Genomic DNA, 109,989 nt, shown 5'->3' with positions numbered 1-109,989 from the left:
GACAAAGAAGTGCCTGCTCGTGCGATCGGGGGATCCGCGCTGAGTGGGCACTTCTGCTATTTGTCGCCGATGCGGTTGCCCTCCTCGTCCCAGTGGGACGCGACCTTCTTGCTCGGCTGCACCCGCGGCGGCTCCCCCGGCATCTTCGGGTAGTCGGGCGGGAAGTTGAGCTCGCCACCGGGCAGCTTCTCCCAGAGCTCGAGCAGGGGCGTGAGGTCGTACGCCTTCTCATCGATCTGCGCCCAGCGGTCGCCGTCGGCGAGGAGGTCGGGGACGGTGAAGAGGTTGAGCTCGCGCGGGTCCTTCAGGTCGGCCAGCTCGTCCCAGGTGAGCGGCGTGGAGACCGGGGCACCGGGCTTGGGGCGCAGCGAGTAGGCCGAAGCAATGGTCCGATCTCGGTTGTTCTGGTTGAAGTCGACGAAGATGCGCTCCCCGCGCTCCTCCTTCCACCACGCGGTGGTCACTCCCCCGTCGCGACGCTCGAGCTCACGGCCGAACCCGATCGCGGCGTGACGCAGCTCCTCGAAGGTCCGCTCCGGCCGGATGCGTACGTAGATGTGTACGCCGCGGTTGCCGCTGGTCTTCGCGAAACCGCGCAGGCCGAGCTCCTCGAGCGTCTCCCGGGCGACGCCCGCGACCCGCACCACGTCGGCGAAGTCGGTACCGGGCTGGGGGTCGAGGTCGATGCGGAGCTCGTCGGGGTGATCCACGTCCGCACGGCGGACCGGCCAGGGGTGGAAGGTCAGCGTGCCCATCTGGGCGCACCAGACCGGGATCGCCGGCTCGGTCGGGCAGATCTCCCGTGCCGTCCGCCCCGACGGGAAGGCCACCTGGACCTCCTCCAGGTAGTCGGGGGCTCCCTTGGGCGTGCGCTTCTGGTAGAAGCCGTCGCCCTCCTTGTCTGTGGGGCCGGTGGCCAGCTTCATGCCCTCGCGCCAGCCATCTGGCCAGCGCTCCAGGGCCGTCGGGCGCTCCCGCAGCGCCCGCATCAGCGGGTCACCGACCGTCGCGAAGAACTCCGCGACCATCAGCTTGGTGACCTCGGGGGTGCGGTCGGTCGCCTCGTAGATCACCCGGTCCGGGCTGGAGATCCGCACCTCACGCTCGCCCGCCTGCACATGTGCCGCCGGTGTCTTCGCCATGGCGCCAACCTAGCCCGACCCGGGCCCCTCCCCCAGCGAAATCGCCCGGACAACCTGCCGCAACTCACTGGCCAGTACGTCCCGAGACCGGCATGATCCGCTCCAACGTACGGCGACCGCCACGATCTCGGAGGACCCCCACATGTCGACTCGAACCACGGCACTGACCGCCGCCACGGCGGCCCTGACCGCCGCCATCACCCTCGGCCTCACCGGCGCACCCGCGACCGCGAGCGCCGACCCACGATGCGGGACGGTCGCCTCGCCCACGACCCGGGTGGAGCACACCCGACTCGCCGACCCGGCGGTGGCCGACCTCCTGGCCCGTTCCGGGTTCGACGACGTCGCCGGCGCGGTGCGGACCTCCGTCTGCGACGCGGGCAGCAGCCGAGCCGCCACCGCTGCGGCCCGGAGTGCGGGCCAGGCGCTGTGGCAGCGCGCGGTCGACCGGGTGCAGGGCCGCGGCGACGCCGGTGGCGACCTGCCGCGCAGTGACGACAGGCCGCTCTACTGGTCCCGGCTCGCTGCCGAGCTGGAGATCGCGCGGGTCGCCCCTGGGTACCGGACCTGGTCCGAGGACGCCCGGGCGAAGGTGCTGGCGGCCTTCGACCGGAGCTCGCGCGGGATCGACTCGACCGCCTTCAGGGGCGGCGAGCGTGGCCGGTCGCGGCAGGTGCTGGCCTCCGGCTTCGACCCGTTCACCCTCGATCGCAACATCCGCCAGTCGAACCCGTCCGGGGCGACGGCGCTGGCGATGGACGGACGCGTGGTGCAGACGGCGAAGGGGCCCGTCGAGATCCAGACCGTGGTGTTCCCGGTGCTGTGGGAGCCGTTCGAGCAGGGCATCGTCGAGCGTGCCTTCCTACCGCATCTGGTCCCCGGCAGGCGCGACGTGGACACCGCCATCACCATCAGCCAGGGCCGCGCCGGCCGGTTCGACCTGGAGGTCTGGAACGGCGCCCATCGCGGCACCTTCCCCGACAACGACCGGGTCAGCGTCAACGAGACCATCCCGATCCCCGAGGACGTGCCCCACGCCGCCCCGCAGCCGCAGTGGACCCGGACCACGCTGCCGGTCGAGGCGATGAAGGCGACCGTACCCGGCACCTTCCCGGTGAACATCAACCGCGTCATCACCGAGATCCCGGCAGGGTCGACCACGCCGGTCACCCGGGAGGACCCGACGTCGGGCTCCACCGCGGTCGCCGGTGGCGGCGGTGACTACCTGTCCAACGAGTCGGCCTACCGCACCACCGCTCTGCGCGACGCCCTCGAGACCGACACCAAGCAGGGCCACATCCACGTGCCGGTCCTTGACGGGGACGACACCGGCGAGCCGCTGGCCGACATGCGGGCCGACATCGTGGCCCAGGCCCTCGCCCTGGTGGCGGCCGCGGCGACGAGGTGATCCGAGACGGCTGGAAGAAACTTGCCGTCTCCCGCACCGTTTCCATGCCCCCGGGCGTACTAGTGGCATGAAAACAGCAAAGGTCAGGCCTATCTCGGGTGCGGCCCTTGTGATCGTCAGCATCTTCGCCCTCGGCGCGTGCGGAGGGTCCGGCGGGACGAACCAGTCCTCGGTCGACTCCGACTCAGGCTCCGTCGAGTCATTGGCAGACACGTCAGCAGGAAAGGCAGCAGCACCGGAGGCGGCCGACGCGGCGGCCCCCAGGCAGGCCGTCGTGAAGGCCTCGATCATCTCCACCGGCTCGGTCGCGCTCAGCGCGAAGGACGTCGGGAAGACGCGTACGCAGGTGCAGCAGATCTCCGACAGGTACGCCGGTCAGGTCACCGAGCAGGAGACCAGCGACAGCGACGACGACGGTCCCAGCCATGCCCGGATGGTCCTGCGGATCCCGTCGAAGTCGTTCGACGACGCGATGGCCGACCTCGAGGACACCGCCACCCTAGTCGACTCCACCACCACCTCCACCGACGTCACCACCGAGGTCGTCGACACCGAGGTGCGGGTGAAGAACGCCCGGACGAGCATCGAGCGGATCCGTACGCTCCTCTCCCGCGCGGAGGCGATCGGGGATGTCATCGCGATCGAGTCCGAGCTCGCCCGACGCGAGGCCGACCTCAACTCGCTGCTCGCCCAGCAGGCGGCCCTCGAGAACCAGACCTCGCTGTCGACCATCACGGTCAGCATCGACCGTTCCGGCCCCGGCGGCTCCTCCGAGGACGACCCCGGCTTCCTGGCCGGACTGAGCGCCGGCTGGGACGCCCTGGGCGACTCGGCCCGCGTCCTCGCGGTCGCCCTCGGCGCCGTCATCCCGTGGACGCCGGTCATCCTGCTCGTCCTGGCGTCACTCTGGCTCCTCTCCCGGCGCCGGCGGCAGGCGGCCGGGCCCATGGCCGGACCGGTGCCGGCCACCGGCCCCGCGGAGGAATAACCAGTCGAGATCGGGGTGCTCGGCGGCGTACGTTCTGACCATGAGCGCGCTCGAGCACCCCGGCCTCGTCTTCCGCAGCCTCGACCCGTTGGACGGGGACGAGGCCATGTTGAAGGGGTGGTACGAAGCGACCCGGCGTGGCTTCCACCAGTCCCGAGGCAACGACGACGGGGTCCAGGTCTGGCGCGACCACATCCGCAACGACTCGGTGAACGTGCTGGGGGCGTGGACGGAGAGCTCGGAGTTCGCCTCGGCCACGATCCCGGTCGCGACGTTCTCGTCCTGGACCTCGCCGGTCAACGTGGGCGGCGGGGTCAGCCTCCCGACGCTGCTGATCAGCGACGTGACCGTCTCCCCGACCCACCGGCGCCAAGGGCTGCTGCGCAAGCTGATGACGGTCTCCCTCGCCGACGCGGTCGCCGCGGGTCTGCCGCTGGCGGCGCTGACCGTCTCCGAGGGGTCGATCTACGGCCGCTTCGGGTTCGGCACGGCCACCCATCTGCGCCATATCGAGGTGGACGTCACCGCGAAGTTCCGCTATCGCCCCGAGGTTCCCGCCGACGACGGTTGGGTGACGCTGGTCGAGCCGGCCGATGCCTGGAAGACGGTCGCCGAGATCTACGGCACCTTCCAGGAGCGCACCCGCGGATCGGTCACCCGGCCGCACTTCTACGAGCCGTGGCTCTCCAGCGCCTACGACTTCGACGGCGACTCGAAGGGCGAGTCCAAGCAGCGGGCCGTGCTGCACGTGGACGCCTCCGGCACTCCCGACGGCTATGCGATCTACAAGACCGCCGACGAGCGCAACGACTCCGGGCTGCGGATGGCGCGGGTGGTCGATCTGGTGGCACTGACCCCGGCCGCCTACCTGCGGCTGTGGCGGTTCCTCGCCGACATCGACCTCGTCGAGCGGGTCGGCTGGCGCCGGGCTCCGGTGCACGACCCGCTCTACTGGGCGCTCGCCGAGCCGTTCGCGGTCAAGAGCGCCGAGCTCGACGACATGCTGTGGATGCGCGTGCTCGATGTGCCGGCCGCCCTGCAGGCACGACCCTGGTACGCCACCGGAGAGGTCGTCCTCGGCGTCGACGACCCGCTCGGACACGCCGCCGGTGCCTGGCGCGTCGTGGTGCGGGACGGCGTCGCGGAGGTCACCCCGACCGATGCCGCGCCGACCGTGGAGCTGGCCGCCGACACCCTCGGCGCCCTGTATCTCGGCGGTGTCGACGTACGCACCCTGGCCGCCGCCGGCCGGATCACGGGCTCGCCCGAGGCGATCGAGACCTGGGCGGCGATGGCCGACGGCGGCCCGCTGCCCTACTGCATCACCGGATTCTGACCGGCTCAGGGACGTCCGGGCTCGGCGCCGATCAGGCTGATCCGGTCGCCGCGAAAGTGATAGTGGTGCATCGCGTCCAACCTCGGTGCGTACGCGTGCAGGCTGATCGCCGGTCGCGAGCCGACGTTGCGTACGTCATGGACATGGCCGGCGTCGTGCGCCCGGGCGTCGCCGGGGCCGACGTCGGCGATCTGCAGACCGCCGAGCCAGTTGTGCTCGACCAGGCTGCCGGTGAGCACGGTGAAGGCGGTGGTCGCGGTGCCGTGGTCGTGGAAGCCGGTGCTGGCGCCCGGGGACCAGGCGATCAGCCAGACCTCGACCTCGTCGTCGCGGTGGAGCAGGTGGAACTCGCGCCCGGTCTCGGGCACCTGCACCCGCGCGAGCAGGTCGTCGTCGGCGTAGGTGCGGATGGCGTCCAGCAGGGGCCGTATGGCAAGGGCGGTCAAGGTGGCCTCCTCCAGAAGCGTCGTGGGTTTAAGTATAGTAGATGACTCGACTTTGGCCAATGGCGTCGTGCTCCCACCCCAGACGTACCATTTGAGCCATGGGTTACAACGTGGAGAAGTCCGACGAGGAGTGGCGCGCAGAGCTGTCGCCCGAGGAGTACGCGGTGCTGCGCCAGGCGGGCACCGAGCGGGCGTTCACGGGTGAATACACCGACACCGAGACCAAGGGCGTCTACTCCTGCAAGGCCTGCAAGGCCAAGCTGTTCGAGTCCGACACCAAGTTCCACTCCGGCTGCGGCTGGCCGTCGTTCTACCAGCCGATCTCGGAGACGATCGAGTACATCGAGGACAAGTCGCACGGGATGGACCGGGTCGAGGTCCGCTGCGCCAACTGCGGCTCCCACCTCGGCCACGTCTTCCCCGACGGCTACGGCACCCCGACCGGCGACCGGTTCTGCATCAACTCGATCTCCATCTCGCTGGAGCCCGCGGACCAGTAGCCTGCGGCCATGCGCATCGCGATGTGGTCAGGCCCCAGGAACCTCTCCACGGCGCTGATGCGCTCGTTCGAGAACCGGCCCGACTGCACGGTCGTCGACGAGCCGCTGTACGCCGCCTACCTCTCGGCCACCGGTCTCGACCATCCCGGGCGCGAGGACGTGCTCGCCTCCCAGCCGAACGACTGGCGGGTGGTGGCTCGTGAGATCACGTCCGGGCCGGTCGAGTCGGCGGTGCAGTACCAGAAGCACATGACCCATCACCTGCTCCCGGAGATGGACCACAGCGCCTTCGCCGGGCTCTCCCACGCGTTCCTGGTCCGGGACCCGGAGCGGGTGCTGACCTCGTACGCCAAGGTGCGCGAGGAGCCGACGCTGGAGGACCTCGGGCTGCCGCAGCAGGTGGCGCTCTTCGAGGAGTTCGGCGGGCCGGTGGTCGACGCCGCCTCGATCCTGGCCTCGCCGCGAGCGGCTCTCGTCGGGCTGTGCGAGGCGCTGGGGATCGGGTTCGACGAGGCGATGCTGTCCTGGCCGGCCGGTCGCCGGGACTCCGACGGCGTCTGGGCCCCGCACTGGTATTCCGGGGTGTGGGCCTCGACCGGGTTCGCCGCCTCCTCCCCCGGCGCCGCCGACCCGCTGCCCGCGCGCCTGGCGCCGCTTCTGGAGCGCTGCCTGCCCTACTACGATCGCCTCGCCCCCTATGTCATGAAAGTTAACTGATGCTGCAGACATACGACCCCCGCAACGACCACCTCCAGGTCTGGATCAACGGCGACCTCACCCATCGCCTGGAAGCGCGGATCTCCCCGTTCGACTCGCTCGCCCAGGGTGGCGACGGCGTCTGGGAGGGCCTGCGGCTCACCCAGGGGCGCATCTTCAAGCTCGACGAGCACCTCCAGCGGTTGCGGCGCTCGGCGCGGGCTCTCGCCTTCTCGCACATCCCGTCGGACGCGTTCATGACCGAGGCGATCCGGGAATGCCTGGCCGCCAACGGGATGCGCGACGACGTCCACATCCGGCTCACGCTCTCGCGCGGGGTGAAGGTCACCTCCGGCATGGACCCGCGGCTCAACCAGTCGGGTCCGACCCTGATCGTGCTGGCCGAGTTCAAGTCGCCGGTCTACGACGACTCCGGGATCACGCTGATCACCGCGGCCCAGCGCCGTCCGCGCGCCGACATGCTCGACCCGAAGATCCACCACAACAACCTGATCCCCTCGATCCTGGCCAAGGTCGAGGCCAACAACGCAGGCGCCGACGACGCACTGATGCTGGACGATGCCGGCTTCATCGCCGAGACCAACGCCACCCACTTCTTCCACGTACGCGACGGGGTGCTGCGCACCTCGACGACCCGCGCCTGCCCCGAGGGGATCACCCGCGCCACCGTCCTCGACCTCGCCGCCGACCTCGGCCTGCCGATGGACGTCGGTGACTTCTCGCTCACCGACGCCCACACGGCCGACGAGGCCTTCGTCACCGGCACCATGGGCGGGCTCACCCCGGTGGTCTCCCTCGACGGCCGGCCGATCGAGCGCGGGCCGGTAACGCAGCAGCTCGCCAAGGCGTACGCGGACCTGCAGGCGACAACGGGGACGGTCGTCGTCGGCTGATCCTTCGGCAAGGTATGCAGCCGAAGGCGCACATCCCGTGCGGAGGTCCGCGAGGGATGTGCGCCTTTCCCTGCATACCCTTCGACAGGCTCAGGACACCGCCTTGATGAAGTCCCCGCTCAGGCGTCGCGCCAGGCGACGAGCTTCTCCAGGAACGAGAGGTCGTAGTCGGGGCCGTTCACGCCGACGGTGAACAGCGACGCCCCGGCGTCGGCGAACGCCTGGGCGGACTCGAGGTCGCGGACCTCGACCGAGATCTCGATCTCGGAGACATCCCGGCCGACGTCGGCGCAGTGCTCGGCGAGGATGCCGCGCTTGCGCTCGAGGGTCGGGACGTCGGAGAAGGAGTGCCAGATGTCGGCGTGCTTCGCGACGTACTTCAGGGTCTTCTTCTCCCCGCCGCCACCGATCATGACCGGGATCTTCCGGACGGGCGCCGGGTTGAGCTCGGACCACCGCTTCTCGATGCGCGGCAGCGCCTCACCGAGCGCGTCGAGGCGGGAGCCGGCGGTGCCGAAGTCGTAGCCGTACTCGGTGTAGTCCCGCTCGAACCACCCCGACCCGATCCCGAACACCAGCCGGCCACCGGAGATGTGGTCGACCGTGCGGGCCATGTCGGCGAGCAGCTCGGGGTTGCGGTAGGAGTTGCAGGTCACCAGGCAGCCGATCTCGGCGCGCGTGGTCTGCTCGGCCCAGGCCGCGAGCATGGTCCAGGCCTCGAAGTGCTTGCCGTCGGGCTCGCCGTAGAGCGGGTAGAAGTGATCCCAGTTGAAGAGGATGTCGACGCCGATCTCCTCCGCGCGGCGGGCGGCGTCGCGGATCTGGGCGTAGTCGGCGTGCTGGGGCTGGATCTGGACTCCGATGCGGATCGTCATGTGCCCAACCCTACGGAGCCTCCGGCTTCCGTCCTCGCGCGAATCGGCCCTATCGTTCGGCAGGCGGCGAAGCGCGCCGTACGAGAGCTGAAGAGGGTGCGAGATGCGACTCGGTTGGGATCTGCACGATGACGGCAAGAACGTACGCGAGGGCGCGATCGTCAAGCCCGGCGAGCGGTTGAGCTGGCCCCGGACGATTGGCTTCGGCGGCCAGCACGTGGTCGCGATGTTCGGCGCCACGTTCTTGGTCCCCCTGCTGACCGGCTTCCCGCCGACCACGACCCTGTTCTTCTCAGGCATCGGGACGCTGCTGTTCCTGCTGATCACCCGCAACCGGCTGCCCAGCTACCTCGGCTCCTCGTTCGCCTTCATCGCGCCGATCGGCGCCGCGATGGGTGGCGGCGGGATGGGTCCGGCGCTCTTCGGGATCATGGTCACCGGTGCGCTGCTGGCGCTGGTCGGCGTGATCGTGATGGTCACCGGCACCGGCTGGATCGAGGCGCTGATGCCGCCGGTGGTGACCGGTGCGATCGTCGCGCTGATCGGTCTCAACCTGGCCTCGGCCGCGACCAACAACGTCGTCGGCGGTGAGCCGGCCAAGCCCGACAACGGCGCCGTCCTGGTCGCCGCGATCACCCTGGCCACCGTGCTGGTCGTCGCGGTCGCCTTCCGCGGGCTGATCGCCCGGCTCTCCATCCTGGTCGGCGTCGTCGTGGGCTACATCGCCGCGCTGATCGCCGGTCAGATCGACACCTCGGCGTTCAAGGAGGCCGCCTGGTTCGGGCTCCCCGACTTCTCCACACCGACCGTGTCCTGGTCGGTGGTGCCCATGTTCCTGCCGGTCGTGCTCGTCCTCGTCGCCGAGAACGTCGGCCACGTACGCAGCGTCGCCCACCTAGCCGGCGACGACTCCCTCAACCGCGAGACCGGCCGAGCCCTGTTCGCCGACGGCCTCGCCACCACCATCGCCGGTGGCTTCGGCGGCTCGGCGACGACGACGTACGGCGAGAACATCGGCGTCATGACCGCGACCCGGGTCTTCTCGACCGCCGCCTACTGGGTCGCCGGCATCGTGGCGATCCTGCTCTCGCTGTCCCCGAAGTTCGGCGCGCTGCTCAACACCATCCCTGCCGGCGTGCTCGGCGGGATCACCGTCGCGCTCTACGGCCTGATCGGCCTGATCGGTATCCGGATCTGGATGGACAACCGGGTCGACTTCGCCGACCCGGTCAACCAGTTCACCGCCGCCGTCGCCCTGGTCATCGGCATCGGCAACCTCACCCTGACCTTCGGCGACCTCACCTTCACCGGCATCGCGCTGGGCACCATCGCCGCGGTCGTGATCTACCACGGGATGAGCGCCCTGGCGCGCCTGCGAGGCCGCTGAGCCGGCTCAGAGCCGGCTCAGAGCTTGCTGCGATCGGTGGGCGTCGGCGAGAAGGCGGCGCTGAGCCGGAGCACCTTGGCGAACTCGGTGACCTTCTCCACTGACAGGAACCCGTCGCCTTCGCCCGACCCGATGACGACGCCACCGTTGTCGAGCTCGTCGAGGTGCTTGTCCATGCCACCGGGAAGGGCCTTCGCCCTCCCTTGCGAGAGGTAGTTCAGATAGCCGAGCTTCGGCCCCGGCTTTCCGACAGGCTGCACCTCGGCGAGAGCTTCGTTGAGCGACCTCGAGGTGACCGCTGCCCAGTCCGGGTCCCACGCAGAGGCGAGCTGACGAAGGACCGGGCCGGCGAATTGCGCGATATCGGCACCACGCCACTTCACCACGATGCTGTTGCGCACCTTTGCGGACTCGGTATATCCGCCGACTATCAAGGTGATAGCCACCATGGCGCGATTCCCGCGTCCTCGATAAGCCTGGCTGATGCCAAGATTCGGAGCGTCCGTATTCTCGCGAAACGCGTCGGAGATCGCCTTCAGGACGTTATCCCCCTCTTCGAGGGGCTTTCCCGGCATCGTGGGCGAGGACCACGAGATCTTCTCGCCCAAGACCTTGTCCAGGCCTGCGATGAAGGCACTCAGTTCCTCTGCAACCCGCTCCGGGGTCTCCTGGCGTGGGCCCCAGAATCCTCGCGCGATCAGCTCTTCATCCACGCTCATGACCGTATCACCGCTCCCTCTTCGTATCGGCCGGCATCTTCGAACTCCGCCTGCTCGCCATCGTGGCGAAATGAGGCCTATCCATTGCTCTTCGGCGAATTCCAGCCGTCCCATTCACTGGGCGGGTTGACGAACTCCTGGTGCCGCACCGAAATAGGCAGGTCGAAGTCCTCGAAGAGGGTCCGCGCCGCTTCCATGGCCTCTTTGTTGGAGAAGACCCACTCGACTGGCGTATCGCCTGCCGCGTCCACCTGTCGTAGGGCTTGATCCAGCCAGTCCTTTTCCTTGGCACCGTTGGGATATCCCCACGAGTCGACCATCTTCCCGTAGCCGTGCTTGGTCTCGATCAGCTTCCCGTCGAGAATTCCGTCGAACTTGACCTCGTTGTCCATCGATCCACGAAGAGAGAATTCGAGCCCGTCGTCCTTGCCGGTCACCTGGCGCTCGAACTCGGCGCCGAGCTTCTGCTCGAGGAACTTGTGGTTCCGATTGACGGGCTTCCATTCGCCGGGGCCCAGCCTGCCGTCCAGGTCACGTCGAGCGTCCGCCTGCTTCCGGATGTCGTCGGCCACGTCGTCGGCGTTCTTCTTGAGCGAGTCCCCGACCTCGGTGAGGACCTCCCCCGCCTTGTCGAAGGCCTCCTTGGCGACATCGCCGATCTGCTTGGCCATAGCTGTCTCCTAAGAGGCGAAGAGGGGGAGGGCGGACACGTCGGCGGCGAACGTCGTGCACAGGTCGTACTGGTCGGCGCCGCAGTCGGAGAGCGCGGTGGCGATCTGCTCCATCAGGTCGTAGCTGAGCTTGGTCGCCGCGGTCGCCTCTCCGTCGCTCACGATCGGAGCCTCGGCGATCGACATGGCGAGCTCGGTGATCGTTCCGGTCAGCGGCTCGATCACCATGCTGGCGACCTGGCCGAGCACCTCTTCCATCGCGATGTCGGTGGCGATGTCGAGCGCCTTCTTCCGAGCGGCGATGAGCGCCGCGTTGCCGATCACGCTGAGGCCTCCGGTGACCACAGCGGTCGCCGCGGCTGCCGCGATCTGTGCCGCCGTGATCGTCAGCTCGGCGATCACCTTCATCTTCAGCGCGACGATCGCGTCAGCAAGGATGTCGATCCCGGTCGCGACCTCGGGCAGCGCGTCGAGCACCGCGTCCATGTTGGCCGTACGGTTGTCGGTCCAGGCTCTGATCAGCGCATTCACCGACTGGGCCTTGGCACCGTCACCGAGCTCGTTGACCCGCGCCTCCAGGTCGTCGAGGGTGCCACGAAGGTCCGACTCCAGACCGCGCAGCAGCTGCGCGGCATCGCGGACCGCGTCCTCGTCGACGTTCGGCCACTCGTAGCCGAGCAGGTCGAGTACGAAATCCAGCTCCCCAGGGATGGTCATCCCCACGTCTCAGCCCTCCCATCGTCATGCGGACATGTCAGAAGCCCATGACGGGATCGGCACACGAACCCGAGCAGGAGCCACCGCGACGGATGAGATTAGTGGAGACTCACCGTGGCCGGACAGGGAATTTCCGAGACGATCCGGCCGATCAGGAACGCCTCAGGGGAGGCGGTCCAGGAGATCGCCGATCTCGACGCGGGCGCCGGTGTAGAACGGCACCTCCTCGCGTACGTGACGACGGGTCTCGGAGCCGCGGAGGTGGCGCATCAGGTCGACGATGCGGGAGAGGTCGTCGGCCTCGAAGGCCAGCATCCACTCGTAGTCACCGAGGGCGAAGGACGGAACGGTGTTGGCCCGCACGTCGGGGTAGTCGCGCGCCATCTGGCCGTGCTCGGCGAGGAGGCGGCGGCGCTCCTTGTCATCGAGGAGATACCACTCGTAGGAGCGGATGAACGGGTAGACCGCGACGTAGTCGTGGGTGCGCTCGTCGGCGAGGAACGCCGGCAGGTGGCTCCGGTTGAACTCGGCGGGGCGGTGCAACGCCATCTGCGACCAGACCGGGACGAGCCGGCCGCCGAAGGCGGTGCGGCGCAGGCGGTGGTAGGCCGACTGGAGCTTGTCGGAGGAGTCCGCGTGCAGCCAGAACATCACATCGGCGTCGGCGCGCAGGCCGGCGACGTCGTATGTGCCACGCACCACGATGTCCTCGCCGGCGAAGGCGGCGAAGAGCTCCTCGACCTCGACCGCCTCGGCCTTGCGGTCGGCGTCGCCGAGGGTCTCCTCGAGGGAGAAGACCGACCACATCGTGTAGCGGATGGTGTCGTTGAGCTCGTTGATCTTGGCTGCGTTGGACTTGATGTCGGCCTGGGGGTCGGTCATGCCCCTATTTTGCGCTACCGCCGGTCACCGCGCCCTCTCGGGCTCTATCGTGAGCGCCATGCTGCCGCTGCGTACCCGCATCTTCGCCTTCCTCCAGGAGCGCCTGGTCAAGACGCCGCTGATCGCCGAGGAGATGATCGCCCTGCGCGCCCAGCGCGAGGGGCTCCGCACCGGGCCGGTCAGCGCGTTCCTCTTCGGCCGTCCTGCGGACGTCGAGATCAAGGAGACGTACGTCGACGGCCGCCGTTTCGCGATCTACACCCCTCATGGCGTCGGCGAGGCCGCGCCGGTCGTCATCAACTACCACGGCGGCGGCTGGTGTCTGGGGACCCCGGAGCAGAGCGCGTGGGTCTCCTCGCACGTGGCCGCGGAGACCGGGTCGATCGTGATCGCCCCGTCCTACCGGCTGGCGCCGGAGCATCCGTTCCCGGCTGCCGTCGAGGACGCCTGGGCCGCGTTGGAATGGGTCTCGAAGAACGCCGCCGACCTGGGTGGGGACCCGACTCGGATCGCGGTGATGGGCGACAGCGCCGGCGGCAACCTGGCTGCGGTGGTGTCCTTGATGGCTCGTGATGCGGGCGGACCGGCGGTGCGGGCTCAGGTGCTGATCTACCCGGCTGTGGAGATGTACGAGAAGTTCCCCTCCGAGGCGGCCAACGCCAACGGTCCGGTGCTCACCTCGACGCAGATGAGCACCTTCGGCCACCTCTACATGGGCGATCGCTACGGGGACGAGTCCTGGCAGGCCTCACCCCTGCGTGCCGCGTCCCACGCCGACCTGCCGCCGGCCCACATCATCACCGCGCTGCACGACCCGATCCGCGACCACGGCACCCGGTACGCCGAGGTCCTCCGTGCCGCCGGGACACCGGTCTCGCTCGTGGACTACGACACCGCGTTCCACGGGTTCATGTCGCTCCCCGGGGTCGCCCCGGTCGCACGTGAGGCTCTCGCCGGGATCGTCGCATTCCTGCGGTGAGATCATCAGCAGTTTTCTATGTTCGATTGGGAGTTTGTTAACCCTCCGCGTTGGGCCGTGTTGTAACGTTCCACTCGGGTGTCCGTCGCCAGGTTGTCTCGGGTTGTACGTCACCTCGATCCCCCCATTCGCCTGCGGCTGAGAGCGCTTTCGCGTCTCCTCGGCGAGCCCTGTGCACACCGGAAAGGCGTGGTGACATGGCAGACGTCTCCATCAAGATCGAGACCCTTGATCAGACGGTCAAGAAGCTTGACTCGATCATCGACGAGTTCGACCACGCGGTCGGCAACTCCAACGCCCTCGAAGGCGCCATCGGGAACCCGTTCCGCCGCGGCGAGCTGCGCGGCCAGGCCGACGACTTCGAACAGCGCTGGGACATGAAGCGGAACGATCTCAAGGACGAGCTCTCCGACGTGCGAGACCACATCAAAGGCGTTGTCGAGGGATTCCAGAACTGGGACAGCGAGACGGCTCTCCTGTTCCAGCAGAAATAGACGGATGGAGTGAGTCATGGATCAGTCACCCAAGGGTCGGGAGATCCAACCTCTCACCGGCGACTCGGCGGTGATCGTCGCGCGCGGGAACAAGATCGAAGAGCTCGGTGAGCAGATGTCCGAGGCGGCCAACGTCCTCGAGCAGGTCGCCACCGGCGAGCTGGCCGAGGGCCAGATGCAGGGCAAGGCCGTCGCCGAGCTCCAGGACAAGATCGGGTCCTCCTACGAGACGTTGCGGGAGGCCAGCGAGCTCTACACGCCCGTGGGTCCGCTGATCGCTGCGTACGGCACGAGTCTCGGGGAACAGCAAGCCAAGATGGGGCCGTTGGTCGAGTCCTGCACGGACAAGTGGACCACCTATGAGGGGCTTCCGGGAGACCGCGAAGCAGACGATGACGAGGGTCAGGCCAAGAAGGCCGCGTACGACGAATGGCAGGACGACGCGGAGAGCTGGGATGCCGAGTACGACACCTGGGAAGACGCCTATGACCTCGCGGTCAACGGCATCGGCAACGAGATGGCCGGCAGCATCAAGGACGGCTTCTGGGAGATCTTCGGTTTCCTCATCAAGATCCTCGAGGTCATCGCCATGGTCTTCATGATCGCCGGACTCTTCCTCGGTGGCATCGTCGCCGTCATCGGATTCGCCCTCGGAGCCTTGGTGCTGATCGGGAAGATCGTCCAGGCGTCAGCCGGCAAGGCCTCGGTCACGGATGTGCTCTTGGCGGTGGTCGCGATTCTCCCCTTCGGAAAGCTCGGTCAGATCGGCAAGGCCTGGGGCCAACTGGGGAAGGGTGCCGCCTCCAGCGGCAAGACTGCGGGTGCCGCCGGACGAGGGTACGGAAACTTTGTTCTGAAACGAGCGGCACCTCTGAACCCGCCTCCCGTGAATGTCACGTTCGGCGCCAAGTTCAAGACCGCGCTCTCCATCTCCACCGGCTTCAAGGAGGTGCCCCGCACCAGGGCTGCTTGGATGGCCAACCCGTTCAAGCCCCCCAAGGACATTCCCGTGGGCATCATGAGCGGCTCCGACATCGCTACCGGGATGGCCATCTACGGGGGGATACGCACCGGGACCTGGGGCCAGAAGATCGGGGCCGGCTTCGACGGGCTCAGCGGCCTGGGGAAGTGGGCAGGCGAGTGGTACGGCACCACCTCGACGAGCCAGGGGCTGAACGAGCGGCGTATCAATGACCAGCAGAGCGCACAGCCCTCGGAGGCATGATGCCGGAGACATGGCAAGCTGAGATCGCCCAGCCGTCGGAGCGCTGGATCTGGGTCCCCGATGCGGGCGAGCTCGACGCCGCGAGTGCGAAGAGGTGGGTCGAGGACGTACTCGCCTCGCTCCGCGACACCTGGGACGGCGAGTGGACCGACGAGGTCGACCCCGACGCGCGTGCCCTGCTCGCCCACCATCTCGCCGACGACCTCCACCCCGGGACGCTGGCCTCGATGCTCCACTGGCCACTGCCCGCGCCCGTCGTCAGCCGGGTACGGGTCGTGCTCGGGGGCGGCGAGCCGACCTCGCCCGAGGAGTGGCGGCAGCAGGGCTTCGACGTCGATGAGTACGCCGGCGCCGCTCTCGGTCCCGGACTGAGATGTCTCGCGTCCAAGACCGGAGAGATCGACGGTGAGACCATCGAGTTCCTCACCGGCATCTTCGTCTTCTCGACGCAGGAGCTCAGCGTGATGGTCGTGGTCGAGGCAGGCGCACCCGCGATCTTCGGTCTCACCATCGCGGACATGCCGCTCTTCCTCGCCGAGCTCGAGGTCGTACGCCCCGATGGCACCCCGTTCACGGCAGAGCCGGTCCCCGGCATGCCGAGCGACCCGTTCGACGTCTGGGAGGACTCATCCCTTGTCTGAGACAGCATCCGCCCCGCAGTCCTCGCTACGCGAGCTGCTCGGCGGCACCAAGGAGCCGGAGTTCGAGCTGAAGCTCCTCCCCGGCTGGGAACGACACACCCCGGGTGAGGCCGACCGGGCCGCGATGGACGCGGCGCTGAAGAAGCGCTTCATGAACATCAACCGGCCCGAGCTGCATGCCTCCATGCGTGCGCAGCTCGATCAGGCGTACACGCTCATGAAGCAGCAACAGGTCAAGGCCTACTTCGCCGCCACCGCCCAGACCGACAGTCTCGCCATCATTCCCGCCGCGATCGTCGCGACGACCTTCAGCGCCCAGGGCGGTGGGACTCTCGACACCCACGTCGCCGGGATGATCCGTGACCACGGCGCCAAGCCACTCTTCGGCGACAAGCGGTTCATCCGCTACGAGCACGAGTCGACCCGAACCGCCGAGGGCGACGAACCCATGGTCGTGACGTCGATCGTCTATATGACCCCGATCCCCGGCTCGAGACGGCGCCGAGGGCTTCAGCTCACCGCGACCCTGGCCAGGCCGATGGAGATGACGGCGACCGACGAGAAGTTCCTGGCCTGGAAGCTGGCTCTCGACGTCTGTGTCTCGACGCTGCGGTGGGTGCCGGCCTGAGGTTTCAGCCGATGTCCGCGGCGGCGCGGTGCGCCGAGGCGATCGTGGCCGGGATCCCGACGCCGTCGTAGGAGGCCCCGGCGAGGGCGAGTCCGGGGACGCCGCGGAGTCCTTGCCGGATCCGGGCGACCCGGTCGAGGTGGCCGACCGGATACTGCGGGAGCGCGTCGGTCCAGCGCTGGACGTGCACGTCGGTCGGCGTCACGGTGATCCCGGCGATCTCGGCCAGGGCAGCCAGGGAGTCGGCGACCAGCCGGTCGTCGTCGTCCGAGGGCGGCTCGCCGTGGCGTCCGATGGAGGTACGCAGGTAGGTGCCGCGCTCCCCCACCCAGGCCCACTTGGCGAAGGAGAAGGTGGAGGCCTTGATCGCGCACTCCTCGACCGGCGGGACCAGGAATCCGGACTTGTTGTGCAGCTCGGCGGGAAGGTCGGGGAAGGCGAAGGTCACCACCGCGACGCTCGCGGTCTCGATCCCGGACAGCTCGCGTGCGACCGACGGGGCGGTCGAGCGGAGCAGCCTGGCGGCGACCGGAGCGGGGGTCGCGACCACGACGGCGTCGGCCGCCTCGACCTCACCACCGGTCTCGATCGGACTGTGCTCGACCAAGAAGCCCTGCGGAGTGCGGGTGACCGCGTCGACCGGGGTGTCGAGCCGGATGTCCAGTCCCTCGGCGAGGGTCTCGGGCAACCGCGACATCCCGCCGTCGATCCCGGCGAAGACCGGGACGTCCGAGCTCGGCAGCGCCGCGGCGGCCTCGAGCAGCGACCCCTTCTCGGCGAGCATGAACAGCTGCGGGGCGGCGGCCTTCACCGATATCCGACGGGCGTGCCCGGCGTAGACCCCGGCCAGCAGCGGGTCCGCCAGCCGATCGGCCGTCTCGTCCCCGAACCGGGAGGCGATGAAGTCACCGACCGAGATGTCCTCGTCCGTCTTCGCAGGTGGGAGCGTGGGCTCGCGGCGTACGACCTCCAGGGTCTCCTCGGAGAGGAGACCGGCCGACTCGAGCTGAGCCAGGTCGAGAGGTACGCCCATGATCGAGCGCGGGATCGGCCGCAGCGCGCCACGCGACCAGATCGAGGACTTCGCGTCGGTGGGGTGCACGACGTCGAGGCCGATCTCCTTGGCCAGCGCGACGCCCTCGGGCCGGCGGTTGAGCATCGCCTCGGCCCCGACGTCGACGACCTGCCCGGCCACCGACTCCCCGCGGATCTTTCCTCCGACCCGGTCCGAGGCCTCCAGCACCGTGACCCGGTGCCCCTTCAGGGACAGATCGCGGGCCGCGGTCAGCCCGGCGATCCCTGCTCCGACGACGATGACACGCACGAGACCAGTGTCGCATCGGCCATCGCACCGGCGTACGTCAGGTGAGCTGCTCCACCGCGCGCTTGGCCTCGGCCAGCCCGACGCCGGTCGCCTCCCGGTAGACCTTGATCGCCTCGATCTTCTTGCCCTCGCGCACCAGCGCGAGGACCTCGTCCTGACGCGGCAGCGGCGGCTCCTCCACCCCCGCGTGCTTCAGGAGCAGATCGACCTTGTCCTCGAGCCGGTTCAGCCGGCGGGTGAGGTCCGTCCGCGTCTTGGTCGCCGACGACTCGATCACGAAGTAGAGCAGGATCAGACCGAAGAGAGCGATGGCTCCGAAGGTATCCACACCCGGACTCTAGTGCCGAGGCGTCAGCCCCGTCGGCCGAGTCGGCACCGGAGTGCCGTCTCGGCCGACGTACGTGACGCCTCGGCGGGGGTGGGTCAACCGGCGAGCCGGCCGAAGTTGGAGCGGTGGAAGACCAGGGGTTGGCCGGCGCCGTGGTCGGCGGCGTGGAGCTGGAGGAGTACGACGATGTGGTCGCCGGCCTCGACCTCGCGGTAGACGGTGCAGTCGAACTGGGCCAGGCCCTCGTCCAACGTCAGCGCCCCCTCGTGGGATGAGCTGACGACCAATCCGTCGAAGCGGGAGTCGACCGGGCCGGCGAGCTGGCGGCAGACCTCGCCGTGGTGCTCGGCGAGGACGGTGACGCCCAGGTGCGAGGAGCGCCGCAGGTCGGGCCACGTCTTCGAGGTCCGGGCCACGGAGAAGGAGACCAGCGGCGGGTCCAGGGACACCGAGGTGAACGACGACGCGGCCAGTCCGACGGGGCGGCCGTCGACGACCGCGGCGACCGCCACCACCCCGCTGGGGAAGACCCCGAAGGCCTGCCGGAGCGCGGCCGGGTCGAGATCCTGATTCGTACGCAGCGGATTCGTCATCGCGCCACCACCGAGCTCGCGGGCACTGCCCGCGCCTCGTCCACCGCCGTGTCCCGCAGCCTCTCGCCACGGGTCTCCGGCAACAGCCACATGCAGGTCAGACTGGTCACGGCGACCACGACGTTGTAGCCGGCCACCCACCACAGCGAGCGGTCGTCGGAGAGCGCCACCAGGGCGGCCGCGATCAGCGGCGTCAGCCCGGAGGCCACCACTCCCGAGATCTGGTAGAGCGCGTTGAGCGCGGAGAAGCGGTAGCGGGTGTCGAACAGCTCGCTCCAGAACGCCGCCAGCGGCCCGTACACGGTGCCGTAGACCAGGCCCAGCCCACCGACGAAGGCAGCCACCGACGGCACCACCGCGCCGGACTGCACCGCGGCCGCGACCGGGAAGGCGATCACCAGCCCCAGCACGGCCCCGACCGTGTAGACCGGCCGCCGTCCGAACCGGTCGCTCAGCGCTCCGGAGACGACGGTCATGACCACACCCAGCAGCGCACCAGCCATGATCGCGTTGAGCACCACCGAGCGGCTCAGCCCGGCGTCCGACACCGCGTAGGAGAGCAGGAAGACCGAGTAGAGGTTGTAGGTGAACCCCTCCACGAACCGGGTCCCCATCCCGAGCAGCAGCGTGCGCGGCTGACGCCGGAAGAGCTCGGCGACCGGCAGCTTGGAGACCTTCTTCTCGGCCTGCACCTCCTGGAACGAAGGCGTCTCCATGATCGAGAGCCGGATCCAGGCGCCGATGGCGAGCAGCACGATCGAGATCAGGAAGCAGACCCGCCAGCCCCACGCCAGGAACGCCGCGTCGGGCAGCTGCGAGGCGATCGCGAACGCGCCTGAGGCGAGCACCAGCCCGCCCGGGACGCCGATGTGCGCGAAGCTGCCGTAGAGCCCGCGGCGCCCGGCCGGGGCGTACTCGGTGGCCAGCAGCACCGCGCCGCCGTACTCACCGCCGACGCCGATCCCCTGCAGGACCCGGAGCACCACGAGCGCGATCGGGGCGAGCACCCCGATGGAGTCGTACGTCGGGAGCAGCCCGACCAGCGAGGTGCCCACCCCCATGATCACGAGCGTCCAGATCAGCATGGTCTTGCGGCCGATCCGGTCGCCGAAGTGCCCGAAGATCAGGCCGCCGACAGGGCGGGCCAGGAACCCGACGGCGAAGGTGCCGAAGGAGGCGAAGGTCGCGGCGGTGCCGCTGAGCCCGTTGAAGTAGAGCTTGTCGAAGACGAGGCCGGCGGCGGTGCCGTAGAGGAAGAAGTCGTACCACTCGATGGTGGCGCCGACCGAGGCCGCGAGCGCGACCCGCTTCGGGTTGGCAGCAGCGGTGGTCATCCGGATCCCCTACTGGGCCGCGGCGCCGAAGGGCACCGCCGCCCCTCGGCCGGCGACAGGGGCGGGGTGGGACCACAGGCCCCGGCGGGCGAGCTCGGGCAGGACGCCCTCGCCGAACCAGTAGGACTCCTCCAGATGCGGATAGCCGGAGAGCACGAACTCGGTGATCCCCACCGAGTGGTAGGCCTCGATCAGGTCCGCGATCTCGGTGTAGGACCCGACCAGCGCTGTCCCGGCACCACCGCGGACCAGCCCGACGCCCGCCCACAGGTTGGGGTGGATCTCGAGCCCGTCACGCGAGCCCTGGTTGAGCTCCAGCATCCGTCGCTGACCCTCCGAGGCGCTGCGGGAGAGCCCCGCCTGGACGCGCTCGATGTCCTCGTCGGAGATGTTCTCCAGCAGCCGGTCGGCCTCCGCCCAGGCGGCCGACGACGTCTCGCGGGCGATCGAGTGCAGCCGGATCCCGAAGCGGAGCTCGCGCCCGCGGTCGGCAGCCAGCTTCTTCACTCGTTCGATCTTCTCCGCCACCGCGGCAGGCGGCTCGCCCCAGGTCAGGTAGACGTCGGCATGCTCGGCGGCGACCTCCAGCGCGGCCGGCGAGGAGCCGCCGAAGTAGACGTCCGGGACCGGCGTGGGCCGCTGCTCCAGGCGCGCGTTCTCGACCGAGAGATGCTTCCCGTTGAAGGTCACCGTCTCCCCCGCCCAGAGCCGGCGGACGATGTGCAGGAACTCGCCGCACCGCTCGTACCGCTCGTCCTTGGCCAGGAAGTCGCCGTACATCCGCTGCTCGTGGTCCTCACCGCCGGTGACGACGTTGAGGAGCAGCCGCTGGCCGGACAGGTTCTGGAAGGTGCCGGCCATCTGCGCGGCCAGGTAGGGCGAGACCGAGTCGGGCCGGAAGGCGACCAGGAACTTCAGCCGTTCCGAGAGGGAGCTGAGCATCGCGGTCGTCACCCACGCGTCCTCGCACCACGCGCCGGTCGGCGTCAGCGCCGCCTCGAAGCCGAGCTGCTCGGCGCTGCGCGCGATCTGGCCGAGATAGGGCACCGTCGCCGGACGGCCCGCCGCCAGCGCGCTGACGCCGTGACCGCCGCCGATCACATGACGGCCGTCGCCGCCGTTGGTCGGGAGGAACCAGTGGAACTTGAGGGTGCTCATCGCTGCCTTTCGAGTGGGATGTGTGGGGGATGCGGGGAGGTCAGATCTGCCCGTGCCGCGGCGGCGGGGTGCGGTCGACGGCCCAGCGCCCGAGGTGCTGGACCTTCCAGGCCGCCGGGTCGTGGAGGGTGTGGGTGCGTGCGTTGCGCCAGTGGCGGTCGAGGTTGGTGGACGTCAGAGCCGACCGGGCGCCGGAGACCTCGAGCAGCCGGCTGGTGACGTCGACCGACACCTTCGCGGTCGACGCGCGAGCGGCCGCCACCGCCAGGCTCGCCTCCGCGGCCGACTCGGCGGTGAGGTCCGCGTCGGCCTCGTCGACGCGTCGGCCCGCCTCGGCGAGGAGCGCCTCGGCGCCGCGTACGGCCAGCTCCATCTCACCGAAGGCGTGGACGACCAGCGGGTCCTGCGCGGCCGTCTCGACGCCGGCGAACACGACGGCGTCGGCGTAGGGGCGGGACTTGGTGCGTACGAACTCGGAGGCCTCGTCCAGAGCCCGACGGGCGATCCCGGCGTCGATGGCCGCGTGCAGCAGCTGGGCGAAGGCGCCGTAGGTCGTCGGCACCTCGAAGGTGACCGCGAACGGCGTCACCCAATCGTCTGCTACGGGAACGTTTGTGAGGCGAACTGTTCCGGAACCGGTCGTACGCTGCCCCACGGCGTCCCAGTCGTCGACGATCTCGACGCCGGGAGTCTCCGTACGGACCCACGCCACCTGCAGCGGCCCGTCGACGTCACGCCGCGCGAGCACGGCGAGATAGTCGGCGAAGAGCGAGCCGGTGCAGTAGAACTTCTCGCCGTTCAGCAGCCACTCCCCCTCCTGCCGGGCAGGCGTGAGGGTCGTGCGGATGTCCCGCACGTGCTTGGTCCCGAACTCCGACTGCGCGTTGGCGACCAGGGCCCCGGCCCGCACCTCGCTGTAGATCCGCTGCTGCTGCTCGCGGGTGCCGTTCAGGCGGAGCTGGTTGAGGAAGACGAAGTGGCTGTGCGGGACCTGGCCGACGTTGGGATCACCCCACGAGACCAGCCGGAACACCTCCGCCACCGTCGTGGCCGGGAGCGCCGGACCGCCGAACTCGAGCGGGACGGTGAGCGCACCGAGCCCGGCGGCGGCGTACGCCTTGACCTGGTCGTGGGGCAGCGCCCTGACCCGGTCGCGCCCACCGTCACCGAGCGCGAGCTCGTCGGCCAGCCGCCGTGCCACCAGCGGTGCGGTCTCGGCATCGAGCCGGGCGATCTCCGTCGCGCTCAAGCCACGGGCTCCAGCTGCTGCGCCTCGAGCTCGCGCACGATCGGGAGGACGCGCTGGCCGAAGTATTCCACGTCCTCGAGGTAGTGCAGGAAACCGCCGAGGATCAGGTCGGCGCCGGCCCGCTTGAGCTCGAGGATCCGCTCGGCGACCTGCTCGGGCGTGCCGATCAGCCCGGTCCGGAACCCGTCGTTGTACTGCACCAGGTCCTCGAAGCTGGAGTCCTGCCACATCCCGGTCTTGTCGCCGGTGGACTGCCCGGCCTGCTTGACCGCGGAGCCGAAGCCCTCGACGGCCTCACGGTCGGCCTTGTCGATGATCTCCCTGAGGGTGTCGCGCGCCTCCTTCTCGGTGTCGCGGGCGACGATGAAGCCGTTGATCCCGAACCTGACCCGACGACCGAGCGGCTCGGCGACCGCGTTGACGTCGGCGATCTGCGCGGCGAGGCCCTCGGGGGTGTTGCCGTTGGCGAAGTACCAGTCCGAGACACGGCCGGCCATCGCCTTGGCGTCGGAGGAGTTGCCGCCCTGGAAGATCTCCGGGTGCGGCCGGCCCTCGCCGGCCAGCGGCTTCGGCTTCAGGTCGAAGCCGTGCAGCCGGTAGAAGTCGCCGTTCAGCTCGGCGGAGTCGGAGGTCCAGATCTCACGCAGGTATCGGATGAACTCCTCCGAGCGGCGGTAGCGCTCGCCGTGCTCGAGCCACGGCTCGCCCAGCTGGGTGAACTCGTCCTTGAACCAGCCGCTGACCACGTTGACGGCCGCGCGGCCGCCGGAGAGGTGGTCCGCGGTGGCCAGGAACTTGGCGAGCACGCCGGGCTGCCAGAGCCCAGGGTGAACCGCGGCGATCACCTTGAGCCGCTCGGTCGCCAGCAGCAGTGCGAGGGAGAACGAGGTGGACTCGTGCTGGTAGGCCGCGCCGTAGGAGGCCATGTAGCGCACCTGGGACAGGGCGTACTCGAAGCCGTTGTTCTCGGCCAGCTGCGCGAGCTTCTTGTTGTAGTCGTAGCTCCAGTCGGTGCGCTGCTCGATCTTGCTCACCACCAGGCCGCCACTGACGTTGGGCACCCAGTAGGCGAACTTCAGGGGCTCGGTTGCCGGTGAAGTCATGCTGGTCTCCTTGGATCGGAATGTCTACTAAACTTATCTGATTAAACAGGCAACGGGACCGGGTCTCCCGATGTGGACCACCGGAAGACCCGATCCCGTGATAGGCGCGGCCTATCAGCCGGCGTCAGGGCGAGAGGTTCTGCTGATCACCCCGACGAGCGGCTCACGTGTACCAGGTGGGCGCGGGGATCTCCCCGAGCAGCGCGTAGCGCCCCACCTCGGCCCGCTTGTGTGCGACCGGGTCGTGGAGCGAGTGGGTGCGGATGTTGCGCCACGCGATGTCCAGCCCGACCTTGTTGGACGTCGCCCGAGCACCGGTGAGGTCGTAGACCTTGGTGCCGACCTCGAGGCCGACGTCGATCGCGACCTGCTTGGCCGCGGCGATCACCACGGCCGCCTCGCCGCGCTCCTGCTCGGTGACCTCGTCGGCATGGCCGTTGATCGCCTCGATCAGGCTTGCCGCCCGCTCGGCCAGCGCCTGGGCAGCCCACAGCTTCGCGGTCAGGTCGCCGTACGTCTCCTGGATGTAGAACTCCTCGCTCCCCGTCTCCTTGACGTCTCCGGCGTAGGGCCAGGCGCGGGTCGTGTCGCGGGTGTAGGTCGCGGCGGTCGCCAGCGCGCCCTCGGCGATGCCGAGGTAGAAGTTGGTGAAGACGAGCTTGATGATCGGCACGTTGAGCGTGTTGTAGACCCGCGGGACGAACTCGTACGTCCCCTCGTCCTGCTTCACATAGCCGGCCGCCGACTCCCAGGGGACCCGCACGCCGTTGATCTCGACGGCGCCGGACTCGGTGAGTCGCTGGCCGAGGTTGTCCCAGTCGCCGGCGAAGACGATGGCCTCCTGCTGGGTCGGGACGATCGCGAAGACGTGCTTCTCCGTGCCCTCGATGACCCCCTCGAGCACGGTCAGGTCGGAGATCCTTCCGCCGGTCGAGAACGACTTGCGGCCGGTGAAGACGAGCTCGTCGCCCTCGATCCTGATCACCAGATCGTCATCGCGCGGGTTGACCGCGCCGCCGAAGAAGAAGTTGTTCTCGGTGTAGAGCTGCTCGACGGCGGCGATCTGCTCCGGGGTGCCGACCAGCCGCGCCGCCCACGCCCACAGGTAGTGGTAGCCGAGCAGCTGCCCGATCGAGCCGTCGCCGGCGGCCACGGCGCGGATCACGCGCAGCGCGGTCGTCCAGTCCTGGCCGGCGCCGCCGTGCTCGGCGGGGCCGAGCAGGGTGACCAGGCCACTCTCCTTGAGCAGGTTCACCTCGTACGTCGGGACCTGGTTGGCCCGGTCGCGGGCGACCGCGTCCACGGAGAGCCTGGTGGCCACCTCGCGGGCACGGTCGACCCAGCCCTCCGGGGTCGTGGGTGCCGCGCCGAACTCCGCGGCGTTGCGTACAGCTTCGGTTGTCATCGCGCCCTCTCGGTCTTGCGTCGTGGAAGTCGTTCTTCTTAGTCGACTAAATTAGTAGAGAATGAGCGCGAGGATGCTGGCCGGACGCCAGCGATCACCGATCACCCGCTCGGGATGACCGATCACCGAACGACGAGAGGACAGCGTGAGGATCGAGCAGCTGGAGTACATCGCGGCCGTGACCCAGTACGGCTCGCTGCGGCGCGCGAGCGAGCAGCTCCACATCTCCCAGCCCGCCCTGAGCGAGGCGATCACCAAGCTCGAGCGCGAGCTCGGCGTGACCCTGCTCGACCGGCGACGTGCCGGCGCCCGGATCAGCCGCGAGGGTCAGGAGCTGCTGCACTCCATGTCGGACGTCCTGGAGGCCGTCGACCGCCTCCGTCTGGCCGCCGGCGACCAGCACGCCGGGGTCAGCTCGGTGCGGGTCGGCACGGTCCACGCCGGCACCTCGACGGTGCTGCTACCGACGCTGCGTCGCTTCAGCGAGGAGCATCCACGCACGAGCGTCGAGGTCCGCACCATGGTGCAGGAGGACATCTACCTCGCCCTGGTCGAGGGCACGATCGACATCGGCCTGGTCAACCTGCTCGACGGCGACGACCTGCCGCCGACGGTCGAGGGCACCGTGCTCCTCCACGGACGGCCGATCGTGGTGCTGCCCGCGGACCACCCGCTCGCGTCCCGCGACGAGATCACCGTCGAGGAGCTCCGCGAGGAGCCGTTCGTCGGAATGCGCTCGGGCTACCTGATGTATCGCTTCGCCCACCGCGTCTTCGGTCGCGACCTCCCCCACCACTGGCACGCCACCGACGGCGCCGAGATGGGCAAGATGATGGTCGGCGAGGGCCTCGGACTGACCCTGCTGCCCGACTACAGCGTCGTCGGCGACCCGCGCGAGACCGGCGGGCACATCACCGTACGTCCCCTCGCCGGAGACCGCTCCCGGGTCACGATGGTCGCGGTGCGACGGCACAACGCACGTACGACCTCGGGAGCGCGCAGCCTCCTCGACCTGCTCGCCGAGACGGCTGCCCGCGCTCGCCCCTCTCGCGCTCAGCCCTCGGCGGGCTCGTAGCCCTGCACGAACTCGGTGAGCCGGGCGAGCTGGTCGGGGTCGGTGCTCGGGATGACGCCGTGGCCGAGGTTGAAGACGTGGCTCTTGGCGCGACGCCCGGTCTCGATGATCTTCCCGGCCTGCTCGAGCATCACCTCGGTGGGCGCGAAGACGAGGGCGGGGTCGAGGTTGCCCTGGACTCCGAAGCCGTCGCCGAGCTGGGTGATCGCCCAGTCCAGCGGCGTACGCCAGTCGACACCGACGACCTCGGCACCGGCGCTGCCCATCAGCGGGAGGAGCATGGCGGTGTTGACGCCGAAGTGGATCCGCGGGACACCGAGCTCGCCGATCCGGGTCATCACCGCGGTGGAGTAGGGCAGCACGTGGCGCTCGTAGTCGGCGGGCGTGCACGCGCCGGCCCAGGAGTCGAAGAGCTGCACCGCGGAGGCACCCGCGCGGACCTGGACCTCCAGGAACGCGCCGGAGATCCCGGCGATCTTGCGCATCAGGGCGTCCCACACCTCGGGGGCACCGAACATGAGCGCCTTGGTCTTGGCGTACTCCTTCGAGGGGCCGCCCTCGACCAGGTAGGAGGCCACGGTGAACGGGGCGCCGGCGAAGCCGATCAGCGGGGTTCCGCCGTTGACGCCGGCGAGCTCGCCGACCAGGTTCTGGACGGCCTCGGTGATGTAGGGGACGTGCTCCGGCGTCAGGTCCGGGATCGCCTCCACGTCGGCCAGGGTGCGAACCGGGTTCGCGATCACCGGGCCGACACCGGGCTTGATGTCGAGGTCGACCCCGACCGCCTTCAGGGGCAGCACGATGTCGGAGAAGAAGATGGCCGCGTCGACCCCGTAGCGGCGTACGGGCTGGAGGGTGATCTCGGTGATCAGCTCCGCGTTCTGGCAGGACTCGAGCATGCCGATGCCCTCGCGGACCTTCAGGTATTCGGGCAGCGACCGTCCGGCCTGGCGCATGAACCACACCGGCGTACGGCTCGGCTTTTCTCCGGCGAGTGCCTGCAGGAACGGGGAGGATGCGAGGGCCACCTGGCAATGGTCCCATCCGGTGCGGCGTGTACGCACATCGCGAATCGCGCAGAAGACATACCCTGTTCACATGGTCGTCCGTGGAGAGTCGCGTCCCGCCGCGGGACCGGAGAGCGGTCCAGCCGTGTTCCGGTCCGCCGCGGAGGGAATGCGCGCCGCGACCTTCCGGCCCGAGGTGCTGGCCGAGGAGATGCCGGCGCCGCAGCGGATCGCTCCGTACGCCGCGGCGCTGTCGGCAGATGTGACCGTCGGCGACGTCGACGTGGCGACCGGACGGCTGATCCTGCTGCACGACCCCGACGGCAACGACGCCTGGGGCACGGTGCACGGACTGCCCGGCACGTTCCGCCTGGTGGCCTACGCCCGGGCCGATATCGACGTCGAGCACATCAGCGACCCGCTGCTGGGCGAGGTCGGCTGGTCCTGGCTCCTCGACGCACTGTCCGGTCACGGCGCCTCGCACGTGGCGGCGGCCGGCACCGTGACGCGGGTCGCGACCGAGTCCTACGGTGGGATGGCCGACGAGGACGGCACCGCCCAGATCGAGATCCGCGCCTCCTGGACGCCGGTCGGGACGACCTCCGGCGACCTGGACCTGCGACCACACACCGAGGCGTGGGGCGAGCTGCTCTGCACGGCCGCGGGCCTTCCTCCGGTGCCTGAGGGCGTCACCGTCATGCCGAGCCGGCGAGGGCAGCGAGGCGCGTGATCGAAGACAGCACCGAGGCCGAGACGGGGCCGGACACACCAGAAGATGCTGCTCCGGCGCCGCTGCTGACCCTGCGCGACGGGCTGCCTCCGGTGACCGACACCGACGAGGGCCTGGTCAAGGCCGCCGCGGCCATCGCCGCCGGCTCGGGCCCTGTCGGGATCGATGCCGAGCGCGCCTCGGGCTACCGCTACTCCAACCGCGCCTACCTGATCCAGCTGCGCCGCGAAGGCTCCGGGATCTGGCTGATCGACCCGATCGAGCTGACCACGATGCAGCCGCTGATCGACGCGCTCGAGGGCACCGACTGGATCCTGCACGCCGCCACCCAGGACCTTCCCTGTCTCAGCGACCTCGGCCTGCACCCCTCCGTCCTGTTCGACACCGAGCTCGCCGGCCGGCTGCTGGGCTATCCACGCGTCGGGCTCGGCACCCTGGTCGAGACGGTGCTGGGCTTCACCATGCTCAAGGAACACTCCGCGGCCGACTGGTCGACCCGGCCGCTGCCGGACGCCTGGCTGGAGTACGCCGCGCTCGACGTCGAGGTGCTCGTCGAGCTGCGCGACGCGCTGGCTGACGAGCTCGTCGCGCAGGGCAAGGACACCTGGGCCCGCCAGGAGTTCGACTGGCTGCGCGGGTTCGAGGCGCCGGTGCGTACCGATGCCTGGCGACGCACCTCCGGCATGCACCGCGTCCGCGGCCGCCGCGGCCTGGCCGCGGTACGTGAGCTGTGGACCGAGCGCGACCGGATCGCGCAGCAGCGCGACGTCACCCCGAGCCGGATCATTCCCGACGCCGCGATCGTCGCCGCCGCGCAGGACCTCCCGCAGGACAAGGCCGCGCTGCTCGGGCTGAAGGGCTTCCACGGCCGTGGCGCCGAGCGCTACGCGACCTCCTGGGTGAAGGCGCTCAACCGCGCGGTCACGATGGAGGAGGACGAGCTCCCGGTGCGGTCGCCGCGCTCGGACGGCCCTCCCCCGCCCCGCGCATGGGCCGACAAGGACCCCGTGGCCGCCCGTCGTCTCACGCTGGCACGTGAGTCCGTCAACACCCTCGCCGAGGCGCGCAACCTCCCCGCCGAGAACCTGCTCACTCCCGACTTCCTGCGCCGCGCCATGTGGACGCCCCCGAAGACCCGCGACCCCGGCGCCCTGCTCGACGGCATCATCGAGATCCTCTCCGGCTTCGGCGCCCGCGGCTGGCAGATCGCCCTCACGGCCCCGCTCCTCACCGACGCAGTCCTCCACGCCGAGGCGAACTGAGCGAGGCGTCACCCCCGAAGGCCGAGGCGTCACGTACGTCGGCCGAAGCGTCACCAAGGACGGCCGAGGCGGCATCGCCGTGACGGCTCGACCGACGTACGTGACGCCTCGACCGACCTGACCGACCTCTCGACCGACCTGCGTGACGCCTCGGGCGACGGGGCCGACGCCTCGGCAGCTAGGAGCTGGGCGAGATGGAGGGGGACGGGGAGGCCGGCGGCGTGGGCTGGGGGAAGACGGTCTTGGAGAGCTCGTCGATCTGGACCGCGTAGTCCTCGACCTGCTCGGGTTCGGCGACCGCGAACGAGCCTCGGACGGCGACGGCGGCGACCTTCTGGAGCTGGGCGAGCTGGGTGGCCTCGGGGAGGACCTGCATGTCGCGCACGGTGTCGGTGAAGATCCGGGCGTTCTTGGGGTTGCGCTGGGGCTGGGTGAAGACCGGGGCGTAGCCGACCTCGGAGTTGACCGGCACGAAGTGGCCGGTGCGGACCATCTTCACGACCGACTCGGTCGAGATGAGGTAGGTGAGGAAGTCGGCGGTGGCGTCGGGGTCTGCGGCCTCCGAGCCCATGCACAGTCCGGCGTAGTCGCCGGTGGTGCCGTTGCCACCCGGCATCGGCATCACGTCCCACTCCGTCGCGTCGCTCGCCCGAAGGTCCGAGACCAGCGAACGGTCACCGGCCAGCGCCACCAGGCGACCCTGCTTGAAGGCCTGGAACGGGGTGCGCCCGTGGAGCTCCTTCGCGGTGGCCAGCACGTTGGGCTGGGTCAACGCCTCGACCAGGTCCTCGTACGCCCCCGCCGAGTCCTCCAGCGCGGTGGACGTCGGCACCAGCGGGTCGTCGAAGAGGGTCGCGCCGGCACCGGCGAGCCAGGGCATCAGCGCGGAGAGGTTCTGATCCACGTAGGTGCCGCGGACACCCTTGTGGTGCTCGGTGGCGTAGGTCATCGCCGAGCTGAACTGCTCGAGGGTCCAGCCACGCAGAGAGCCGTCGGCCCGGACGCTGGGGGTCGGGAGGCCCTCCTCCTTCATGGCGTCGAAGTCGATCAGACCGGTGTTGACGTAGACGACCTGCGGCGAGACCGAGTAGGGCATGCACTCGAGGCGGCGCTCGACGGAGAAGTCCTCCATGGCCTCGCGGGAGTACTTGTCGCCGAAGTCGACGTTGCGGGCCTCGAGCAGGGTGTCGACGGGCTGGATCCGCTTGTCCTCGGCGAACGAGGCGACGTCGGCACGCGGGGTCAGCACGACGTCGACCTTCTCGCCGTTGTTGACCGCCGCGGTGAGCTGGTCGGCGGTCGGCCAGGACTTCACCTCGACGGTGACGTTGGGGACCTCTTGGGTGTATTCGGCGGCCAGCTGTTTGTAGGTGTCGACCAGCGTCTTGTGGCCGGAGACCCCGAAGACGAGCTTCACCTTGGTCGGCGCCTTCGTCGCGGCGCTCGGCGAGGGCTTGGAGGCCGGCTCACCGCCGCAGGCGGCGAGGGACGCCGAGAGAACCGTCACCAGAAGCGCCGTTGCCAGCCGCGTGCGCCGCACTATTTCCTCCATCTCAACACCAGGACCGGGTCTGTGATGGAACCACAGACCCGGTTTACCAGCGATTCACTTTACGATACGTACCTGGACACTTCCTGAGAAGGAGGCTCCAGAACCGCCTCAGGCGAGGTGCTCGCGTGCGGCCTTGATCACATCATCGAAGATCTCCTTGGCCAGCGCATCGCCCTCACGGCGTACGTCGGCGGGATCCATCCGGATCAGCCGGTCCAGACGAACCTCGGAGGGCCGGCCCTCGCGATCCCAGCCGCCGGTGCCGACATCCATCCAGTGCCGACCGTACCGGGCCTCCTGGGCCTCGTCACGATCGTGGTCCTTGCTGGTCAGCATCAGGCAGAGAAGTACGCCGGCCTTCTGACCGATCACGAGAACCGGTCGGTCCTTGCCCTGGCTCTCGTCGTCCTCGTAGGGCACCCACCCCCAGACGACCTCGCCGGGATCGGCGTTGCCATCGCCGATCTCGGGGTCGTAGGAGATGGCGCTCGCGCGCTGGTCGTCAGTCATCACAGCTCCAGAGAAAAGTAAAGAACACGCCGGACCGGGAGCGCCTCACGGCGCAAGGCCGCTCGAAGCGGCTGAAGTTGGGACCCGGGGCTGCCGCAGCCCGACGTGTTCGGGCACCAGTGTAACGGTGCGGCCAACCTCAGCCACATCAAAGCGAGCAGGAGGCTACCGCACCGGCACGGCGACCTCAGGTCAGCCGCTGCTCCAGCTCGGCATGTCCCGCGGCCTCGAGCTGTTCGGAGAGCTGCAGCATGTTGCGTACGTCCTTGGCGGCCGCGTCCGGGTCCAGCGCCGCCCGGCCGGCGGCGATGACGCGGGAGAAGGCGGCGGCGCGGAGGAGCACCACGGCGAAGTCGCTGCCGGCGATGCCGCGCAGCACCTCGTCGACCATCGCCTTGAGCTCCTCCGGGCCCGGAGGCTCCGCGACACCGGCCACGACCTGCGCGACCTGGGCCTTCGCCCGGCCGGCGTCGAACTCGCGCGCGGCACCGATCGGGTCGGCGTAGACCCAGCTGCGGAGCAGGAAGAGCCGCCACAGGCAGCCGGCCAGCGACTCCGCCGGCGAGTTCGACCAGACCTCCGCGATCGTCTCGATGCCCTCGGACTCGGCCAGATGGAGGATCCGCTCGGCGACCGCGGGGTCGTCGCTGTCCCGGGCCCCACGGACGAGCGCCGTCGCCGCCGCATCGGCCGCCTCCTGCACCAGGGCAGGGTCGTCGCCCCCGAGGAGGGAGTCGAAGAAGCCGTCCCCGGGACGCATCGGCGAATGAAACTCTCTGGGCATCCCTACGAGCGTAGCCATCGTCGCCGCCGGACGCATCCTGATCGGGCGGGCCGGTCAGCCGAGCAGCTTGCGGATCCGGGCGTCGGAAACCTTCTCGGCGGTGCCGAGATGCTGGGCCCAGAGCTGGACGCGGTACTCCTCGAGCATCCACCGCACCTGCCGCAGCCGCGGCCCCGGCGGGCGGCCCTCGGCCAGCGCCTCGACCTGGTGCAGATAGGCGTCCTGGAGCGACGCGATCCGGTCGTGGGTGGTCCGGTCGGCGCGCAGGTCGGCGTCGAGCTTGCGGCGGCGTTCGACGATGGCCCTCAGATAGGTCGGATACCGCCGGATCTGCTGGGTGCCCGCCTCCGCGACGAACCCACGGTGCACCAGCCGGGCGAGCTGGTCCTTCATGTCGGTCAGCGCGGGAAGCTGGAACATGTCGGCCCGGCCGGAGAGTGCCTTGTCGGTCTCGCGATAGGCCTCGAGCGCCCGCATCACGTCGGCCAGGACCGCCCGGACGGCCGCGACCAGGTCGGCCGGCGTGCCGGCGGCGGCCAGGACGGCGGCGTACGTCTCCTGGGTCCGCGGCAGCGGACGGGCGTCGACCAGCTGGCGGACGACGGCGGCGCGGCAGTCCTCGACGAGCTCGGCGGCGCTGGGGTAGGGCGACCCGGCCAGGGCGAGCTTCTCCATGGTGGAGAGCCCGTCGACGACCTGCTTGGTGACGTCGGGCAGCGCCAGGAGCAGCAGGCGTACGACACCGAGACGGTGACGGGCCTCGGCCTCCTCGGCGGACCCGGCGACGACGAGACCGACCGTCGCGCCCTCGTCGGAGAGGCACGGGAAGACGGTGACCTCGTGCCCGGCACGCTTCTCCGTCACCGTGGCCTCGATCGACCCGAAGACCCAGGTGGTCTCGCCGGTGCGGGTGTGGCCGGCCGAGGCGGCGACCTCGGCGATCGCGGCCTCGAACTCGCCCTCGAGCGGGGCCTTGAGCGCGTCCAGGTCCTTGCCGCGGGCCGTCTCGCGGCCGTCCTCGCCGACGACCCGGTAGGTCGGGCGCAGATGCTCGGGCACCTTCTCCCAGTCCCAGGCCTCGCGGGGGATGTGCACGCCGGCGGTCGAGCGCGCCCAGCGCTCCAGGGCGATCAGCAGCGGCTCCTCCCCCGGCGGCGTCTCCTTCAGGAAGGCGCGCGCCTTGTCGGGCGCCGGCACGAAGCTGACCCGCAGCGGCTTGGGCAGCGACCGGATCAGCGCCGTCACCAGCTCCTCGCGCAGCCCCGGCACCAGCCAGGAGAAGTCGTCGGCGCCGACGCGGTTCAGCGTCGCCACCGGCACGTCGATGGTCAGGCCGTCATCGGCCGCCCCCGGCTCGAACTGGTAGTTCAGCGAGAAGGTCAGCGGCCCGGCGTCCCACTCTGCCGGGAAGTCGCTCTCGGTCACCTCGCCGGCGGCGTCGTTGGTGAGCATCGAGAGGTCGAAGGCGAGCAGATCCGGACTCTCCCGGCGCGCGGACTTCCACCACTGGTCGAAGTGGGCACCCGAGACGATGTCGGCCGGAAGCCGGCGGTCGTAGAAGTCGAAGAGGGCGTGCTCGTCGACCACGATGTCGCGGCGCCGGGCGCGGTGCTCGAGCTCCTCGGCCTCCTCCATCAGCTTCGCGTTGTCGCGGAGGAAGCGGTGATTCGTACGCCACTCCCCGTAGACCAGCGCGTGCCGGATGAAGAGCTCACGGGAGAGCTCGGGATCGATCTTGCCGAAGGCGACGGGACGGTCGGCGACCAGCGGCACGCCGTAGAGGGTCACCTTCTCCCGCGCCATCACCGAGGCCCTCTTCTGCGACCACACAGGCTCGGAGTAGGTGCGTTTGACCAGGTCACGGCCGAGTCGCTCGGCCCACTCGGGATTGATCGAGGCGTTCTGCCGGGCCCAGAGCCGGGAGGTCTCCACCAGCTCCGCCGACATCACGAACTGCGGGTTCTTCCGGTGCAGGACCGAGCCGGGGAAGATCGCGAACTTCGCCCCGCGGGCGCCCTCGTACTCCCGCGGACCCGGCCGTCGCCGGTCGCGCCCCGCGGCCGCGTCGGCCTTCTTGTCCCGTTCCTCCAGCGCCCCGATATGGGAGAGCAGCCCGGAGAGCAGCGCCTGGTGGATCCCGTCGGCGTCGTAGGCGGCTCCCTCTGATTTCGGTGCGGTCTCCCCGTCCTCGTGACCGACGTCGCGGTGTCCCTTGCCGAGGTCGATCTTCATCTCCCGGCACACCTGACGCAGCTGCGACTCCAGGTCCTGCCACTCCCGGACGCGTACGTAGTGCAGGAACTCCCGCTTGCACAGCCGCCGGAACGCGCTGGAGGAGAGCTCGTGCTGCTGCTGCTTCAGATAGCGCCACAGGTTGAGCCAGGTCAGGAAGTCGGAGGTCTCGTCCTTGAACCGGGCGTGCAGCTGGTCGGCCTGCGCCTGCTCCTTGGGGTGGTCCTGCCCCGGCCGCTCGCGCGGGTCCTGGAGCGAGAGCGCGGCGGCGACCACGATGACGTCGCGTACGCATCCCAGCCGCTCGGCCTCGAGCACCATCCGCGCCAGCCGCGGGTCGATCGGCAGCCTGGCCAGCCGACGGCCCAGCTTGGTCAGCCGCTGCCCGCGCATCGCGCCGAGCTCTTCGAGAAGCTGTACGCCGGCGGTGATGTTGCGCCGGTCCGGCGCCTCCACGAACGGGAACCGGGCGATGTCGCCCAGCCCGAGGGAGGCCATCTGGAGAATGACCGAAGCGAGGTTGGTGCGGAGGATCTCGGGGTCGGTGAACTCCGGCCGTCCCTCGAAGTCCTCCTCGGAGTAGAGACGGATCGCGATGCCCGCCTCGACCCGCCCCGTACGTCCCGACCGCTGGTTGGCCGAGGCCTGCGAGATCGGCTCGATGGGCAGCCGCTGCACCTTGGTGCGGGCGGAGTAGCGGGAGATGCGCGCGACACCGGTGTCGACGACGTACTTGATCCCGGGGACCGTCAGGGAGGTCTCGGCGACGTTGGTCGCGAGCACGATCCGGCGGCCGGTGTGGGGCGAGAAGACCCGGTGCTGGTCGGCGGCCGAGAGCCGGGAGAAGAGCGGGACGATCTCGACGAGACCGGTCGAGGGGCGGCCGCGGTTCAGCCCCAGTGCATCGCCCAGGGCATCGGCGGCGTCGCGGATCTCCCGCTCACCCGGCAGGAAGACGAGGACGTCACCCGGCCCCTCGGCCGAGAGCTCCTTGACCGCGTCGACGATGGCCTCGGTCTGGTCGCGGACGACGACCTCGCCCTCTTCGTCTTCCTCGGAGAGCTCCATCAGCGGCCGGTAGCGGACCTCGACCGGGTAGGTGCGCCCGGAGACCTCGATGATCGGCGCGGGATCCCCCGTCCGCACGTCCGAGAAGTGGGCCGCGAACCGCTCCGGGTCGATCGTCGCCGAGGTGATGATCAGCTTCAGGTCCGGGCGTCGCGGCAGCAGCCGGCGCAGGTAGCCCAGCAGGAAGTCGATGTTGAGCGACCGCTCGTGGGCCTCGTCGATGATGATCGTGTCGTACTTCCGCAGGTCGCGGTCGCGCTGCAGCTCGGCGAGCAGGATGCCGTCGGTCATCAGCTTGATCCGGGAGGCCTTGGACGACTTGTCCATGAACCGCACCTGATAGCCGACCAGGTCTCCGAGCTCGGTGCCGAGCTCGGAGGCGATCCGCTCCGCCACCGACCGTGCCGCGATCCGGCGCGGCTGGGTGTGGCCGATCAACCCGGCCGACCCGCGCCCGAGCTCCAGGCAGATCTTGGGCAGCTGGGTCGTCTTACCCGACCCGGTCTCACCGGCGACGATCACGACCTGGTGGTCACGGATGGCCGCCGCGATGTCCTCGCGGCGCTGGGTGACCGGAAGCTCGGCGGGATAGGTGATCGCCACGGAGACGGCGGCAGGCTGGTCGGAGGACATGAGGTCACCCATTCTCCCCCGGCGTACCCCTCGACCGCACATCGGTTTCTCCCACCGCCCGGCCCGCCGGATGGCGGGAGGTGCCGGTGTGATTCCCGCCACAGGCCGGGTACCGTGTCCACCGGCACCGGGGGGAGGCTGGGTCCACCCCCAGCTCATGAAGGAGTGACCCCGATGACCAGCGACCAGATCTTCCCCGACACCCCCACCCGACCGCCGTTCGACGCCGAGCTGACCCCGGTGCTCGAGATGGTCCGTCGGCACCTCCCGGCCTTCACCGAGGAGAACCTGGCGGAGATGCGGCAGCAGTCCGACGAGGGCTTCCCCGGCATGGACCCGGTGGACCTGACCGTCGGCGGCGCGGTCCGGGTCGAGGAACGTCAGGTGCCCGGCCCCGAGGGCGCACCCGACATCACCCTGCTCATCCTGAGTCCCGCCGTCGAGGGTCCTCCGCGACCGGCGGTCTACCACACCCACGGCGGCGGCATGATCATCGGCAACCGCCGCCTCGGCGTGGAGCCCTTCCTCTCGCAGGTCGCCGACGGCAACGCCGTGGTCGTCTCCGTGGAATACCGCCTCGCCCCGGAGCATCCCGACCCCGCGCCCGTGGAGGACTGCTACGCCGGCCTGGTCTGGACCGCCAAGAACGCGGCCGAGATCGGCGTCGACCCGGAGCGGATCCTGATCGCGGGCGCCAGCGCCGGTGGCGGCCTCGCGGCCGGCACCGCGCTGCTCGCCCGCGACCGCGCCTTCCCGAGGCTGACCCACCAGATCCTCATCTGCCCGATGCTCGACGACCGCTTCGAGACCCACAGCAGCCGCATGCTCGACGACGAGGGCGTGTGGGACCGCGGCGCCAACCTGTTCGGCTGGACCGCGCTGCTCGGCGATCGTCGCGGCGGCCCCGACGTCTCCCCGTACGCAGCTCCGGCACGCGCCGAGGACCTCACCGGTCTCCCCCGCACCTACATCGACACCGGCTCGGCGGAGACGTTCCGCGACGAGACGCTGACCTACGCGCGGCGGCTCTCGGAGGCCGGTGTCAGCGTCGACCTCCACATGTGGGGCGGCGGCTTCCACGGGTTCGACATGATGGCCGGACACGCCGCCGTCTCGCGCGCCTCGATCGCGGCCCGCGACGAGTTCGTCCGCAGGGCGCTCGAGGGCTGATCCACTGGCCCGCTCGCGTCCGGTGGGCGAGAGTAGGCAGAGGAGGTTCAGGTGCGAGATCTGATCGGCAAGCTCGAGGTGGTCGATGACGACACGGCCAGTGCGCTGCGCGTCATCGACCACTTCGACCGGCTCGTGGACGAGCGGGCCTCGACCGCCGCGGTCGTACGCGCCGCCGCGGCCCTGGCCGGTTCCACCGCCGGCCTCCACGACGCCGCGAGGGCAGTGGTCAAGCGGTTCACACCCGACGGCCGCACCCTGACCGGCAAGGACGCGGGCGAATGGCGCCACGAGCCCGTCCCGGGCCAGCCCGGCTCCTGGCTCTGGCTGGAGCGTGCCGGCGACGACGGCCCGCTCGACGCGCTCATCCTCGAGCGGGCCGCCCGTGCCCTGCAGGCGCTCAGCACCGGCTCGTCCGATCCCTCGACCAGCGGGCTGGTCCGGATCGCGTGCGACCCCGACGCCACCGATACGGACCGGCGCGACGCGGTCGCCCGGCTCGGCCTGGCCGGGCCCGTCACCCTCGTCCTGAGCACCTCGGCCAACCTGCGCGCGACGCTGATCAGCAGCGTCGGCGACCTGGTCGTCGCGCTGCTCCCCGGCACGCCCACCATCCCGGAGGGCATCCGCGCGGGCGCGGCCGTCGCTGCCGACCCGCTCCGGCTGCCGACCGCGCTGGAGCAGGCGCGCACGGCCCTCCGTCTGGCCGCCGACGTCGGCGGCCTCGCGCCCGCGGTGGTCGGCTACGACGACCTCGGGGCACTCGCCGTCATCGCCGAGCGGATCAGCGCCGACGAGGCGGCGGCGGTGGGTGACGTACGACGTCTGGAGGAGCTGCTCGCCGGCCATCCGTGGGTCGTGGACACGCTCCACGCGGTGCTCGACCAGCCGAGCCTGAGGCAGTCGGCCGCACTGCTCCACGTGCACCATTCGACGCTGCAGGAGCGGCTGACCTGGCTGAGCGGTCAGCTCGGCTATGCCCCGATGAAGGGTCGGGGACGGCAGCGCGCCGCCGTCGCGGTGCTGCTGTGGCGGATCGCGCAGGATGGGCGACCTCGAACTTGAGATCGCCCATCCTGTCCGCCGTCCGGCCGTGTCGGGTCAGCAGACGTCGATGTAGTTGATCGGGTCCCAGTTGATGCCCCGCTCGGCGTGCTTCGCGGTCGACTGCACGTACCTGTCACCCCGGCTGCGCTCGAAGTAGGAGCGGGTGCCGGTCGTCTGGTCGTTCTCGATCTCCGGCGTGTAGCTCGAGTAGAAGCCCCGGAGCGCGTGCGTCTGGCACCTGTAGAACTGGAAGACCTTGTACGTGCCCTGAGTCGGATCCCACACGTCGACACAGAGACGGTTGGACGGGCAGTTGTAGTTCTGGAGGCCGCCGCCCCGGTGGAACGTCTTCTCGGCCGCGGGCGAGACCGACGGCGACACCGCGGCTGCGCCGACCCGCTCGGTGGCGCCGCCGGCCTTCGCGTCCGGGCTGCCCTCCGCCGCCACGGCTCCGGCGGTGATGCTGGTTGCCGCCAGCGTGAGTGCTGCCGCGGCCAGAATCTTCTTGATCATGAGACTCTCCTTCAGATGAATCGGATGTGGAGGAATGACCCTCCGAGCGTCCGATCGACCACCACCTCGACGAAACCTTTTTGGCCAGGGCCGAAAGGCGTATCAGGACACCAGCGCGCCGCTCAGCACCTGCACCCCGAGGCTGGTGATCTCGTGGCGGACCGCGGTGCCCTCCCGCCGGGTCGTGATGAGTCCGCCCTCGCGCAGGACGCTCGCCTGCTGGCTCGCCGAGCCGACCGAGATCTCGCACCGGCGGGCCAGCTCGCTGGTCGAGCACCCGGAGCAGCGCACCGCGGCGAGCGCAGTGGCCCGCGTACGTCCCAGCAGAGCCGTCACCGGCCCTTCCGGTGCCCCGTCGGTCTCCGCAGAGCCCACCGGATCCGTCGCGGACGTGAGCCCGGTGGCCGGCTTGGCGGTGGGATAAGTCAGCATCGGCTCCGGCCCGGGATCGCACAGCTTCATCGGCGTCTCCGGCTCGCAGAAGTAGGACGGCTGGAGCAGCAGTCCGCGACCCTCGAGGTGCACCTCGGCGTCGGTGTAGTTCTCGATCTCCAGCACCGGCGCCCGCCAGCGGCACCCGGGAATCCCCGCCAGCACCGCCTCGAGGCCACCATCGGCCATCTGCTGGGCGCGCAGCTGCCGGTCCGCCTGGACCACCGCCGACAGCGAAGGCCATACCGGCGCGATCGCACCCTGGTGGTAGATCGCCACCGCCCGACCCAGCGTCCGCAGCGCCGACGCCTCGGCGCGACGTACGGCTTCGACCCAAGGGGTCAGCCGGCGCTGGCCCGCCATGGCGGCGACCTGACCGGAGATCGCGACCTTCGGCGTACGCAACGCGATCTCCATCCCGTCGCCGAACCCGCGAGCGCCGCCCGAGGGCGTCATGAAGTCCGGCGAGATCCCGCGCGGTGGCGCGATCTCGGCGAGCGGGCGCACCACGTCCCGCGGCAGCGTACGCAGGGTCTGCCGACGCCATCGCGACAGCTCCACGGCGCGTCCGCGCGTCTGGAGCGCGTGCAGGCTGAGCTGTACCTCCCAGAGCGCATCGGGCCCGTCGGCGATCCTGACCCGAGCAAGGTCGTCATAGGTGAAGTGAATCCGCAGCATCGTGTCCCCCGACCAAGATGGCGTATCCAGCCGCCTCTGCGACTGTCCTCCGACCATGCTGCTGACCCGGGCTCACGGATTTCTGACCCCGCCTGCGACAACCTGTCAGAAATCTGCCACCCGGAATCCGTGGCGCACACCGACCTGCTCTCGCTCCCCTTGGCCCGGGCGCCTAGATTATGTCCCCATGACCGGGGAGCCGAGCGAGACCGAGGTCCAGGATGCGCTGCGTGCGCTCCGAGGAGAGGACGACACCCTCAACGAGCGGTCGGTGCAGACCCCTCTCGACCTTCATCGGCTGCGCGATGCGCTGACCCGGTTCGGCGACGACGAGCCGTCCGGCGACACCAAACCGGCACGGGACAGGTTCCGACTCTGAGTCGAAATCGGCCAATGGGTGGGACGCCGAGTTACGTACGGGATTTCAAGAGGGTTACCGTTGCTGATCGTGACCGAATCTCTAACAGTGCGTGACAACCGCACCGGGGTGGAGTACGACATCCCGATCACCGACGGCACCATCCGCGCCGCCGACCTGGGGAAGATCAAGGCCAACGAGGACAACCCCGGCCTGGCAGTCTACGACCCCGGCTTCGTCAACACGGCCTCGTGCCGCTCCTCCGTCACTTATATCGACGGTGACAAGGGCGTGCTCGAGTATCGCGGCTATCCCATCGAGCAGCTCGCGGAGAAGTCCAACTTCCTCGAGGTCTCCTACCTCCTGGTCCACGGCGACCTGCCGACCAAGGAGGAGTACGACGCGTGGGTGCACGAGATCACCTACCACACGTTCGTGCACGAGAACATCAAGGAGTTCATGCAGGGCTTCCGCTATGACGCCCACCCGATGGGCATGCTCATGGCGTCGGTCGGCGCGATGTCGACGTTCTACCCGGACGCCGCGAACATCTCCGACCCCGACAACCGTCGCCTGCAGATCATCCGGCTGATCGCCAAGATGCCGACGCTCGGTGCCTGGGCGTTCCGGCACGCGCAGGGCAAGCCGTACGTCTACCCGGACAACGACCTGTCCTACACCGGCAACTTCCTCTCCATGCTCTTCAAGATGAGCGAGTCGAAGTACGCACCGGACGAGCGCATCGCCAAGGCGCTGGACACGCTCTTCATCCTGCACGCGGACCACGAGCAGAACGCCTCCGCCAACGCGGTGCGCTCGGTCGGCTCGACCCAGGTCGACCCCTACTCCTCGGTGGCCGCCGGCGTCGGCGCCCTCTTCGGCCCGCTCCACGGCGGCGCCAACGAGGCCGTGCTCCGGATGCTGCGTCGCATCGGCAAGGTCGAGAACATCCCCGCCTTCATCGAGGGCGTCAAGGCCGGCAACGAGCGGCTGATGGGCTTCGGTCACCGGGTCTACAAGAACTACGACCCGCGCGCGAAGCTGATCAAGCAGCAGGCCTACAACGTGTTCGAGGTGACCGGCACCAACCCGCTCCTCGACATCGCCCAGGAGCTGGAGAAGATCGCGCTGGAGGACGAGTACTTCGTCTCCCGCAAGCTCTACCCCAACGTCGACTTCTACTCCGGCCTGATCTACGAGGCCCTGGAGTTCCCGCCGGAGATGTTCACCGTGCTGTTCGCCATCGGGCGTACGCCGGGCTGGCTCTCCCAGTGGCTGGAGCTCGTCCAGGACAAGGAGCAGAAGATCGCCCGTCCGAAGCAGATCTACACCGGCGAGCGCGGACTCACCTTCGTCCCGCGCGACGTCCGCTGGGCGTGACGGTTCCCGACACGCAGACCCCGTCCACCGCTGTGGTGGATGGGGTCGTCTGGGATTTCGGGAACGTGCTGATCCGCTGGGACCCGCTCCCGGCGATCGCGGCGGGAGTCGGCGACGCCGACGCCCGCGCGTTCCTGGAGTCCTACGACTTCCGGTCGTGGAACCACGTCCAGGACGCCGGACGGACCTGGGCGCAAGCACTCGCCGCACTCGAGGGCGACGCCCCCGAGTGGCTGAGCGCCGGAGCGGCGTACGTCGACAACTTCCCGCTCTCCATGCTGGGGCCGGTCCCCGGCACCCATGAGCTGGTCCGCGAGCTCGCCGCTGTCGAGTTCCCCCAGCTCGGACTGACCAACTGGTCGGCCGAGCTCTATCCGCACGCTCCGGCGACGTACGACGTGATCGAGCTGCTCGGCGACGTCGTCGTCTCCGGCGAGGTGCGTCTGGCCAAGCCGGATCCGGCGATCTACCGGCTCGTCGCAGAGCGCGCCGGGATGCCGCTGGACCGGCTGGTGTTCATCGACGACAGCGCCGCCAACGTGGCCGCCGCCGCGGCACTGGGCATGCACGCGATCCAGTTCACCGACGCCGAGCACCTCCGCGGCGACCTGGTCGCGCTCGGCCTCCCGCTCTAGACCTGCTCGGGCGCTCGCTCGAGACGGCGTACGCCCGCGAACGAGATCGACATCAGGGCGCTGCCGGAGATCACCGCGGCGACCACGAGCAGCCAGGTGTCGAAGCCCACCGCGACGGCGACCGGGCCGACCAGCGCGAGCCCGAGCGGGCGGGCGACGAACGAGCCGACGATGTCGAAGGAGTAGACCCGGGAGAGCTTCTCCTCGGGGATCTCCTGCTGGATCGCGATCTGCCAGAAGATGTCGAAGACCTGCAGCCCGAACCCGTGCAGGAACGCGCCCACCAGGATCGGCCAGAGCGTGTCCGAGACCGCCATCGAGATCGGGAAGAGGCCGGTCATCGCGAGGAAGAACACCCCGACCGAGAGCAGCCGGCGTGGGCGGAACCTCAGGCAGAACAGGCCGCCGACGATGAAGCCCGCCATCAGCGCGGCCAGCGCGAAGCCCCACGACGCCCGGCCGATCCCCTGGCCGACCACGATCGGGCCGAGCACGCTGTGCGCCCCCGACCAGAACAGGTGGTAGAGCAGCGCCTGCAGGATGAGGAACCACAGCCACGAGTGCCGCATCACCTCGCGGAAGCCCTCGGCGAGGTCGCCGAGCATCGAGGCCTTGTGGGGCGGTCGTTCATGAGGCACCCGCATGCCGGCGTAGGCGACGGCGGCGACGGCGAAGGTGAGCGCGTCGACGGTGATCGCCCAGCCGGGCCCGACGGCCGCGACGAGCACACCGCCGAGGGCGTAGCCGACGGTCGACGCGGTGGTCTGGAGCAGCGAGCGGAGCGAGACGGCGGCACCGAGATCCTCCGCCGGCACGACGACCTTGGTCATCGCCATCGCGGAGGGCTGGTTGAGCGCGGCGACGACGCCCGCGAGGCCACCCATCACCGCGATCGACGGGATCGTCGCGATCCCGAGGATCACCGTCGCGGCCAGCGCACCGGCCACCACGGCACTGATCGCGGCCGTGCCCTCCATCATCACCTTGCGCGAGACCCGGTCGCCGAGCACTCCCCCGGCCAGCGTGGTCACCACCTGGCAGGTCGCGAAGACGGCCTCCACGACGCCCAGCTGGGTGACGGTCCCGCCGAGGTCGAGCACCGCGAACGCCAGCGCGATCGGCGTGATCGCGTTGCCCAGCGACGATGCCGCCGTCCCGGTCACGAGCCGCCGGAAGTTGCGGTGCCGCAGCGGCGAACGACGCTTGGTCGGCGTTGGCATGGTGGTCATGCCAGGAATCTACTTCGCTGGCGAACTATTCGCCAGCGAATTATCGATGCCAAAGTTAGGATCTGTACATGCCCGAGATGCGCCATTCCTCCGACCTTCCCGGGAGCCTCCCGGCCACGCCTGGAATCGTCGGTGCCACGCCGGAGAGCATCGTCCTCACCCCCGAAGCGCTGCCGGAGGACCGGGCCGACCGCCACGTCGCGCGGTGGCGCGACCACTGGATCGACGTCGACTTCGACGACGAGATCGAGGCGATCACGGTGCGGATCGGATCCATCTCGAAGTTCTTCAACGATGCTCGTGCGGCGGCGGCCAACGAGGTCGGTCTGGCCGACTTCGAGTACAAGACGCTCCACATGCTGATGATCCGCGACACCCCGGGCCACGCCTCGCCCACGACCCTCGCGAAGGACCTCGACATCAGTCCGGCCGGGATGACGGGACGGCTCGACAGCATGGAGAAGGCCGGGTGGGTGCGGCGTACGACATCGGTGGAGGACCGTCGCAAGATCAGCGTCGAGGCGACCAAGGCGGGCATCGAGATCTGGCGACGGGCGATGGACCTGCGCGGCGAGGCCGAGACCAGGCTGCTGGAGACACTGAGTCCGGAGCGGCGTACGGACCTGGCAGCCCTGCTCAAGCAGGTCACCCTGCGGATCGAGGACGAATAGCGCCTGCGCGGATCTGCGTACGCCACGGTCGCCGGTGAGCGGATCCGCCCACCCGCCGCCAGGACCAGCCTGGAGGCATGACCACCACACCTGAGACCAGACCCTTCCGCTTCGGCGTCGTCGCGGCTCAGGCGCCCACTGGCGCCGCCTGGAGCGACCTCGCCCACCGTGTCGAGAGCGCCGGCTACGACACGCTCGTCATGCCGGACAACGTGTCCTTCGGCCATGCCGTCTTCCCGGCTCTGGCGGCCGCCGCGGCGGTGACCACGAGGCTCCACGTCGGGACGTACGTCCTGGCCAACGACTTCCGCCACCCCGTCCAGGTCGCCAAGGAGTCGGCCACGCTCTCCGTGCTCTCGGGCGGCCGCTTCGAGCTCGGCCTCGGCGCCGGGCGCCCCGACTCGGCCCGGGAGAACGCGATGCTGGGGCTGGGCTTCGACCCGCCCGGCGTACGCGTGGACCGGCTCGTGGAGTCGATCGGGATCATCAAGCGGCTCTTGGCCGGTGAGACCGTCACCGTCGACGGGCCCCACCACCGGGCCGTCGAGGCCTCGGTGCTGCCCTACGGGACCGAACCCCAGCAGGTGCCGATCCTGGTCGCCGGCGGCGGACCACGGATGCTGCGGATCGCGGGCGAGCAGGCCGACATCGCCGCCCTCGGGATCCCCTTCTCCGCCGAGGAGCCGGAGGCGCTCGCGGCCATCGACCACGTACGCTCCGCCGACCGCCCCGCTCCCGAGCTCAACATGAACCTGATGGCGGTGGGCGAGACCGTTCCGCGCTACCTGGCCGGCCGGCTCGACCCCGCGGCGCTCGCTGCCAAGGGCGCCGTCGGCGTCGTCACCGGATCCGCCGAGGAGATGGCCGACCAGCTCCGCGAGCGCCGGGAACGGCTGGGCGTCTCCTACGTCCTGGTCGGCGACGAGCTGATGGAGGCGTTCGCCCCGGTCGTCGGCCTCCTCGCCGGGTCCTGAACCATCTCTTCGAGACCGCATAGCCCAGTCTCAGCAGGTTCACAGCGACGTTGCGCACACTGAATGACATGACCGAACCCACTCCTCAGCAGCAGCCCGGTGGGACCCCGCCGCAGTGGGCGCCCCCGGGCGCCGACGCAGACGCGACGACTCCGCCCCCCGCCGCTCCGACCATGCCGCCTCCCGGGGTGGCTCCGACCGCAGTCCTGTCGACGCCCCCGGCGGCCCTCGCGACGACCCCCAAGCCCAAGGCGCGCCGGGCCACGCTCGCCGCCACGGCACTCGTCGGCGCCCTCGTGCTCGGCGGCGGAGCCGGCTTCGGTGGCGCGGCACTGTTCTACTCGACCCAGGACGACGGTGCCCGCAACGGCGGCAGCTCGGCGACCGGCTCCCAGGTCGTCGACAGCGACGCACCTGAGGGCACCGCCGAGAAGGTGGCGGCCAAGGTGCTGCCCTCGGTCGTCAAGATCGAGGTCTCCACCCAGGCCGGCAGCGGCTCGGGCTCGGGCATCATCCTCTCCTCCGACGGTCTGATCCTGACCAACAACCACGTCGTCGACCTCTCCTCCGAGAGCACTCAGGAGACCAACCCCGGCTTCCCCGGCTCGCCCGACCAGGACCAGCAGCAGGGACAGGAGCAGCAGGGCTCCTCGATCACCGTCGACTTCAGCGACGGCACCTCGGCCTCGGCCAAGGTCGTCGGCACCGACCCGCTCACCGACACCGCCGTGATCCAGGCCGAGAACGTCTCCGGCCTCACCCCGGCGACGATCGGCAAGTCCAGCAACCTCGTGGTCGGGCAGGACGTGGTCGCGATCGGGTCGCCGTACGGCCTCGACTCGACCGTCACCACCGGCATCGTCAGCGCCCTGGACCGCCCGGTCAACGTCGGGTCCGACTCCTCCGGCAACGCGACCGTCTACCCGGCCATCCAGACCGACGCCGCGATCAACCCCGGCAACTCCGGCGGGGCACTGGTCGACATGAACGGCAACGTGGTCGGCATCAACGCCTCGATCAGGTCCAACTCCTCCTCCAGCGAGGAGGCCGGCTCCATCGGCCTCGGTTTCGCGATCCCGATCGACGAGGTGCTCCCGATCATCGACCAGCTCAAGGCGGGCGACGAGGCCACCCACGCCCGGATGGGGATCTCGGTCGGCGACAGCGCCGGCGCCCAGTCCGGCCAGACCGCCGTCACCGGTGCCGTCGTTCAGGACGTCACCGCGGACAGCGCGGCCGAGAAGGCCGGCCTGAAGAAGGGCGACACGATCACCAAGGTCGACGAGCACCAGATCAACGGCTCCGACTCCCTGGTCGCCACGGTCCGCTCTTACCGCCCCGGCGACGAGGTCGAGGTGACCTGGTCCCGCGACGGCAAGGAGCAGAGCGCCAAGATCACCCTGGACTCCGACGCCACCTGAGGTTTCGCGAGTAGATGTGGCCGTCGCGAGCGTCGCGAGACGCGTGCACTCGCAAGGCGCCGCCTCGAAGGCGATCTGGTTGCACCGTCGAGAGGCGGCAACGCTGCGAGTGCGCGCGTATCGCGGCGCGCAGCAGGTCACATCTACTCGCGGAACCTCCCGATCTCCCCGCAAGACGTTGGGGCTTCCGACGGAAACCTCAGCGCCGCGGGGTGCCAACGACCGAGCGCCTCATGCCCGTCCCCGCGGGCATGAGGCGCTCGTGCGCGTTCTGCCTCAGGAGACCTGCTTCTGGATGCTGCACAGCCACTCGACCGGCTCGAAGCCCATCGCCTCGTTGACCTGGATCATGTGGGAGTTGACCTCGGCGTTGTACGTCGACAGGGTCGGCACCTCCGGCCGCTCGGACTGGAGCAGTCGGAGATTGGCGACCTTCACTGCCAGCCCGAGCCGGTGACCCCGATGAGCACCCTCGACCAGGGTGCCCCACTGATAGCTGTTGCCGTCCAGGCTCGAGTAGCCGATCACCGTGTAGGCCACCACCCGGCCGCCGGCGTCCAGCGCCACCGAGTGGTAGAGGGTCCGCTTCTGGGCCGCGACCAGCTCCTCGGTCTCGCGCACCCTCGCCACGTCGGGCTCGAGCGCCTCGACGTCCAGGTCGCCGGTCGGCGCCTCGGTCTCCAGGCTGGCGTCGAGCACCGCCCAGCTCTCGACGATGTCGTCGGGCACCCGGCCGACCCAGGAACGCAGCGTGTAGTCGCCGTGCTTCTCGGCGGCCTCCGCCGCCAGCCGGTCGAGGACGTGGTCCGGCACCGGGAGCCGCAGCAGGCGGCGTACCTCCACCAGGGCGGGTGCGTAGCCCCGCGCGATCCCGAAGTCCCGCCCCGGCGATCCCTCACCGCCGGACCCGAGCGACCAGGGCCACCAGACCTCGCCCGTGAACGACGTACGCCCCTGGGCGCGAGCCTCCGCCTCGACATGGTCGAGCAGGCCGGTGCCGTGGCCCTGGCGCCGGTGAGCCGGCAGAACGGCCACCACGAGCGTCGCCCGGTGCAGGTTGTCGACCAGCGGCATGGCCACCCAGGCGGCAGCGACCGCCGTGTCGCCGACCCGGCCGACGTAGGCCCGGCGGTCGGTCTTCTCGGACTGCTGCCGCAGCTCGACGCGCTGCTCCTCACGCTCCCACAGGTCCGCGTCGGGGCCGCGTACGTCGAGCCACGACGCGGTCATCACGTCGTACCACGCGTCGAAGGCGTCGTCGTCGAACGGGTCGACGCGCTCGATGACCAGATCGCTCATCGTGACCTCTCCACTCTGGTCTCGTCCCAGACCGGCTCCGGTGACTCATAGACATCACCGTTGGCGCCGTAGACCAGGAACCGGTCGAAGCCACGGGCGAACCAGCGGTCGTGGGTGACCGCGACGACGGTGCCCTCGAACGACTCCAGCCCGGCTTCGAGGGCCTCGGCGGACTGGACGTCGAGGTTGTCGGTCGGCTCGTCGAGCAGCAGCAGGGTGGCGCCGCTCAGCTCGAGCAGAAGGATCTGGAAGCGCGCCTGCTGCCCGCCCGAGAGCGAGTCGAAGGTCTGCTCCGCCGCGTGCGCGAGCTCGTAGCGGTCGAGCACCCGTGAGGCGGCCTCGCGGCCCATCCCCACGCGTCCACGCCCGTCAGGGGTCGCTTCACCGCGATGCAGGATGTCGAGCAGCGTACGTCCCGCCAGCTCCGGATGGGCATGGGTCTGCACGAACCAACCCGGCCGCACGCGGGCACCGAGCTTGGCCTTTCCACGGTGGCGGACCGGCTCGATGGGCGTGTCCTCGACCGGGCGGTGCTCCACGTCCGGGTCGGTGCCGCCGCGGGCGAGCAACCGCAGGAAGTGAGACTTGCCTGAACCGTTGGAGCCGAGCACAGCAACCCGCTCGCCGTACCAGACCTCCAGGTCGAACGGGCGCATCAGTCCGGTGAGCTCGAGCGCCTCGCAGACCACCGCTCGTTTGCCGGTGCGGCCGCCGCGCAGCCGCATCTGCACCGCCTGCTCTCGTGGCTGCTCGACGGGCGGCCCGGCCTCCTCGAACTTCCGGAGCCGGGTCTGTGCCGCCTTGTACTGGCTGGACATCCCGTCGTTGTACTCCGACTTGACCTTCAGCCGCAGGACCAGCGCCTTGATCTTGGCGTGCTCCTCGTCCCAGCGACGGCGCAGCTCCTCGAACCGCAGGAACCGGTCTTTGCGGGCCTCGTGGTAGGAGGCGAACCCACCAGGATGCGTCCACGTGCTGTTGCCGGCGCCGGACGCGCCGAGCTCGACCGTGACCACCCTGGTCGCGGTGTTGTCCAGCAGCTCACGGTCGTGGCTGACGTAGAGGATGGTCTTCGGGGATTCCCGGATGCGCTCCTCGAGCCAGATCTTGCCGGGCACGTCGAGGAAGTTGTCCGGCTCGTCGAGCAACAGCACCTCGTCGGGGCCACGCAGCAGAAATTCGAGCACCAGCCGCTTCTGCTCGCCGCCGGAGAGGGTGTCCAGGGAGCGGTAGCGGGCTCGGTCGTAGGGCACCCCGAGCCCGGCCATCGTGCACACGTCCCAGACGACCTCGATGTCGTAGCCGCCGGCGTCGGCGTACTCGGACAGCGCGGTCGCGTAGCGCATCTGCAGCCGCTCGTCCTCCGACGACATCAGCTCCAGCTCGCAGGCCTCCACGGCGGCCGCCGCCTCACGCACTCGCGCGGGCGCCACCGAGAGCAGCAGCTCACCGACGGTCGAGGAGCCCTTGCCGACCATCTGCCGCATCACCCCGAGGCCGCCCGAGCGCACCACGGATCCGGTCGTCGGGGTCAGCTCGCCGGTGACGATCCGCAGCAGCGTCGTCTTCCCCGCGCCGTTGGCGCCGACCAGCGCGACCTTCGCGCCCTCGCCCACCCGGAAGGAGACGTCATCGAGCAGCACCCGTCCGTCAGGTAGCTGGAAACTCACTCCAGCAACGTCCACATGTCCCACAGCCGTCCAGTCTGGCACCCGTGTCGAATGGTTATTGCGCATTGGGATTCATAGAGCGGTCCCATCAGTAGAACGTGACGCTCGACACATTTCGGCTATTAACGATATTACTGTCGCCATGCCTCCGCTCGACAGCCAGATCGCTGACCTGCTCACCCTCTTCGCGAAGGGCCAGCCCCTGGAGTCCTTCGACCCACCGACGGCGCGAGCGCTCTATCGCGCGCTGGGCGAGGGCATCCCGCTTCCACCCGTCGGATCGGTGGAGAGCTCGGTGATCCCAGGACCGGCCGGCGACCTGGACGTACGCATCTACCGGCCCACCACGGAGGGGCCGCTGCCCACGATCGTGATGTTCCACGGCGGCGGTTGGGTGGTCGGCGACCTCGACACCCACGAGGACCAGGCCCGCAACCTCTCCACCATCTGTGACGCCGTGGTCGTCGCGGTCGACTACCGGCTCGCCCCGGAGAATCCGTTCCCCGCCGCCACCGACGACGCCCTGGCTGCGGCTCGCTGGGTCAGCGACAACGCGGCGACGCTCGGCGGCGACGGCCGGGTCGCGGTCGCCGGCGACAGTGCGGGCGGCAACCTGTCGGCGGTCGTCGCCCAGGTCTTCCGCGACGAGGGCCGCGAGCTCGCCGGCCAGCTGCTGATCTACCCGGCGACCGACATGACCAGCGGCTACCCCTCCTACGCCGAGAACGGCCACGGCTACTTCCTCGAGCTGCCGACGATGAAGTGGTTCTCCGACCACTACGTGGGCGACGCCGACCGTGCCGACCCGCGACTGAGCCCGATCAAGGGCTCCTTGGAGGGTCTGGCGCCGGCGGTCGTGGTGACCGCGGAGTTCGATCCGCTGCGCGACGAGGGCATCGCCTACGCCAAGGCGTTGGAGAGCTCGGGCGTCCCGATGACCTACCACCACTGCGACGGCCTCATCCACGGCTTCTTCGCCATGGGCCACCACTCGCAGGCGGCGCAGCTGGCGATCGAGGAGACGTGTGCGCTGTTCAGGACGGTGCTCCACGGGTGATCCAAGACACATCGTCAAACCAGGGGTATTCCTGATGACCGTCGTTTGACGATGGGCCAGACTGGCCGCATGCAGATTGCCGCCCAGGTCAGTTCCCTTCTACGGGCGATGACGCGTCCCCTGACGGAGCGTGTCCGCAAGCTTGCCCTGCAGTTCGCGATGCGGGGCAAGGAGTCGCCGATCCCTGACATCACCACGCTGCGCAAGATCCCCGAGCACCTGACCTTCCCGCTGCGCCGCGACGGCCTCGACCCGGTCCCGATGCTCGCCGAGACCCGCGAGCAGGCGTCGGTCACCAAGCTGGGCTCGGTGCTCGGCCTCGACATCGTGCTGGTCACCGGTCATGCCGAGTCCAAGCACGTCCTGGCGGACAAGAACGCCTACTCCAACGACATGCGCCACCTGCTCGGCACCCGCAAGCGCACCGACGCCGAGGGCATCGGTGGCCTCGGCATGACCGACCCGCCCGACCACACCAAGCTCCGCGGGCTGCTGACCCCGGAGTTCACCATGCGCCGTCTCGGTCGTCTCAACGAGATGATCGACCGGATCGTGACCGACGCCCTCGACGACATGGAGGCCCATGGCCCCGAGGTCGACCTGGTCCAGCACTTCGGCTTCGAGATCCCGTTCCGGGTGATCTGCGAGCTGCTGGGCATGCCCGAGGACGTACGCGACGAGTTCCACAAGCTCGGCATGGCCCGCTTCGACCTCTCGGAGGGCGGCGCGGGCTCCTTCGGTGCCGCCACCGAGACCCGGACGTTCCTCATCGAGCAGGTCCGCCAGCAGCGGGCCAACCCCGGCGACGGCATGATCGGCGAGATCATCCGCAACAAGGGCGCGGAGTACGACGACGTCGAGCTCGGCGGTCTCGCCGACGGCGTCTTCCTCGGCGGCTACGAGACCTCCGCCTCGATGCTCTCCATGGGCGCCTACGTCCTGATGCAGAACCCGGAGGCGTACGAGATCCTGCGCTCGGGCGACCGCGCCGAGGTCGACAAGGTCGTCGAGGAGCTGCTCCGCTACCTGTGTCCCGTCCAGCTCGCGTTCCCGCGGTTCGCCCGCGAGGACCACGACCTCTTCGGCCTCCCGGTCAAGAAGGGCGCCGTCGTCCTGGTCAGCCTCACCGGCGCCAACCGCGACCCCGCCGTCGTCCCGAAGCCGGAGCAGTTCGACCTCCGCAACGCCGACACGATGCACTTCGCCTTCGGCCACGGCATGCACCGCTGCGTCGGCGCCGAGCTCGCCCGGATGGAGCTCCGTGCCGCCCTCACCGGCCTCGCCCGCCGCTTCCCCGACCTGGCCATGGCCACCGACGACCCCGGCGACCTCGGCTGGCGCGACCTCTCGGTCGTCTACAGCCTCGACCGCCTCCCGGTGCGGCTCGCCAAGGACCCCGTCCCCGCCTGATCACGCCCAGACGAGGAAGATGACGACCAGCCCGATCAGCAGGAAGCCGTAGGTCCACAGGCAGATCCGCTCGCAGATGTTCCCCGAAGCCTCCGGGATCGCGGCGACTGCTGCGCCGATGCCCGGCGCAACAGCGAGCAGCCACCACACCAGACGCAGGTCGGCAACCAAGATCACGAGAGCCAGCCCGAATCCCAACGTGGCCAAACTGCTCGCATACGGCAGCGAGAAGACGCGGTTCATGACCACACCCGCGACGATGCCGACGGCCAGAAACACGACGATCGACCACACGAAGGAAGCGACAGCGTCCACGCCAGGATTGGTCTGCCAGTCGTGCCAGAACGGCCATGCGGCCGCCAGCGCCATCGCGACGGCGATCAGCCACGCGGCGTACGAACGGATGACGTTGCCATACCACGTGGGGTGTTCTCTGCTCACCCATCGAGCCTGGCCAACCCCGCAGGTCGCCACATCCGCACGGATACTCAGACGGCGCGTAGCCGGGTCGCCAGGAACCATCCCGCCCGCCTACGTCAGTGGACGCGAGCTTGTGAACGATTCACAAACTCGCGTCCACTGGCATAGGCGCCGACAGGAGCAGCCGTGAGTCGAGGTCGTCCGTGGTGTGCTACCGGCTCAGTGCGTAGGTGAGGACGACCGCACCGTTGCCGAGGTCGGTCACGTTCTGCAGGTCCATCGCGGTCGTGCCGAGGCCGGTCAGCAGCGACTCGCCGGAGCCGGCGACGAACGGGGACAGGCTCACGTGGAGCTCGTCGAGCAGGCCGGCCTCGATGAGCGCCCTGCTGAAGGGGCCGTTCCCGTACTTCACCAGGGCCCCCTCCCCCGACTCCTTGAGCGCGGCCACGGCCTCGACGGCGTCCCCGGGGAGCACCTCGGCGTTCCACGTGGTCTCCGTGAGCGTCGTGGACGCGACGTACTTCGGCAAGGTGTTGAACCTGTCGGCCAGCTCGCCACTCCGGGAGGGCCACGAAGCGGCGAACCCTTCGTAGGTGACCCGCCCGAGCACCATGCCGTCCGCACCGTCCAGCAGACCGACGGCGTAGTCGATCTGGCCGTCGCTCGGAACGACCTTCATCTGCCCTGCCCAGAAACTGTCTCCGTCGAACCTTCCGTCGAGGGAGACGTGGGTGTATTCGATCAGCTTTCGCATGACCAGCACCCAAGCAGCGCGACGACCTGCGGGTCTTGTATCGAACCGAAGCCGGAGAGTCGCTCAGAACGCGAGGAAACCGGGCCCGGTCCTCAGCCCGTTCGGGGTGTGCCCGGTCGCCCACCGCATCGCCCGGGTGAGCTGGGGCTGGTCGTAGTAGCCGCCGACGGAGACCGCCTCGGCGATCGATCCTCCCGCCACGAGGAGCCGCGCGGCGGCTCTGGCACGCTCGATGCTGGCGACCTTGCGCCGGGAGACGCCCACCGCTCGACGGAACCGGATCTGTGCGGTCCGCTCGGAGACCCCTCGTGAGCGCTCGCCGCGGTGGACGTCCTCCACGAGCGGGTCGATGACCAGCAGGCCGGCACGTACCAGTCTGGCGACGAACACGTCGACGTTCTGCACCGTCGGCATCTCCCAGTCGCGGTTGTCCAGGAGGATCCGGCCGCCGGCAAGCGTCGGCAGCCGGGCATCGTTCAGGTCGGCGATCCCGGAGGGCGGGAAGAGCGGAAGGTATGCGCCGACGCGGAGCTCGACCCCGAAGAACTCCCATTCCGGCGGACAGGTCAGCAACGAGGCCCTGGTCTCCGGTCCGTGCAGGTACATCGACCATCCGGCATCGCCCTGCGCGAACGAGAGCATCGTGGAGGCCTTCGCCACCGAGGCGAAGGCGGTCGCGGTGTCGAACCGTGCGGCCCACACCCGTTCGACCCCAGGCACCTCACCGGGGACCTCATCGAAGGTCAGCCCCATGGCCATCAGTCTGCAGCACGCGAAACCCGCTGGCACTGCCAATTCTCGTCGTACGTCGCCTCGCCGTCGACCTCGCCCGGCACAGCGGCGCGGTGGCGGTCAGCCGTTCCGGCGCTGAGGCGCCGCCTCCTCGCTGATCGCCACGGCGATCCAGGGCGCCAGGACGTACGCCGGAATCGCCAGCAGCGGAAGGCTGGTCATCGGGGTCGCGATGATCACGAACGCGGCCCCGGTGCAGAACCGGCCCAGCCCGGCGCGCATGCTCAAGAACGCTCCGACCACCGGCCCGATCAGCCCCACGACGAGCATCACCGGCACGCTCACCAGTCGCGACAGCTCGATCCCGGAGCTCGTCACGGCAAGGTAGACAGGCAGCACCGTCACCAGGCTCAACAGCGCGGAGACACCCCAGGCCTTATAAGAGCGGGCCAGGCGCTGACCGTTCGTCAGCGCGGGGGGCGTCATCGTGGGACTGGTCATGGACGGAGTCTGGCAGCGCACCCCGCGCGACCGGCCGTGAGACGCGCGAGACGGCGGAAACCGGCACCTGTGCCGTTCAAGCGCGGCGCGTCTCGAGGACGCGGAACCCCTTGGCGCTGCCGATGCGCTCGGTCGGGTAGCCCTGCTCTCCGAGCCAGCGCTGGAGTGAGTCGCCGCCCAGGTTCTTGCCGACGACCATGACCGCGCGTCCGCCGGGGGCGAGGCGCGGAAGCCAGGTCAGGAGGAGCTCGTGGAGGGCCTGCTTGCCGATCCGGATCGGCGGGTTGCTCCAGATCTCGTCGTACGTCACCGCCGGGTCGATCTCGGCCGGGACCGCGGCTCGATAGCGGTCACCCAGTCCGAGCTTCGCAGCGTTCTCGTTGGCCAGCAGGACGGCACGCTCGTTGACGTCGACCCCGGTGACGTACGCCTCCGGCTCCGCGAGACCCAGCGCGAGCCCGATCACGCCGTAGCCGCAGCCGAGGTCGAGGACACGCGCGCCCGGCTTCAGCGCGGGCGGCTCGGTCTCCTTGAACAGCACCGAGGTGCCGATGTCCAGCCGCCCCTTGGCGAAGACACCGGACCCCGAGACCAGCGAGAGGTCGAGGTCCCACACGGTCGTCGAGACGGGGATCCGTTCGAAGGGCACCGACGGGTCGGCGGAGAAGTAGTGCTCGTCATCGGTCCCGGTCAAGCTCGCTCGCCTCTCTGCGATTCATGGTGCGTTCGTGCTGGGCCGCCAGCTGCTCGTCGGGCGGGTAGGCGACCTCTTCGAGGGTCAGTCCGTTGGCCGGCGCGATCGGGATCGACGAGGACCGCGAGCGCGAGGCCAGCGACTCCTTGGCCCAGGTGACGTCCTTGCGGCCCTCCCCGATCACCATCAGGCAGCCGACCAGCGAGCGCACCATCGAGTGGCAGAAGGCGTCGGCGAGGACGGTCGCCTCGATGATCCCGTCGGGGCGCCGTTCCCAGCTGAGCTGGCGCAGGTCGCGGATCGTGGTCGCGCCCTCGCGCGGCTTGCAGAACGAGGCGAAGTCGTTGAGCCCGATGAGATCCGCGGAGGCGACGTTCATCAGCGACAGGTCGAGCGGCCGCGTCCGGTAGAGCACGTGTCCGCGCAGCAGCGGGTCGACGTACGCCGGGTCGTCCACGATCCGGTAGACGTAGCGTCGCCACAACGCCGAGAACCGGGCGTTGAAGCCCACCGGCGCCTCCGCGGCGGCTCGCACCCGCACGTCGGCGGGGAGGATCCCGTTCAGGCGGCGCACCAGCGCGTCGAGCGGCGGCTGCTCGGAGCGTCCGCGCGACGACTCGAGCACGTCGGCGTCGATGTCGAAGTGGGCGACCTGGCCGCGGGCGTGCACGCCCGAGTCCGTCCGCCCGGCGACCGTCACCCACACCTGGGACCGCTCCCCCGTCCCCGGCACCCGCAGCGCGGTCGCGAGGGCGTCCTGGAGCTCACCCTGGACCGTACGCAGCCCTGGCTGGGTCGCCCAGCCGTGGAACGTGGTGCCGTCGTAGGCGAGGTCGATCCTGATGCGCACGGCCCCATTCTCGCAGCGACCACGTCGTTTGCCAGACTCGGCGCATGCGCTACGTGATCTTCGGAGCAGGAGCGGTCGGCGGCGTCGTGGGCGGCCTGCTGCACCGGGCAGGGATCGACGTCACCCTGGTGGCCCGCGGCGAGCACCTCCGCGCGATCCAGGACCTCGGCCTCAGCCTCGACACCCCCGACGGCGTGCTGACCCTCGACGTCCCCGCAGTCGAGGGCGCGAGCGAGGTCGCCTGGACCGAGGACACCGTCGTGCTCCTCAGCGTCAAGGGCCAGCAGACCGAGGCCGCGCTCGAGGACCTGGCGGCGTACGCACCTCCGGGCACCCCGGTCGTCTCCCTGCAGAACGGCGTCGCGAACGAGCCGCGGATCCTGCGGCGGTTCGCCCGGACGTACGCCATCCATGTCATCCTTCCCGCCACCTTCCTGACCCCGGGCGCCGTCGTCCAGGGCTCCGGCAACAAGCCCGGCATCCTGGACATCGGCCGCTACCCCACCGGCGTCGACGAGATCACCACGGCGATCGCGAACGACCTGGTCAAGGCAGGGTTCCTGAGCGAGCCGCGCGCCGACATCATGGCCTGGAAGCACCGCAAGCTCCTCAACAACCTCGGCAACGGCGTCAACGCCGCGATCGCCCCCGGCCCCAGCGGCGAGGAGATCTACGCCCGCTGCCTGGCCGAGGCGGAGACCGCCCTCGCTGCCGCCGGCATCGACGTCGTGACCGCCGACCAGGACCGGGCCCGGCGTGCCGGCCACATCACCGGCCGCGGCCATGCCAGCAACAGCTCGACCTGGCAGAGCCTCACCCGCGGCACCGGCGTCGAGATCGACTACCTCTCCGGCGAGATCGTGCTGCTCGGCCGCCTCCACGGCGTCCCGACGCCCGCCAACGAGGCCATCCAGCAAGCGGTCCACGACATCGCCCGCAGCGGCGCAGAACCCGGCACTCTCGACAGCACCGCGTTCCTCACCGGCCTGTGACGGTCCCGCTCGGAATAGGGCTCGGAATAGGGGTGGTCAGGTAGGCAGCGGCTCCGGCAGGCTGCCTGCCATGAGCCACCCCGTGCCGCCTCCCCCGCCGCCCCCGACTCCGCTGCCACCGACCCACACCACCGGGTCCGCCCCTCAATCGACGATGGGTGCCACCATCGTCGTGATCGTGGCTGTGCTGATCCTGCAGATCGCGATCGCCCTGATCGGCTTCGTCCTGGTCTATGCGCTCGGCAGCACGATCGCCGCCATGTCGATCAGCAACATCGTGACCATCGTGCTCAACGCGCTGCTGTACGCCGTGGTCGCAGGTGGCGCCGCGTACATCGCTCGCACCCCGACGGGCCGGCTGCTCGGCATCGTGCTGCCGATGCTCTCCTGGCTGTTGAGCACGGTGTTCTGGTACGGGCTCATCCGGCTGCTGGACTTCTACAACCCGGCGGTCATCGGCTTCCTCTCGCCACTGTTCCTCATGCTGGTCCTGGCCGGCTGGGGGTGTGCCGCCTGGACCGGCCGGCGGTGGCTGATCGGGCTGCCCATCACCTACGTGCTGCTCATCGTGGTGCAGCTTCCGCTGTCCCTCGCGCTGGCGCCCGCCATGTCCCTCGACAACATCGCCGCCGCGCAGCTGCTCTCGGCCCTCTCGACCGTCGCGACGACCGTGGTCATGGTCCTCGGCGGGGTCATCTGCTGGCTCCTGGCCCGCACCGAGCAGACCGCCGGGCAGTGACAGTCGGGAGATGACAGTGGCCCGTCACCCTCGCGGGTGACGGGCCACAGTTCAGAACCAGATCAGGCCTTGGCCTCGTCGGTGGTCTCCTCGGCGGGAGCCTCCTCGGCAGCGGCCTCGGTCTCGACGACCTCGGTCTCCTCGACCGGAGTCTCCTCGACCGGCTTCTCCTCAACGGGAGCAGCAACCGGAGCCGCGGCAGCCGGGGCAGCCTTGGTCTTCGGCTCGTAGGCCTCGTTGACGAGCTCGATCACAGCCATCGGAGCGTTGTCGCCCTTGCGGGGACCGATCTTGGTGATCCGGGTGTAGCCACCCGGACGCTCCGCGAACTGCTCGGCGATCTCGGTGAAGAGGGTGTGCACGACGGACTTGTCGCGGATGGTCTTGAGGACCTCGCGACGGTTGTGCAGGTCACCCTTCTTGGCCTTGGTGATCAGCTTCTCCGCGACGGGGCGGAGGTGCCGGGCCTTGGCCTCGGTGGTGGTGATGCGGCCGTTCTCGAACAGCGCGGTGGCGAGGTTCGAGAGGATCAGCTTCTGGTGCGCGGGCGAACCGCCGAAACGGGCACCCTTCTTCGGGGTAGGCATCGTGCCTGCTCCTTCTCTCCGGCCGTATCAGGTACCGGGGTAGACGCAGCTCTCGCTGCGATTTCCTTTGTTCGGAACTTGCTCGCCGGGCCGCGGCGAAGCCGCCTGGCCCGGCGCTTTCAACTCAGTACTGCTCGTCCTCGACGAAAGCGTCGTCGTCATCGTCGCCGTAGGCGGCGAGGGCGGCGGACGGGTCGAAGCCCGGAGCGCTGTCCTTGAGGGACAGGCCCATCTCGTGCAGCTTCAGCTTGACCTCGTCGATCGACTTGGCGCCGAAGTTGCGGATGTCGAGCAGGTCCTGCTCCGAGCGCGAGATGAGCTCACCCACGGTGTGGATGCCCTCACGCTTGAGGCAGTTGTAGGAACGAACGGTCAGCTGCAGGTCCTCGACCGGGAGGGCGAGGTCGGCGGCGAGCTGCTCGTCGACCGGCGACGGGCCGATGTCGATGCCCTCGGCGTCGACGTTCAGCTCGCGGGCCAGACCGAAGAGCTCGACCAGGGTCTTACCGGCCGAGGCGATCGCGTCGCGGGGAGCGATCGACGGCTTGGTCTCGACGTCGATGACGAGCTTGTCGAAGTCGGTGCGCTGCTCGACACGAGTGGCCTCGACCTTGTAGCTGACCTTGAGGACCGGCGAGTAGATCGAGTCGACCGGGATGCGGCCGATCTCGTTCTCGGCGCCCTTGTTCTGGACGGCGGAGACGTAGCCACGGCCACGCTCGACGACGAGCTCGAGCTCGATCTTGCCCTTGTCGGACAGGGTCGCGATCTTCAGGTCGGGGTTGTGCACCTCGACACCGGCCGGCGGCGCGATGTCGGCAGCGGTGACGTCACCGGCACCGGACTTGCGCAGGTACATGGTGACGGGCTCGTCGTGCTCGGAGGAGACGACCAGACCCTTGAGGTTGAGGATGATCTCGGTGACATCCTCCTTGACGCCCTCGATGGTCGAGAACTCGTGGAGAACGCCGTCGATCTTGATCGAGGTGACCGAAGCACCGGGGATCGAGGAGAGCAGGGTGCGGCGAAGAGAGTTGCCCAGCGTGTAACCGAAGCCCGGCTCGAGGGGCTCGATCACGAAGCGGGAGCGGAACTCCTCGACGGACTCTTCCGACAGGGTGGGGCGCTGTGCGATAAGCACTGATTTGTCCTTTCCGGGCCGACCGCTATTTGACGGACCCGAACTTCAAGGGGTGATGACGGAAGGCTGTGGGGCTGGCAAGGCCCCGGCGTACGACTTCGCATGAAGTTGAACGCCGGGGACTCACCGTGGTTACTGCGTGAAGCGTGGATCAGAGCTTCGAGTAGTACTCGACGATCAGCTGCTCCTGGACCGGGACGTCGATCTGGGCCCGGACCGGAAGCTGGTGGATCAGGATGCGCATGCGCGACGGCACGGCCTCGATCCACGCGGGGACGACGCGCTCGCCGTGGGTCTCGCGAGCCACGATGAACGGGGTCATCTCCAGCGACTTCTCGCGAACGTCGATGACGTCGTGAGCCGAGACCTGGAACGAAGGCACGTTGACCTTCTTGCCGTTGACCAGGAAGTGGCCGTGAACGACCAGCTGGCGGGCCTGGCGGCGGGTGCGGGCGAAGCCGGCACGGTAGACGACGTTGTCCAGGCGGCCCTCGAGCAGCTGGAGCAGGTTGTCACCGGTCTTGCCACCGCGACGGTGGGCCTCGGCGTAGTAGGAAGCGAACTGCTTCTCCATCACGCCGTAGGTGAAGCGAGCCTTCTGCTTCTCACGAAGCTGGAGGAGGTACTCGCTCTCCTTGATGCGGCCGCGGCCGTGCTGGCCGGGAGGGTAGGGGCGCTTCTCGAACGCCGCGTCGTTGCCGACAAGGTCGACACCGAGACGGCGCGACTTGCGGGTCATGGGTCCGGTGTAACGGGCCATTACTCTTCAGTCTCCTTCTATGTCTCGGTGGGGATCAAACGCGGCGGCGCTTGGGCGGACGGCAGCCGTTGTGCGGAGCCGGCGTGACGTCCTGGATGGTGCCGACCTCGAGGCCGATCGCACCCAGGGAGCGGATCGCGGTCTCGCGGCCCGAGCCCGGGCCCTTCACGAAGACGTCGATCTTCTTCATGCCGTGGTCCATCGCGCGGCGGCCAGCGGCCTCGGCGGCCATCTGGGCGGCGAACGGGGTCGACTTACGCGAGCCCTTGAAGCCGACGGTGCCGGCCGAGGCCCACGAGATCACCGCACCGGTCGGGTCGGTGATCGTGACGATCGTGTTGTTGAACGTGCTCTTGATGTGGGCCTCGCCCTGAGCGACGTTCTTCTTCTCCTTGCGACGAACCTTCGTCGCACCCTGTCGGGTCTTCGGAGGCATGCATTAACTCCTGTGTTGGCTGGTCTGTGAGATCGAGGCGAAAGCCGGATCAACGCTGCCCGGAACAATCCGGTACAGGCGTCGGATCACTTGGCCTTCTTCTTGCCGGCGACGGTGCGCTTCGGGCCCTTGCGGGTGCGCGCGTTGGTCTTGGTCCGCTGGCCGCGGACCGGGAGGCCCTGGCGGTGGCGGCGACCCTGGTAGCTGCCGATCTCGATCTTGCGACGGATGTCAGCCTGGACCTCACGACGGAGGTCACCCTCGGTCTGGATGCCCTGGGCTTCGATCTCGTCACGGAGCTTGACCAGCTCGTCCTCAGCCAGAGCGTGCACCCGGGTGTTCGGGTTGACGCCGGTGGCCTCGAGGAGCTTCTGCGAGGTGGTACGGCCGATGCCGTAGATGTAGGTGAGAGCGATCTCCACGCGCTTGTCGCGCGGAAGGTCAACACCTTGGAGGCGTGCCATGTCGTTCCTTCTTGTTCGTCAGAGGTGTCGTTCGGGTCGCGCCCCGGGGTGGCACCCTCGGGCTCCGGCCTCTGAACCGGAGGTGCTTCGGAGACGTACGTCTCCTAGCGACTCGATGCGAATATTCAGTTGTCGGCGAGAAAGGGACTCAGCCCTGGCGCTGCTTGTGGCGCGGGTTCTCGCAGATCACCATGACGCGGCCGTGGCGACGGATCACCTTGCACTTGTCACAGATCTTCTTCACGCTCGGGTTGACCTTCATGTCAGCCCTTTCTTGATCGTCGGCTGGTTACTTGTACCGGTAGACGATCCGACCGCGCGTCAGGTCGTAGGGAGACAGCTCCACCACCACGCGGTCCTCGGGGAGGATCCGGATGTAGTGCTGTCGCATCTTGCCGCTGATGTGGGCGAGAACCTTGTGTCCGTTGCTCAGCTCCACACGGAACATGGCGTTGGGGAGGGCCTCCACTACGGTGCCCTCGATCTCGATCACGCCTTCTTTCTTCGGCATGCCCTCTGCAATCTGTTGGTCGGTCATCTACCGTTCAAACCACGGATCGGATGACCCGCGGGCGGTCCGGGAACCTCTCCGAGAACTCGGAGTGGACCTCGTGAAGCCATCTGCATGTCTCACCCGCGAGCGCACAGAAGCGCGCTGACCGGGCAGCCGCGAGGCACGACGAGACAGACCCACGTTGGACCGACTACCAAGCCTAGACCCCTAGAACAGCAATGCCCTAATCGTCAAGCCGCCACATCCGTAGAGCAATGCGAAGAATACGGACGTGGCGGCTTGAACCTTTGGGTCGCTCGCTGACGCTCGCTCAGGCCCTGGCCGCCGCGTCGGCCTGAGCGACCTCCGCGACGTACGCGAGGGCCGCATCCGGGTCGCCGAGGAACGGCCCGAGGTCCTCGGGGTGCGGGAAGAGCCGGGTGAACCGGTCCGCCACCGCCTGGTGCTGGGTGGCCGCGCCGAGCACCTGCTGCACGTGGTCGGGCAGCGGGTTGAGCAGCGCGTCGGTCAGGCCGGTCGAGTGCTGGGCACGGGTCTCCCAGAAGGTCTCGAAGGTCGCCCGCATCCAGGCGGGGTCGAACGGCAGGTCGCCGCGGTCGAGGATCGCCTGGGTGTAGATGCCGGCGCAGTGGGCGGCGTTGTTGGACCCCTGCCCCGCGATCGGGTCGTTGACCACGACGACGTCACCCATGCCGAAGACGTACGCCCCGTCCCCGACCTCGGCGTACGGCTTGCGGATCATGCCGGTGAACGCGCCCGAGAGCGAAGCGCGGGCGTCGGTGGGCTCGCAGTCGAGCATCAGCTCGCCCTCCCACGGCATGTGCTCGAGCATCACGTGCTGCAGCCGGCGCAGGTGCTCGTCGGGACGCGGACGGTCCCAGAAGCAGTCGAAGGGGCCGTCGGGGATCGCCTCGACGAACGCGACCCGGCTCGGACCGAACTGGGTCAGGGCGCTGATCACGAACAGCTCCCCCACGCCGGGCGCGACGTTGATCCGCATGCTCCCGGCCGGGAAGTCGTCGGGCTCGACCATGCCGTGGAGGTAGATGGCCGAGAGCGCACGGCCGGGGGTGTCGTACTTGGATCGGACCGGGTCACGGTCGAACAGGTCGACGATCTCGCCCTTGCCGGCCGCGATCAGGGTCAGCTCGTACATCGAGGCCAGGCCGGCCAGGTCGGAGGTCATCACCGGGTGGTAGATGATCCGGCCGCCCCGGTCCTCGAACAGCTCCAGCCAGGCGGACATCTTCAGGCGCTGGTCGACGGACATGGCGTACGGCTCCCAGGGCCCGTCGAACTTGAGCGCGCGGACCCCGGGCTCCGGGCTGACCGAGATGCCGACCGCGGGGATGCGGGGCGCCTCGTCCTCCCAGAGGTTGAGGTCGTAGACGCGCTCGTAGGCGAGCGCAGGGTCGAACATGACCTGCGTCGACATCGGCCAGCCGTCGCGCAGCTCGTCGGGCGTACGCGCGGACATGACCGTCACCTCATAGCCCTCGGCCTGGAGGCTGAGAGCGAGCTGCATGCCCGCCTGTCCGGCGCCGACGATCAGGATCTTGCGCAATGAAACTCCTTCGGAGTTGGGACGCCTCCGGGCTCAGGCGCGTGTGGGGGTGTTCTTCATCGTGTGCGACAGGCAGGCGACCAACGTCTTGGCCGTCGACCTGCGGTCGCGGGCGTCCACGGTCACCAGTGGCGTCCGCTCGTCGAGGCAGAGCGCGTCGCGCACCTTCTCCAGGGAGTGGGTCAGCTTCCCGTCGAACAGATTGACCGCCACGATGAACGGGACGTCGGTGTCGTTCTCGAAGTAGTTGACCGCAGGGAAGGACCCGTCGAGCTGGCGGGTGTCGACGAGGACGACGGCGCCGCTGGCGCCACGGCACAGGTCGTCCCACATCGGCCAGAACCGGGGCTGGCCCGGGGTGCCGAACAGGTAGAGCAGCAGATCGGGAGCGAGGGTGACCCGCCCGAAGTCCATCGCGACCGTGGTGGTCGTCTTGGCGCTCGAGTCCGAGAGCGGGTCCACCGCCTCACCGGCCTGCGTCATCCACGCCTCGGTGTTGACCGGCGGGATCTCCGAGACCGAGGCGACCAGGGTCGACTTCCCGACGCCGAAACCCCCTGCGACCACGATCTTGGCCGAGGTGACGGTCAGTGCCGGGCGGTCAGCCGAGCTCGGAAAGGCCATCGATAACTCTCTTCAACAGGCGGTGGTCGAACGGGGAGTCGTAGACCCCCTCATTGATCTGCAGGTGCTCGGTCGAGGCCAGGTCCTCGAGCAGCACGCGCGTCACCCCGAGCGAGATCCCGCAATGCGCGGACAGCTCCGCGACCGACTGCGGCCCGAGCCGTACGCGGTCGTAGAGCCGGCGCGACTCGGGCGTCAGCTTGGCGGCCGCGCGCGCGTCGAAGTGCGCAGCGGAGACCAGCGTGTGCACGTACAGCTGGTGGTTGGTCCTGGTGCGGCCGCCGGTGAGCACATAGGGACGTACCCACGGGTTCTGACTCACATTCTCTCCCCGGCCATCGAGCTGACCGTCATCTGGCGCAGCTCGTCGCGCATCTGGGGAGTGAGTACGTGGCCCACGGCGTCGACCATCTGAGCCATCTTGTGGGCGACGACGCCCAGGTTGGCTCCGGCGCCGACGAGGACGGCGAAGCCCGCGAGGTCACCGATGCCCATGAAGAGGAAGTGTCCGGTGTGGAACTTCAGCATCACCTGGTCACAGCCGGGCTCACCGACCTCGCGGGCGATGTTGTTGCCGAGACTGATCACTCCCGCCGTCATCGCGGCGAGCGGGTCGGCGACGTTGGCGGACATGCCGCCGGCACCGATCAGCGGGAGTCCGTCGGAGGAGACGATGAGCGCATGGGTGACGCCGGGGGTGGAGCTGGCGAAGTTGTCGATCAGCCAGCTGAATTCCTTGGGGTCGCGGGGGACGACCGGGCTTTCCATTACGAAAGGGTTCCTTTCACTGCTGGGGCTTAGCTACCAAGGGAGAACGCGTCGAGATCGTCGGCGAAGGAGTGCCGGGCCGCCGACTGGTCCTCGGGCGAGGACTCATCCGGCTGCGGTCCAGCGGCTGCTTCGGGCACGGTCTGCTTGCTGCGCAGGCTGACCGGCTCCCGGCGCGGGAGCGCGCCTGACTCTACTGGGCTGCTCTGTTCAGCGGGCACGGAGGCCTCATTCGTCTCATCCGTCCCATCCGTCTCGCCAGGGAGTGGGATCGACGTCTTCATGGTGTCGGTGGCGAGATCCGGCGACGGCTGCTCGCTGGGCGCCGGCGCGAACTGGGCCATCGGCTGCTGCACAGGCTCTCGCAGCGCGGGCTGTTGCCCGGTCTGCGGCGCGACCTGCTCGGTCGGCAGCATCGGCCGGCGCACCGGCTCGAGCGAGGACGGTCGCATCTCTCGCCGCACGGGCTGGGCGGCCGGCTGCGGCCTCGACTCGGGTCCACGGCGCCGCCGCGGGGCGGGAGGCAGGACCGCGACGCTGCTCGCGCTCGAGGTCCGCGGCAGCTCGGCCTGCTCGAGCGGGGTGACCGGCACCTCGCACAGGAGCTGGGCCGGCACCGTCACCATCGCGATCATCCCGTTGCCGGGCGCAGGGCGGGTGGCGAGACGTACGTCGATGTCGTACCTACGGGCGATCCGGTGCACCACCGGGAAGCCGGTGTGGCTCCCGGACTTGCTGACCAGCTCCACGATCGGGCCCGCGAGCAGCGCGTTGAGGCGTCCCACCGACCGCTCCGGGATACCGATGCCGGTGTCCTCGATGCGGAACAGCACGTCGCCGGCGTCGGCGAGGTGGACGTTGACCGTCACCGCACCCGGGGAGTACTTGGTCGCGTTGTCCAGCAGCGCGGCGATCAGGCAGGAGACGTCGTCGGCGGCGTAGCCGATGACGGCCAGCTCGCTCACCCGGCCGATCGTGACCTGGTTGTAGCGCTCGATGCCCGACAGCGCCATCCGGATGATGTCCAGCAGCGAGGTGTCGATGCCGCCCATCTCGTCCTCGGCGCGGCCGGCGAGCGTCCTCAGGTCGCGGCTCGCGCGCCGCATGCGGGTGACCGCGTGGTCGACCTCGTAGAGCTTCTTCAACCGGTCGGGGTCGTCCTCGTCGGCCTCGAGCCCGTCGAGGGAGATCCGCATCTGCTCGGCCAGGCTGATCAGGTGGAGCCCGAACTGCTCCATGATCTCGGGCCAGGCCTCGTCCTCGTCCTCCTGGAGGGGAGGTGGTGTGGACGAGATCGGTGGCATGGCGGGGTTCGATGGCACCGGAGGGAAAGGCACGGCCAGACCCCCGGTCGGAGGGAACGAGCGAGCAAGACCCGGATCTGACTGCTCAGCGAGCGTCGCAGTCTGGGGCCCCCGGCGCTTCAACCAGCGCAGGCTCCAGCGTGTCATGAGGCGGCACTTTCAAATGTGGAGAAGGAAACAGAGCGTTGATCAGACTGGCACAACCGGCGCGCGAGCGCAGAGTTACGCGCCCAGAAGCAGACAGTGTCCTAGGTCCCTCGTCCCAAGTGGCTCAGGCGCGCCGTCGCCCCGCGACGAGGTGGCCCGATCCTACGCGGCCGCCCAACTGAGGGCCCAACCAGGAATCAGTCAGCGCTTCGCGCCGCCATGGCACGCACTCGGCGGCGTTACCCCGCCTCGAAATGCTCCAGCATGCCTTCGCCGGGGCGCCTTGCCCAGCACGCACCCTGACGACGCGCAACATCCACCTGACTCCTGGCCGGGCCCTCACCTGGCCAGCAGGCGCAGGGTCTCCTCACGGGCCGGCGCGGTGCGCGGGTCCGTCCCCTCGTACGCCGATCCGACCGGATTCACCATGACCTCGTCCACGCCATACTCCTCGGCCATCTCGGCCAGGCGATCCTTCGCGTACGCGGCGGTGCCGATGATCCAGCGGCCGCGCATCGTCTCGATCAGCCCCTGGTGGGCTTCGGGGATCTCGGTCTTCTCGGCCTCGTCGATGCTGGGCTGCGCGGTCAGCGGCTGGCCGGTGCGCAGCTTCAGCATGGTCAACAGCTGGGGCAGCGCCCGGCGATCGGCCTCCTCGGAGGTCTCGGCGACGCTCGCGTTCACGGTGAGGAACGTCTTCGGCTCGCTGAGGAGCTCGGAGGGCTGGAAGGTCGAGCGGTAGAGCTCGATCATCGCCTTGGTGTCGGTGCCGTTGCCCGCGAAGTGGTGGGCGAAGACGTAGGGCAGGCCCTTCTCGGCAGCCAGACGTGCGGAGTAGTCGGAGGAGCCGAGCAGCCAGAGCTCGGCGACGGACGCTGCCGACGGGGTCGCGTGCAGGACGTGCTGGCGGCCGCCGGCCATCAGCCCGACTCCTTCCGGCGCCATCATCGCGACGATGTTGTCGAGGTACTCCGGGAAGCGGTTGACCGCGTCGTCGCTCACCCCACCGGCGCCGTGGCGCAGCGCCCAGGAGGTCACCGGGTCGGTCCCCGGCGCACGGCCGATGCCGAGGTCGATCCGTCCCGGGAAGGCCGCCTCGAGCAGCGAGAACTGCTCTGCCACCACCAGCGGTGCGTGGTTGGGCAGCATCACTCCCCCGGACCCGACCCGGATCCGCTCGGTCGCACCGGCCACCAGTGAGATCAGCACCGGCGGGTTGGTCGACCCGACCGCCGGCATGTTGTGGTGCTCGGCGAGCCAGTAGCGCTCGAACCCGAGCTCGTCGGCCACCTTCGCCAACGACAGCGTCGCGGCCAGGGCATCTGCGGAGGACTGGTCCTTGCGGACCGGGACGAGGTCGAGAACGCTCAGCTTCACGTGAGGTCTCAACCCCGTCCGGGGCGTGGCTTATTCCGGTGGCAGCAGCGCGCGCAGGCCGTCGGCGACGGCCGAGCGCCACCAGGCGTAGTCGTGGCCACCGTTGTGCTCGGCGGAGGTGACGTCGATCCCGGCGGCACGGAGACGGTCGACGAGGTCGTGGTGGAGCTCGTCGAGGACCCACTCCTGGGTGCCGTGCGCCAGGTGCACACGGGTCTTCGCCTCCGCCGTGACCGCGTCCGCGAGGTCGTCGAGCCACAGCGAGGCCGACTGGCTGGCGACACCGTGGATGTGCTCCGGATAGGTCAGGCCGGCACGCAGCGCGGTGACGCCGCCGAGGCTCTGGCCCACGACGTACGTCTCCTCGGAGACCGCGCGACGCTCCCGCACCCACGGCAGCAGCTGGTTGACGATGTAGTCGGCGCCCTCGCCTCCGGCCAGCTCCTCCCACCGCTTGTCGCGGCCGCCGGAGGCGGGCAGGACGCAGCGTACGTGGCGGAGGTGGCCGTCGGCGATCAGGTTGTCGAGCGTGGTCGGCAGCGAGTGGTGGTCGGTCCAGATCTCACCGTCGAGGGCGACCACGAGCGGCAGGTCGACGTTGAGACCGGCGCCGGCGGGGTCGTAGAGCCAGACGTCGCGACCGTCGGGACCCACCTCCAGCGTCACCGTGCCGGCGACGACGTCGTCGCGCCGGAACAGCCACGGCTGCAGCGGAGCATCCGGCAGCGAGACCACGGACTGCTTGGTGCCCTGCCGGTTGTGGCACCAGTCGGGGTTGAGCGGGTCGAGGTAGCCGCGGTGCAGCACGGCACGCAGCTCGACCTGGCCCTCGCTCTCCCACGGGGCCGGCTCGCCGGAGTGCTTGCACAAGAAGGAGTACGACGCCCGCCAGTCGCCCTTCATCAGGAACGAGGCGTGCCACAGGTCGGTGCCGGCCTTCCGCTCGAGTATCGTCTCGGCGAGATGACGCTCGTCGGTCAGCCGGTTGGCGAAGAGGAGCACCTCTTCGGCTTCGTCATCGCGCCAGCAGAAGGTGACGATCACCTCGTCGTCCGCAGCGCCGGCGCCTGTCTCCTCGACAAGCGGGAGCGTGGTGGCGATCTGGTCCCAGAACATGTCGATGTCCTCAGGACTGAGGCGGTCGATGATCGCGCTTCGCGTCCGTGCTGATGGATTGGGTCGCACGGCCGTTGGTGGTCGCAACTGCGTACTCATCCGGTTCTTCCTCCCGAGCACGGGGCTCTCTCTGTCCCCGCGGGCTGACCAAGTTACTCACAGTCGGGGCCGCACGCGAGATGCCGAGGTCCCTTTCTCTGTCAACTGACAGGTGATGTCGCATATCCGCTAGTCAAAGGCTCGGATAAGCGTGAATCGTTCAGTTTCCTATCAAGTTCCTAGCATTTCCCGGTCCACATGTCGGCACAGATCGCCACCGCGCCGAGGAGCCCGGAGCCCTCCCACTGGGTGAGCCGGATCTCCCCGACCTGGTCCGCCGGGGCGTCGCCGCCGAGGACGTCGAGGCGCTGCGCGGCCGCCATGCTCCCGTGGCCGGCCTTGACCAACGCCTCCTTGCGCACCCACAACCGCGTGAACGCGTACGCAGCGTCCTCCTGCCCCTCGACCCAGGCCGCCTCGCGCGGCGAGAGTGCCCGGTCGGGTCCGCGCGAGACCTTCTCCACGTCGATGCCGCAGCGTCGGCCGGCTGCGACCGCGGCGACCTGGCCGCGGGTGTGGCTGAGGCTCACTCGGATCGCTGCCGCACCGGCTACCGACGGCTCTCCGTGCTCGAGGCTGCCGCAACGAGCGCAGCGCTGCTCGATCACGATCTCCTCGCGCGCGGTGCCCAGCAGCTCCGCGGCGCACTCACGGACGAGGACGTGCGCGGCGGCATACGCCTGCTTGTCGGCATCAGCGACCAGCCGCTCGTGACGCGCCCGCTCCGCGGCGGTGAGCAGCCCGAGATCGGCGTCGACCTCGGCCACTGCCGCGAAGCGCACGATCTCGGTCATGCCGTGGCTCAGTGACCGCCCCAGGGCACCCCGAGCTTGCCGAGCATCTCCTCGCCGCCGTCGAGCGCGGTGAGCACCCAGGCGCCGTCGGAGGTGAGCGCGAAGGTGTGCTCGAAGTGGGCCGCCCAGGAGCCGTCGTCGGTCACGACGGTCCAGTCGTCGTCCAGGGTGGTGACCTCGGGGCCACCGAGGGTGAGCATCGGCTCGACGGCGAGCGCGATGCCGCGCTGCAGCTTGGGGCCCTTGCCGGGCTTTCCGTAGTTGAACACCGACGGCTCCATGTGCATCTCGGTGCCGATGCCGTGGCCGCTGAAGTCCTCGAGGATGCCGTAGTCGCCCTGGGAGTCGACGTAAGTCTCGATGGCGTGTGAGATGTCGGTGACCCGTCCGCCCAGACGGGCGGCGGCGATGCCGCGCCACATGGACTCCTCGGTGACGCGCATCAGCTCGGAGACCTCCTCGGACACCGAACCCATGGCCACCGTGATCGCGGCGTCGCCGTGCCAGCCCTCGACGATGGCACCGCAGTCGATCGAGATGATGTCGCCGTCCTGGAGCACCCGGGAACCCGGGATGCCGTGGACCACGACCTCGTCGACCGAGGCGCAGATCGAGCCCGGGAAACCGTGGTAGCCCTTGAACGACGGGACGCCACCCCGGGACCGGATCGAGTCCTCGGCGATGGCGTCGAGCTCGAGAAGGGTGACTCCGGGCCGCGCGGCGGCCCGGAGCACCTCGAGCGTCTCGCCGACCACGAGGCCGGCCCTACGCATCTTCTCGATCTGCTCAGGGGTCTTGATCTGGACCTTGTTCAAGAAGCCCACTGCTCCCCCGTTGCGTACAAGATGTTCGTCTCAGGACTCAGGGACGATGTCGAGCTCATCGAAGATCCGCTTGGTGACGTCGTCGACGTCACCCATGCCGTCGATCTCGTGGACCAGGCCGCGGCCCTTGTAGACCTCGATCAGCGGCGCGGTCTCCTCGAGGTAGACCTCCTGGCGGCGACGGATGACGTCCTCGGTGTCGTCGGCGCGACCCTCGAGCTCGGCGCGCTGCAGCAGCCGCTGCACGATCTCGTCCTTGTCGACCGTCAGCACGACCACCGCGTCCAGCGCGTGGCCGGTGAACTTGATCATCCCGTCGAGCTCCTCGACCTGCGCGAGCGTGCGCGGGTAGCCGTCGAGCAGGAATCCGTGGGACGCGTCGGGCTCATCGATGCGGTTGCGGACCATCAGGTTCGTGACCGAGTCCGGGACGTACTCTCCCTTGTCCATGTAGGACGCTGCCTCGACACCCAGGGGCGTGCCCTGGGAGACGTTGGCGCGGAAGATGTCACCGGTCGAGATCGCCGGGATCTCGAAGTGCTCGGCGATGAACTTCGCCTGGGTGCCCTTACCGGCCCCCGGCGGGCCCATGATGATCAGTCTCATCGGAGGAACCCTTCATAGTTGCGCTGCTGGAGCTGGCTCTCGATCTGCTTCACCGTGTCGAGGGCGACGCCGACCATGATGAGGATCGAGGTGCCGCCGAACGGGAAGTTCTGGTTGGCACCGATGAGGGCCAGCGCGATCAGCGGGATGAGCGCAACCAGACCGAGGTAGAGCGAGCCCGGCAGTGTGATACGGGACAGAACGTAGGACAGGTAGTCCTCGGTCGGCTTCCCGGCCCGGATGCCCGGGATGAAGCCGCCGTACTTCTTCATGTTGTCGGCGACCTCCGGCGGGTTGAAGGTGATCGACACGTAGAAGTAGGTGAAGAAGATGATCAACGCGAAGTACGTCGCCATGTAGACCGGGTGGTCACCCCGGACGAAGTAGTTGTTGATCCAGTCGACCCACGCCGGCGGGTTCTGCGCGTTCTGGTTGAACTGAGCCGCCATCGCCGGCAGGTAGAGCAGCGACGAGGCGAAGATGACCGGGATGACGCCGGCCTGGTTCACCTTGAGCGGGATGTAGGTCGAGGATCCGCCGAACATCTTGCGACCGACCATGCGGCGCGCGTACTGGACCGGGATCCGGCGCTGGGCCTGCTCGATGAAGATGACCGCCGCCATGATCGCCAGACCGATGACGATCACGATCGCGAAGGTCCACCAGCCCTTGTCGTTCTTGACGGCCCACATGGTGGCCGGGAAGGTGGCGACGACCTGGGTGAAGATGAGGATCGACATACCGTTGCCGATACCGCGCTCGGTGATGAGCTCACCGAGCCACATGATGACCGCGGTGCCGGCGGTCATGGTGATGACCATGACCAGGAAGGTGGCGGTGCCGTCGTCGTGCAGCAGCGGCTGGGTGCAGCCCTGGAGCAGATCGCCGGAGCGGGCCAGCGCGACGATGCCGGTGGCCTGCAGGACCGCGAGGCCGAGGGTCAGGTAGCGGGTGTACTGGGTGATCTTCGTCTGCCCGGCCTGGCCCTCCTTCTTGAGGGCCTCGAGGCGAGGGATCACCACGACGAGAAGCTGCAGGATGATGCTCGCGGTGATGTACGGCATGATGCCGAGCGCGAAGATCGTCAACTGCAGCAGTGCGCCACCGGAGAAGAGATTGACCAGGTTGTAGAGGCCGGCGCTGTCACCGGTCTGAGCCGCGTCAAGACACTGCTGGACGTTCGCGACGTGAACGCCAGGAGCCGGGATCTGGGACCCAGCCCTGAAGATCACGACGATGAAGAGAACGAAGAGCAGCTTCTTGCGCAGGTCCGGGGTACGGAACGCTGATGCGAACGCGCCAAGCACGAATGGTTCCTCTTTCGACAATCAGGGGTCGCAGGGCCTGCGCCGATGCGAAAACCCGTGGCAGCCTAACAGCCCCCACGGCAGTTCTTGCACGTAGGGCTGAAACAGCGGGAGCGCGGGCGGGACCCCGAAGGGGCGACCCGGCCGCGCTCCCACGTGACAGGCTCTACGTTAGTAGAACTGTCAGAGAACCGTGACAGTTCCGCCAGCGGCCTCGATCTTCTCCTTGGCAGTGCCGGAGAAGGCGTTGGCGCTGATCTCGACCTTGACGGTCAGGTCACCCTGGCCCAGGACCTTGACCGGGTGGCCCTTGCGGACGGCACCCTTCTCGATCAGGGTCTCGGGGGTGACGACGCCACCCTCGGGGAAAAGCTCGTTGAGCTTGTCGAGGTTGACGACCTGGAACTCCACCTTGAAGGGGTTCTTGAAACCCTTCAGCTTGGGGAGTCGCATGTGCATCGGGGTCTGGCCACCCTCGAAGTAAGCGGGGACCTGGTAACGGGCCTTCGTGCCCTTGGTACCACGGCCGGCCGTCTTACCCTTGGACGCCTCACCACGACCCACGCGGGTCTTGGCCTTCTTGGCACCGGGAGCCGGCGCCAGGTTGTGCACCTTGAGTGCCATATCAGTCGACCTCCTCGACCGTCACCAGGTGACGGACGGTCTGGACCATGCCGCGGATCTCCGGGCGGTCCTCCTTGACGACCACGTCGCCGATCCGCTTGAGACCGAGCGTACGCAGGGTGTCTCGCTGGTTCTGCTTCAGACCGACGAGGCCCTTCTTCTGCTGGACCTTCAGCTGCGCCATCAGGCCGACACCTCCGCGGCGGGAGCCGCAACCTCGGCCTGCGCCTTGAGCAGCGCGTCCGGGGCAACGTCCTCGACGGGAAGACCACGGCGGGCGGCAACAGCCTCAGGCGTCTCGAGCATCCGAAGCGCCTCCACCGTCGCGTGGACGATGTTGATCTGGTTGGACGAACCGAGCGACTTGCTCAGTACGTCGTGGATGCCGGCGCACTCCAGGACGGCGCGCACCGGACCACCGGCGATGACACCGGTACCAGGGGCGGCCGGACGGAGAAGAACCACACCAGCGGCCTTCTCACCCTGCACCGGGTGCGGGATCGTGCCCTGGATGCGGGGAACGCGGAAGAAGTGCTTCTTCGCTTCCTCGACACCCTTGGCGATCGCCGCGGGAACTTCCTTCGCCTTACCGTAGCCGACGCCGACCAGACCTTCACCGTCACCGACGATCACAAGGGCGGTGAAGCTGAAGCGACGACCACCCTTCACGACCTTGGCAACTCGGTTGATCGCGACGACCTTCTCGATGTAGGCGGTCTTGTCGGCGCTCTGGTTGCGACGGTCGTCGCGACCTCGGCGCTCGCCACCACGCTGTCCGCGCTGGGCTCCGCTCATCAGACTTTCCTCTTCTCTCGTTCGATCGTTGCGATCAGAAGGTCAGACCGGCCTCGCGCGCGCCATCGGCGAGCGCGGCGACACGGCCGTGGTACTTGTTGCCGGCACGGTCGAAGACGACGGTCTCCACCCCAGCGGCCTTGGCACGCGACGCAACCAGCTCGCCGACCTGCTTGGCCTTGGCGGTCTTGTCACCGGAGGCCGACCGCAGGTCGCCCTCGATGGTCGAAGCCGAGGCAAGCGTCTTGCCGGCCAGGTCGTCGACGACCTGGGCGGTGATGTGCTTGGCCGACCGGGTCACGACGAGGCGCGGGCGCTCCGGCGTACCCTCGATCTTCTTGCGACCGCGGGCCTGACGACGCAGGCGCGAGCGGACACGGGAAGCGGTGTGCTTGTTGTTCGACAGCGAGATGGCCATCACTTACCAGCCTTTCCGACCTTGCGGCGGATGTTCTCGCCGGCGTAACGAACGCCCTTGCCCTTGTAGGGCTCCGGCTTGCGCAGCTTGCGAATGTTGGCCGCAACCTCACCGACGAGCTGCTTGTCGATGCCGACGACACCGAGCTTGGTCGGACCGTCGGTGGTGAAGGTGATGCCCTCGGGCGCGTCGAAGACGATCGAGTGGGAGTAACCCAGCTGGAACTCCAGCTTGGTCGGGCCCTTCGACAGCACGCGGTAACCCACGCCGACGATCTCGAGCTTCTTCTCGTAGCCCTCGGTGACACCCAGGACCATGTTGTTGATCAGCGTGCGGGACAGGCCGTGGAGGGCCTTGTTGTCCCGGCTGTCGTCGGGGCGCTTGACGTCGAGGACGCCGTCACCCTTCTCGACGGTGATCGGGTCGACCACGGTGTGCGACAGGGTGCCCTTGGGGCCCTTGACGCTCACGACCTGGCCGTCGATGGTGACGTCCACGCCGGCCGGAACCGGGACGGGGAGCTTGCCAATACGCGACATTTCTTCTCTCTCCCTTCCCTGATTACCAGACGTAGGCGAGGACTTCCCCACCTACGCCCTTCTTGTTCGCCTGGCGGTCGGTCAGCAGACCCTGGCTCGTCGAGATGATCGCGACGCCGAGGCCGCCGAGCACCTTCGGGAGACCGGTGTGCTTCGCGTAGACACGCAGACCGGGCTTGCTGATGCGGCGTACGCCGGCGATCGAGCGCTCACGGTTGCGGCCGTACTTGAGGGTGATCGACAGGGTCTTGCCGACCTGGCCCTCGGTGGGCTCCAGCACCTCGTACTTGGTGATGTAGCCCTCCTGCTGGAGGATCTCAGCGACGCCCTGCTTCAGCTTGCTGTACGGCATCGAAACCGCATCGTGGTACGCCTGGTTGGCGTTACGCAGACGAGTGAGCATGTCTGCGATCGGGTCAGTCATCGTCATTGGCCGAACGGCCCTTTCTCGTAGTGGTTTCCTCACGACACACAGTCATGAGGACCTTCAACGTCAGTGGTTGGAACGGTGATCGCTCACCAGGAGGACTTGGTGACGCCGGGCAGCTCGCCGCGGTGGGCCATCTCGCGCAGGCAGATACGGCACAGGCCGAACTTGCGGAACACAGCCTTCGGGCGGCCGCAGCGCTGGCAGCGGGTGTAACCGCGAACCGCAAACTTCGGCTTGCGGGCGGCCTTCACCTTGAGAGCGGTCTTCGCCATCTCAGTTCTCCTTGAACGGGAAGCCGAGCGCCTTGAGCAGCGCGCGACCCTGGTCGTCGTTGGTGGCAGTCGTCACGAGGGTGATGTCCATGCCCCGCGAGCGGTCGATCTTGTCCTGGTTGATCTCGTGGAACATGACCTGCTCGGTGAGACCGAAGGTGTAGTTGCCGTTGCCGTCGAACTGCTTGCCGTTGAGACCACGGAAGTCCCTGATCCGGGGCAGAGCGAGCGAGAGCAGCCGGTCGAGGAACTCCCACATGCGGTCGCCGCGCAGCGTGACGTGCGCACCGATCGGCATGCCCTCACGCAGCTTGAACTGCGCGATGGACTTCTTCGCCTTGTTGATCAGCGGCTTCTGGCCGGTGATCGCGGTCAGGTCGTTGACAGCGCCCTCGATCAGCTTGGAGTCGCGAGCAGCCTCGCCCACACCCATGTTGACGACGATCTTGGTCAGACCGGGGATCTGCATGACGTTCGGGATCTCGAACTCGGCCTGCAGGGCCGGGGCGATCTCCTCGCGGTACTTCGTCTTGAGGCGCGGGGCCACAGCGGTGTCGGTCATGATCAGATGTCCTTACCGGTCTTGCGCGAGATGCGAACGCTGCGCTCGGCGGCGTACGTCGACCCGTCGGGGCGACGCTTCTGGACCGTCTCACGGCGGTAGCCGACGCGAACCGGCTCGCCACCCTCGAGCAGCTGGACGTTGGAAACGTGGATCGGGGCCTCGGTGTTCACGATGCCGCCGGTGGTGCCGGCGCGACCGCCCTGGTCCTGGACCTTGGTGTGCTTCTTGACGAGGTTGATGCCCTCGACGATCACACGGTCCTCCTGGGTGAGGACAGCGATCACCTTGCCGGAGCCGCCCTTGTCCTTACCAGCGATCACCTTGACGGTGTCGCCCTTCTTGATGTGCGAGCGACCCATCACAGCACCTCCGGCGCGAGCGAGATGATCTTCATGAACTTCTTGTCGCGCAGCTCACGGCCGACCGGGCCGAAGATGCGGGTGCCTCGCGGCTCGCCGTCGTTCTTGAGAATGACGGCGGCGTTCTCGTCGAAGCGGATGTACGAGCCGTCAGCGCGGCGGCGCTCCTTGACGGTGCGCACGATGACGGCCTTGACGACGTCACCCTTCTTCACGTTGCCACCGGGGATAGCGTCCTTGACGGTGGCGACGATGGTGTCGCCGATGCCGGCGTAGCGACGACCGGAACCACCGAGCACACGAATGCAAAGGATCTCCTTCGCACCAGTGTTGTCGGCGACCTTGAGTCGCGACTCCTGCTGGATCATTACTTCTCCTTGTCGAGCTGGTTCTCTCCCCGCTCAAGGGCGGGTGAGCCTTGCCGAACGTAATGGGATTTGATGGGCACAGGCCCAGCGAACAATGGTCGCTGGACCTGCACCCTTTGGTCAATTTGGCGACGTTTGCCGCCAGCCGGATCCGTCGCTTATGCGACGAGGATCACTTGGCGCGCTCGACGACCTCGACGAGGCGCCACCGCTTGGTCGCGGACAGCGGCCGGGTCTCCATGACCAGGACGCGGTCGCCGATGCCGGCGGTGTTCTGCTCGTCGTGAGCCTTGAGCTTGCTGCTACGGCGCATGACCTTGCCGTAGAGCGGGTGCTTCACGCGGTCCTCGACCTCGACGACGATGGTCTTGTCCATCTTGTCGCTGACGACGAGGCCCTCGCGCACCTTGCGCGTGTTGCGCTCAGTGGTCTCAGTGGTGTCAGCCATCTCAGGCCTCCTCGGTGGTCTCGGTGCCCGGGGCCACGCGGATGCCGAGCTCGCGCTCACGCACCACGGTGTAGATCCGGGCGATGTCCTTCTTGACGGTGCGGAGCCGACCGTGGCTCTCCAGCTGGCCGGTGGCCGCCTGGAACCGGAGGTTGAACAGCTCCTCCTTCGCCTCGCGCAGCTTCGCCTCGAGGTCGACGTCGGTGAGCTCGTCCAGCTCGAACGCCTGCAGGGAGTTAGCCATCAGAACTCACCAGCCTCTCGCGTGATGAAACGGCACTTCATGGGCAGCTTGTGGATCGCGCGGCGCATGGCCTCGCGAGCGGTCTCCTCGTCGACACCGGAGAGCTCGAACATCACTCGGCCCGGCTTGACGTTGGCGACCCACCACTCGGGGGAACCCTTACCGGAACCCATGCGGGTCTCGGCCGGCTTCTTGGTCAGCGGGACGTCGGGGTAGATGTTGATCCACACCTTGCCGCCTCGCTTGATGTGACGAGTCATCGCGATACGCGCTGCCTCGATCTGGCGGTTGGTCACGTAGTGACCGTCGATCGCCTGGATGCCGTAGTCACCGAAGGCCAGCTTGGTGCCACCCTTGGCCACGCCGCGGCGGTTGGGGTGGTGCTGCTTGCGGTGCTTGACGCGACGGGGCATCAGCATGGGTCAGCCCTCCTGGGACGTGGTCTCGGCGGCGGGTGCCTCAGCGGCAGCCGGCGCCTCAGTCTTCGCCGCGCGGTCAGCGCGGTTCGGGCGGTCACCACGGGAGCCACGCGACGGACGGTCGCCGCGGCCACCGCGACGGTCGTTGCCACCGCGACCCGGGACGCCCGCACGGGCGGCCTGGGCGGCCTGACGCTCGGCGCGCGATCCGGAGACCTCGCCCTTGTAGATCCAGACCTTCACGCCGATGCGGCCGAAGGTCGTGCGGGCCTCGTAGAAGCCGTAGTCGATGTCGGCACGCAGCGTGTGCAGCGGAACGCGGCCCTCGCGGTAGAACTCGGTACGCGACATCTCGGCACCGTTCAGACGACCCGAGCACTGGATCCGGATGCCCTTGGCACCGGAGCGCATGGTGGTCTGCATGGCCTTGCGCATCGCGCGACGGAACTGCACGCGACCGCTGAGCTGCTCGGCGACACCCTGGGCGACCAGCTGAGCGTCGACCTCGGGGTTCTTGACCTCGAGGATGTTCAGCTGAACCTGCTTGCCGGTGAGCTTCTCCAGCTCGGTGCGGAGGCGGTCGGCCTCGGCGCCGCGGCGACCGATGACGATGCCGGGACGCGCGGTGTGGATGTCCACACGGACGCGGTCACGGGTGCGCTCGATCTCGACCTTGGCGATGCCGGCCCGCTCCATGCCCTTGCTGAGCAGCTTGCGGATCTTGACGTCCTCGCCGACGTACTCCTTGTACTGCTTGTCGGCGTACCAACGCGACTTGTGGTCGGTCGAGATGCCCAGGCGGAAGCCGTTCGGGTTGATCTTCTGACCCATTACTTCTTACCGCCCTTCTCGACGACGTCGGCCGGCTGCACGACCAGGGTGATGTGCGAGGTCCGCTTGTTGATGCGGGTCGCACGACCCTGGGCGCGGGGGCGCCAGCGCTTCATGGTCGGACCCTCGTCGACCATGGCGACCGAGACGACGAGGTCGTCACGGTCCAGACCCTCGGTCGACACCGCGTTGGCGATGGCGCTCTCGAGAACCTTGTAAACAGTCTCGGAGGCTGCCTGCGGCGCGAACTGCAGCAGGGACAGAGCCTCGTCGACGGGCAGACCGCGGACCAGGTCGACGACGCGGCGTGCCTTCAGCGGGGTGATCCGCACGAAGCGGGCACTCGCGAAGGCACCCGGCTGGTCGCCGAGCAGGGAGTCGCGGCGGGCGCTGATGCGCTGCCGTTCGGTGGTGGTCATCGACGGCGTCCCTTCCGGTCGTCCTTGATGTGACCCTTGAACGTGCGGGTCGGGGCGAACTCGCCCAGCTTGTGACCGACCATCGAGTCGGAGACGAAGACCGGGACGTGCTTGCGACCGTCGTGCACCGCGATGGTGTGACCGATCATCTCGGGCACGATCATCGAGCGGCGCGACCAGGTCTTGATCACGTTGTGGGTGCCCTTCTCGTTCTCGGCGTCCACCTTCTTCTGAAGGTGGTCGTCGATGAAGGGGCCCTTCTTCAGGCTGCGAGGCATTGCTTACTTCCTACCCTTCCCGCTCTTACGGCGGCGGATGATCTGCGAGTCAGAGGCCTTGCGCTTACGCGTACGGCCCTCGGGCTTACCCCAGGGGCTGACCGGGTGACGGCCACCAGAGGTCTTACCCTCACCACCACCGTGCGGGTGGTCGACCGGGTTCATGACGACACCGCGGACGGTCGGGCGAACGCCCTTCCACCGCATGCGGCCGGCCTTACCCCAGTTGATGTTGGACTGCTCGGCGTTGCCGACCTGGCCGACGGTGGCGCGGCAGCGCACGTCGACGAAGCGCATCTCACCCGAAGGCATACGGAGCGTGGCCTTGGAGCCCTCACGAGCGACCAGCTGGGCGCTCATACCGGCGGAGCGGGCGATCTTCGCGCCGCCACCAGGACGCAGCTCAACATTGTGGATGGTGGTACCAACCGGGATGTTGCGCAGCGGCAGGTTGTTGCCGGGCTTGATGTCGGCGGTCGGGCCGGACTCGACGACGGTGCCCTGGCTGACGCCGACGGGCGCGAGGATGTAGCGCTTCTCGCCGTCGAAGTAGTGCAGCAGGGCGATACGGGCGGTGCGGTTCGGGTCGTACTCGATGTGAGCGACCTTGGCCGGCACGCCGTCCTTGTCGTAGCGACGGAAGTCGATGATCCGGTACGCACGCTTGTGACCGCCACCGATGTGGCGGGTCGTGATGCGACCCTGGTTGTTGCGGCCACCCTTCTTGGGAAGGGGCTTGGTCAGCGACTTCTCCGGCGTGGTCCGAGTGATCTCGGCGAAGTCGGCCACCGACGAGCCACGACGGCCCGGGGTGGTCGGCTTGTACTTACGAATAGCCATGTTCAGTCAGTCCTTCTCACGCGCCGAAGATGTCGATGCGGTCGCCCTCGGCCAGGGAGACGATCGCGCGCTTGGTGTCGGGGCGCTTGCCCAGGCCGTAACGCGTACGACGAGCCTTGCCCTTGCGGTTGATCGTGTTGACCGAGGTCACCTTGACGTCGAACACCTTCTCGACCGCGATCTTGATCTCGGTCTTGTTCGCGTCAGGGCGAACGATGAAGGTGTACTTGTTCTGGTCGAGGAGGCCGTAGCTCTTCTCGGAGACCACCGGCGCGATCAGGATGTCGCGGGGGTCGTAGTGCAGCGTGCTCACTTGTCGGCCTCCTTCTTCTTGCCGGCCTCAACGAAACCAGCCGCGATAGCGTCCTCGGCGGACTTGAAGTAGAACTCCGCCTTGGTGGACTCGTACCAACGGCCGCCCGGGGCGTGGAACTTCTTGTCCTTGCCCTTGACGTTGCCCTTGATGTCGAAGCCCTCGGGAGCCGAGCCGTCCTCGAGCGGCGCGACAGCGCCCTCGGGGAGGTCGATCTCCTTGGCGGGCTCGACGGCAGCCTCCTTGATCGCGTCCTTCTCGACCTCACCGATGGTGACGGTCTCCTTGGCGGCGACGGCCGGCTTGCCCGAGATGAAGCCCTCGAAGGCCGGCTTGGAGAAGACAACGTCGTCGGAGACGAGGACGTCGTAGGTGTTGAGCTGGTCGGCCCAGAGCAGGTGCACCTCAGGGGCGTTGCGCAGGCTCAGCGCGGCGACGGACTCGGAGCGGTCCAGGACGACGAGGTAACGCTTGACGTCCGAGATCGCCTTGAGGGCGGTCAGCGCGGTCTTGGTCGAGGGCGCCTCGAAGGCGAACTCGGCCACGTGGATCTGGCCGGCACGAGCCCGGTCGGAGAGGGCACCGCGGAGGGCGGCGGCCTTCATCTTCTTGGGGGTGCGCTGGCTGTAGTCACGCGGCTGCGGGCCGTGGACGGTGCCACCGCCGGCGAACTGCGGCGCGCGGGTCGAACCCTGGCGGGCGCGACCGGTGCCCTTCTGCTTGTAGGGCTTGCGGCCACCGCCGCGGACCTCGCCGCGGGTCTTGGTGGCGTGCGTGCCCTGGCGCGCAGCGGCCTGCTGCGCGACGACGACCTGGTGGATCAGCGGGATGTTGAGCTCAACATCGAAGATCTCAGCCGGGAAGTCGACCTTGACAGTCTTGATAGCCATGATCAGGCCTCCAGCTTCTTAGCAGCCGAGCGGAGGACCACGAGGCCACCCTTGGGGCCAGGAATGGCGCCCTTGACCAGGATGAGGCCCTTCTCGGTGTCGACGGCGTGCACGGTCAGGTTCTGGGTGGTGACGGTGTCAGTACCCATGTGACCGGCCATGCGGACGCCCTTGAACACGCGACCCGGGGTGGCGCACGCGCCGATCGATCCCGGCTTGCGGTGGTTGCGGTGGGCACCGTGGGAGGCACCGACACCGGAGAAGCCGTGACGCTTCATGGTGCCCGCGAAACCCTTACCCTTCGAGGTGCCCGTCACGTCGATCTCCTCGCCGATGGCGAAGGTGTCGACGGGGAGCTCCTGGCCGGCGGAGTACGACGCGGCGTCGGCGGTGCGGATCTCGGCCAGGTGGCGGCGCGGCGTGGTGCCGGCCTTCTCGAACTGGCCGGCGCCCGGCTTGTTCACCTTGCGGCCGTCGATCTCGCCGTAGCCGATCTGCACGGCGTTGTAGCCGTCGGCCTCGGGGGTGCGGACCTGGGTCACGACGTTGGTGTTCGCCGCGATGACGGTCACGGGGACGACGACGTTGTTCTCGTCCCACAGCTGGGTCATGCCGAGCTTGGTGCCCAGGAGACCCTTCACGTTGCGTTCGATCGTCATGTCGTCAACCTCAGAGCTTGATCTCGATGTCGACACCAGCAGGCAGATCGAGCCGCATGAGGGAGTCAACAGTCTTCGGGGTCGGGTCGATGATGTCGATGAGGCGCTTGTGGGTGCGCATCTCGAAGTGCTCGCGCGAGTCCTTGTACTTGTGGGGCGAGCGGATGACGCAGTACACGTTCTTCTCGGTCGGCAGCGGCACCGGGCCGGCGACCTTGGCACCCGTACGGGTGACCGTGTCCACGATCTTTCGCGCCGAGGTGTCGATCACCTCGTGGTCATAGGCCTTGAGCCTGATGCGGATCTTCTGTCCCGCCATCTGTCTCTCTCGTCCTTCTTGGTCAGCGTGCCGCGTGCTACAGGCTTCCTCCGGCTGAGTCGGCCCGGTTGCTCACCTCTGGCTCCGACCCCCGCGGTCGGGCGTGTCGCTTATTTTTCACAAGCAGACGCCGGACTTCTCGACGGGACTTTCACCATCAGCTTCACTGGAACCACGCCTTCGGGATGGGCACACGACGACCACAGACCACATCCGACAGGCTGATCAGCCTGCTCAGGTGACGCGATTCAGTAGTCAAGGTGTGCACACCCCAGCGAACAGTTCACTGGAGCAACCAGAGAATCTTGTCACGCGTACGCAGGTGGCTCCAAATCAACGATGTCGTCTGGATCGCTCTGAGAGGATGCCCCCAACCGGGCGAGTTCGCCGGTCGTCGCGACGAGGAGCATCCAGATGTCAGGAGTGTGGCCACCCCCACCGGGTGAGCAACCTCAACAGGGCCCGACGAACCCGTCGACCCCGCCCCCGCCGGGCCAGCCGGTGCAGCCTCACCCGTTGCAGCCGCACCCGGCGCAACCGGCGTGGGCGCAGCCGCTGCCGCCGGCCCACAAGCCGGGAGCGATCCCGCTGCGGCCGCTCGGCCTCGGCGACATGCTCGACGGCGCCTTCCGGCTCGTACGCTTCAACCCCGGCGCCACCGTGGGCGCCTCCGTCCTGGTGGCGGCGGTCGCGATGGCCCTACCCCTGGGGGTGACCACGGCGTTGACCTTCACCGGGGACAGCCTGTCCGGCTTCGGCGCCGGCCTCGAAGACCCCGGCTATGTGCCCGGCACCTCCGAGATCATCGGGTTGCTGATCGCCTTCGGCTCCTTCTTCCTCGGCTCGGTCATGCAGTGGATCGGGGCGATCCTGGTCTCCGGGATGATCTCCCACGTCGCCCACGCCGCCGCGATCGGCCGCAAGCTCACCCTCGCTCAGGCCTGGACAGCGACCCACGGCAACCGCTGGCGGCTGATCGCGCTCGCGCTGCTGACCGGGTTGGCCTCGGTCGTAGCCACGACGGTCGCGGTGGTTCCCGTGGTCGTGCTCGCGGTCGTCATCGACAACCCGGTCCCGGCCGTCCTGGTGGGCATCTTGATGCTTCTGCTGCTCATCGTGGCGTCCATCTTCTTGGCAGTGCGGCTCTATCTGCTCGCGGTGCCGGCGCTGATGCTGGAGAACACTGGCGTCTTCGGTGCCTTCGGCCGGGCCTGGCGGCTCTCCGCGGGGCAGTTCTGGCGACTCTTCGGGATCGCGCTGCTGACCGCGATCATCGTCGGCTTCGCCGCCCAGGTCGTCGGCTTCCCGATCAGCATGGTCGCCGGCATCGTGGGCATCGCGCAGCCCGATCTCTACCTCTTCACGACCCTCGTCGGCAGCGCCCTCTCGACCGTGATCTCGGCGGCGATCGTGTCGCCGTTCAGCGGCGCGGTGACCAACCTGCAGTACCTCGACCAGCGCATCCGCAAGGAGTCCTACGAGGTCGAGCTGATGGAGCAGGCCGGGCTGCTGAGCAGATGATCCTCCTCCAACAGACGCCTCCTCTGACACCGACGCCCGAGGAGGGTCGCTCCTGGCTCCGGCGCGAGCTCGCCGACCCGGAGTACCACGACCTCGACCTCATCGAGCGGATCCTGCGCTGGATCGAGCGCACCCTGTCCGACGGCATCCCCTCCGCAGGCGACCTGCCCTGGGCCCAGACCGTCGCCGCGATGGTGGTCTTCGCGGCGCTCCTGGTCGGCATCGGCCTGCTGGTCTCGCGTGCCCGGCGCAGTCCTCGGGTCGCCCGCGACCGCAACGGGGACGTCCTCACCGACGAGTCGCTCTCCGCGGCCGCGCTCCGGGCGCGTGCCGAGGCTGCGTACGCCTCGGGGGATCATGGCGCGGCGGTGGTCGACGGGTTCCGGGCGCTGGCCAGGCGGCAGGTCGAGCGCGGCCGGCTGGCCGAGGATCCCGGGCTGACCGCCGCCGAGGTCGCGGCGAGCCTGGAGCGGGAGATGTCGCTCGAGGGCCGCGCCGGGCAGGCCGCGGAGCTGTTCAACGAGGTCCTCTACGGCGACCACCCCGCCACGCGTGAGCAGGCCGAGGGCGTACTCGCTCTCGAGCAGGAGCTGGCGGTGGCGCGATGACCACGCAGACCCCGACGAGCCCGGCGGACCCGACCGCCGGACGGCTGAGCTGGTTCCGGCGGAACCGGCCGATCCTGATCGTCGCGCTGGCCTTCATGATCGCGGTCGTGCTGGCGTACGTCGCGACGCCGAAGGGCGGCGAGGCCTTTGCCGCCTACGACCCCGAGAGCCCCGACCCCGACGGCACCCGGGCGCTGGTCCAGGTGCTCGAGGACCACGGGGTCGAGGTGGAGATCGTCCGCTCGTCGAAGAGTCTGGAGAGCACCGAGATCCGGCGGGACACGACCGTCTTCGTGACCGGCACCGACGCGCTCGGCGAGCAGACCGCCTCCCGGCTGCGTGAGCGCACCGACGACGCCGCCGATCTGATCCTTGCCGAGCCCGCCCCCTACGTGTCGGCGATGCTCGGCATCCCCTACGCGGTCAGCCAGACGTCCGACGCCGTCGAGGCGGGGTGCGACGACCCGCGCTGGGAGGGGCTCGGCATCCAGGCCGACGCGGTCACCGCGTACGACACCGGCTCCTGCTTCCCGCACGAGGCCGGCGCGGTGCTCGCGCCCACGGAGGGGCTCACGGTCTGGGGTGCGCCGCAGGTGCTGACCAACGACCAGATCCTGCGGGCGGACAACGCCGCGGTGGCGCTGCGGCTGCTGGGCCGAAGCGACCATCTGGTCTGGTACGTCCCGTCCTTCGACGACCTCGCCCCCGACGAGGCCCACTCCCCCAGCTCGTTGCTGCCGCGATGGATCAAGCCGGCCCTGTGGCTCCTGCTGGTCGCCTTCATCGCCTTCGCCATCGCCCGCGGTCGGCGGCTGGGTCCGCTGGCGGTCGAGCCGCTGCCGGTCCACGTCCGTGCCGGGGAGACGACGCGCAGCCTGGGCCGGCTCTACCGCCGTTCCGGCGACCGCACGCACGCCGCGGCGACGCTGCGGCAGGCTGCCCGCACCCGCCTCTCCCGGCGGCTGCGGCTGGGCCGCGACACCTCGGCCGAGGCCGTCGTACGCGCCGTCGCCCAGCACACCGGACGCCCCGATCTCGAGGTCTCCGCGCTGCTCACCGACGCTCCGACCGAGAACGACCAAGACCTGATCACGCTGGCCAACGCGCTGGCGGCCCTTGAGGAAGAGGTACGACACCCATGACCCAATCCGAGACCATCGCCAACGTGTCGCCCGACGGCGCACGCGAGCGACTCACCGCGGTCCGGGCCGAGGTCGCCAAGGCGGTCGTCGGGCAGGATGCCGCGGTCTCCGGGCTGCTGGTCGCGCTGGTCTGCGGCGGCCACGTGCTCATGGAGGGCGTACCCGGCACCGCCAAGACCCTGCTGGTGCGGTCGCTGTCGGCGGCACTCTCGGTGGAGACCCGCCGGGTGCAGTTCACCCCCGACCTGATGCCTGGCGACATCACCGGGTCGATGGTGGTGGAGTCGTCCCACGGCGAGCTCACCTTCCGGGAGGGGCCGGTCTTCACCAACCTGCTCCTGGCCGACGAGATCAACCGAACCCCGCCGAAGACGCAGTCGGCGCTGCTCGAGGCGATGGAGGAGGGCCAGGTCTCGGTCGACGGGGTCACCCGCGCACTGCCGCGCCCGTTCCTGGTGGCCGCGACCCAGAACCCGATCGAGTACGAGGGTGTCTACCCGCTCCCGGAGGCCCAGCTGGACCGGTTCCTGCTGAAGGTCGTCCTGCCGGTGCCCTCGCGCTCCGACGAGGTGCAGATCCTCAACCGGCACGCCTCCGGCTTCGACCCGCGCGACGTCGCCGGTGCCGGGGTCACCGCCGTCGCCTCCGGCGCCGACATCGAGGCCGCCCGGCAGCACGTCGGCTCCGTCCAGGTGTCTCCGGAGGTCACCGGCTACATCGTCGACATCGCCCGGGCGACCCGCGAGTCCCCGTCGCTCTCGGCCGGGGTGTCGCCGCGAGGCGCCACCGCCCTGCTCCGCTCCGCACGCGCCTGGGCCTGGCTCGCGGGCCGCGACTTCGTGTCCCCCGACGACGTGAAGTCCCTCGCGCACGCCACTCTCGCCCACCGCCTGGCCCTGCGCCCCGAGGCCGAGCTCGAGGGCGTCCAGGTCTCCCAGGTCCTCTCCTCCGCCATCGGCGCCGTCCCCGTCCCCCGATGACCACCCCCAGCCGAGACGACCGGAGCGAGGTCGAGCGGCGAGCTTGCTCGTCCGCTCGCGCCGAGCGAGGGAGTAACCGCGCGAAGCGCGGAGACGTCAGTTCGGTCGATCGAGACGTCAGTTCGGTCGATCGAGACGTCAGTTCGGTCGATCGAGACGTCAGTTCGGTCGATCGAGACGTCAGTTCTGGCGGCCGAGACGTCACCTGTCGCGCCCGCCCGAGGTCGTGCCGATGATCATCACCTGGCGCGTCCCGCTGCTCATGGTGGCCGGCATCGTCCCGGTCGTCCTGCGTCCATCCGGGAGCACTGCTGCACTCTGGATGCTGCTCGTAGTGGTGCTGGCGCTTCTCGACGTGCTCCTGGCCCCGAAGCCGGCGACCCTCGAGATCAGCCGGGTACCTCTGGGCGGGTTCCGGCTGGGCGAGTCGGCGACGTCGGAGCTTCTGGTTCGCTCCCCCACCCGGCGCTTCCGAGCGCTGGTCCGCGACGCCTGGCAACCCACCGCCGGTGCCACTCGGAACCGCCACCGGATCCGGCTGGACCGAGGCGACACCACCCGGCTGCGTACGCCGCTGCAACCGCGCCGCCGCGGAGACCTGCGTGCGTTGGGCGTGACCGTCCGTGCCTTCGGTCCGCTCGGTCTCGGCGCTCGGCAGCGCACCATCCCGCTGGAGGGTTCGGTGCGGGTGCTGCCCGCCTTCGAGTCGCGCAAACACCTGCCGTCGCGGCTTCAGCGCCTGCGCGAGCTCGACGGCCGGGCCGCGGTCCGGGTGCGCGGGCAGGGCACGGAGTTCGACTCGCTGCGGGAGTACGTCCGCGGTGACGACGTACGCTCCATCGACTGGCGCACCACCGCCCGCTCCCGCACCGTCGTGGTCCGCACCTGGCAGCCGGAGCGGGACCGTCGCGTCGTGCTGGTGCTCGACACCTCTCGCACCTCGGCCGGCCGGATCGAGGGCGCCGGCGGCGGTGTGCCGCGGCTCGACTCCGCGATGGATGCCGGGCTGCTGCTCGCCGCCATCGCCTCCCGCGCCGGCGACCGGATCGACTTCATCGCCGGCGACCTGCGCGTACGCTCCCGCGTCCGCCTCGCCGGCCAGCGCGACGTCACCCAGCGGCTGCAGGAGGCGATGGCCGACCTCGAGCCCGTCATCGCCGAGGCCGACTGGTCCAACCTCGCCGGCGCGGTCGCCGGCCTCGGCCGTCACCGCGCGCTCGTCGTCCTCCTGACTCCCCTCGACCCGCACGCGATCGAGGAGTCGCTCCTCCCCGTACTCCCGGTCCTGACCCAGCACCACCGCGTCGTCATCGCCTCCGTCCGCGACCCCGAGCTCGAGGCCACCTCCTCCTCACGCGACACCATCGAGGACGTCTACGCCGCAGCCGCCGCCGAGCAGACCCTCCGCCGCCGCGACCACACCGCCGCCATGCTCCGCACCCTGGGCGTCGACGTCGTCGACGCCGACGCCGAGTCCCTCCCGCCGGCCCTCGCCGACCACTACCTACAGCTCAAGGCCACCGGCCAGCTCTGATCAGCCGAGGGACCGAAGATCGAAACGCTCAGCGACGACAGTCTGCAGATCCGAGTCGGGAACGAGGTAGACGACTACGCTCTGACCTTCATCGGCAAGAGAAACCAGGTAGTCGCCCTCTTGCCAGAGTTCAGCGGAAAAAGCGTACGGCGCGGCCTGGACGAAGCTCTCCCAGAGGCGGTCGTCGTCCGAGTCGATAAGACTGGTCGTCGCATACTCCGAGTCGCCCTTCGTTCCCTCGGCTGCTAGCAGGATCGCTCGCGCATCGATGACCGCGGGTGGTGCGTCATCGACGGCCGGCAGGTCGGTCTGGAACCGAGGCCCATACGGGCGAAGCAGGTTCAGGATCGCCCGAACCTGCTCGCGCTGATCGTCGTCAGTCGCACCGTGCGGAAGCTCCACCGCGTACGCCCTGGGTCTGTTCGCCCTCGACCTCCGCCACCATGTCAACCAGATCCCTCATTCACCTCGGAGCTCGTCAGACCACCCGTTGAAGGACATCACCAAGTCGGGCACGGAGTCTTCATCGAGCGGGAACTGCCTGGCGTTGATCTGATTCACCAAGCGAGCCATCTGACCGAAAAACTCTGCGGTCGAACCCTAGGTCCCGCTCGGTCGCCAACTCAAGCAGTTTCGGCTTTCCGAACCGTCGAGCCAGGTTGAACACGTCGATGAAATCCCTCGGTGCGGCACGACCGAAGAGAGCCAGGGTCTTGCGTCCGGCGATCTCCTCGGCGAGCTCGGCCTGCGTGAGACCATGGGTCTTGCGCACACTGCGGATCAGCTCTCCGATCTCGCCCGGGGACATCGTTGCCATGTCTCCAGCGTCCGCTCAGATGTTCCCGACTGGGAACATTCACGCTTGGGTGGCGACGCGGTCCTCGAGCAGACGGTCGTCGATGTCTCCGGTCTCGCCCTGGGAGGCCGCGGCACGGCCGACGATGAAGACGTACGCGAAGAAGGCGAGCTCGGCGAGGACGCCGATGCCGACGCGGGCCCAGGTGGGCAGGGGCGAGGGGGTGACGAATGCTTCGATGATGCCGGAGATCAGGAGCACGACGATGAGGCCGAGGGCGATGCCGGCGGCGGTGCGGCCCTCGCGGGCCATCGACTGCCCACGGGTCAGCGAGCCGGGGTCGATCCAGGACCAGAAGATCCGCAGGCCGACGGCGCCGGCGACGAAGACGGCGGTCAGCTCGAGCAGTCCGTGGGGAAGGATCAGGCCCCAGAAGAGACCGCCGCGGTCGTTGCGGTGCATCAGGGTGCCGAGGATCGCCAGGTTGGAGATGTTCTGGAACATCGAGTAGATCACCGGCAGCCCGAGCACACCCAGGGCGATGCAGATGAACGAGACCCAGACGTTGTTGACCCAGACCTGGGTGGCGAACGACGAGGCCGCGTGCTCGCTGTAGTAGCCCTCGATGTCGTGCTCGACCAGCTGCTTGACCTGCTCCGGTCCGAGCAACGACTGCTCGACCTCCGGGTGGCGCAGCAGCCACCAGATCATGACCGCGGTGACCATCACGTTGGCCACCATCATCCCCAGCCACCACCAGCGCAGCCGGTAGAGCGCGGCCGGGAACCGGTGGGTGAAGAACCGCAGGAAGCCGGACCAGGTGCTCGTCCGGGTGCCGGTGGTGCGGTTGCGGGCCGCGGCCAGCAGCACCGAGAGATGCTGGACGACCGTGGGGTCGGGGGCGTTGCTGCGTACGACCGAGAGCTGGGTGCTCACCCGCTGATAGAGCTCGACCAGCTCGTCGGCCTGTGCGCCGCTCAGCCGGCGCTCGGCCAGCAGCTGCTCGAGCCTGGTCCGGTCGGCGGCGGTAGCGGCCAGATACGCATCGAGATCCACGCCCGCAGCGTACGCTGACGGCCATGACCTCCGCGCCGCAATCGCCCGAGCGACGCCCGCAGGAGCAACGCCCCCAAGAGCGGGAGCTGCTCACCGACGACGACCTGATCACCGGGGACGCGGTCGCTCTCGACCTGCCGGCTGCCGGGCTGGGGATGCGGCTCCTGTCGGGCCTCATCGACGTGGTCGTGGTGATGGCACTGCTGATCGTGACGCTGTTCGTCTTCATGACCGCCGCTCCCGCGACCGACGAGGCCCTGGCCTGGGCCGCCTACATCGCGGCCACCGCCTCGGTCCTGGTGGTCTTCCCCACGGTCCTCGAGACGCTCACCCGCGGCCGCTCGCTCGGCAAGTTCGCGCTCGGCCTGCGCGCGGTGCGTGACGACGGCGGGGCGATCAGCTTCCACCACGCGTTCGTACGCGCCCTGATCGGCGTCGTCGAGATCTACGCCACCAGCGGCGCCGTCGCCTTCCTCAGCGCGATGATCCACCCCCGCGGCAAGCGGCTCGGCGACATCGCGGCCGGGACGTACGTCATCCGCGTACGGGTGCCGCTCCGTCCGCCGGCACCGATCCTGATGCCCCCAGGGCTCGCCGCCTGGGCCTCCCGCGCGGATGTCGCCGCCATCCCCGTCGGCCTCAGCCTGGCGGTGCGACGGTTCCTCTCCGGCGAGGTCGGCACCTACACCGACCCGGTCCGCCGCCACGCTCTCGCCGAGCGTCTCGCCACCCACGTGCAGAGGTACGTCGCCCCTGGCCCGCCTCCGGGCACACCACCCGAGGCCTACCTGGCCGCCGTGCTCGCCACCCGACGCGATCGCGACGCGGCGAGGCTGGCCCGGGACGGTGAGCTCCGGACCCGCCTCACCGCGCGCTCCTGAATCAGGCCACCCTCAGCGGACCGGGGTCAGCTGGAGGTAGTCCAGGTTCCAGTTCTGGTAGGCGTCGGCGGGCAGCGAGATCCTCACGATGTGCTTGCCCGCGCTCAGCTCGGCGACCTCGCGGCTGGGCTGGAGGGCGTACTTGTTGTGGCTGGTCGTGTTCTCCACCGCCACCGGCCCGCTCTCCGCGTCGCCGTCGAAGGAGACCGTGTAGGCGCCGGCCGGGTCATAGGGCGAGGATGCCCGCAGGGCCAGCTCATAGCGTCCCGCCGTGCGCACGTCGACCTCGTACGTCAGCCACTCACCGCCACGCAGCCACCCGAGGCTGACCGCACCGTCGGTGTCCTGGATGTCGACGTCCTCACCGGGACGCAGCTGCAGGTTGCTGCGGTTGCCGGCGTCGTTGTCGTGGTAGCCGACGTCCTGACCCGGCCGGAAGTCCTCGGCCTCCACCCGGACGCCACCACGCGGGACCGGGTCCCCCACCCCCGTACGCAGCCAGCGCTCGAGCGCGACCGTGTCATCGGTCTGGAAGATCGTCGTGCGGTAGGACCTCACCAGCGTCTCCCAGCCACGCCGCGGGTCGATCAGGGACGCCTCGTCGGTCATCCGCTCGGGAAGGCCGTACCACATCGTGTTGTGCCAGACCCTCGCCTGTGCCGCGACCTTGTCCAGGAACCATGATCGGGCGACCGCGTCCGCCACGGAGTCGAAGTTGACCTCGTAGGCGACCGGCTGGTCCTCACCGAACTGGTCGACGGCGGCCATGTTCGCGTCGTTGACGATGTGCATGTAGACCGCACCCGGGTGGCTCTCGCGGAAGGCCCGCACCTCGGCGACGGGCGCATCGGACTTGTAGATGCCGTTGCGCACGGTGTCGGTCTCGACGAGCACCTGCCAGATCTCCTCGCGGAACGGCCAGCCCTTGTCGAGGTTGACCAGGCCGCGGTCCTTGATCACCGCCAGCGCCTCGGCCAGCGTCGGGACCTGTTCGTCGGTCAGCGCAGCCTGCGCCCCGCCGAGTCCCTTCTTCAGGCGCAGTCGCTTGATCTCGGCCAGGGTGAGCGAGTCCACCCGTCCGGAGCCGTTCGTGGTGCGGTCCACGGTGGTGTCGTGCATCAGCACCGGCACCCGATCCTTGGTCAGCTGGATGTCGAGCTCGACGATCTCGGCACCGTCGTCGAAGGCATGCACGATCGACGGCATCGAGTTCTCCGGCGCCTTGCGCCACTGGGCGCGGTGAGCGGCGGTGAGGATCTTGGCCTTCGGGCCGTGGTCGAGCAGGTCGCGGTAGGCGCGCTCGGCGGCCGTGGCGCCGCCGTGGCCGGGACCACCGACCCGGAACGCGTCGCCCTCGTCCGCGGCAAGGGCGACGGTCCGCGTGCTGGACGCGGTGAGCATCGTCCCGGCCGTGGCACCGACAGACAGCAGGGCGATGACAGCGGAGATACGGCATACGCCGCGAGTGGGGTTCATGAGGTGGAGGGTGGCAGTGGCCTCGGTCTCCCCGGCGTCAGTGGCTTTACCTGCGGGGAACGGGTCTGTGAAGCGTGTGGAGGACGCCCCGGGGTAGTCCGGGATCGAACTGCCCAAATACTGGCCAGTAATAGGCAGTTCGCTACCGGACTACCCCTTCGTCGCCGGCTTCAGCCGCTTGGCGCTCAGCCCGACCGCCTCCAGCTCCAGCTCGGCCAGCCTCGCGACCACGTCCGCGTCGCCGTCGCGCCAGGCCCTGACCGGGTCGTCGCTGATCCTGACCAGCTTGTGCAGCGGCTGGGTCGCCATCGCCCGCAGCGCCACCAGATCGGCCGCGGTGCCGGCCTCCAGGAACCGCTGGGTCGAGGTCGCGTTGCGGATGAACCGCCACCGCAGCGGCACGTAGACCATCAGCCACATCAGCACCGGGACGACAACGACCCCGACGGCCAGCCAGATCGCGATGGTGGAGACGGCCTCTACCTGCGCCTCCCCCGCCGCGCGGAGCTGGTCGGCGGCCTTCGCGGCCCCCTCGAACGGGACCGCGATGCCGTCCTTGACCAGCGGAAGGTCATCGACCTTTCCGGCCGCCTCGAGCAGCTTCGCGGAGAGGGAGGTGCCGGCGTCGTCCATCTTCTCGCCGGGAACGGCGAGCGCCGAGACCATCTCGTGGACGAACCTGCCGACGAGAACCCATCCGGCGATCCACGCCACCGTCAGCAGGTCGGCGAACAGCTGGAAGGCGAGACGCGGGGGCCTGTCGGCGTACAACTTCATGCCGCTGATCTTGGCGGTTCCGCGCCTACAGATCAGTCACGACACGGGTAGTTCGGATCAACGTCGGTAGAGCAGGTCGGTGATGACCCGATCCTTGGCCAGTCCCTTGCGCTCGAACTTCGTCACCGGGCGCTCGTCCCAACGCTCGACGACGCCACCACTCAGCAGTGGCTCGGCGTCGAGGACCTCGACCATCTGCTCGGCGTACTCGACCCAGTCGGTCGCCAGCCGCCAGGTCCCGCCGGGCGCGAGCCGCTCCGCGATCATCCGCGCGTTCGCGGGCGTCACCAGGCGCCGCTTGTGGTGGCGGGTCTTGTGCCAGGGGTCGGGGAAGAACGTCCAGATCTCGCTGACCGACCCCGGGGCGACGATGTTCTCGAGCGTCCAGAGCGCGTCGACGCTGCAGAACCGCACGTTCGTCGCGCCCGCGGCACCCACGCGGGCGAGGCTCTCCGCGACGCCGGGCCGCCACACCTCCAGCGCGAGGATGTCGGCCTCGGGACGGTTGGCCGCCAACACCGCGGTCGCCTCTCCCACGCCGCCGCCGATGTCCACGATCAGGGGCGCCTTGCGACCGAACCAGGTCTCCAACGAGAACCCTGGCTCGTCCACCGCCTCGTCCGGGATCACCCACTCAGCGGCGTACGCGTCCCAGGCCTTCTGCTGCTTGGCGTCCAGGCGGCTGCCTCGGCGGGTGTAGGTGAGGACCTCTCTTACTGTGCGGCCGTCATCTAGGAGCTTTTGGTGGGGTCTTGCGGGGCGGACTGGGTGGTTTGGGTCTGTCATCCTTCTTGCCTTGGTCTTGTGGCGCGCCGACGCGGCGCAATCCGGTCCTCGCTTCGCTCCGGTCCGTTTGCGCCGAGTCAGCGCTTTCCCAAGCAGCAAGGAGCATCTGATCCAACGCGAAAGGCCCCCTTCGCCTTGCGGCTCCGGGGACCTTCCACGTTGGATCAGACGATCACTTGGTGATCTTCGTGACGCGACCCGCGCCGACGGTGCGACCGCCCTCACGGATAGCGAACTTCAGACCCTCGTCCATCGCGATGGGCTGGATGAGCTCGACCGACATCTCGGTGTTGTCACCCGGCATGACCATCTCGGTGCCCTCGGGGAGGGTCACAACGCCGGTCACGTCCGTGGTCCGGAAGTAGAACTGCGGACGGTAGTTGTTGAAGAACGGGGTGTGACGGCCACCCTCCTCCTTCGAGAGGATGTAGACAGAGCCCTCGAAGTTGGTGTGGGGGGTCGTGGTGCCCGGCTTGATGACAACCATGCCGCGCTCGACGTCCTCGCGCTTGGTGCCACGGAGGAGCAGACCGACGTTCTCACCGGCCTGGCCCTCGTCGAGCAGCTTGCGGAACATCTCGACACCGGTGACGGTGGTCTTCTGCGAACCCTCGCGGATGCCGACGATCTCGACCTCCTCGCCGACCTTGACGATGCCGCGCTCGATACGACCGGTGATGACGGTGCCACGACCGGTGATCGTGAAGACGTCCTCGACGGGCATCAGGAACGGCTTCTCGGTCTCACGAGCCGGGGTCGGGATGTAGTCGTCGACGGCCTGCATGAGCTCGGCGACGGAGTCCATCCACTTCTCCTCGCCCTGCAGGGCGGGGTAGGCGGCAACGCGCACGACCGGGATGTCGTCACCCGGGAACTCGTACTCGCTGAGGAGCTCGCGCACCTCCATCTCGACGAGCTCGATGAGCTCCTCGTCGTCGACCATGTCGCACTTGTTGAGCGCGACGACGATCGAGGGCACGCCGACCTGGCGGGCCAGGAGCACGTGCTCCTTGGTCTGCGGCATCGGGCCGTCGGTGGCGGCGACCACGAGGATCGCGCCGTCCATCTGCGCGGCACCGGTGATCATGTTCTTGATGTAGTCCGCGTGACCCGGGCAGTCGACGTGAGCGTAGTGACGCGACTCGGTCTGGTACTCGATGTGCGCGATCGAGATCGTGATCCCGCGCTGGCGCTCCTCGGGGGCCTTGTCGATGTCCTCGAACGCGAACTCCGGGTTCAGGTCCGGGTACTTCGCGTGCAGCACCTTCGAGATCGCCGCGGTAAGGGTGGTCTTACCGTGGTCGATGTGACCGATGGTGCCGATGTTGACGTGCGGCTTCGTCCGCTCGAACTTCGCCTTAGCCACTGTGGGCTCCTCCTGGTGTGATTTTCTTACTGACTCGTACTGAAATGTGTTGCTGCCGAAGTCCCTCGACGGGCGACCCGAAGGTCACTCGCCACGGGCCTTCTTGATGATCTCGTCGGCGACGTTCGTGGGAACCTCGGCGTACGAGTCGAACTCCATCGAGTACGACGCCTGACCGCTGGTCTTGGACCGCAGGTCACCGACGTACCCGAACATCTCTGAGAGCGGGACGAGAGCCTGGACGACCATGTCGCCGTGGCGCTCCTCCTGCGAGGACACCTGGCCGCGGCGGGAGTTGATGTCGCCGATGACGGTGCCGAGGTAGGTGTCGGGGGTCGTCACCTCTACCGCGAACATCGGCTCCAGCAGAACGGCCTTCGCCATCCGCGCGGCCTCCTTGAAGGCCTGGTTTCCGGCGATCTTGAAGGCGAGCTCGGAGGAGTCGACGTCGTGGTAGGCGCCGTCCTCGAGCGAGACCTTCACATCGACCATGGGGAAGCCGGCGAGGATGCCGAACTCCATGGCGTCCTGAGCACCCTGGTCGACCGAAGGGATGTACTCCTTCGGCACGCGACCACCGGTGACGTTGTTGGCGAACTCGTAGCCCGCACCGAGGCCGGTCTCCTCGTCGATGTTGGGCTCGACGGAGATGACGACCTTCGCGAACTGACCCGAACCACCGGTCTGCTTCTTGTGGGTGTAGCTGTGGTTCTGGACCTTCTTGCGAAGCGTCTCGCGGTAGGCGACCTGCGGCTTGCCGACGGTGGCCTCGACCTTGAACTCGCGCTTCATCCGGTCGACGAAGACCTCCAGGTGGAGCTCGCCCATACCGGCGATGATCGTCTGGCCGGTCTGCTCGTCGGACTTGACCGTGAAGGTCGGGTCCTCCTCGGTGAGCCGCTGGATCGCGGTGCCGAGCTTCTGCTGGTCGCTCTTGGTCTTCGGCTCGATGGCGACCTCGATCACCGGGGCCGGGAAGCTCATCGACTCGAGCACGACCGGGTGGGTCGGGTCGCAGAGGGTGTGGCCCGTCTTCGAGTCCTTCAGACCCATGACCGCGACGATCTGGCCGGCGCCCACCGAGTTGATCTCCTCACGCTTGTTCGCGTGCATCTGGTAGATCTTGCCGATGCGCTCCTTGCGGCCGTTGATCGGGTTGACCACGGTCGCACCCGCCTCGACCTTGCCGGAGTAGACGCGCAGGTAGAACAGCTTGCCCAGGTGCGGGTCGGAGGCGATCTTGAAGACCAGGCCGGAGAACGGCTCGTCGTCGGAAGGCTTCCGGGAGACCTCGATCTCCTCGTCCTTGACGTCGTGGCCGATGATCGACTCGACGTCGAGCGGCGAGGGCAGGTAGTCGACGACCGCGTCGAGCAGGGGCTGGACGCCCTTGTTCTTGAACGCGGTGCCGGTGAGGATCGGGTTGAGCTTGTCGGCCAGGGTCGCGCGACGGATGGCGGCCTTCAGGGTGGGCACGTCGAAGACGTCGCCCTCCTCGAGGTAGACCTCCATGATGTCGTCGTCGGCCTCGGCGAGGGTCTCGACCAGCTTCTCGCGGTACTCCGCAGCCTTGTCGGCGAGGTCGGCCGGGATCTCCTCGATCACGTAGTCCTCGCCCATCTCGGTCTCGCCGCGCCAGACCTTGGCGTGCATCTCGACCAGGTCGACGACGCCGATGAAGTCGGACTCGGCACCGATCGGCAGCTGCAGCACCAGCGGGGTGGCGTGCAGCTTGTCGACGATGGAGTCGACGACCATGTAGAAGTCGGCACCGGTGCGGTCGAGCTTGTTGACGAAGCACATCCGTGGGACGGCGTACTTGTTCGCCTGACGCCACACGGTCTGCGACTGCGGCTCGACACCGGCGACACCGTCGAAGACGGCGACGGCGCCGTCGAGGACGCGCAGCGAGCGCTCGACCTCAACGGTGAAGTCGACGTGCCCGGGGGTGTCGATGATGTTGATCTGGTGGTCCTTCCACCAGCAGGTCGTCGCGGCGGACGTGATCGTGATGCCGCGCTCCTGCTCCTGCTCCATCCAGTCCATCGTGGCAGCGCCGTCGTGGACCTCACCGATCTTGTAGGAGATACCGGTGTAGAACAGGATGCGCTCGGTGGTGGTGGTCTTACCGGCATCGATGTGCGCCATGATGCCGATGTTGCGGACCACATTGAGGTCCGTGGTGATGTCGACGGCCACTGTCTTCAGCGTTCCTTAAAGAGATTGTCTTCGGTCTGGATGGGCGGGGTGCCCACATTGTGCGGCAGGCACCCCGCCGTACGTCACCAGCGGTAGTGCGCGAAGGCCTTGTTGGACTCGGCCATCTTGTGGGTGTCCTCACGCTTCTTCACAGCGGCACCGAGGCCGTTGCTCGCGTCGAGGATCTCGTTCATGAGGCGCTCGGCCATCGTCTTCTCACGACGGTCCTGGGCGTAACCGACGAGCCAGCGCAGCGCGAGCGTGGTGCCACGCGTGCCCTTGACCTCGATCGGAACCTGGTAGGTCGCGCCACCGACACGGCGGGACTTGACCTCGATGGCCGGCTTCACGTTGTCCATGGCGCGCTTGAGCGTGACCACGGGGTCGGTGCCGGTCTTCTCACGGCAACCCTCGAGCGCGGAGTAGACGATGCGCTGCGCAACCTGCTTCTTGCCGTCCTGGAGGACCTTGCTGACGAGCTGGGTTACGAGCTGCGAGCCGTAGACGGGGTCGACGACGAGCGCACGCTTGGGAGCGGGACCCTTACGAGGCATGTCACTTCTCCTTCTTCGCGCCGTAGCGCGAACGGGCCTGCTTGCGGTTCTTGACACCCTGGGTGTCGAGCGTGCCGCGGATGATCTTGTAACGCACACCGGGGAGGTCCTTCACACGACCGCCGCGGACGAGCACGATGGAGTGCTCCTGAAGGTTGTGACCCACACCCGGGATGTAAGCGGTGACCTCGACGCCGGAGGAGAGGCGCACACGGGCGACCTTCCGGAGGGCGGAGTTCGGCTTCTTCGGGGTGGTGGTGTAGACGCGCGTGCAGACGCCACGGCGCTGCGGCGATCCCTTGAGGGCAGGCGTCTTCGACTTCGTCGCCTTGTCCTCGCGGCCCTTACGGACCAGCTGGTTGATGGTGGGCACCTCGGTGGTTCCCCTTCTTTTCTGCTCTCACTACGCGGCGCTCTGCCGCGAAGGATCCAATGTTTGTGCGTCCAGGTGGTGCGATACCAACTGGTCCCGCCTCGCCCCCGAGGTCGGGCGTGTCGCCCTTACCTCAACAGCACGAAGACGGATCTTTCGAACCGAATTCCCACTTGAGGGCGCCGAACCCGGGTCCGAGACCCATTTCTCGAACTTGTTCCGAGCACGCGCGACGGCCTGGTTGTCCCAGACACGCTTCAGAGGCTACCCGGCGGCTTGAGAGGGGGTCAAAACGGCCCGGATACCACCTCTGAGTGCGGCGAGGAGCAGCACCCCCGCAAGCGTACCCAACAGCACCATGGCGCCACTGGCGTACAGGGTCGTGCGGGCACCGAAGTGCTCGCCGACGAAGCCGATGAGCGGGGCACCCAGCGGGGTGCCGCCCATCAGGACGGTCATGTAGATCGCCATCACCCGGCCGCGGAACTCCGGGGCCGCCTCGGTCTGCATGGTGGCGTTGCAGGCGTTGAGGGTCGTGATCGTGAAGAAGCCGAGCACCGGCGAGACCAGGGCGAAGAGGGCGTACGTCGGCATCATCCCGGACACGATGACGGTGAGGCCGAACCCGGTCGCCGCCAGCACGATCAGCTTGAGCGGGATCCGGGTGCGGCGGGCGCCGAGCAGGGCGCCGGAGAGCGAGCCGATGGCCAGGACAGTGCCGAGCAGTCCGTACTCGCTGGCGCCCTTGCCGAACTCCTCGGTCGCCATCAGTGCCGAGGTGATCGGGAAGTTCGCCCCGAAGGTACCGACGAAGAAGATGATCACGAGGACCATCAGCATCTTGGGCTGTGTGCGGATGTAGCCGATGCCCTCGCGCAGCATTCCGCTCCGCCGGGCGACGGGGTCGGGCGAGTGCAGCTCGGCGGTGTTCATCCGCTGCAGCTGGCCGATCACGGCGAGGTAGGAGACGGCGTTGACGAGGATCACCCAGCCGGTCGCCTCGGGGCCGCTCCCCAGCGAGCCGATGAGCAGCCCGGCCAGCGCCGGCCCGATCAGACGGGCGAGGTTGAACGAGGCCGAGTTCAGGCCGACGGCGTTGGTGAGGTCGTCGGGGTGGACCATCTCCGAGACGAACGACTGCCTGCCCGGACCGTCGAAGGCGGCACCGGTGCCGAAGAGGAACGCGATCACGTAGACCATCCACACCTCGGCGTGCCCGCTCACCGCCAGCACACCGAGAAGCAGCGACATCAGCGCCATCCAGCCCTGGGCGACCTGCAGCAGGCGGCGCTTCGGGAAGCGGTCGGCGATGACCCCGGCGTAGGGGCTGAGCAGAAGGATGGGCAGGAACTGCAGGCCGGTGGTGATACCGAGTGCCGCTCCCCCGCCACCAAGACTCAGGACCAACCAGTCCTGGGCGATGCGTTGCATCCAGGTGCCGACATTGGAGACGACACTGCCGGCTAGGTAGAGGCGGTAGTTGTGGCTGCGCAGGGAACGGAACGTGGGACTCAACTGGTGGCTATTCTCTCCATGATCGAAGCGGCTGTGCGGAGGGCGGCGAGCTCGTCCGCATCGAGGTCGACGAGCTGCTGGGCGAGCCAGGCATCCCGGCTGAGCCGGTCCTTGCGTACGGTCCGGCGGCCCTCGTCGGTGATCGAGACGAGCACCTGGCGGCGGTCGGTCTCGCCCTGGCGGCGGACGACGTAGCCGCCCTCCTCGAGGAAGTTGACCATCCTGGTCATGCTCGGCGGCTGCACGCGCTCGCGCGCGGCGAGGGCGCCGAGAGTCATCTCGTCGTTGGCGTACAGCGCCCCGAGCACCGCCATCGACCCCAGCGAGAGGTCGTTGTCGGGGTGGCGCTCGTTGGCCAGGCGGCGGCGCATCCGCATGACAGAGGTGCGCAGTACCGACGCGACCTCGGGGATGTCGGAGGCCGCGTCGGGCGCGGAAGCGGGATGTGCGGTAGGCATGTCGGTAAGCATAACTGCTTACCGGAGCTAACTATTCCGGAAAGAGACGGCGCCCTGGTGAGGGCGCCGTCACAGAGTCAGGACATCGCGGCGAGCATCAGGATGTCGTCGCGGCTGTAGGTGCGGCCGGGGTGAGCCTCCGCGAGGTGCTCCTGCACCTTCTCGACCAGCTCGTCGTCGGTCTCCGTACGGAAGTTGGTGCCACAGGGGCAGCGGAGCGAAGCCATCAGGGACCTCCAAAGTCGTCAGCGTTCCTCACCACCCTACCGGCTGGTGGCGACCCATAGGATGAGGTCCCATGAGCGACCAGTACCGCGACGACGACTATTCCGGCACCTACCCGGAGCAGCAGTACGACGGGTACGACGGCGACTACTACGCCGAGGCTCAGTCCGACGACGGGCATGGCTACCCCCAGGACTACGGCTACGACGAGCCGCCTGTCGAGGAGCCGGCCCTGGCCGTCCCGGAGCCGAAGATCGAGCTCGTCGACCAGGACGGCATCCGCGCCTTCGAGCTCGCCACCCTCGGCTGGCTGGTCGGGTTCGTGGCCCTGCTCCCCTTCTGGGGCCTGCTCAACGACCGCGGCTGGACCTGGTGGATCTGGACCTGCCTGGCCGCCTTCGGCATCGGTGCGATCGGCATCGAGCTGACCCGCCGCCGCAAGGCCCGCCGGCTACGCGCCGAGGGCCTCGCCTGAGGGGTGCTCGACTAGAGGGCCTCGAAGTCGACGCTGATCGTGTCGAAGACCGGGTCCGGCAACGGCTGCGGCTCGTGCTTCTTCGCCAGCCGCACCTCCGAGTGCGCACCGCACCCGTGGTTGAGGCTGACCACCTTGCCGTCGTCGTTGGCGTCGCCGTTGGCGCAGACACCGAAGCTCGTGGCCAGGTGACCGGTCAGCCGGACCAGGAAGCCGCAGCTGTGGCACTGGTCGGGGGCTGCCTGCGCGAGCGGCGCGTCGGGGCCGCCGTCACCGGCGTACCACCGCTCGGCGGCGGCGTCGAAGCCGGAGGTGGACAGGGTCCGGACACGGCCGAGGCCGAGGTCCTTGGCGACCTCACGCACCTGAGCCTTCTCGTCGGCGTCGAGCGGGTCGTCGCCGAAGGCGTACGTCGGGACCAGGCGCGCGTCGTCGTCATCGACCGGGAGCAGATCACCGGGCGAGAGGTCGCCCGGCTTGATCCGTTCGCGGTAGGGCACCCAGGCCGGCGCGACGATGGCGGCGTCACCGGGGACGAGGACGACCTCGTTGACGGTGAGCTCGGTCTTGTCGCCGAGGACGGGGACGTAGACGACCGTGACCGACCAGTGCCAGCCGACGTAGCCCTTGCGGCTGCAGGCGAACAGGTGGGTCACGACGCCCGGGCCAGCACCCTTCTCGACCACATGGCCGAGATGTTCTCCGACGTCACCGGCTGGCACGTCGGACAGGAGCGCGGCGCGGGCCTCGTCGACGGCAGCGACGGCCGTCGCATCGGCGTACGGGGTCGTGATCACGGACCACATCTTCACCCACATGCGCCTCAGGTGCCACTTCGGGGTCACCTTGCGCCACCACAACCTGAACTTCCGCACAACGCGTGATCCTCCCAGACGTACGCCTCTACTGCACAGTCACGGCACCCCTTGAAACGCCAACACCCGCCGGAGCGGGGCTGCGGCGGGTGTTGGGGACGCTTGGCTACTGAAGAGCGCGCGTGGAGACCATGGAGAGGACGTACTCGACGAGCGAGATCAGCGTCGCCTTGGTCGACTGGCGGTCGCGAGCGTCACAGGTGACGATCGGGATGTCCGGACGCAGAGCCAGGGCCTCGCGGATCTGCTCCGGCTTGTAGGCCTGGTTGGCGCCGAAGACGTTGTGGGCCACGACGAACGGTACGTTGCGGGACTCGAAGTAGTCGATCGCGCCGAAGGAGTCGGCGAGGCGACGGGTGTCGATGAGCACCACAGCGCCGATGGCGCCCTGGGTCAGGTCGTCCCACATGAACCAGAACCGGTTCTGACCGGGCGTGCCGAAGAGGTAGAGGATCAGGTCGGAGTCGAGGGAGACTCGACCGAAGTCCATCGCGACCGTGGTCGTCTTCTTGTTGGGCACGGCGGAGAGGTCGTCGACGCCGGCGGTCGCCTGCGTCATCACGGCCTCGGTCGTCAGGGGGACGATCTCCGAGACGGAGCCCACGAAGGTCGTCTTACCCACGCCGAACCCGCCGGCGATGACGATCTTCGCAGACATCGTCGCCTGCTTGGAGTCGGTGGTCACTGCATTACTCCTGTCAAAGCTTCCTCAGGCCGGACAGCACGCGCTCGAGGAGAGCGGTGTCCGGGGCGTCCGGGACCTTGCTGGCGTGCACCTGCACCACGCCGCGCTCCGCAAGGTCACCGATCAGGACTCGGGCGACACCCAGGGGCACCCGGATGAGAGCCGCAACCTCAGCGACGGAACGGCTCTCGCGGCAGAGCTCCGCGATCGTCCGCTCCTCCGGCGACCGGACGTAGCCGTCGATCACGTAGCGGTCGGTGATCACCAGGGCTTCCATCGGGAAGACGCGCTTGGGTTGCGTGCGGCCACGGGTCAGGGCATACGGCCTGACCAGCGGCGGCGGTTCGGATGCGTGGTTGCTCACGATCTCGGTCCTAAGGTCGGGCGCGGTCAGGCGCCAGTTCTGGTATCGGGGGTGAGGGCGGTGGCAACACGCGAGATCAACAGCTGCATCTGGTAGCCAACCTGTCCCAGATCGCAGTCGGGGGCGGCGAGGGCAGCAAGGCTGGAACCCTCACCAACCGCCATGAGGACCAGATAGCCACCGTCCATCTCGATGACCATCTGCTGGACATTACCCGCCGCGAAGCACCGAGCTGCTCCCTGGGTAAGACTGGTGAGACCGGAGGCGATCGCCGAGAGCTGGTCGGCCCGGTCCGGGGGGGAAGTCGACGGAGCTGGCCATCGGCATGCCATCAGCCGACACCAGGATCGCGTGAGCGATGTCAGGGGTGCGCTGGGTCAGGCTGTCGACAAGCCAGTCCAGTCCTGCGGGGGCCGTTGTCACTGCTGCTCCTCACCTTCGGGGTTGCTATCCGCATCAGCGGGGTTGTTGCGGGCGCGGCTGACGCCCTTCTGGAAGCTGGACATGCCACGGGTGCGGCGCGCGTCCATGTTACGCGGACCTGATGACGGTGGTGTGACCGCAGGTGCCGCGCCTGGGATCAGGTTCTGACCCGGGACACGGACGGGGAGGCCACCCTGGGTGATCGTCGCCGGCTCCTGCTCCTGCAGGTGCTCCAGCTCCTGGGCACGGCGCCAGCCCTCGTCGCCCGGCGAGGACCAGCTCATCGGCGTGGTCGGCTCGTCTTCCTGAGCGACCGCCGGCTCGTCGACCGGGTCGCTCGCGGGGGCGGCCGCCGGACGGGGCTCGTCGAAGCTGGGTCCCGGGCCGGCCTTGGCGGCAGGGGCGATCGGGTCGCTGAGCGGGTCGCCCTTGGACTCCATCGCCCGGCGCGCACCGAGCGGGCGACGACGGGTGAACCACTCCGACTGCAGGTCGTCGAAGATCGAGCTGCCCTCGTCGTCGAGGATCGGCACCTCGGTGGTCGAGTCGAGCGGGTTCGGCGAGTTGGTCGGCTCCGGAGCCATCGGGCCCATCGGGCTCGGCGCGATCGCGTCACCGGCAGGACCGAACGGGTCGTCGTCGGGACCGAAGCCCGGCGGCGGCGTACGCGGCACGGTGCGCTCGTTGGGGCGCTCGAAGGTGCGGAACGCGCCGGTGTCGGTGCCGAACGGGCTGCCGCCCTGGATACCCGGGTCGCGACGCGGCAGCTCGCCGGTCTCGGTGCTCGGGTCGAAACGACCGTCGGGGAAGCGCGCGGCCAGGTCCTCGGCCTTGCGAACCGGCAGCATGTTGGAGAGGAAGTTCTGCTGCTGGCCGCTGGGGCTCTGCTGCGGGGCCGGCGGCTGGTTGGCGCCGAACGGGTCGCCGCCGAACGGGTCTCCCCCGTACTGCGGCTGGCCACCGCTGAACTGCTGCGGCTGCGCCGGGAAGCTGCCCGTACGCGCGCCCGGACCCTCGAAGCCCGGATCGCCCGGCATCGGCGGGACACCGCCGAACGAGGGCTGCTGGCCCGTCTGCGGCCCGCTCTGACCGAAGCCGTTGTGCTGGCCGGAGAGACCGTTGGCAGGCTGCTGCGAGAAGGCCGACGCACCGCCACCGGAGAGGTTGGGGTGGTTGGACGCACCAGGCGTACGGCTCGGCAGGGCCGGGGGCGCTGCGGCGGAGGCCGCGGGCGCCTCGGGCGCCGGAAGAGCACCGACCGGCACGTCGTAGGGGTTGGCACCGGCGTACGGCTGGGCGTCGTAGGCGGGCATCCCGTACTGCATCTCGTAAGGGAGCTCGCCGGTGGTCGGGTAGGCGCCGGTCTGCTGGCCGTAGCCGCCCTGCTGGAAGGCGTAGGCGTCGAAGCCCTGCTGCTGGCCGGACGGAGCCTCCGCGTGAGCGCCGACGATCGTGGTGACCGGCATCTCGACACGCGCGACCACACCGCGGGGGCGGTTGGGAACGAGCTCGATGTAGAGACCGTGACGCGCCGCCAGGCGCGCGACCACGACCAGACCCATCATCCGGGCGACGTCGGCGTCGAGGCCGGTCGCACGGCGCAGCTTCATGTTGGCCGCGTCGAGCTCCTCCGGCGTCATGCCGATACCGAGGTCCTCGATCTCGACCAGCAGCGGCGCGGCGGGGCCGGCGCGGAAGGTGCGGATCGTGACCGCGGTGTCGGGCGGGGAGAAGTTGGTGGCGTTCTCGATCAGCTCCGCGAGCAGGTGCACGAGGTCACCCGCGATCGCGCCCTCGAACTCGGCGTTCTCGTCGGAGTCGATGTCGACCCGGGCGAACTGCTCGATCTCGGAGGCGGCGGCACGGAGCACGTCGAGGACCGGGACCGGACCACGAGCCGCGTGGCCGATCTCGCCGCCGGCGAGGACCAGGAGGGACTCGTCGTTGCGGCGCATTCGGGTGGCGAGGTGGTCGAGGCGGAACAGGTTCGCGAGGTCGTCGGGGTCCTGCTCGTTGGCCTCGAGCTGGTCGATGAGCTGGAGCTGACGCTCGACGAGGCTCTGCGAACGACGGGAGAGGTTCATGAACATCTTGTCGACGTTCGTTCGCAGCTCGGCCTGCTCGCCCGCCAGCCGGATCGCCTCGACGTGGACCGCGTCGAACGCGTCCGCGACGTCACCGATCTCGTCTCGACGCGCGATGTCCAGAGGCTCCACATGGGTATCCACCGGGCCTTCGGCCTGGTTCATGTACGCGACTCGCTCGGGCAGGTCGTGGTTGGCCAGGTTGTAGGCCAGACGACGCAGCTGGCTCAGCGGCGACAGGATCGAACGGGCCGCGACCAGGCCGACGGCGAGGGCGAAGATCAGAACACCGAGAACGAGGAGACCGATGACGATGGCCTCGCGGGTCGCGTCGCTCTTGATCTGCTCGACGTCGTCGCTGATCTCCTGAGCGGTCTGGACGATCATCTTCTGCAGACCACGGATGAACTCCGTGCTGGCCTGGGTGTACTGGTCCGGGGTCATCTTGACCCGGTCCATGCTGCCGCTGGAGATCACCTGGTTGACGACCTTGTGGGCGGGCGCCCCGACCGAACCCTGGTCGGTGGTGCCGTTGGTCAGCTCGTCGAGCTGCCCGCGGATCTCGTCGGACGTCTTCGCGTAGTAGTCCGCGGTGGACAGACGCCACTTCGCCTCGGCGCGGGCGAGCTCGGCGAACTCCTCGTCGCTGAGGACGTCCGGGTTGGTCGCCCCCTGCGACTCCTTGATCGCCTTCGTGCTCAGCGCCTTCATCATGATCATGCGCTCGACACCCATGGCTTCGGACGCCGGACGCACGTTGCTGATCGCGGAGATCTTGGAGAAGACCTCGTCGTTCTCGAGGGTCGGCATCTGCGCCGAGATGCCGAAGAGGTTGTTCATCACGGTCGTGTAGGCCAGCTGGGCCTCGACCTGGGTGTCCTTCTCCTGGATCTGCGAACGCAGGTCGTCGATGCCGTTCAGCGCCTGCTGGATCTCGACGATGCTGTTCTCGAGGTCCTTGTCGTCGCCGGCGTCGATCTCCTTCGCCTTGGCGCTCCAAGCCTCGATCGACTCGTCGGTCTTCTGCTGGAGCGGCCGCATGACGACCTCGGGAACGCCCGCGAGCGCACCGTCACGCTCGAACAGGATGTTGATCGCGAGTTGGTAGGTGTCAGGCAGTGCCTGGGCGACAGTCTCGGCCTGGCGTGCTTCCGCCTGGGCTGAGAGGGCGCTCGAAATGCTCAACCCGCCGAACACCATCGCCGCGATGGTCGGGATGAGCAGCACGAAGATGAGGCGCGCTCGAATTCCCTGCCAGGGCTTACGTTCCGGACGGTGGGTTGTGCTTGCGTATGGCTCGGCCATTACTCCCTCTCGTGGCCATGTCACATCATTCCCGAGAGGTGTGCACCCTCTGTGGCGCACACCCCAGTCCCCCGCCGCGAAGTCTGCTGGCACCCGGGCGTACCTGTCTGCAGTCTTTGGCGACGTAAACTTACGTCATAACTGGTCTCGATTACCAATGGTGTACGAAATCATTTGCAAATCTATGGAGGGGTAGGCGGAGTATAGGCCCCACCTGCCCGAGGGACGAGACGGCGACCCGTCCGTGGATGCCGTCGATGCCGGAGCGGGGAATACCTCACGCGTCCCTGGGCGCTGAGGACTAGGCTCTCCCGCGTCGGCCGTCACAGTCGCCGGGCGACGTACGTTTGAAGCGCTGATGCGCGAGGAAGGGGCAAGCTGCCGTGCCTACTGGCAAGGTCAAGTGGTTCGACGCCACCAAGGGCTTCGGGTTTCTGTCGCAGGACGACGGTCCGGACGTGTACGTCCACGCCGACGCGCTCCCCGAGGGCGCTGCCAAGACCTTGAAGGCCGGCACCCGGGTGGAGTTCGGCATCGCCCAGGGGCGCCGCGGTGAGCAGGCACTGTCGGTGACCGTGCTCGAGCGCTCCCCGTCCGTCTCCGGACGCCAGCGGGCCGCCAAGCGCCGCAAGCCCGAGGAGATGGAGCTGATCGTCGAGAACGTCATCAAGCTCCTCGACGACATCCGCGACGGCTACGCCCAGGGCCGCCCGCCCACGCGCGAGCTGGCCAAGAAGGTCTCCCCCGCGCTGCGCCAGATCGCCGACGAGTTCGAGCTCTAGATCCAGCTCAGGTCGGGGATCAGGGTCTGCACGCCTACCACCAGGCCGGCGACGTTCACCGCCAGCAGGACCAGGATCCAGAGCACCGACGGGATGCCGGTCAGACCGGCGAGCTGATCGGGATCGGAGCCGCGGCGACCTCGTTCGCCGCGGCCGAGGAGCTCCAGGAGCGGCCTCGGTGAGGCGAGCAGGAGCAGCCAGGTGACCAGCGTGGCGACGATCGTCTGAATGCGGCCGTCGGCGTACCAGCTGATCGCACCCAGCGCTGCGCCGAGCACCAGCACGACGACGAGGCCGTAGCCGTTGCGTACCCACACCAGCAGCACGAGCATCGCCGCCACCAGGAGCCACAGCAGTCCCAGGGCATGACCCGCGGCGAGCATGGTCGCGCTGAACAGGCCGAGGAGCGCCGGGGCGAGGTAGCCGGCGGCGAGCATCGCCACCATCCCCGGACCGGACGGCTTGCCGCGCGAGAGGGTCACGCCCGAGGTGTCGGAGTGGAGCTTGATCCCGGCCAGGCGCCTTCCCACCAGGACCGCCACGACCGCGTGCCCGGCCTCGTGGACGACGGTGACGCCGAGGCGTACGGTGCGCCAGGTGCCACGCCACACGACCAGCACCAGGGCGACGAGCCCGGCGCCGATCAGCCAGGGTGCCTCGGGAACGGTCTGGGTCGCGGTGATCGTGTCCCAGAACTCCCTCACGCCGTTGCCTCCGTAGCGCAAGCGCCAGAGTACGAAGGCAACGACGTGTTGTACTCGTGGTTCACTCGCTGACGCTCGCTCACTTCGCCGCCTTCTGGTTCATCGATCCGGAGCGGAAGCCCCGTGGGTCGATCTCCGCGGCGGGGAATCCTGCTTCTGTCACGGTCCTGAGCACCTCGTCGGCGTGATGGGGGTCGAGAGGCAGGAGGGTAGCGGACAGCTCCACCGTCGCCTTCTCCCCGTAGTCACGCACGCGCAGGTCCACCCTGGCAGCGTCGTGGCCGCGGGCGGCCAGGACGCGGCGTACGCCCTGCTCTGCTCTCTCGACGCGCGCGAGGCGCCTCGGGGTGACCTCGAGGCCGTAGGCGATCCGGCTGGAGAGGCAGGCGGCGGCCGGCTTGTCCCAGGTCGGCAGCCCCCAGCGGCGCGAGGCCTCGCGGATCTGCGCCTTGGTCAGCCCGGCGTCCTTGAGCGGCGTGATCGCGCCGCGCTCGGCGGCCGCGCGGATACCGGGCCGCAGACCGTTGAGTCCCTCGATCCCGTCGTCGGCGTTGGTGCCGGTGGCCACGTGGGCCAGGCCCTGCTCACGGGCCAGCGGCACGAGGGTGTCGAGCAGCTCCGCCTTGCAGAAGAAGCACCGGTCGGTGCCGTTGGCCCGGTAGCCCTCGCGCTCCATCTCGTGGGTCTGCGGGGTGATGAGACGTACGCCGAGGCTTCTGGCGAACTCGGCGGCCGGGTCCCTCTCCGCGATCGGGAGACTGTGCGAATAGCCGGTCGCAGCGGCGACGTCGTCGCTGCCCAGAGCTCTCGTCGCGGCCGCCAGGAGGAAGGCGCTGTCGGCGCCTCCGGAGAAGGCGACCAGCACGCTTCCCCGCGTCTTGAGATCCGCTTCGAGAGCGTTGAGCCGTTGGTCGAGGTCGGACACGCTCCGACCCTATCGGCGGGCTCCACGCGTGTTCGTGGATCGGCGCCGGTGAATTCTGGATAGCGTCCGGGCCCGACCCGTCCTCTGGATAGGGTCTCACCATGGGGGCAGAGCGGGAGGCGTCGGCAGGGTCAGGCCGACGGGAGCGGGGAGTTCTGGGATCGCTCGCCGAGATCGCGATCATCGCGGTGACGGCGATCCTGCTCGCCGTCCTCATCAAGACGTTCCTCGCCCAGGCGTTCTACATCCCCTCGGAGTCGATGGAGCCCGGTCTGGAGGTCAACGACCGCGTGCTGGTGGAGAAGCCGTCCTACTGGATGGGCGGTACGCCCGAGCGCGGCGACGTCGTCGTCTTCACCGATCCCGGCGGCTGGCTCTCCGCCAACCAGATCGCGCCTGCGCCGACCGGCCTCAGGGCCGTGCTCGCCAAGATCGGGCTCTACCCGACCGGCGACCACCTGGTGAAGCGGGTCATCGGAGTCGCGGGCGACACCGTGGAGTGCTGCGAGTCGGGTCGCGTCGTCGTCAACGGCACGCCCGTGGACGCGTCCTCCTTCATCGCTCCCACCGACACCTGTGACGGTCCGATGGCACAGGACAACGGCACGTACGTCCAGGGCGGCTGCCGGGGCTGGAAGGCCGTCGTCCCCGAGGGCCGGCTCTTCGTGATGGGTGACAACCGCGCCAACTCCGCCGACTCGTCCTTCCATCTGTGCAGCCCCGAACGTCAGAAGTCGGGCGACGAGGCCTGCTCGAACGCGTTCGTACCCGTCTCCGACGTCGTCGGCCGCGTCGCCGTCGTCTTCTGGCCCACCGACCGATTCGGCCTCGAGCGCCGCCCGGAGACCTTCGACTCCGTCGACTGAGTACGTCCGGCCGAGTCGGTCGTTGTGGCGGCCGAGAATGCAGTTGTGGGGGGGGGGGCGGGGGGGGGGGGGGCCCCCCCCCCCCCCACCACCCCCCCCCCCCCCCCCCACGGCGGGGGGGGGGGGGCGGCCCCCCCCACCCCACACCGGGGCGCGCGGCCCCAAAAGAGT

The 109,989-nt window shown here is 68.8% G+C and carries 125 protein-coding genes and 1 pseudogene; 36 read left to right on the top strand and 90 right to left on the bottom strand.

What is annotated here, in order from left to right:
* Positions 1–56 precede the first annotated feature (56 nt).
* Complete coding sequence (locus ACIRON_RS16490; protein ID WP_402993428.1) at positions 57–1,142, bottom strand: DNA polymerase domain-containing protein; 1,086 nt, start codon at positions 1,140–1,142, stop codon at positions 57–59.
* Positions 1,143–1,284: 142 nt separating this feature from the next.
* Between ACIRON_RS16490 and ACIRON_RS16485 the strand changes: the two genes are divergently transcribed.
* The 3 genes from ACIRON_RS16485 (at position 1,285) to ACIRON_RS16475 (ending at position 4,874) form a co-directional block, all read left to right on the top strand.
* Complete coding sequence (locus tag ACIRON_RS16485; protein WP_402993426.1) at positions 1,285–2,550, top strand: hypothetical protein; 1,266 nt, start codon at positions 1,285–1,287, stop codon at positions 2,548–2,550.
* Between the two features lie 109 nt (positions 2,551–2,659).
* Positions 2,660–3,538: a DUF4349 domain-containing protein gene (locus ACIRON_RS16480; protein WP_402993424.1), complete on the top strand. Its 879-nt coding sequence runs from the start codon at positions 2,660–2,662 to the stop codon at positions 3,536–3,538.
* A gap of 40 nt (positions 3,539–3,578) precedes the next feature.
* Complete coding sequence (locus ACIRON_RS16475; protein WP_402993422.1) at positions 3,579–4,874, top strand: GNAT family N-acetyltransferase; 1,296 nt, start codon at positions 3,579–3,581, stop codon at positions 4,872–4,874.
* Positions 4,875–4,879: 5 nt separating this feature from the next.
* On the opposite strand, the gene ACIRON_RS16470 is transcribed toward ACIRON_RS16475, so the two are convergent.
* Complete coding sequence (locus ACIRON_RS16470; protein ID WP_402993420.1) at positions 4,880–5,320, bottom strand: cysteine dioxygenase; 441 nt, start codon at positions 5,318–5,320, stop codon at positions 4,880–4,882.
* 98 nt (positions 5,321–5,418) lie between these two features.
* Here ACIRON_RS16470 and msrB point away from each other — a divergent pair, with 98 nt between their 5' ends.
* The 3 genes from msrB to ACIRON_RS16455 are packed head-to-tail and all read left to right on the top strand — an operon-like array spanning position 5,419 to position 7,430.
* Positions 5,419–5,820, top strand: coding sequence for a peptide-methionine (R)-S-oxide reductase MsrB (gene msrB, locus ACIRON_RS16465; RefSeq protein ID WP_091052498.1), 402 nt, complete (start codon positions 5,419–5,421; stop codon positions 5,818–5,820).
* Positions 5,821–5,829: 9 nt separating this feature from the next.
* Positions 5,830–6,537 carry an HAD family hydrolase gene (locus tag ACIRON_RS16460; RefSeq protein ID WP_402993417.1) on the top strand — a complete coding sequence of 236 codons (708 nt, stop codon included), beginning with the start codon at positions 5,830–5,832 and terminating at the stop codon, positions 6,535–6,537.
* Positions 6,537–7,430 (top strand): aminotransferase class IV, encoded by an 894-nt coding sequence (locus tag ACIRON_RS16455; protein ID WP_402993415.1) that lies wholly within the window; start codon positions 6,537–6,539, stop codon positions 7,428–7,430. Before ACIRON_RS16460 ends, ACIRON_RS16455 begins: the two co-directional genes overlap by 1 nt.
* A 119-nt stretch (positions 7,431–7,549) precedes the next feature.
* Here the strand turns inward: ACIRON_RS16455 and ACIRON_RS16450 are convergent, their stop codons facing one another.
* Positions 7,550–8,305, bottom strand: a complete 756-nt coding sequence (locus tag ACIRON_RS16450) for an LLM class F420-dependent oxidoreductase (RefSeq protein WP_402993413.1) — start codon at positions 8,303–8,305, stop codon at positions 7,550–7,552.
* Between the two features lie 103 nt (positions 8,306–8,408).
* Between ACIRON_RS16450 and ACIRON_RS16445 the strand changes: the two genes are divergently transcribed.
* The gene (locus ACIRON_RS16445) at positions 8,409–9,692 is read left to right on the top strand and encodes a uracil-xanthine permease family protein (protein WP_402993411.1); all 1,284 of its coding nucleotides are present in this window, start codon (positions 8,409–8,411) and stop codon (positions 9,690–9,692) included.
* A gap of 17 nt (positions 9,693–9,709) precedes the next feature.
* Here the strand turns inward: ACIRON_RS16445 and ACIRON_RS16440 are convergent, their stop codons facing one another.
* The 4 genes from ACIRON_RS16440 to hemQ form a co-directional block, all read right to left on the bottom strand.
* A complete protein-coding gene (locus ACIRON_RS16440) occupies positions 9,710–10,405 on the bottom strand; it encodes a hypothetical protein (protein ID WP_402993409.1) in 696 nt (231 codons plus the stop codon).
* 83 nt (positions 10,406–10,488) lie between these two features.
* A complete protein-coding gene (locus ACIRON_RS16435; protein ID WP_402993407.1) occupies positions 10,489–11,082 on the bottom strand; it encodes a hypothetical protein in 594 nt (197 codons plus the stop codon).
* Between the two features lie 9 nt (positions 11,083–11,091).
* Complete coding sequence (locus ACIRON_RS16430; RefSeq protein ID WP_402993405.1) at positions 11,092–11,799, bottom strand: hypothetical protein; 708 nt, start codon at positions 11,797–11,799, stop codon at positions 11,092–11,094.
* A 162-nt stretch (positions 11,800–11,961) separates the two neighbouring features.
* Complete coding sequence (gene hemQ, locus ACIRON_RS16425) at positions 11,962–12,681, bottom strand: hydrogen peroxide-dependent heme synthase (RefSeq protein ID WP_402993403.1); 720 nt, start codon at positions 12,679–12,681, stop codon at positions 11,962–11,964.
* 58 nt (positions 12,682–12,739) lie between these two features.
* On the opposite strand from hemQ, the gene ACIRON_RS16420 reads away from it, so the two are divergent.
* The 5 genes from ACIRON_RS16420 to ACIRON_RS16400 all read left to right on the top strand — a co-directional run bounded on the left by ACIRON_RS16420 (position 12,740) and on the right by ACIRON_RS16400 (position 16,648).
* Entirely contained in the window at positions 12,740–13,660 is a 921-nt protein-coding gene (locus ACIRON_RS16420) for an alpha/beta hydrolase (protein WP_402993401.1), read from the top strand.
* 197 nt (positions 13,661–13,857) lie between these two features.
* Positions 13,858–14,154, top strand: coding sequence for a flagellar protein FlgN (locus tag ACIRON_RS16415; RefSeq protein ID WP_402993399.1), 297 nt, complete (start codon positions 13,858–13,860; stop codon positions 14,152–14,154).
* Between the two features lie 16 nt (positions 14,155–14,170).
* A complete protein-coding gene (locus ACIRON_RS16410) occupies positions 14,171–15,379 on the top strand; it encodes a hypothetical protein (protein ID WP_402993397.1) in 1,209 nt (402 codons plus the stop codon).
* Positions 15,379–16,020, top strand: coding sequence for a hypothetical protein (locus tag ACIRON_RS16405; RefSeq protein WP_402993395.1), 642 nt, complete (start codon positions 15,379–15,381; stop codon positions 16,018–16,020). Before ACIRON_RS16410 ends, ACIRON_RS16405 begins: the two co-directional genes overlap by 1 nt.
* Positions 16,013–16,648 carry a protein TPRXL gene (locus ACIRON_RS16400; protein ID WP_402993393.1) on the top strand — a complete coding sequence of 212 codons (636 nt, stop codon included), beginning with the start codon at positions 16,013–16,015 and terminating at the stop codon, positions 16,646–16,648. The genes ACIRON_RS16405 and ACIRON_RS16400 overlap by 8 nt, the downstream gene beginning before the upstream one ends.
* Positions 16,649–16,652: 4 nt before the next feature.
* Here the strand turns inward: ACIRON_RS16400 and hemG are convergent, their stop codons facing one another.
* The 8 genes from hemG to ACIRON_RS16360 all read right to left on the bottom strand — a co-directional run bounded on the left by hemG (position 16,653) and on the right by ACIRON_RS16360 (position 25,142).
* Entirely contained in the window at positions 16,653–17,972 is a 1,320-nt protein-coding gene (gene hemG / locus ACIRON_RS16395; protein WP_402993391.1) for a protoporphyrinogen oxidase, read from the bottom strand.
* 37 nt (positions 17,973–18,009) lie between these two features.
* Positions 18,010–18,300, bottom strand: coding sequence for a ribosomal protein L7/L12 (locus tag ACIRON_RS16390; RefSeq protein WP_402993389.1), 291 nt, complete (start codon positions 18,298–18,300; stop codon positions 18,010–18,012).
* A 95-nt stretch (positions 18,301–18,395) separates the two neighbouring features.
* Complete coding sequence (locus tag ACIRON_RS16385) at positions 18,396–18,893, bottom strand: flavin reductase family protein (protein WP_402993387.1); 498 nt, start codon at positions 18,891–18,893, stop codon at positions 18,396–18,398.
* Positions 18,890–20,227, bottom strand: coding sequence for an MFS transporter (locus ACIRON_RS16380; RefSeq protein WP_402993385.1), 1,338 nt, complete (start codon positions 20,225–20,227; stop codon positions 18,890–18,892). The genes ACIRON_RS16385 and ACIRON_RS16380 overlap by 4 nt, the downstream gene beginning before the upstream one ends.
* A gap of 9 nt (positions 20,228–20,236) precedes the next feature.
* Positions 20,237–21,385: an LLM class flavin-dependent oxidoreductase gene (locus tag ACIRON_RS16375; RefSeq protein WP_402993383.1), complete on the bottom strand. Its 1,149-nt coding sequence runs from the start codon at positions 21,383–21,385 to the stop codon at positions 20,237–20,239.
* A 40-nt stretch (positions 21,386–21,425) separates the two neighbouring features.
* A complete protein-coding gene (locus ACIRON_RS16370; RefSeq protein ID WP_402993381.1) occupies positions 21,426–22,634 on the bottom strand; it encodes an SfnB family sulfur acquisition oxidoreductase in 1,209 nt (402 codons plus the stop codon).
* Complete coding sequence (gene sfnG, locus ACIRON_RS16365; protein WP_402993379.1) at positions 22,631–23,737, bottom strand: dimethylsulfone monooxygenase SfnG; 1,107 nt, start codon at positions 23,735–23,737, stop codon at positions 22,631–22,633. Before sfnG ends, ACIRON_RS16370 begins: the two co-directional genes overlap by 4 nt.
* Positions 23,738–23,900: 163 nt before the next feature.
* Positions 23,901–25,142, bottom strand: coding sequence for an acyl-CoA dehydrogenase family protein (locus tag ACIRON_RS16360; RefSeq protein ID WP_402993377.1), 1,242 nt, complete (start codon positions 25,140–25,142; stop codon positions 23,901–23,903).
* 145 nt (positions 25,143–25,287) lie between these two features.
* Here ACIRON_RS16360 and ACIRON_RS16355 point away from each other — a divergent pair, with 145 nt between their 5' ends.
* Entirely contained in the window at positions 25,288–26,217 is a 930-nt protein-coding gene (locus ACIRON_RS16355) for a LysR family transcriptional regulator (protein ID WP_091052463.1), read from the top strand.
* Here ACIRON_RS16355 and hemE read toward each other — a convergent pair.
* On the bottom strand, positions 26,196–27,245 hold the full coding sequence (hemE, locus tag ACIRON_RS16350; protein WP_402993375.1) for a uroporphyrinogen decarboxylase: 1,050 nt from the start codon (positions 27,243–27,245) through the stop codon (positions 26,196–26,198). The genes ACIRON_RS16355 and hemE overlap by 22 nt on opposite strands.
* Before the next feature lie 70 nt (positions 27,246–27,315).
* Between hemE and ACIRON_RS16345 the strand changes: the two genes are divergently transcribed.
* Complete coding sequence (locus tag ACIRON_RS16345; protein WP_402993373.1) at positions 27,316–27,954, top strand: DUF3000 domain-containing protein; 639 nt, start codon at positions 27,316–27,318, stop codon at positions 27,952–27,954.
* Positions 27,951–29,216, top strand: a complete 1,266-nt coding sequence (locus tag ACIRON_RS16340) for an HRDC domain-containing protein (RefSeq protein WP_402993372.1) — start codon at positions 27,951–27,953, stop codon at positions 29,214–29,216. The genes ACIRON_RS16345 and ACIRON_RS16340 overlap by 4 nt, the downstream gene beginning before the upstream one ends.
* A gap of 178 nt (positions 29,217–29,394) precedes the next feature.
* Here the strand turns inward: ACIRON_RS16340 and ACIRON_RS16335 are convergent, their stop codons facing one another.
* The 4 genes from ACIRON_RS16335 to hrpA form a co-directional block, all read right to left on the bottom strand.
* Positions 29,395–30,723: an ABC transporter substrate-binding protein gene (locus ACIRON_RS16335; protein WP_402993370.1), complete on the bottom strand. Its 1,329-nt coding sequence runs from the start codon at positions 30,721–30,723 to the stop codon at positions 29,395–29,397.
* 153 nt (positions 30,724–30,876) lie between these two features.
* Complete coding sequence (locus ACIRON_RS16330; protein ID WP_402993368.1) at positions 30,877–31,278, bottom strand: type II toxin-antitoxin system PemK/MazF family toxin; 402 nt, start codon at positions 31,276–31,278, stop codon at positions 30,877–30,879.
* A 187-nt stretch (positions 31,279–31,465) separates the two neighbouring features.
* On the bottom strand, positions 31,466–32,038 hold the full coding sequence (locus ACIRON_RS16325) for a hypothetical protein (RefSeq protein ID WP_402993366.1): 573 nt from the start codon (positions 32,036–32,038) through the stop codon (positions 31,466–31,468).
* A gap of 78 nt (positions 32,039–32,116) precedes the next feature.
* Positions 32,117–35,995, bottom strand: coding sequence for an ATP-dependent RNA helicase HrpA (gene hrpA, locus ACIRON_RS16320; protein WP_402993364.1), 3,879 nt, complete (start codon positions 35,993–35,995; stop codon positions 32,117–32,119).
* 174 nt (positions 35,996–36,169) lie between these two features.
* Between hrpA and ACIRON_RS16315 the strand changes: the two genes are divergently transcribed.
* Both ACIRON_RS16315 and ACIRON_RS16310 read left to right on the top strand, forming a co-directional pair.
* Entirely contained in the window at positions 36,170–37,165 is a 996-nt protein-coding gene (locus ACIRON_RS16315) for an alpha/beta hydrolase (protein WP_402993363.1), read from the top strand.
* 51 nt (positions 37,166–37,216) lie between these two features.
* Complete coding sequence (locus tag ACIRON_RS16310) at positions 37,217–38,230, top strand: helix-turn-helix domain-containing protein (RefSeq protein ID WP_402993361.1); 1,014 nt, start codon at positions 37,217–37,219, stop codon at positions 38,228–38,230.
* A 36-nt stretch (positions 38,231–38,266) separates the two neighbouring features.
* On the opposite strand, the gene ACIRON_RS16305 is transcribed toward ACIRON_RS16310, so the two are convergent.
* A complete protein-coding gene (locus ACIRON_RS16305) occupies positions 38,267–38,725 on the bottom strand; it encodes a hypothetical protein (protein ID WP_402993359.1) in 459 nt (152 codons plus the stop codon).
* A gap of 102 nt (positions 38,726–38,827) precedes the next feature.
* Complete coding sequence (locus ACIRON_RS16300; protein ID WP_402993357.1) at positions 38,828–39,835, bottom strand: ArsR/SmtB family transcription factor; 1,008 nt, start codon at positions 39,833–39,835, stop codon at positions 38,828–38,830.
* Between the two features lie 187 nt (positions 39,836–40,022).
* Here ACIRON_RS16300 and ACIRON_RS16295 point away from each other — a divergent pair, with 187 nt between their 5' ends.
* From ACIRON_RS16295 to ACIRON_RS16285, 3 genes are all read left to right on the top strand, one after another.
* The gene (locus ACIRON_RS16295; protein ID WP_402993355.1) at positions 40,023–40,214 is read left to right on the top strand and encodes a hypothetical protein; all 192 of its coding nucleotides are present in this window, start codon (positions 40,023–40,025) and stop codon (positions 40,212–40,214) included.
* A 69-nt stretch (positions 40,215–40,283) separates the two neighbouring features.
* Positions 40,284–41,573 carry a citrate synthase gene (locus ACIRON_RS16290; RefSeq protein ID WP_091052570.1) on the top strand — a complete coding sequence of 430 codons (1,290 nt, stop codon included), beginning with the start codon at positions 40,284–40,286 and terminating at the stop codon, positions 41,571–41,573.
* Positions 41,570–42,208: an HAD-IA family hydrolase gene (locus ACIRON_RS16285; protein ID WP_402993353.1), complete on the top strand. Its 639-nt coding sequence runs from the start codon at positions 41,570–41,572 to the stop codon at positions 42,206–42,208. Before ACIRON_RS16290 ends, ACIRON_RS16285 begins: the two co-directional genes overlap by 4 nt.
* Here the strand turns inward: ACIRON_RS16285 and ACIRON_RS16280 are convergent.
* A complete protein-coding gene (locus tag ACIRON_RS16280) occupies positions 42,205–43,437 on the bottom strand; it encodes an MFS transporter (RefSeq protein ID WP_402993351.1) in 1,233 nt (410 codons plus the stop codon). The genes ACIRON_RS16285 and ACIRON_RS16280 overlap by 4 nt on opposite strands.
* Before the next feature lie 68 nt (positions 43,438–43,505).
* Between ACIRON_RS16280 and ACIRON_RS16275 the strand changes: the two genes are divergently transcribed.
* The 3 genes from ACIRON_RS16275 (at position 43,506) to ACIRON_RS16265 (ending at position 46,503) form a co-directional block, all read left to right on the top strand.
* Positions 43,506–44,108, top strand: a complete 603-nt coding sequence (locus ACIRON_RS16275) for a MarR family winged helix-turn-helix transcriptional regulator (RefSeq protein WP_402993349.1) — start codon at positions 43,506–43,508, stop codon at positions 44,106–44,108.
* A gap of 77 nt (positions 44,109–44,185) precedes the next feature.
* Positions 44,186–45,082 (top strand): TIGR03621 family F420-dependent LLM class oxidoreductase, encoded by an 897-nt coding sequence (locus ACIRON_RS16270; protein WP_402993348.1) that lies wholly within the window; start codon positions 44,186–44,188, stop codon positions 45,080–45,082.
* 68 nt (positions 45,083–45,150) lie between these two features.
* Positions 45,151–46,503, top strand: a complete 1,353-nt coding sequence (locus tag ACIRON_RS16265; protein WP_402993346.1) for a S1C family serine protease — start codon at positions 45,151–45,153, stop codon at positions 46,501–46,503.
* Positions 46,504–46,779: 276 nt separating this feature from the next.
* Here the strand turns inward: ACIRON_RS16265 and ACIRON_RS16260 are convergent, their stop codons facing one another.
* Complete coding sequence (locus tag ACIRON_RS16260; RefSeq protein WP_402993344.1) at positions 46,780–47,802, bottom strand: GNAT family N-acetyltransferase; 1,023 nt, start codon at positions 47,800–47,802, stop codon at positions 46,780–46,782.
* A complete protein-coding gene (locus ACIRON_RS16255) occupies positions 47,799–49,496 on the bottom strand; it encodes an ABC-F family ATP-binding cassette domain-containing protein (protein WP_402993342.1) in 1,698 nt (565 codons plus the stop codon). The genes ACIRON_RS16260 and ACIRON_RS16255 overlap by 4 nt, the downstream gene beginning before the upstream one ends.
* A 118-nt stretch (positions 49,497–49,614) precedes the next feature.
* On the opposite strand from ACIRON_RS16255, the gene ACIRON_RS16250 reads away from it, so the two are divergent.
* Together ACIRON_RS16250 and ACIRON_RS16245 are read left to right on the top strand one after the other, a co-directional pair.
* The gene (locus ACIRON_RS16250; protein ID WP_402993340.1) at positions 49,615–50,529 is read left to right on the top strand and encodes an alpha/beta hydrolase; all 915 of its coding nucleotides are present in this window, start codon (positions 49,615–49,617) and stop codon (positions 50,527–50,529) included.
* Between the two features lie 108 nt (positions 50,530–50,637).
* Positions 50,638–51,939: a cytochrome P450 gene (locus ACIRON_RS16245; RefSeq protein WP_402993338.1), complete on the top strand. Its 1,302-nt coding sequence runs from the start codon at positions 50,638–50,640 to the stop codon at positions 51,937–51,939.
* On the opposite strand, the gene ACIRON_RS16240 is transcribed toward ACIRON_RS16245, so the two are convergent.
* The 6 genes from ACIRON_RS16240 to truA all read right to left on the bottom strand — a co-directional run bounded on the left by ACIRON_RS16240 (position 51,940) and on the right by truA (position 55,890).
* Entirely contained in the window at positions 51,940–52,380 is a 441-nt protein-coding gene (locus ACIRON_RS16240; RefSeq protein ID WP_402993336.1) for a hypothetical protein, read from the bottom strand.
* 190 nt (positions 52,381–52,570) lie between these two features.
* Positions 52,571–53,113 carry a dihydrofolate reductase family protein gene (locus tag ACIRON_RS16235; protein ID WP_402993334.1) on the bottom strand — a complete coding sequence of 181 codons (543 nt, stop codon included), beginning with the start codon at positions 53,111–53,113 and terminating at the stop codon, positions 52,571–52,573.
* Positions 53,114–53,176: 63 nt separating this feature from the next.
* The gene (locus ACIRON_RS16230) at positions 53,177–53,866 is read right to left on the bottom strand and encodes a helix-turn-helix domain-containing protein (protein ID WP_402993332.1); all 690 of its coding nucleotides are present in this window, start codon (positions 53,864–53,866) and stop codon (positions 53,177–53,179) included.
* A 99-nt stretch (positions 53,867–53,965) separates the two neighbouring features.
* Positions 53,966–54,346, bottom strand: coding sequence for a hypothetical protein (locus ACIRON_RS16225; RefSeq protein ID WP_402993330.1), 381 nt, complete (start codon positions 54,344–54,346; stop codon positions 53,966–53,968).
* Between the two features lie 76 nt (positions 54,347–54,422).
* Positions 54,423–55,040, bottom strand: coding sequence for a class I SAM-dependent methyltransferase (locus ACIRON_RS16220; RefSeq protein WP_402993328.1), 618 nt, complete (start codon positions 55,038–55,040; stop codon positions 54,423–54,425).
* Entirely contained in the window at positions 55,024–55,890 is an 867-nt protein-coding gene (truA, locus tag ACIRON_RS16215; RefSeq protein WP_402993327.1) for a tRNA pseudouridine(38-40) synthase TruA, read from the bottom strand. The genes ACIRON_RS16220 and truA overlap by 17 nt, the downstream gene beginning before the upstream one ends.
* A 44-nt stretch (positions 55,891–55,934) precedes the next feature.
* Here truA and ACIRON_RS16210 point away from each other — a divergent pair, with 44 nt between their 5' ends.
* The gene (locus ACIRON_RS16210; RefSeq protein WP_402993326.1) at positions 55,935–56,882 is read left to right on the top strand and encodes a ketopantoate reductase family protein; all 948 of its coding nucleotides are present in this window, start codon (positions 55,935–55,937) and stop codon (positions 56,880–56,882) included.
* 70 nt (positions 56,883–56,952) lie between these two features.
* Positions 56,953–57,621 (top strand): hypothetical protein, encoded by a 669-nt coding sequence (locus tag ACIRON_RS16205; protein WP_402993325.1) that lies wholly within the window; start codon positions 56,953–56,955, stop codon positions 57,619–57,621.
* Between the two features lie 62 nt (positions 57,622–57,683).
* Here ACIRON_RS16205 and rplQ read toward each other — a convergent pair whose 3' ends face one another.
* The 39 genes from rplQ to rpsJ form a co-directional block, all read right to left on the bottom strand.
* The gene (gene rplQ / locus ACIRON_RS16200) at positions 57,684–58,208 is read right to left on the bottom strand and encodes a 50S ribosomal protein L17 (RefSeq protein WP_402993323.1); all 525 of its coding nucleotides are present in this window, start codon (positions 58,206–58,208) and stop codon (positions 57,684–57,686) included.
* A 124-nt stretch (positions 58,209–58,332) separates the two neighbouring features.
* On the bottom strand, positions 58,333–59,349 hold the full coding sequence (locus ACIRON_RS16195) for a DNA-directed RNA polymerase subunit alpha (protein ID WP_008361061.1): 1,017 nt from the start codon (positions 59,347–59,349) through the stop codon (positions 58,333–58,335).
* Between the two features lie 151 nt (positions 59,350–59,500).
* Positions 59,501–60,109, bottom strand: a complete 609-nt coding sequence (rpsD, locus tag ACIRON_RS16190) for a 30S ribosomal protein S4 (protein WP_091052418.1) — start codon at positions 60,107–60,109, stop codon at positions 59,501–59,503.
* A 34-nt stretch (positions 60,110–60,143) separates the two neighbouring features.
* A complete protein-coding gene (gene rpsK / locus ACIRON_RS16185) occupies positions 60,144–60,545 on the bottom strand; it encodes a 30S ribosomal protein S11 (protein WP_091052417.1) in 402 nt (133 codons plus the stop codon).
* Between the two features lie 86 nt (positions 60,546–60,631).
* On the bottom strand, positions 60,632–61,009 hold the full coding sequence (rpsM, locus tag ACIRON_RS16180) for a 30S ribosomal protein S13 (protein WP_008361056.1): 378 nt from the start codon (positions 61,007–61,009) through the stop codon (positions 60,632–60,634).
* A 148-nt stretch (positions 61,010–61,157) separates the two neighbouring features.
* On the bottom strand, positions 61,158–61,271 hold the full coding sequence (gene rpmJ, locus ACIRON_RS16175; RefSeq protein ID WP_008361054.1) for a 50S ribosomal protein L36: 114 nt from the start codon (positions 61,269–61,271) through the stop codon (positions 61,158–61,160).
* Between the two features lie 27 nt (positions 61,272–61,298).
* Positions 61,299–61,520 carry a translation initiation factor IF-1 gene (gene infA / locus ACIRON_RS16170; protein ID WP_011757309.1) on the bottom strand — a complete coding sequence of 74 codons (222 nt, stop codon included), beginning with the start codon at positions 61,518–61,520 and terminating at the stop codon, positions 61,299–61,301.
* A gap of 313 nt (positions 61,521–61,833) precedes the next feature.
* A complete protein-coding gene (locus ACIRON_RS16165) occupies positions 61,834–63,087 on the bottom strand; it encodes a styrene monooxygenase/indole monooxygenase family protein (protein WP_402993319.1) in 1,254 nt (417 codons plus the stop codon).
* A 33-nt stretch (positions 63,088–63,120) separates the two neighbouring features.
* Positions 63,121–63,654, bottom strand: a complete 534-nt coding sequence (locus tag ACIRON_RS16160) for a GTP-binding protein (protein WP_402993756.1) — start codon at positions 63,652–63,654, stop codon at positions 63,121–63,123.
* A 34-nt stretch (positions 63,655–63,688) separates the two neighbouring features.
* On the bottom strand, positions 63,689–64,033 hold the full coding sequence (locus tag ACIRON_RS16155; RefSeq protein ID WP_402993317.1) for a DUF742 domain-containing protein: 345 nt from the start codon (positions 64,031–64,033) through the stop codon (positions 63,689–63,691).
* Positions 64,030–64,479, bottom strand: coding sequence for a roadblock/LC7 domain-containing protein (locus ACIRON_RS16150; protein WP_357335416.1), 450 nt, complete (start codon positions 64,477–64,479; stop codon positions 64,030–64,032). The genes ACIRON_RS16155 and ACIRON_RS16150 overlap by 4 nt, the downstream gene beginning before the upstream one ends.
* A 29-nt stretch (positions 64,480–64,508) precedes the next feature.
* A complete protein-coding gene (locus tag ACIRON_RS16145; protein ID WP_402993315.1) occupies positions 64,509–65,783 on the bottom strand; it encodes an ATP-binding protein in 1,275 nt (424 codons plus the stop codon).
* A gap of 486 nt (positions 65,784–66,269) precedes the next feature.
* Complete coding sequence (locus ACIRON_RS16140; protein ID WP_402993313.1) at positions 66,270–67,307, bottom strand: LLM class flavin-dependent oxidoreductase; 1,038 nt, start codon at positions 67,305–67,307, stop codon at positions 66,270–66,272.
* 30 nt (positions 67,308–67,337) lie between these two features.
* Complete coding sequence (locus ACIRON_RS16135) at positions 67,338–68,423, bottom strand: enterochelin esterase domain-containing protein (RefSeq protein ID WP_402993311.1); 1,086 nt, start codon at positions 68,421–68,423, stop codon at positions 67,338–67,340.
* A 278-nt stretch (positions 68,424–68,701) separates the two neighbouring features.
* Complete coding sequence (locus ACIRON_RS16130; protein ID WP_402993309.1) at positions 68,702–69,316, bottom strand: 4'-phosphopantetheinyl transferase family protein; 615 nt, start codon at positions 69,314–69,316, stop codon at positions 68,702–68,704.
* 8 nt (positions 69,317–69,324) lie between these two features.
* Positions 69,325–70,140, bottom strand: a complete 816-nt coding sequence (map, locus tag ACIRON_RS16125; protein ID WP_402993307.1) for a type I methionyl aminopeptidase — start codon at positions 70,138–70,140, stop codon at positions 69,325–69,327.
* A gap of 30 nt (positions 70,141–70,170) precedes the next feature.
* Positions 70,171–70,746, bottom strand: a complete 576-nt coding sequence (locus tag ACIRON_RS16120; RefSeq protein ID WP_402993305.1) for an adenylate kinase — start codon at positions 70,744–70,746, stop codon at positions 70,171–70,173.
* Complete coding sequence (gene secY / locus ACIRON_RS16115) at positions 70,743–72,053, bottom strand: preprotein translocase subunit SecY (protein WP_091052399.1); 1,311 nt, start codon at positions 72,051–72,053, stop codon at positions 70,743–70,745. The genes ACIRON_RS16120 and secY overlap by 4 nt, the downstream gene beginning before the upstream one ends.
* A 183-nt stretch (positions 72,054–72,236) precedes the next feature.
* Complete coding sequence (rplO, locus tag ACIRON_RS16110) at positions 72,237–72,677, bottom strand: 50S ribosomal protein L15 (protein WP_091052397.1); 441 nt, start codon at positions 72,675–72,677, stop codon at positions 72,237–72,239.
* Between the two features lies 1 nt (position 72,678).
* Positions 72,679–72,861 (bottom strand): 50S ribosomal protein L30, encoded by a 183-nt coding sequence (gene rpmD / locus ACIRON_RS16105; RefSeq protein WP_008361029.1) that lies wholly within the window; start codon positions 72,859–72,861, stop codon positions 72,679–72,681.
* Entirely contained in the window at positions 72,861–73,472 is a 612-nt protein-coding gene (rpsE, locus tag ACIRON_RS16100; protein ID WP_091052395.1) for a 30S ribosomal protein S5, read from the bottom strand. Before rpsE ends, rpmD begins: the two co-directional genes overlap by 1 nt.
* 34 nt (positions 73,473–73,506) lie before the next feature.
* Entirely contained in the window at positions 73,507–73,890 is a 384-nt protein-coding gene (gene rplR, locus ACIRON_RS16095) for a 50S ribosomal protein L18 (protein WP_008361025.1), read from the bottom strand.
* Positions 73,890–74,429, bottom strand: a complete 540-nt coding sequence (gene rplF / locus ACIRON_RS16090; RefSeq protein ID WP_091052393.1) for a 50S ribosomal protein L6 — start codon at positions 74,427–74,429, stop codon at positions 73,890–73,892. The genes rplR and rplF overlap by 1 nt, the downstream gene beginning before the upstream one ends.
* 22 nt (positions 74,430–74,451) lie before the next feature.
* Positions 74,452–74,859, bottom strand: a complete 408-nt coding sequence (gene rpsH, locus ACIRON_RS16085; RefSeq protein ID WP_040755997.1) for a 30S ribosomal protein S8 — start codon at positions 74,857–74,859, stop codon at positions 74,452–74,454.
* Positions 74,860–74,945: 86 nt separating this feature from the next.
* A complete protein-coding gene (locus tag ACIRON_RS16080; RefSeq protein ID WP_017932844.1) occupies positions 74,946–75,131 on the bottom strand; it encodes a type Z 30S ribosomal protein S14 in 186 nt (61 codons plus the stop codon).
* A 1-nt stretch (position 75,132) separates the two neighbouring features.
* Complete coding sequence (rplE, locus tag ACIRON_RS16075; RefSeq protein ID WP_091052391.1) at positions 75,133–75,693, bottom strand: 50S ribosomal protein L5; 561 nt, start codon at positions 75,691–75,693, stop codon at positions 75,133–75,135.
* Positions 75,694–75,695: 2 nt separating this feature from the next.
* The gene (rplX, locus tag ACIRON_RS16070; RefSeq protein WP_091052390.1) at positions 75,696–76,055 is read right to left on the bottom strand and encodes a 50S ribosomal protein L24; all 360 of its coding nucleotides are present in this window, start codon (positions 76,053–76,055) and stop codon (positions 75,696–75,698) included.
* Positions 76,055–76,423, bottom strand: coding sequence for a 50S ribosomal protein L14 (rplN, locus tag ACIRON_RS16065; protein ID WP_008361015.1), 369 nt, complete (start codon positions 76,421–76,423; stop codon positions 76,055–76,057). The genes rplX and rplN overlap by 1 nt, the downstream gene beginning before the upstream one ends.
* 172 nt (positions 76,424–76,595) lie before the next feature.
* Positions 76,596–76,871, bottom strand: coding sequence for a 30S ribosomal protein S17 (gene rpsQ / locus ACIRON_RS16060; RefSeq protein ID WP_008361013.1), 276 nt, complete (start codon positions 76,869–76,871; stop codon positions 76,596–76,598).
* Between the two features lies 1 nt (position 76,872).
* Positions 76,873–77,115 carry a 50S ribosomal protein L29 gene (rpmC, locus tag ACIRON_RS16055; RefSeq protein WP_008361011.1) on the bottom strand — a complete coding sequence of 81 codons (243 nt, stop codon included), beginning with the start codon at positions 77,113–77,115 and terminating at the stop codon, positions 76,873–76,875.
* A complete protein-coding gene (gene rplP / locus ACIRON_RS16050) occupies positions 77,115–77,534 on the bottom strand; it encodes a 50S ribosomal protein L16 (protein ID WP_091052386.1) in 420 nt (139 codons plus the stop codon). The genes rpmC and rplP overlap by 1 nt, the downstream gene beginning before the upstream one ends.
* 3 nt (positions 77,535–77,537) lie before the next feature.
* The gene (rpsC, locus tag ACIRON_RS16045) at positions 77,538–78,365 is read right to left on the bottom strand and encodes a 30S ribosomal protein S3 (protein ID WP_008361007.1); all 828 of its coding nucleotides are present in this window, start codon (positions 78,363–78,365) and stop codon (positions 77,538–77,540) included.
* Positions 78,365–78,784, bottom strand: coding sequence for a 50S ribosomal protein L22 (gene rplV, locus ACIRON_RS16040; protein ID WP_091052384.1), 420 nt, complete (start codon positions 78,782–78,784; stop codon positions 78,365–78,367). The genes rpsC and rplV overlap by 1 nt, the downstream gene beginning before the upstream one ends.
* Complete coding sequence (gene rpsS / locus ACIRON_RS16035; protein ID WP_008361004.1) at positions 78,781–79,062, bottom strand: 30S ribosomal protein S19; 282 nt, start codon at positions 79,060–79,062, stop codon at positions 78,781–78,783. The genes rplV and rpsS overlap by 4 nt, the downstream gene beginning before the upstream one ends.
* Before the next feature lie 3 nt (positions 79,063–79,065).
* Positions 79,066–79,902 (bottom strand): 50S ribosomal protein L2, encoded by an 837-nt coding sequence (gene rplB, locus ACIRON_RS16030; RefSeq protein WP_091052382.1) that lies wholly within the window; start codon positions 79,900–79,902, stop codon positions 79,066–79,068.
* 16 nt (positions 79,903–79,918) lie between these two features.
* Positions 79,919–80,215 carry a 50S ribosomal protein L23 gene (gene rplW / locus ACIRON_RS16025; protein ID WP_008360999.1) on the bottom strand — a complete coding sequence of 99 codons (297 nt, stop codon included), beginning with the start codon at positions 80,213–80,215 and terminating at the stop codon, positions 79,919–79,921.
* Entirely contained in the window at positions 80,212–81,105 is an 894-nt protein-coding gene (rplD, locus tag ACIRON_RS16020) for a 50S ribosomal protein L4 (protein ID WP_402993298.1), read from the bottom strand. The genes rplW and rplD overlap by 4 nt, the downstream gene beginning before the upstream one ends.
* Positions 81,106–81,107: 2 nt before the next feature.
* Positions 81,108–81,764, bottom strand: coding sequence for a 50S ribosomal protein L3 (gene rplC / locus ACIRON_RS16015; protein ID WP_091052379.1), 657 nt, complete (start codon positions 81,762–81,764; stop codon positions 81,108–81,110).
* Between the two features lie 10 nt (positions 81,765–81,774).
* Entirely contained in the window at positions 81,775–82,083 is a 309-nt protein-coding gene (gene rpsJ, locus ACIRON_RS16010) for a 30S ribosomal protein S10 (protein ID WP_008360994.1), read from the bottom strand.
* A 516-nt stretch (positions 82,084–82,599) separates the two neighbouring features.
* Here rpsJ and ACIRON_RS16005 point away from each other — a divergent pair.
* From ACIRON_RS16005 to ACIRON_RS15985, 5 genes are all read left to right on the top strand, one after another.
* On the top strand, positions 82,600–83,604 hold the full coding sequence (locus ACIRON_RS16005) for a hypothetical protein (protein ID WP_402993296.1): 1,005 nt from the start codon (positions 82,600–82,602) through the stop codon (positions 83,602–83,604).
* Positions 83,601–84,212 (top strand): DUF4129 domain-containing protein, encoded by a 612-nt coding sequence (locus ACIRON_RS16000; protein ID WP_402993294.1) that lies wholly within the window; start codon positions 83,601–83,603, stop codon positions 84,210–84,212. The genes ACIRON_RS16005 and ACIRON_RS16000 overlap by 4 nt, the downstream gene beginning before the upstream one ends.
* Positions 84,209–85,354 carry a DUF4350 domain-containing protein gene (locus tag ACIRON_RS15995; protein ID WP_402993292.1) on the top strand — a complete coding sequence of 382 codons (1,146 nt, stop codon included), beginning with the start codon at positions 84,209–84,211 and terminating at the stop codon, positions 85,352–85,354. Before ACIRON_RS16000 ends, ACIRON_RS15995 begins: the two co-directional genes overlap by 4 nt.
* Entirely contained in the window at positions 85,351–86,334 is a 984-nt protein-coding gene (locus tag ACIRON_RS15990; protein ID WP_091052373.1) for a MoxR family ATPase, read from the top strand. The genes ACIRON_RS15995 and ACIRON_RS15990 overlap by 4 nt, the downstream gene beginning before the upstream one ends.
* A 232-nt stretch (positions 86,335–86,566) precedes the next feature.
* On the top strand, positions 86,567–87,868 hold the full coding sequence (locus ACIRON_RS15985; protein WP_402993289.1) for a DUF58 domain-containing protein: 1,302 nt from the start codon (positions 86,567–86,569) through the stop codon (positions 87,866–87,868).
* Here ACIRON_RS15985 and ACIRON_RS15980 read toward each other — a convergent pair whose 3' ends face one another.
* From ACIRON_RS15980 to ACIRON_RS15970, 3 genes are all read right to left on the bottom strand, one after another.
* Positions 87,869–88,270 (bottom strand): hypothetical protein, encoded by a 402-nt coding sequence (locus ACIRON_RS15980; protein ID WP_402993287.1) that lies wholly within the window; start codon positions 88,268–88,270, stop codon positions 87,869–87,871.
* A 121-nt stretch (positions 88,271–88,391) separates the two neighbouring features.
* The gene (locus ACIRON_RS15975; RefSeq protein WP_402993285.1) at positions 88,392–88,685 is read right to left on the bottom strand and encodes a hypothetical protein; all 294 of its coding nucleotides are present in this window, start codon (positions 88,683–88,685) and stop codon (positions 88,392–88,394) included.
* Positions 88,686–88,724: 39 nt separating this feature from the next.
* Positions 88,725–89,720, bottom strand: a complete 996-nt coding sequence (locus ACIRON_RS15970; protein ID WP_402993283.1) for a stage II sporulation protein M — start codon at positions 89,718–89,720, stop codon at positions 88,725–88,727.
* Positions 89,721–89,743: 23 nt separating this feature from the next.
* Between ACIRON_RS15970 and ACIRON_RS15965 the strand changes: the two genes are divergently transcribed.
* Positions 89,744–90,601 (top strand): RDD family protein, encoded by an 858-nt coding sequence (locus tag ACIRON_RS15965; RefSeq protein ID WP_402993281.1) that lies wholly within the window; start codon positions 89,744–89,746, stop codon positions 90,599–90,601.
* A gap of 12 nt (positions 90,602–90,613) precedes the next feature.
* On the opposite strand, the gene ACIRON_RS15960 is transcribed toward ACIRON_RS15965, so the two are convergent.
* The 10 genes from ACIRON_RS15960 to ACIRON_RS15915 all read right to left on the bottom strand — a co-directional run bounded on the left by ACIRON_RS15960 (position 90,614) and on the right by ACIRON_RS15915 (position 100,332).
* Positions 90,614–92,077: a glycerophosphodiester phosphodiesterase family protein gene (locus tag ACIRON_RS15960; protein ID WP_402993279.1), complete on the bottom strand. Its 1,464-nt coding sequence runs from the start codon at positions 92,075–92,077 to the stop codon at positions 90,614–90,616.
* 150 nt (positions 92,078–92,227) lie between these two features.
* Positions 92,228–92,854, bottom strand: coding sequence for a hypothetical protein (locus ACIRON_RS15955; RefSeq protein WP_402993277.1), 627 nt, complete (start codon positions 92,852–92,854; stop codon positions 92,228–92,230).
* Positions 92,855–92,911: 57 nt separating this feature from the next.
* Entirely contained in the window at positions 92,912–93,640 is a 729-nt protein-coding gene (gene trmB, locus ACIRON_RS15950; RefSeq protein ID WP_402993275.1) for a tRNA (guanosine(46)-N7)-methyltransferase TrmB, read from the bottom strand.
* Positions 93,641–93,812: 172 nt separating this feature from the next.
* Positions 93,813–95,006, bottom strand: a complete 1,194-nt coding sequence (gene tuf, locus ACIRON_RS15945) for an elongation factor Tu (RefSeq protein ID WP_091052360.1) — start codon at positions 95,004–95,006, stop codon at positions 93,813–93,815.
* 84 nt (positions 95,007–95,090) lie between these two features.
* The gene (gene fusA / locus ACIRON_RS15940) at positions 95,091–97,205 is read right to left on the bottom strand and encodes an elongation factor G (protein WP_091052359.1); all 2,115 of its coding nucleotides are present in this window, start codon (positions 97,203–97,205) and stop codon (positions 95,091–95,093) included.
* An 83-nt stretch (positions 97,206–97,288) separates the two neighbouring features.
* Positions 97,289–97,759, bottom strand: coding sequence for a 30S ribosomal protein S7 (gene rpsG, locus ACIRON_RS15935; RefSeq protein ID WP_091052357.1), 471 nt, complete (start codon positions 97,757–97,759; stop codon positions 97,289–97,291).
* A 1-nt stretch (position 97,760) separates the two neighbouring features.
* The gene (rpsL, locus tag ACIRON_RS15930; protein ID WP_091052356.1) at positions 97,761–98,132 is read right to left on the bottom strand and encodes a 30S ribosomal protein S12; all 372 of its coding nucleotides are present in this window, start codon (positions 98,130–98,132) and stop codon (positions 97,761–97,763) included.
* 264 nt (positions 98,133–98,396) lie between these two features.
* Entirely contained in the window at positions 98,397–99,647 is a 1,251-nt protein-coding gene (locus ACIRON_RS15925; RefSeq protein WP_402993271.1) for an MFS transporter, read from the bottom strand.
* A complete protein-coding gene (locus ACIRON_RS15920) occupies positions 99,644–100,105 on the bottom strand; it encodes a MarR family winged helix-turn-helix transcriptional regulator (RefSeq protein ID WP_402993269.1) in 462 nt (153 codons plus the stop codon). Before ACIRON_RS15920 ends, ACIRON_RS15925 begins: the two co-directional genes overlap by 4 nt.
* Positions 100,106–100,182: 77 nt before the next feature.
* Complete coding sequence (locus ACIRON_RS15915) at positions 100,183–100,332, bottom strand: DUF1059 domain-containing protein (RefSeq protein ID WP_091052351.1); 150 nt, start codon at positions 100,330–100,332, stop codon at positions 100,183–100,185.
* Positions 100,333–100,403: 71 nt separating this feature from the next.
* Between ACIRON_RS15915 and ACIRON_RS15910 the strand changes: the two genes are divergently transcribed.
* Positions 100,404–100,805, top strand: coding sequence for a DUF2530 domain-containing protein (locus tag ACIRON_RS15910; protein WP_402993267.1), 402 nt, complete (start codon positions 100,404–100,406; stop codon positions 100,803–100,805).
* An 11-nt stretch (positions 100,806–100,816) separates the two neighbouring features.
* On the opposite strand, the gene ACIRON_RS15905 is transcribed toward ACIRON_RS15910, so the two are convergent.
* The 5 genes and pseudogenes from ACIRON_RS15905 to ACIRON_RS15885 form a co-directional block, all read right to left on the bottom strand.
* Entirely contained in the window at positions 100,817–101,623 is an 807-nt protein-coding gene (locus tag ACIRON_RS15905) for a DUF3027 domain-containing protein (protein WP_402993754.1), read from the bottom strand.
* Positions 101,624–101,786: 163 nt separating this feature from the next.
* Positions 101,787–102,338, bottom strand: a complete 552-nt coding sequence (locus tag ACIRON_RS15900) for an ATP/GTP-binding protein (RefSeq protein ID WP_084101379.1) — start codon at positions 102,336–102,338, stop codon at positions 101,787–101,789.
* Between the two features lie 40 nt (positions 102,339–102,378).
* Positions 102,379–102,729 carry a DUF742 domain-containing protein gene (locus ACIRON_RS15895; RefSeq protein ID WP_008360948.1) on the bottom strand — a complete coding sequence of 117 codons (351 nt, stop codon included), beginning with the start codon at positions 102,727–102,729 and terminating at the stop codon, positions 102,379–102,381.
* Positions 102,730–102,755: 26 nt separating this feature from the next.
* Positions 102,756–103,152: pseudogene (locus ACIRON_RS15890) on the bottom strand (roadblock/LC7 domain-containing protein).
* Entirely contained in the window at positions 103,149–106,463 is a 3,315-nt protein-coding gene (locus ACIRON_RS15885) for a nitrate- and nitrite sensing domain-containing protein (RefSeq protein ID WP_402993265.1), read from the bottom strand. Before ACIRON_RS15885 ends, ACIRON_RS15890 begins: the two are co-directional and overlap by 4 nt.
* A gap of 461 nt (positions 106,464–106,924) precedes the next feature.
* Between ACIRON_RS15885 and ACIRON_RS15880 the strand changes: the two genes are divergently transcribed.
* On the top strand, positions 106,925–107,323 hold the full coding sequence (locus tag ACIRON_RS15880; RefSeq protein WP_008360941.1) for a cold-shock protein: 399 nt from the start codon (positions 106,925–106,927) through the stop codon (positions 107,321–107,323).
* On the opposite strand, the gene ACIRON_RS15875 is transcribed toward ACIRON_RS15880, so the two are convergent.
* Together ACIRON_RS15875 and larE are read right to left on the bottom strand one after the other, a co-directional pair.
* Positions 107,320–108,027 (bottom strand): M50 family metallopeptidase, encoded by a 708-nt coding sequence (locus ACIRON_RS15875; RefSeq protein WP_402993262.1) that lies wholly within the window; start codon positions 108,025–108,027, stop codon positions 107,320–107,322. The two genes, ACIRON_RS15880 and ACIRON_RS15875, sit on opposite strands and share 4 nt — an antisense overlap.
* Positions 108,028–108,106: 79 nt before the next feature.
* A complete protein-coding gene (larE, locus tag ACIRON_RS15870) occupies positions 108,107–108,952 on the bottom strand; it encodes an ATP-dependent sacrificial sulfur transferase LarE (protein ID WP_402993260.1) in 846 nt (281 codons plus the stop codon).
* A gap of 101 nt (positions 108,953–109,053) precedes the next feature.
* On the opposite strand from larE, the gene lepB reads away from it, so the two are divergent.
* Positions 109,054–109,818, top strand: a complete 765-nt coding sequence (lepB, locus tag ACIRON_RS15865; protein WP_402993258.1) for a signal peptidase I — start codon at positions 109,054–109,056, stop codon at positions 109,816–109,818.
* Positions 109,819–109,989 lie beyond the last annotated feature (171 nt).

The sequence above is a fragment of the Nocardioides sp. NPDC101246 genome, assembly GCF_044767415.1.
In the GTDB taxonomy this organism is placed as follows: domain Bacteria; phylum Actinomycetota; class Actinomycetes; order Propionibacteriales; family Nocardioidaceae; genus Nocardioides.
Note: the sequence above shows the minus strand (reverse complement) of the source record. Positions and strands in the feature narration are given on the sequence as shown.

Coding starts and splice junctions, on each gene's coding strand:
- ACIRON_RS16210 (WP_402993326.1), top strand. CDS start 55,935: ATGCGCTACGTGATCTTCGGAGCAGGAGCGGTCGGCGGCGTCGTGGGC.
- ACIRON_RS15985 (WP_402993289.1), top strand. CDS start 86,567: ATGATCATCACCTGGCGCGTCCCGCTGCTCATGGTGGCCGGCATCGTC.
- rplB (WP_091052382.1), bottom strand. CDS start 79,902: ATGGCTATTCGTAAGTACAAGCCGACCACCCCGGGCCGTCGTGGCTCG.
- ACIRON_RS16295 (WP_402993355.1), top strand. CDS start 40,023: ATGACCGGGGAGCCGAGCGAGACCGAGGTCCAGGATGCGCTGCGTGCG.
- rpsD (WP_091052418.1), bottom strand. CDS start 60,109: ATGGCCCGTTACACCGGACCCATGACCCGCAAGTCGCGCCGTCTCGGT.
- rpsM (WP_008361056.1), bottom strand. CDS start 61,009: ATGGCACGCCTCCAAGGTGTTGACCTTCCGCGCGACAAGCGCGTGGAG.
- rplP (WP_091052386.1), bottom strand. CDS start 77,534: ATGCTGATGCCCCGTCGCGTCAAGCACCGCAAGCAGCACCACCCCAAC.
- rplC (WP_091052379.1), bottom strand. CDS start 81,764: ATGACGATCGAACGCAACGTGAAGGGTCTCCTGGGCACCAAGCTCGGC.
- ACIRON_RS16330 (WP_402993368.1), bottom strand. CDS start 31,278: ATGACTGACGACCAGCGCGCGAGCGCCATCTCCTACGACCCCGAGATC.
- ACIRON_RS15995 (WP_402993292.1), top strand. CDS start 84,209: ATGACCACGCAGACCCCGACGAGCCCGGCGGACCCGACCGCCGGACGG.
- ACIRON_RS16270 (WP_402993348.1), top strand. CDS start 44,186: ATGACCACCACACCTGAGACCAGACCCTTCCGCTTCGGCGTCGTCGCG.
- ACIRON_RS15900 (WP_084101379.1), bottom strand. CDS start 102,338: ATGTCTGCGAAGATCGTCATCGCCGGCGGGTTCGGCGTGGGTAAGACG.
- trmB (WP_402993275.1), bottom strand. CDS start 93,640: ATGACAGACCCAAACCACCCAGTCCGCCCCGCAAGACCCCACCAAAAG.
- ACIRON_RS16435 (WP_402993407.1), bottom strand. CDS start 11,082: ATGGCCAAGCAGATCGGCGATGTCGCCAAGGAGGCCTTCGACAAGGCG.
- rplR (WP_008361025.1), bottom strand. CDS start 73,890: ATGGCCATCTCGCTGTCGAACAACAAGCACACCGCTTCCCGTGTCCGC.
- ACIRON_RS16450 (WP_402993413.1), bottom strand. CDS start 8,305: ATGACGATCCGCATCGGAGTCCAGATCCAGCCCCAGCACGCCGACTAC.
- ACIRON_RS16135 (WP_402993311.1), bottom strand. CDS start 68,423: ATGTTCTGGGACCAGATCGCCACCACGCTCCCGCTTGTCGAGGAGACA.
- rpsS (WP_008361004.1), bottom strand. CDS start 79,062: ATGCCTCGCAGCCTGAAGAAGGGCCCCTTCATCGACGACCACCTTCAG.
- ACIRON_RS16325 (WP_402993366.1), bottom strand. CDS start 32,038: ATGCGTCCCGGGGACGGCTTCTTCGACTCCCTCCTCGGGGGCGACGAC.
- rplV (WP_091052384.1), bottom strand. CDS start 78,784: ATGACCACCACCGAACGGCAGCGCATCAGCGCCCGCCGCGACTCCCTG.
- ACIRON_RS16360 (WP_402993377.1), bottom strand. CDS start 25,142: ATGACAACCGAAGCTGTACGCAACGCCGCGGAGTTCGGCGCGGCACCC.
- ACIRON_RS16080 (WP_017932844.1), bottom strand. CDS start 75,131: ATGGCGAAGACCGCTCTCAAGGTGAAGGCCGCCCGCAAGCCGAAGTTT.
- ACIRON_RS16490 (WP_402993428.1), bottom strand. CDS start 1,142: ATGGCGAAGACACCGGCGGCACATGTGCAGGCGGGCGAGCGTGAGGTG.
- rplQ (WP_402993323.1), bottom strand. CDS start 58,208: ATGCCTACCCCGAAGAAGGGTGCCCGTTTCGGCGGTTCGCCCGCGCAC.
- rpsE (WP_091052395.1), bottom strand. CDS start 73,472: ATGAGCGGAGCCCAGCGCGGACAGCGTGGTGGCGAGCGCCGAGGTCGC.
- ACIRON_RS16280 (WP_402993351.1), bottom strand. CDS start 43,437: ATGACCACCATGCCAACGCCGACCAAGCGTCGTTCGCCGCTGCGGCAC.
- ACIRON_RS16375 (WP_402993383.1), bottom strand. CDS start 21,385: ATGAGCACCCTCAAGTTCCACTGGTTCCTCCCGACCAACGGCGGCGAC.
- rplX (WP_091052390.1), bottom strand. CDS start 76,055: ATGGGTCGCTCGCACATCAAGAAGGGCGACACCGTCAAGGTGATCGCT.
- rplO (WP_091052397.1), bottom strand. CDS start 72,677: ATGGCACTCAAGGTGCACAACCTGGCGCCGGCTCCCGGTGCCAAGAAG.
- ACIRON_RS16430 (WP_402993405.1), bottom strand. CDS start 11,799: ATGACCATCCCTGGGGAGCTGGATTTCGTACTCGACCTGCTCGGCTAC.
- rpmD (WP_008361029.1), bottom strand. CDS start 72,861: ATGGCGCAGCTGAAGGTCCAGCAGAAGAAGGGCCTCGTCGGTCTGAAG.
- infA (WP_011757309.1), bottom strand. CDS start 61,520: ATGCCGAAGAAAGAAGGCGTGATCGAGATCGAGGGCACCGTAGTGGAG.
- rpmC (WP_008361011.1), bottom strand. CDS start 77,115: ATGGCTAACTCCCTGCAGGCGTTCGAGCTGGACGAGCTCACCGACGTC.
- ACIRON_RS15910 (WP_402993267.1), top strand. CDS start 100,404: ATGAGCGACCAGTACCGCGACGACGACTATTCCGGCACCTACCCGGAG.
- ACIRON_RS16300 (WP_402993357.1), bottom strand. CDS start 39,835: ATGCTGCGGATTCACTTCACCTATGACGACCTTGCTCGGGTCAGGATC.
- rpsG (WP_091052357.1), bottom strand. CDS start 97,759: ATGCCTCGTAAGGGTCCCGCTCCCAAGCGTGCGCTCGTCGTCGACCCC.
- ACIRON_RS16225 (WP_402993330.1), bottom strand. CDS start 54,346: ATGACCAGTCCCACGATGACGCCCCCCGCGCTGACGAACGGTCAGCGC.
- ACIRON_RS16305 (WP_402993359.1), bottom strand. CDS start 38,725: ATGATCAAGAAGATTCTGGCCGCGGCAGCACTCACGCTGGCGGCAACC.
- rpsC (WP_008361007.1), bottom strand. CDS start 78,365: ATGGGTCAGAAGATCAACCCGAACGGCTTCCGCCTGGGCATCTCGACC.
- ACIRON_RS16445 (WP_402993411.1), top strand. CDS start 8,409: ATGCGACTCGGTTGGGATCTGCACGATGACGGCAAGAACGTACGCGAG.
- rplF (WP_091052393.1), bottom strand. CDS start 74,429: ATGTCGCGTATTGGCAAGCTCCCCGTCCCGGTTCCGGCCGGCGTGGAC.
- ACIRON_RS16265 (WP_402993346.1), top strand. CDS start 45,151: ATGACCGAACCCACTCCTCAGCAGCAGCCCGGTGGGACCCCGCCGCAG.
- ACIRON_RS15965 (WP_402993281.1), top strand. CDS start 89,744: ATGACCTCCGCGCCGCAATCGCCCGAGCGACGCCCGCAGGAGCAACGC.
- ACIRON_RS15955 (WP_402993277.1), bottom strand. CDS start 92,854: ATGAAGTTGTACGCCGACAGGCCCCCGCGTCTCGCCTTCCAGCTGTTC.
- ACIRON_RS16120 (WP_402993305.1), bottom strand. CDS start 70,746: ATGAGACTGATCATCATGGGCCCGCCGGGGGCCGGTAAGGGCACCCAG.
- ACIRON_RS16145 (WP_402993315.1), bottom strand. CDS start 65,783: ATGCCACCGATCTCGTCCACACCACCTCCCCTCCAGGAGGACGAGGAC.
- sfnG (WP_402993379.1), bottom strand. CDS start 23,737: ATGACTTCACCGGCAACCGAGCCCCTGAAGTTCGCCTACTGGGTGCCC.
- rpsJ (WP_008360994.1), bottom strand. CDS start 82,083: ATGGCGGGACAGAAGATCCGCATCAGGCTCAAGGCCTATGACCACGAG.
- ACIRON_RS16345 (WP_402993373.1), top strand. CDS start 27,316: ATGGTCGTCCGTGGAGAGTCGCGTCCCGCCGCGGGACCGGAGAGCGGT.
- ACIRON_RS16460 (WP_402993417.1), top strand. CDS start 5,830: ATGCGCATCGCGATGTGGTCAGGCCCCAGGAACCTCTCCACGGCGCTG.
- ACIRON_RS16475 (WP_402993422.1), top strand. CDS start 3,579: ATGAGCGCGCTCGAGCACCCCGGCCTCGTCTTCCGCAGCCTCGACCCG.
- msrB (WP_091052498.1), top strand. CDS start 5,419: ATGGGTTACAACGTGGAGAAGTCCGACGAGGAGTGGCGCGCAGAGCTG.
- ACIRON_RS16420 (WP_402993401.1), top strand. CDS start 12,740: ATGCTGCCGCTGCGTACCCGCATCTTCGCCTTCCTCCAGGAGCGCCTG.
- ACIRON_RS15920 (WP_402993269.1), bottom strand. CDS start 100,105: ATGCCTACCGCACATCCCGCTTCCGCGCCCGACGCGGCCTCCGACATC.
- ACIRON_RS15915 (WP_091052351.1), bottom strand. CDS start 100,332: ATGGCTTCGCTCCGCTGCCCCTGTGGCACCAACTTCCGTACGGAGACC.
- ACIRON_RS16415 (WP_402993399.1), top strand. CDS start 13,858: ATGGCAGACGTCTCCATCAAGATCGAGACCCTTGATCAGACGGTCAAG.
- ACIRON_RS16000 (WP_402993294.1), top strand. CDS start 83,601: ATGATCCTCCTCCAACAGACGCCTCCTCTGACACCGACGCCCGAGGAG.
- ACIRON_RS16380 (WP_402993385.1), bottom strand. CDS start 20,227: ATGACCACCGCTGCTGCCAACCCGAAGCGGGTCGCGCTCGCGGCCTCG.
- rpsQ (WP_008361013.1), bottom strand. CDS start 76,871: ATGGCTGACACCACTGAGACCACTGAGCGCAACACGCGCAAGGTGCGC.
- ACIRON_RS15975 (WP_402993285.1), bottom strand. CDS start 88,685: ATGGCAACGATGTCCCCGGGCGAGATCGGAGAGCTGATCCGCAGTGTG.
- ACIRON_RS16130 (WP_402993309.1), bottom strand. CDS start 69,316: ATGACCGAGATCGTGCGCTTCGCGGCAGTGGCCGAGGTCGACGCCGAT.
- ACIRON_RS16150 (WP_357335416.1), bottom strand. CDS start 64,479: ATGGAAAGCCCGGTCGTCCCCCGCGACCCCAAGGAATTCAGCTGGCTG.
- ACIRON_RS16385 (WP_402993387.1), bottom strand. CDS start 18,893: ATGACGAATCCGCTGCGTACGAATCAGGATCTCGACCCGGCCGCGCTC.
- ACIRON_RS16410 (WP_402993397.1), top strand. CDS start 14,171: ATGGATCAGTCACCCAAGGGTCGGGAGATCCAACCTCTCACCGGCGAC.
- hrpA (WP_402993364.1), bottom strand. CDS start 35,995: ATGTCCTCCGACCAGCCTGCCGCCGTCTCCGTGGCGATCACCTATCCC.
- rplE (WP_091052391.1), bottom strand. CDS start 75,693: ATGACCGACACCGCTGTGGCCCCGCGCCTCAAGACGAAGTACCGCGAG.
- ACIRON_RS16455 (WP_402993415.1), top strand. CDS start 6,537: ATGCTGCAGACATACGACCCCCGCAACGACCACCTCCAGGTCTGGATC.
- ACIRON_RS16245 (WP_402993338.1), top strand. CDS start 50,638: ATGACGCGTCCCCTGACGGAGCGTGTCCGCAAGCTTGCCCTGCAGTTC.
- ACIRON_RS16485 (WP_402993426.1), top strand. CDS start 1,285: ATGTCGACTCGAACCACGGCACTGACCGCCGCCACGGCGGCCCTGACC.
- ACIRON_RS15990 (WP_091052373.1), top strand. CDS start 85,351: ATGACCCAATCCGAGACCATCGCCAACGTGTCGCCCGACGGCGCACGC.
- lepB (WP_402993258.1), top strand. CDS start 109,054: ATGGGGGCAGAGCGGGAGGCGTCGGCAGGGTCAGGCCGACGGGAGCGG.
- ACIRON_RS16230 (WP_402993332.1), bottom strand. CDS start 53,866: ATGGGGCTGACCTTCGATGAGGTCCCCGGTGAGGTGCCTGGGGTCGAA.
- ACIRON_RS16315 (WP_402993363.1), top strand. CDS start 36,170: ATGACCAGCGACCAGATCTTCCCCGACACCCCCACCCGACCGCCGTTC.
- rpsH (WP_040755997.1), bottom strand. CDS start 74,859: ATGACGATGACTGACCCGATCGCAGACATGCTCACTCGTCTGCGTAAC.
- ACIRON_RS16205 (WP_402993325.1), top strand. CDS start 56,953: ATGAGCCACCCCGTGCCGCCTCCCCCGCCGCCCCCGACTCCGCTGCCA.
- rpsK (WP_091052417.1), bottom strand. CDS start 60,545: ATGCCTCCGAAGACCCGACAGGGTGCGACGAAGGTTCGTCGCAAGGAG.
- hemQ (WP_402993403.1), bottom strand. CDS start 12,681: ATGACCGACCCCCAGGCCGACATCAAGTCCAACGCAGCCAAGATCAAC.
- rplN (WP_008361015.1), bottom strand. CDS start 76,423: ATGATCCAGCAGGAGTCGCGACTCAAGGTCGCCGACAACACTGGTGCG.
- ACIRON_RS16260 (WP_402993344.1), bottom strand. CDS start 47,802: ATGAGCGATCTGGTCATCGAGCGCGTCGACCCGTTCGACGACGACGCC.
- ACIRON_RS16250 (WP_402993340.1), top strand. CDS start 49,615: ATGCCTCCGCTCGACAGCCAGATCGCTGACCTGCTCACCCTCTTCGCG.
- rplD (WP_402993298.1), bottom strand. CDS start 81,105: ATGGCTATCAAGACTGTCAAGGTCGACTTCCCGGCTGAGATCTTCGAT.
- ACIRON_RS15905 (WP_402993754.1), bottom strand. CDS start 101,623: ATGTGGGTGAAGATGTGGTCCGTGATCACGACCCCGTACGCCGATGCG.
- ACIRON_RS16235 (WP_402993334.1), bottom strand. CDS start 53,113: ATGCGAAAGCTGATCGAATACACCCACGTCTCCCTCGACGGAAGGTTC.
- rpmJ (WP_008361054.1), bottom strand. CDS start 61,271: ATGAAGGTCAACCCGAGCGTGAAGAAGATCTGTGACAAGTGCAAGGTG.
- ACIRON_RS16405 (WP_402993395.1), top strand. CDS start 15,379: ATGCCGGAGACATGGCAAGCTGAGATCGCCCAGCCGTCGGAGCGCTGG.
- ACIRON_RS16275 (WP_402993349.1), top strand. CDS start 43,506: ATGCCCGAGATGCGCCATTCCTCCGACCTTCCCGGGAGCCTCCCGGCC.
- ACIRON_RS15960 (WP_402993279.1), bottom strand. CDS start 92,077: ATGAACCCCACTCGCGGCGTATGCCGTATCTCCGCTGTCATCGCCCTG.